This is a genomic window from Faunimonas pinastri, assembly GCF_900110915.1.
Taxonomy (GTDB): domain Bacteria; phylum Pseudomonadota; class Alphaproteobacteria; order Rhizobiales; family Afifellaceae; genus Faunimonas; species Faunimonas pinastri.
Map to the genome: position 1 here is coordinate 55,807 of NZ_FOFG01000011.1, position 85,153 is coordinate 140,959.

78 protein-coding genes and 2 tRNA genes (1 of these 80 cut by a window edge) are annotated in these 85,153 nt (G+C 65.4%); 31 read left to right on the forward strand and 49 right to left on the reverse strand.

The genetic code is table 11. From position 1 onward, the window contains the following. Positions 1–709, forward strand: the end of a protein-coding gene (locus BMY25_RS14375) for a tannase/feruloyl esterase family alpha/beta hydrolase (RefSeq protein ID WP_092497736.1). It extends 971 nt beyond the left edge of the window; only the last 709 of its 1,680 coding nucleotides appear in the window; its start codon lies off the left edge, out of view; its stop codon occupies positions 707–709. Positions 710–778: 69 nt separating this feature from the next. Next, positions 779–1,693: an alpha/beta hydrolase gene (locus BMY25_RS14380; RefSeq protein ID WP_092497738.1), complete on the forward strand. Its 915-nt coding sequence runs from the start codon at positions 779–781 to the stop codon at positions 1,691–1,693. A gap of 368 nt (positions 1,694–2,061) precedes the next feature. Here the strand turns inward: BMY25_RS14380 and BMY25_RS14385 are convergent, their stop codons facing one another. Together BMY25_RS14385 and BMY25_RS14390 are read right to left on the reverse strand one after the other, a co-directional pair. Continuing rightward, positions 2,062–2,454, reverse strand: a complete 393-nt coding sequence (locus tag BMY25_RS14385) for a lysozyme inhibitor LprI family protein (RefSeq protein ID WP_177176873.1) — start codon at positions 2,452–2,454, stop codon at positions 2,062–2,064. A 332-nt stretch (positions 2,455–2,786) separates the two neighbouring features. Further along, positions 2,787–3,533: a sulfite exporter TauE/SafE family protein gene (locus tag BMY25_RS14390; protein ID WP_092497742.1), complete on the reverse strand. Its 747-nt coding sequence runs from the start codon at positions 3,531–3,533 to the stop codon at positions 2,787–2,789. A gap of 96 nt (positions 3,534–3,629) precedes the next feature. Between BMY25_RS14390 and BMY25_RS14395 the strand changes: the two genes are divergently transcribed. After that, positions 3,630–4,547 (forward strand): LysR substrate-binding domain-containing protein, encoded by a 918-nt coding sequence (locus BMY25_RS14395; RefSeq protein WP_092497744.1) that lies wholly within the window; start codon positions 3,630–3,632, stop codon positions 4,545–4,547. 4 nt (positions 4,548–4,551) lie between these two features. On the opposite strand, the gene BMY25_RS14400 is transcribed toward BMY25_RS14395, so the two are convergent. From BMY25_RS14400 to BMY25_RS14415, 4 genes are all read right to left on the reverse strand, one after another. After that, on the reverse strand, positions 4,552–5,634 hold the full coding sequence (locus BMY25_RS14400) for a catalase family protein (RefSeq protein ID WP_092497746.1): 1,083 nt from the start codon (positions 5,632–5,634) through the stop codon (positions 4,552–4,554). Next, on the reverse strand, positions 5,631–6,593 hold the full coding sequence (locus BMY25_RS14405) for an alpha/beta fold hydrolase (protein WP_238858348.1): 963 nt from the start codon (positions 6,591–6,593) through the stop codon (positions 5,631–5,633). Before BMY25_RS14405 ends, BMY25_RS14400 begins: the two co-directional genes overlap by 4 nt. Before the next feature lie 225 nt (positions 6,594–6,818). Beyond that, a complete protein-coding gene (locus BMY25_RS14410) occupies positions 6,819–7,178 on the reverse strand; it encodes a DUF4406 domain-containing protein (protein ID WP_092497748.1) in 360 nt (119 codons plus the stop codon). Continuing rightward, positions 7,172–7,786 carry an NUDIX domain-containing protein gene (locus BMY25_RS14415; RefSeq protein WP_092497750.1) on the reverse strand — a complete coding sequence of 205 codons (615 nt, stop codon included), beginning with the start codon at positions 7,784–7,786 and terminating at the stop codon, positions 7,172–7,174. Before BMY25_RS14415 ends, BMY25_RS14410 begins: the two co-directional genes overlap by 7 nt. 109 nt (positions 7,787–7,895) lie before the next feature. Here BMY25_RS14415 and BMY25_RS14420 point away from each other — a divergent pair, with 109 nt between their 5' ends. Together BMY25_RS14420 and BMY25_RS14425 are read left to right on the forward strand one after the other, a co-directional pair. Further along, complete coding sequence (locus BMY25_RS14420; RefSeq protein ID WP_092497894.1) at positions 7,896–8,651, forward strand: DeoR/GlpR family DNA-binding transcription regulator; 756 nt, start codon at positions 7,896–7,898, stop codon at positions 8,649–8,651. A 132-nt stretch (positions 8,652–8,783) separates the two neighbouring features. After that, a complete protein-coding gene (locus tag BMY25_RS14425; RefSeq protein ID WP_092497752.1) occupies positions 8,784–9,845 on the forward strand; it encodes a DMT family transporter in 1,062 nt (353 codons plus the stop codon). A gap of 291 nt (positions 9,846–10,136) precedes the next feature. Here BMY25_RS14425 and BMY25_RS14430 read toward each other — a convergent pair whose 3' ends face one another. Then, positions 10,137–10,601, reverse strand: a complete 465-nt coding sequence (locus tag BMY25_RS14430) for a GNAT family N-acetyltransferase (RefSeq protein WP_143061981.1) — start codon at positions 10,599–10,601, stop codon at positions 10,137–10,139. A gap of 344 nt (positions 10,602–10,945) precedes the next feature. On the opposite strand from BMY25_RS14430, the gene BMY25_RS14435 reads away from it, so the two are divergent. Then, positions 10,946–11,692, forward strand: coding sequence for a hypothetical protein (locus BMY25_RS14435; RefSeq protein ID WP_092497756.1), 747 nt, complete (start codon positions 10,946–10,948; stop codon positions 11,690–11,692). 390 nt (positions 11,693–12,082) lie between these two features. Here the strand turns inward: BMY25_RS14435 and BMY25_RS14440 are convergent. Together BMY25_RS14440 and BMY25_RS14445 are read right to left on the reverse strand one after the other, a co-directional pair. Next, a tRNA-Gln gene (locus BMY25_RS14440) sits at positions 12,083–12,157 on the reverse strand. A 63-nt stretch (positions 12,158–12,220) separates the two neighbouring features. Beyond that, positions 12,221–12,294, reverse strand: a tRNA-Gln gene (locus BMY25_RS14445). Between the two features lie 830 nt (positions 12,295–13,124). Between BMY25_RS14445 and BMY25_RS14460 the strand changes: the two genes are divergently transcribed. From BMY25_RS14460 to yjfF, 6 genes are all read left to right on the forward strand, one after another. Then, positions 13,125–13,982 carry a manganese catalase family protein gene (locus BMY25_RS14460; protein ID WP_092497762.1) on the forward strand — a complete coding sequence of 286 codons (858 nt, stop codon included), beginning with the start codon at positions 13,125–13,127 and terminating at the stop codon, positions 13,980–13,982. A gap of 104 nt (positions 13,983–14,086) precedes the next feature. Beyond that, the gene (locus tag BMY25_RS14465) at positions 14,087–14,446 is read left to right on the forward strand and encodes a metal-sensitive transcriptional regulator (RefSeq protein WP_238858349.1); all 360 of its coding nucleotides are present in this window, start codon (positions 14,087–14,089) and stop codon (positions 14,444–14,446) included. 182 nt (positions 14,447–14,628) lie between these two features. Then, positions 14,629–15,591 (forward strand): galactofuranose ABC transporter, galactofuranose-binding protein YtfQ, encoded by a 963-nt coding sequence (gene ytfQ / locus BMY25_RS14470; RefSeq protein WP_092497766.1) that lies wholly within the window; start codon positions 14,629–14,631, stop codon positions 15,589–15,591. Between the two features lie 80 nt (positions 15,592–15,671). Next, positions 15,672–17,177 (forward strand): galactofuranose ABC transporter, ATP-binding protein YtfR, encoded by a 1,506-nt coding sequence (gene ytfR / locus BMY25_RS14475; RefSeq protein ID WP_092497768.1) that lies wholly within the window; start codon positions 15,672–15,674, stop codon positions 17,175–17,177. 13 nt (positions 17,178–17,190) lie between these two features. Beyond that, on the forward strand, positions 17,191–18,186 hold the full coding sequence (locus BMY25_RS14480) for an ABC transporter permease (RefSeq protein ID WP_428976971.1): 996 nt from the start codon (positions 17,191–17,193) through the stop codon (positions 18,184–18,186). Beyond that, a complete protein-coding gene (yjfF, locus tag BMY25_RS14485; RefSeq protein ID WP_092497772.1) occupies positions 18,183–19,154 on the forward strand; it encodes a galactofuranose ABC transporter, permease protein YjfF in 972 nt (323 codons plus the stop codon). Before BMY25_RS14480 ends, yjfF begins: the two co-directional genes overlap by 4 nt. A 3-nt stretch (positions 19,155–19,157) precedes the next feature. Here the strand turns inward: yjfF and BMY25_RS14490 are convergent, their stop codons facing one another. From BMY25_RS14490 to BMY25_RS14530, 9 genes are all read right to left on the reverse strand, one after another. Beyond that, entirely contained in the window at positions 19,158–19,937 is a 780-nt protein-coding gene (locus BMY25_RS14490; RefSeq protein ID WP_092497774.1) for an SDR family NAD(P)-dependent oxidoreductase, read from the reverse strand. A 68-nt stretch (positions 19,938–20,005) separates the two neighbouring features. Then, positions 20,006–21,781, reverse strand: coding sequence for a complex I subunit 5 family protein (locus BMY25_RS14495; protein ID WP_092497776.1), 1,776 nt, complete (start codon positions 21,779–21,781; stop codon positions 20,006–20,008). 1 nt (position 21,782) lies between these two features. Beyond that, complete coding sequence (locus BMY25_RS14500; protein ID WP_092497778.1) at positions 21,783–22,124, reverse strand: sodium:proton antiporter; 342 nt, start codon at positions 22,122–22,124, stop codon at positions 21,783–21,785. Further along, the gene (locus tag BMY25_RS14505; protein WP_092497780.1) at positions 22,121–22,879 is read right to left on the reverse strand and encodes an MnhB domain-containing protein; all 759 of its coding nucleotides are present in this window, start codon (positions 22,877–22,879) and stop codon (positions 22,121–22,123) included. Before BMY25_RS14505 ends, BMY25_RS14500 begins: the two co-directional genes overlap by 4 nt. Continuing rightward, entirely contained in the window at positions 22,876–23,121 is a 246-nt protein-coding gene (locus tag BMY25_RS14510) for a DUF4040 domain-containing protein (protein ID WP_092497782.1), read from the reverse strand. The genes BMY25_RS14505 and BMY25_RS14510 overlap by 4 nt, the downstream gene beginning before the upstream one ends. After that, positions 23,118–23,411, reverse strand: coding sequence for a monovalent cation/H(+) antiporter subunit G (locus BMY25_RS14515; RefSeq protein ID WP_092497784.1), 294 nt, complete (start codon positions 23,409–23,411; stop codon positions 23,118–23,120). The genes BMY25_RS14510 and BMY25_RS14515 overlap by 4 nt, the downstream gene beginning before the upstream one ends. Then, positions 23,408–23,668, reverse strand: coding sequence for an MrpF/PhaF family protein (locus tag BMY25_RS14520; RefSeq protein ID WP_092497786.1), 261 nt, complete (start codon positions 23,666–23,668; stop codon positions 23,408–23,410). Before BMY25_RS14520 ends, BMY25_RS14515 begins: the two co-directional genes overlap by 4 nt. Next, on the reverse strand, positions 23,656–24,159 hold the full coding sequence (locus tag BMY25_RS14525; protein ID WP_092497788.1) for a hypothetical protein: 504 nt from the start codon (positions 24,157–24,159) through the stop codon (positions 23,656–23,658). The genes BMY25_RS14520 and BMY25_RS14525 overlap by 13 nt, the downstream gene beginning before the upstream one ends. Positions 24,160–24,260: 101 nt before the next feature. Then, a complete protein-coding gene (locus BMY25_RS14530) occupies positions 24,261–24,935 on the reverse strand; it encodes a TetR/AcrR family transcriptional regulator (protein WP_092497790.1) in 675 nt (224 codons plus the stop codon). Between the two features lie 93 nt (positions 24,936–25,028). Between BMY25_RS14530 and BMY25_RS14535 the strand changes: the two genes are divergently transcribed. Continuing rightward, entirely contained in the window at positions 25,029–26,702 is a 1,674-nt protein-coding gene (locus tag BMY25_RS14535; RefSeq protein WP_092497792.1) for an FAD-dependent monooxygenase, read from the forward strand. A gap of 143 nt (positions 26,703–26,845) precedes the next feature. Here the strand turns inward: BMY25_RS14535 and BMY25_RS14540 are convergent, their stop codons facing one another. Further along, positions 26,846–28,198, reverse strand: coding sequence for a PQQ-dependent sugar dehydrogenase (locus BMY25_RS14540; protein ID WP_092497794.1), 1,353 nt, complete (start codon positions 28,196–28,198; stop codon positions 26,846–26,848). After that, the gene (locus tag BMY25_RS14545; protein ID WP_092497796.1) at positions 28,195–28,656 is read right to left on the reverse strand and encodes a DUF2231 domain-containing protein; all 462 of its coding nucleotides are present in this window, start codon (positions 28,654–28,656) and stop codon (positions 28,195–28,197) included. Before BMY25_RS14545 ends, BMY25_RS14540 begins: the two co-directional genes overlap by 4 nt. Before the next feature lie 386 nt (positions 28,657–29,042). Between BMY25_RS14545 and BMY25_RS14550 the strand changes: the two genes are divergently transcribed. The 5 genes from BMY25_RS14550 to BMY25_RS14570 all read left to right on the forward strand — a co-directional run bounded on the left by BMY25_RS14550 (position 29,043) and on the right by BMY25_RS14570 (position 33,747). Next, on the forward strand, positions 29,043–30,041 hold the full coding sequence (locus BMY25_RS14550) for a sugar ABC transporter substrate-binding protein (protein ID WP_092497798.1): 999 nt from the start codon (positions 29,043–29,045) through the stop codon (positions 30,039–30,041). 82 nt (positions 30,042–30,123) lie between these two features. Beyond that, entirely contained in the window at positions 30,124–30,906 is a 783-nt protein-coding gene (locus tag BMY25_RS14555) for an ATP-binding cassette domain-containing protein (protein ID WP_092497896.1), read from the forward strand. Positions 30,907–30,913: 7 nt separating this feature from the next. Next, entirely contained in the window at positions 30,914–31,924 is a 1,011-nt protein-coding gene (locus BMY25_RS14560) for an ABC transporter permease (RefSeq protein ID WP_092497800.1), read from the forward strand. A gap of 88 nt (positions 31,925–32,012) precedes the next feature. Beyond that, complete coding sequence (locus BMY25_RS14565) at positions 32,013–32,801, forward strand: OBAP family protein (RefSeq protein ID WP_092497802.1); 789 nt, start codon at positions 32,013–32,015, stop codon at positions 32,799–32,801. Between the two features lie 247 nt (positions 32,802–33,048). After that, positions 33,049–33,747 (forward strand): RibD family protein, encoded by a 699-nt coding sequence (locus BMY25_RS14570; RefSeq protein ID WP_092497804.1) that lies wholly within the window; start codon positions 33,049–33,051, stop codon positions 33,745–33,747. A gap of 844 nt (positions 33,748–34,591) precedes the next feature. Here BMY25_RS14570 and BMY25_RS14580 read toward each other — a convergent pair. The 7 genes from BMY25_RS14580 to BMY25_RS14610 form a co-directional block, all read right to left on the reverse strand. Beyond that, positions 34,592–37,621 carry a beta strand repeat-containing protein gene (locus BMY25_RS14580; protein WP_092497808.1) on the reverse strand — a complete coding sequence of 1,010 codons (3,030 nt, stop codon included), beginning with the start codon at positions 37,619–37,621 and terminating at the stop codon, positions 34,592–34,594. A gap of 519 nt (positions 37,622–38,140) precedes the next feature. Further along, entirely contained in the window at positions 38,141–39,280 is a 1,140-nt protein-coding gene (locus BMY25_RS14585; RefSeq protein ID WP_092497810.1) for an alpha/beta hydrolase, read from the reverse strand. Positions 39,281–39,350: 70 nt separating this feature from the next. Then, positions 39,351–39,839: a DUF4142 domain-containing protein gene (locus BMY25_RS14590; RefSeq protein ID WP_143061983.1), complete on the reverse strand. Its 489-nt coding sequence runs from the start codon at positions 39,837–39,839 to the stop codon at positions 39,351–39,353. 173 nt (positions 39,840–40,012) lie between these two features. Beyond that, entirely contained in the window at positions 40,013–41,503 is a 1,491-nt protein-coding gene (glpK, locus tag BMY25_RS14595; RefSeq protein ID WP_092497814.1) for a glycerol kinase GlpK, read from the reverse strand. Positions 41,504–41,637: 134 nt separating this feature from the next. Next, complete coding sequence (locus BMY25_RS14600; RefSeq protein ID WP_092497816.1) at positions 41,638–42,012, reverse strand: response regulator; 375 nt, start codon at positions 42,010–42,012, stop codon at positions 41,638–41,640. Further along, complete coding sequence (locus BMY25_RS14605) at positions 42,005–45,946, reverse strand: CheR family methyltransferase (RefSeq protein WP_092497818.1); 3,942 nt, start codon at positions 45,944–45,946, stop codon at positions 42,005–42,007. Before BMY25_RS14605 ends, BMY25_RS14600 begins: the two co-directional genes overlap by 8 nt. Positions 45,947–46,010: 64 nt before the next feature. After that, on the reverse strand, positions 46,011–47,030 hold the full coding sequence (locus tag BMY25_RS14610) for a chemotaxis protein CheB (protein ID WP_092497820.1): 1,020 nt from the start codon (positions 47,028–47,030) through the stop codon (positions 46,011–46,013). Between the two features lie 338 nt (positions 47,031–47,368). On the opposite strand from BMY25_RS14610, the gene BMY25_RS14615 reads away from it, so the two are divergent. After that, positions 47,369–48,175, forward strand: a complete 807-nt coding sequence (locus BMY25_RS14615; RefSeq protein WP_092497822.1) for a Crp/Fnr family transcriptional regulator — start codon at positions 47,369–47,371, stop codon at positions 48,173–48,175. Between the two features lie 34 nt (positions 48,176–48,209). Here BMY25_RS14615 and BMY25_RS14620 read toward each other — a convergent pair whose 3' ends face one another. From BMY25_RS14620 to BMY25_RS14645, 6 genes are all read right to left on the reverse strand, one after another. Continuing rightward, positions 48,210–49,028: a sensor histidine kinase gene (locus tag BMY25_RS14620; RefSeq protein WP_177176874.1), complete on the reverse strand. Its 819-nt coding sequence runs from the start codon at positions 49,026–49,028 to the stop codon at positions 48,210–48,212. Positions 49,029–49,169: 141 nt separating this feature from the next. Continuing rightward, complete coding sequence (locus BMY25_RS14625; protein WP_092497826.1) at positions 49,170–49,940, reverse strand: ATP-binding cassette domain-containing protein; 771 nt, start codon at positions 49,938–49,940, stop codon at positions 49,170–49,172. Positions 49,941–49,945: 5 nt separating this feature from the next. After that, positions 49,946–50,923 (reverse strand): FecCD family ABC transporter permease, encoded by a 978-nt coding sequence (locus BMY25_RS14630; RefSeq protein ID WP_092497828.1) that lies wholly within the window; start codon positions 50,921–50,923, stop codon positions 49,946–49,948. Beyond that, positions 50,920–51,906 carry a FecCD family ABC transporter permease gene (locus BMY25_RS14635; protein WP_177176875.1) on the reverse strand — a complete coding sequence of 329 codons (987 nt, stop codon included), beginning with the start codon at positions 51,904–51,906 and terminating at the stop codon, positions 50,920–50,922. The genes BMY25_RS14630 and BMY25_RS14635 overlap by 4 nt, the downstream gene beginning before the upstream one ends. Beyond that, on the reverse strand, positions 51,903–52,949 hold the full coding sequence (locus BMY25_RS14640) for an ABC transporter substrate-binding protein (RefSeq protein WP_092497900.1): 1,047 nt from the start codon (positions 52,947–52,949) through the stop codon (positions 51,903–51,905). Before BMY25_RS14640 ends, BMY25_RS14635 begins: the two co-directional genes overlap by 4 nt. Before the next feature lie 47 nt (positions 52,950–52,996). Then, the gene (locus tag BMY25_RS14645; protein ID WP_092497830.1) at positions 52,997–55,171 is read right to left on the reverse strand and encodes a TonB-dependent siderophore receptor; all 2,175 of its coding nucleotides are present in this window, start codon (positions 55,169–55,171) and stop codon (positions 52,997–52,999) included. A gap of 292 nt (positions 55,172–55,463) precedes the next feature. Here BMY25_RS14645 and BMY25_RS14650 point away from each other — a divergent pair, with 292 nt between their 5' ends. After that, a complete protein-coding gene (locus tag BMY25_RS14650; RefSeq protein WP_092497832.1) occupies positions 55,464–56,546 on the forward strand; it encodes a siderophore-interacting protein in 1,083 nt (360 codons plus the stop codon). Between the two features lie 58 nt (positions 56,547–56,604). Here BMY25_RS14650 and BMY25_RS14655 read toward each other — a convergent pair whose 3' ends face one another. Both BMY25_RS14655 and BMY25_RS14660 read right to left on the reverse strand, forming a co-directional pair. Next, positions 56,605–57,258 carry a FadR/GntR family transcriptional regulator gene (locus BMY25_RS14655; protein WP_255365508.1) on the reverse strand — a complete coding sequence of 218 codons (654 nt, stop codon included), beginning with the start codon at positions 57,256–57,258 and terminating at the stop codon, positions 56,605–56,607. 85 nt (positions 57,259–57,343) lie between these two features. Further along, positions 57,344–57,595 carry a DUF6894 family protein gene (locus tag BMY25_RS14660; protein WP_092497834.1) on the reverse strand — a complete coding sequence of 84 codons (252 nt, stop codon included), beginning with the start codon at positions 57,593–57,595 and terminating at the stop codon, positions 57,344–57,346. Positions 57,596–57,742: 147 nt separating this feature from the next. Here BMY25_RS14660 and BMY25_RS14665 point away from each other — a divergent pair, with 147 nt between their 5' ends. From BMY25_RS14665 to BMY25_RS14675, 3 genes are all read left to right on the forward strand, one after another. Beyond that, a complete protein-coding gene (locus tag BMY25_RS14665) occupies positions 57,743–58,645 on the forward strand; it encodes an EamA family transporter (RefSeq protein ID WP_092497836.1) in 903 nt (300 codons plus the stop codon). A gap of 121 nt (positions 58,646–58,766) precedes the next feature. Continuing rightward, a complete protein-coding gene (locus BMY25_RS14670; RefSeq protein WP_092497838.1) occupies positions 58,767–58,958 on the forward strand; it encodes a DUF3606 domain-containing protein in 192 nt (63 codons plus the stop codon). A 401-nt stretch (positions 58,959–59,359) separates the two neighbouring features. Beyond that, on the forward strand, positions 59,360–61,582 hold the full coding sequence (locus tag BMY25_RS14675) for a bifunctional diguanylate cyclase/phosphodiesterase (protein ID WP_092497840.1): 2,223 nt from the start codon (positions 59,360–59,362) through the stop codon (positions 61,580–61,582). 19 nt (positions 61,583–61,601) lie between these two features. Here the strand turns inward: BMY25_RS14675 and BMY25_RS14680 are convergent, their stop codons facing one another. From BMY25_RS14680 to BMY25_RS14690, 3 genes are all read right to left on the reverse strand, one after another. Beyond that, a complete protein-coding gene (locus tag BMY25_RS14680; RefSeq protein ID WP_143061984.1) occupies positions 61,602–62,333 on the reverse strand; it encodes a hypothetical protein in 732 nt (243 codons plus the stop codon). Positions 62,334–62,413: 80 nt separating this feature from the next. After that, on the reverse strand, positions 62,414–63,127 hold the full coding sequence (locus tag BMY25_RS14685; RefSeq protein ID WP_092497844.1) for a lysophospholipid acyltransferase family protein: 714 nt from the start codon (positions 63,125–63,127) through the stop codon (positions 62,414–62,416). A gap of 101 nt (positions 63,128–63,228) precedes the next feature. Further along, the gene (locus BMY25_RS14690) at positions 63,229–64,086 is read right to left on the reverse strand and encodes a helix-turn-helix transcriptional regulator (protein WP_092497846.1); all 858 of its coding nucleotides are present in this window, start codon (positions 64,084–64,086) and stop codon (positions 63,229–63,231) included. A gap of 96 nt (positions 64,087–64,182) precedes the next feature. Here BMY25_RS14690 and BMY25_RS14695 point away from each other — a divergent pair, with 96 nt between their 5' ends. Next, the gene (locus tag BMY25_RS14695) at positions 64,183–65,088 is read left to right on the forward strand and encodes an SDR family oxidoreductase (RefSeq protein ID WP_092497848.1); all 906 of its coding nucleotides are present in this window, start codon (positions 64,183–64,185) and stop codon (positions 65,086–65,088) included. Positions 65,089–65,143: 55 nt separating this feature from the next. Here the strand turns inward: BMY25_RS14695 and BMY25_RS14700 are convergent, their stop codons facing one another. Together BMY25_RS14700 and BMY25_RS14705 are read right to left on the reverse strand one after the other, a co-directional pair. Next, on the reverse strand, positions 65,144–66,223 hold the full coding sequence (locus BMY25_RS14700; protein ID WP_092497850.1) for a zinc ribbon domain-containing protein: 1,080 nt from the start codon (positions 66,221–66,223) through the stop codon (positions 65,144–65,146). Positions 66,224–66,364: 141 nt separating this feature from the next. Further along, positions 66,365–67,690, reverse strand: a complete 1,326-nt coding sequence (locus BMY25_RS14705) for an aminotransferase-like domain-containing protein (RefSeq protein WP_092497852.1) — start codon at positions 67,688–67,690, stop codon at positions 66,365–66,367. Between the two features lie 102 nt (positions 67,691–67,792). Between BMY25_RS14705 and BMY25_RS14710 the strand changes: the two genes are divergently transcribed. From BMY25_RS14710 to BMY25_RS14730, 5 genes are all read left to right on the forward strand, one after another. Then, on the forward strand, positions 67,793–68,755 hold the full coding sequence (locus BMY25_RS14710; protein ID WP_092497902.1) for an ABC transporter substrate-binding protein: 963 nt from the start codon (positions 67,793–67,795) through the stop codon (positions 68,753–68,755). Between the two features lies 1 nt (position 68,756). Continuing rightward, a complete protein-coding gene (locus tag BMY25_RS14715; protein ID WP_092497854.1) occupies positions 68,757–69,644 on the forward strand; it encodes an ABC transporter substrate-binding protein in 888 nt (295 codons plus the stop codon). Continuing rightward, complete coding sequence (locus BMY25_RS14720) at positions 69,641–70,627, forward strand: amino acid ABC transporter permease (RefSeq protein ID WP_092497856.1); 987 nt, start codon at positions 69,641–69,643, stop codon at positions 70,625–70,627. The genes BMY25_RS14715 and BMY25_RS14720 overlap by 4 nt, the downstream gene beginning before the upstream one ends. Then, complete coding sequence (locus BMY25_RS14725) at positions 70,624–71,403, forward strand: amino acid ABC transporter ATP-binding protein (RefSeq protein ID WP_092497858.1); 780 nt, start codon at positions 70,624–70,626, stop codon at positions 71,401–71,403. Before BMY25_RS14720 ends, BMY25_RS14725 begins: the two co-directional genes overlap by 4 nt. Positions 71,404–71,490: 87 nt before the next feature. Then, on the forward strand, positions 71,491–72,672 hold the full coding sequence (locus tag BMY25_RS14730) for a M20 aminoacylase family protein (RefSeq protein ID WP_092497860.1): 1,182 nt from the start codon (positions 71,491–71,493) through the stop codon (positions 72,670–72,672). A gap of 90 nt (positions 72,673–72,762) precedes the next feature. Here BMY25_RS14730 and BMY25_RS14735 read toward each other — a convergent pair whose 3' ends face one another. The 7 genes from BMY25_RS14735 to BMY25_RS14765 form a co-directional block, all read right to left on the reverse strand. Then, complete coding sequence (locus BMY25_RS14735; RefSeq protein WP_092497862.1) at positions 72,763–73,542, reverse strand: SDR family oxidoreductase; 780 nt, start codon at positions 73,540–73,542, stop codon at positions 72,763–72,765. 26 nt (positions 73,543–73,568) lie between these two features. Further along, positions 73,569–74,717: a galactonate dehydratase gene (gene dgoD / locus BMY25_RS14740; protein ID WP_092497864.1), complete on the reverse strand. Its 1,149-nt coding sequence runs from the start codon at positions 74,715–74,717 to the stop codon at positions 73,569–73,571. 94 nt (positions 74,718–74,811) lie between these two features. Beyond that, positions 74,812–76,446, reverse strand: coding sequence for a GMC family oxidoreductase (locus BMY25_RS14745; protein ID WP_092497866.1), 1,635 nt, complete (start codon positions 76,444–76,446; stop codon positions 74,812–74,814). A gap of 49 nt (positions 76,447–76,495) precedes the next feature. Then, complete coding sequence (locus tag BMY25_RS14750) at positions 76,496–77,386, reverse strand: aldose 1-epimerase (RefSeq protein ID WP_092497868.1); 891 nt, start codon at positions 77,384–77,386, stop codon at positions 76,496–76,498. 11 nt (positions 77,387–77,397) lie between these two features. Then, entirely contained in the window at positions 77,398–78,390 is a 993-nt protein-coding gene (locus BMY25_RS14755; protein WP_092497870.1) for an ABC transporter permease, read from the reverse strand. A gap of 10 nt (positions 78,391–78,400) precedes the next feature. After that, positions 78,401–79,930 (reverse strand): sugar ABC transporter ATP-binding protein, encoded by a 1,530-nt coding sequence (locus tag BMY25_RS14760; RefSeq protein ID WP_092497872.1) that lies wholly within the window; start codon positions 79,928–79,930, stop codon positions 78,401–78,403. A gap of 114 nt (positions 79,931–80,044) precedes the next feature. Beyond that, positions 80,045–81,034: a substrate-binding domain-containing protein gene (locus BMY25_RS14765; protein WP_238858352.1), complete on the reverse strand. Its 990-nt coding sequence runs from the start codon at positions 81,032–81,034 to the stop codon at positions 80,045–80,047. Between the two features lie 252 nt (positions 81,035–81,286). Between BMY25_RS14765 and BMY25_RS14770 the strand changes: the two genes are divergently transcribed. Together BMY25_RS14770 and bla are read left to right on the forward strand one after the other, a co-directional pair. Beyond that, positions 81,287–82,042 (forward strand): FadR/GntR family transcriptional regulator, encoded by a 756-nt coding sequence (locus tag BMY25_RS14770; RefSeq protein WP_092497906.1) that lies wholly within the window; start codon positions 81,287–81,289, stop codon positions 82,040–82,042. Positions 82,043–82,445: 403 nt separating this feature from the next. Further along, entirely contained in the window at positions 82,446–83,393 is a 948-nt protein-coding gene (gene bla / locus BMY25_RS14775; RefSeq protein ID WP_177176876.1) for a class A beta-lactamase, read from the forward strand. 347 nt (positions 83,394–83,740) lie between these two features. Here the strand turns inward: bla and BMY25_RS14780 are convergent, their stop codons facing one another. Both BMY25_RS14780 and BMY25_RS14785 read right to left on the reverse strand, forming a co-directional pair. Then, positions 83,741–84,121 (reverse strand): YkgJ family cysteine cluster protein, encoded by a 381-nt coding sequence (locus BMY25_RS14780; protein ID WP_092497875.1) that lies wholly within the window; start codon positions 84,119–84,121, stop codon positions 83,741–83,743. Between the two features lie 300 nt (positions 84,122–84,421). Further along, positions 84,422–85,105: a GIY-YIG nuclease family protein gene (locus BMY25_RS14785; RefSeq protein ID WP_177176877.1), complete on the reverse strand. Its 684-nt coding sequence runs from the start codon at positions 85,103–85,105 to the stop codon at positions 84,422–84,424. Between the last annotated feature and the right edge of the window lie 48 nt (positions 85,106–85,153).

Below are 85,153 nucleotides of genomic sequence, written 5' to 3' on the forward strand. Positions count from 1 at the left end.
GGGAAGGTCGATCTTCCCCGGCTGGGATCCGGGTAGCGAAGCTCCTGGCGGCGACGCCAAGAACGGCTGGACTTCCTACATCGTGGGGCAGCCGGAGCCCGTCAGGCTGGAGCTCTGGAAGCACTGGGTTTTCGCCGACCCGAACTTCGACTGGCACAGCTTCGACTTCGACCGGGACCTCGAATTCGCCAACAAGCTGCTGCCGACGATGAACGCGACCCAGGCCGATCTCACGCCGTTCGAAAAGCGGGGTGGCAAGCTGCTGATGTATTTCGGGCTGGCGGACAAGGTGTCCTCCGCCCGTACCGGGATCGATTATTACAACTCGGTCCTGGATGCGATGGACGGTCACCAGCGCGTCGATCCGTTCTATCGGCTGTTCCTGATGCCCGGCGTCGGGCATTGCGAGGGCGGCCCCGGCCCCGACAGCTTCGATGCGCTGGGAACGCTTGAGAGCTGGGTCGAGCACGGGAAGGCGCCCGACCGCATCGTCGCGTCGCATCGGACCGATGGAGCCGTGGACCGGACCAGACCGCTTTGTCCCTATCCCTCGGTCGCGAGATACTCGGGAACCGGCGACACGAACGACGCGGGGAACTTCCGCTGCGTCGCCGATCCTCAGCAACAGCACGGTGACCGATCGTGGCTGACCCAGGTGCAGGACTGGGATGCCCAGGCCCGGGCTACCGCTTCCGCCAGCCGCAACTGACCGACCTCTGGCGGAGCGTTCGATCTGGCCGCTCCGCCAGGGCATCGTGTTCCTACCGCAGAGATTCCCATGAGAAATTACGTTGCGGCCGCTCTGTCGGCCATCCTGCTCGCGGCATTGCCGGGGGCTGCCTTCGCGTCAGGCCACGGCCGCGTCGAGGAGCACCTCCAGATGCCGAGCAAGATCCTGTCGAAAGCAGAAGAGTTCAGCGTCTATCTGCCCCCGGACTACGATAGATCGAAGCGCTCGTACCCGATTGTCTACCTCATGCATGGCGGCGAGGAGGGCGAGGACGCGGACTGGTTCCGGTTCGGGAAGATCGAGGTCGTTCTCGACGACCTGATCGATCGTGGCGTCATCCCGCCGGTGATCGCTGTCAGTCCGGACGGGCGCCGGAATCTGGAGAACAAGAACAATACCTACTACATGAACGACGCCGACGGGCAGTTTCGCTGGGAGGACATGTTCGTCCAGGAGTTCGTCCCCTACGTGGAGAGCCAATACCGGGCGATCGGGACGAAACCGACCCGCTCGATCCTGGGTCTCTCGATGGGCGGCTACGCGGCACTGGCTTATTCGATGCGCCACCCGGAGCTCTTCAAGGCAGCCGTGGCCATGAGCGCCGCGTACCGGACCGATCCTCAGATCGTGACGATGGACCAGGCCGGTTACGACAGGCGCTATGGAAAGGCGTGGGGAATGGGCCTCAAGGGGCAGGACAGGATCAACGCCGACTATCGCAAGTACAGCGTCCTGGACATGGTCGACGACCTTCCCGCAGCGAACGTGAAGGCGACCGACTTCTACATCGACTGTGGGTCGGACGATAAGTTCTTCGACGGAAACGTGCTGCTCCACGAGAAGCTTCGGGACATGGGGGTGAAGCACCGCTTCATGGTTCGCGAGGGAAGCCACGAATGGAACTACTGGAGATCCGGCGTAAGGAACGGGTTGATCTTCATCGGGGCCGAAATCCAGAAGTGATATCCTGGAGCTCGCGAAGATGAACTCAATCGAGTGCATCGCGAATGACGATGTCGCGAGGATCGAAGCGATAACTCGCGCTCGCTGACCCCCGCCACGGGGGAAGGCAACAGATCACGCGACATCTTCATTCGAAAAACGAAAGCCGGACGGCGATAGCGCTCACGAGCCTTGAGCCCTGAGCCTTGATGAGGGAGCGGGCTTTCCAGGTTAGCTTCAATGGCGGCGCGACATTCCGGGCGCCGCCGGGCATAGGGTTACGTCACCCAGAGCGTCCGCCTGAACGCACGCGCCGTCCTCGGCGCGATGTGCGGTCGCCGTAGGGTTGCCGATGAACACGATTCCCACACGATGACACAACGTTGGGGTCAGGGCTGCAAGGTTCGTTCCAGCTCGAGTGTGCGATCCTTCGTCATGTCGAACATGCAGCCTGCGCTCTCGACTTCGCGGATCGTGCCTTCAAGAGCGGCATACCAGCCGCAATTGGCCTTACGGTAAGAAACCCAGTCCCGTTCCGCTTGGATGAGAGCATCCTTGCGTGCCGGGCTTTCCGACGCCTTGAGCGCAGCTTTGTACGCCGTGTTCAACCGCTTGTCCCAATGTTCCGTCAGCCCCTCGAAGCAGTCGACAATTGCCACGGTAGTATCTTTCTGGTGACAAGCCGTTTCGGCCGGATCGCCCGCTGAGTTTCCACTTCCGGGTAGGGCAAAGCAGACCAGGAGAGTGACAAGCCCAAAGACGAATATCGAATGGGGTTTCATGGATCGAACCTCCGTGTCGGCGGCGCTCAGGTAGAGTAGCACGCTTCTATTGTCGAAATCGGCGCGTGGTAGACGGTTATCTGTCGGGATACATATCCTACGGGCACTTATGTCCCCGGGCATCTAGTTGCTGAGGTTAGTCCTCATCAGAGGTGACGGACTGCCGGGTCGCCTACAAAGCCGGGCGTAGAACCGAAGGGGGAGCTGAGGCGGTTGAAGGCGGCCGGCGACGAGAACCGGACACCATCGAGCTGGACCACCTCATGAAGGACATGCTGGTGCTGAAGCGCTGGACGGTCCCGTCGCGTGGCTGGAGCCGCAGCGGAATGCGATCAGAACAGCGGTCGCAAGGCCAGTTCCAGGCCGAGGACAAGCAGGAAGAGGAGGAACAGCCTTCGGAAGACGAGCGGGCTGATCCGTGTGCGGATCATTTTTCCCACCGCCATGCCAGCAAGGGCAGGGACGACGAGGAGGATGGAAGCGAGCCAGCCGCTGCTATGGATGCCGCCGTTCAGGGCGAGACCGATCGCGAGAGCGACGGTCGAGATCGTGAACGACAGACCGAGCGCCTGGACCAGATCGTCCCGGTCGAGCCCGAGAGACTGAAGGTAGGGAACGGCGGGAATGACGAAGATACCGGTTCCTCCCGTCACCAATCCCGTGATCAGTCCGACCGGCAGCGAGACGACGCGCTCAAGCCGTCCGGGAACGGACAGCGGTCGAGCCAGCATCGTATAGGCCGCGTAGACCACGAGAGCGATGCCAAGTGCGGTCGTCGTCGTTTCCGTGTTGCCTCCCGTCAGGAGTTCTGAGCCCGCGACTGTTCCGACGACGATCGTCACCATCATGGGCCAGAGCCGAACGACCAGGAGGCCGAGCCGGGGTCCCGCCACAAGCTGCCAGACATTGGTGACGAAAGACGGCATCAGCAGGAGGCCCGCCGCCGTGACAGGCAACACGAGGGCGCCGAGGATACCCATCGCCACGGTTGGAAGACCCATCCCGGTAACGCCCTTGACGAGGCCGGCGAGGAAAAAGGTTGCGGTGACGGCGGCGAGGAGCGGCAGGTTCTGTCCCATCCGGGCAGTTCGTCCTTCCGGCAGGCGAGCGCAATTCGGAAGGGGCGGCATCACCCTTCGGCTGGTCCGAAGTCTCTTGTTATGCGAGGACACGGTATGCGCTTCGATCTGCCCGATCTGCGATTGTTCCTCGCCGCCGTCGATGCGGGCAGCGTCACGCATGGGGCGAAGGCTGCGAATCTGTCGCTGGCGGCCGCCAGCGAGCGGCTGCGGGACATGGAGATCGCGTCCGGCGTTCCGCTGCTTGTGCGCAACAGGCGTGGTGTGGTGCCGACGCGGGCGGGGGACATACTCGCCCACCATGCGCGCCTCGTCCTGCGCCAGGTCGGGGCCATGCACGCCGAACTGACGGACCATGCGAAAGGGTTCAGGGGCTCGGTCAGGATGCTGGCGAACTCGGCGGCGATCGCTGGCTTCCTGCCGGCGCGGCTTGGACCTTTTCTCGCCCGGCATCCAGGGGCCGACATCGATCTGGCCGAACGACCCAGCCCCGAGATCGTGAAAGCGGTGGCGGGCGGGCTGGCAGAGATCGGGATCGTGTCGGATGCGGCCGATACGAACGCCGTTGCGACCCGCCCCTTCGCCGTCGATCGGCTTGTCCTAGTCGTTGCGCGTGACCACCCGTTGGCGGGTGAGAAGCGTGTGGCCTTCGCGCAAATCGCCGCGGAGCCGATGATTGGGTTCGACGGTGCCCTTCAGGTGCAGATCCGAGACCAGGGGGAGCGCATCGGCATCCGCGTTCGCCCGCGTATCCTGCTGCGAACGTTCGAAGGCGTCTGTCGGATGGTCGCCGATGGGGCCGGGGTCGGTATCGTGCCCGAGCTGTCTGCTCGACGCGCCCGACGCTCGATGCCGCTGGATCTCCTGCGGCTGACGGATCCTTGGGCGACCCGACAGCTGATGCTCTGTTCCATGGACCACGAAAGGCTCGAGCCCTTGGCTCTGAGCCTTCTCCAGCACCTCGTGTCGGACGAGGATGGCGGATGGCCATCTTTCCGCGAGGGCGAGAAATGACCCGTCAGCCGGGCACTTCGCGGATATCGCGCTGAGGAGCCGCTTCAACGCCATTTTCGTGCTGTCGGAAGGCCGCCAGCGCACGATACACCTGAAGGCGCGCACGCATCACGGAACCGAGCGGCTGATGCGCGGCCAGACTGTGCGCTGGACGGAACGTCATCTGCTCGTCGAAATAGTGTTGGCGAGCGGCGCTGTAAGCCTCCTGCGCCGGAAGGCGGATCTTGGCAATCGTGCGGTAAGGGCTCTCGTCTACCGGCCAGTCGACAGACGCATCTTCGATGGGCTGGGTTTCCGCGTTCGTCCAGAGCTGCGCGCGCAATTCGAAGACGACGTCGTGGTCGTGAAAGAAGGCAACCGCCGCATGACGGAAGCCGTCCTCATCTTCATGCGGATCGAGCTTCCAGGTCTTGAGCGCCTCCTGCGCCACGCTAACCGGGAAAGCGCCGAGCTTGGCGACGTAATCTCCGAACCGGACCGGCGCCTGGCTGAAGTACGGGTCGGCCAGCGGATGGCTGAAGGGATGCCCGAAGAAGTCCGCCTTCGGGCTTTCGGCTCCCACCGCGTGCAGCAGTCGGTTGAAGTTGCGCGCGCTTGAGGAAACCGCGCTCTTGACCACCTCCGGCAACCCGGTTGACTTGCCGATGAGCGTGCCGTCGCGGAGAAAGCCTTTTGCCGTTCCCGACGGAAACGTGGTTCCGGTCGCCAGGACAAAGTCCTGCGTATCCGCGTGATGGTCCCCGAGTTTCTCTCCCGGAACGTCATAGACCTTGATCGACATGCCGCGATGCGTCGAGACGCGGTCGCCGAGCGTTTCTCCCGGCCCCTGCGCAAAGCGAACCGCGACAGGGTGATTGCCGGGCCGGGCGAACAGCCCTTGAGCGAGTTCGGGAGCAAGGCCCTCGGGGATCTCCAGGGTGCCGACGGCCAGGGCGCTGGATTTCGCGTGGCTGGCCCGTACCGCGTGGTGCTCGCGCGCCTCGACAGTCTCGCTCTGTTGCGTCATGCCGCGGATGATCCCGTCGATCGTCTCCTGCTCTTTCGGCTCGGGTTTCTCGATCTCGGGGCGGTATGGAAGATAGTTCATGGTTGCCTCACCTCGTCGGGAGCGTCGGCGAGAAATGCGATGATCAGGTCCGCAACGACGCCCGGCGCCTCGCGTTGCGGAAAATGTCCGACGCCCGGGAGTCCCACCATCTCGAAGGGGCCACCGAACTTGGCAGGTACCTTCGCGAAGCTCTCCTGAGTGGTCACGCCGTCCTCGTCGCCCTTGATGAACAGCGTCGGGAGGGACAGCTTGGTGGCCGCCTTGATCTTCGTCTCCAGCCAGTCGCTGCGCGGATCCGGCGCCGCTTCTTCCCAGCGCGAGCGATAGCTGTGCAGGGTGATGTCGACCCAGTCGGGATTGTCGAAGGATTTCGCGACCTTGCGGAACGTCGCCTCGTCGAACCAGCCCTTCGGCGACCAGTTTTCCCAGTGCAGGTGGGCAAAGCCATGAGGATCCGCGCGGACGGCCTGCGCGCCCCGCTCCGTCGCCATGAACCAGTGATACCAGTAGCGTTGCGCCTGTTCGAACGGCGGCGTTGGCATGCCGCCGAGCCGCGGCGGGGTGGCGAGCATGGTGATGCGCTCTATCCGATCGGGCCAGCCTACGGCCAGCGCCTCCGCGATGTTCGAACCCCAATCGTGCCCGACAACCGCGACCTTGTTGATGGCCAGCGCGTCGAGAACCGCGATCATGTCCATCGCGTGGATGCCCGGGTTCGCCGTGCGCGGCGCTGCTTTGTCGGTGAAAAGGGATCTGCCGAACCCACGCAGCGTCGGGATGATCACGCGGTAGCCGGCTGCCGCGATCGCCGGCGCCACATCATCCCAGGTGGAGGCGTCGTCGGGCCAGCCGTGGAGCAGCACGACCGACCGGGATGCGGAGGTGTTCAATTCCTCTACGTGGATGACGATATCCGTCACGCCGACCGACGGCATGGCGTCCTCCTCGATGTGATGGGCACCCAACCCGTCACTCCCGTCGGTGTTCCTGACCCCCATGCTTTTTCCGCGAGCGCATAACTGTACTCTCATCCGGCTGAGATCCCGCCTTGGGGGAAGTTTGTCAGCGCGGGTTCCGGCCCCCGATCCCAGGCAGCCTCGGAGATGATGACGACCATCTCGACCGATCCTAACCCCGGGCGCCGCCGCCTGCATCGCGCTCAACCGGGAACCTCCGCCCCACGACCCGCAACCCGTCGCCAGAGCGCATCAAAGAGACACTCGTTACGGCGACACGCCCGGCACATCGTTTACGTCGTCGTAGACTGGCAAACCCCGTTCTCGTGCCCGGCGAACATCGTTATCGGCACCTTTCGATGCGCCAGGCAGACGCAGCACGGCGTCACAGACATGCAGCAGGCGCTCCGCCGCGGGGTAGAAGATCTGGTCGTAGAGCTCGTCGCCCGATGCCGTTCCACCCGCCGAACGCCAGACGGGCATTGCCACCCATTCGCCAATCATGGGAACGTGCCCTGCTCGGAACAGCGGCCAGGACACCTCTTCGAGGCGCCGAAGGTTGGCTGCCATTTTCTCTGGATCGTCCCCGGTTCCGGAGCGGTAGGGTCCCGCGATGAGGATCAGCATTGCTCGGCTTGCGCGCTCGATGCCGCCGGTGGGAGAAGGTTCAGGGCAGCGTACTGCAACAGCATGATCGTCTTGCCGTCCCGGATCGTACCGGAGGCGATCATTGCCAACGCCTTATCGATACCGACTTCGAGGACCGCGATGTCCTCACCCTCAGCCTCGTTGCCGCCGCCTTGAGACGCGCGGTCGCCGGGCTCGTACTCGCCGACGAAGAAGTGGAGGCGTTCCGTCACTGAGCCGGGACTCATGAAGGCATCAAAGACCTGACGAACCTCGCGCACCCGGAAGCCCGTCTCCTCCTCCGTCTCCGCACGGATGCGCTTCTCGGGATCGGCATTGTCGAGAAGCCCGGCCGGTGTCTCGATCAGCAGGTCATCGTGTCCGTTGACGAAGGCCGGATAGCGGAACTGCCGGGTGAGGACCACCGTGCGTCGATGGGGATCGTAGAGGAGGATGGTCGCCCCGTTTCCCCGGTCATAGGTCTCTCGGGACTGGCGCTGCCATTTTCCGTCGCCCCGCTGGAACGAGAACGTGGTCTTCTTCAGGACGTACCAGTCGTCGGACAGGACGGTCACGTCCTCCAGGCGGATGCGGTGGGCGATGCTCACGAAAGACCCTCAACCATTCATAGGGGCGCTGATGACGCCTCTGGATATCGGCAAGGTTTCGTGCAATGTCGTGCAGAGTCAAGTAAGTTCGTGCAATCGGGGCTGTATGATGCTGACGACGGAGCGCAAGGCACTGATCCTTCAGAGGCTGCGGCAGGACGGCCGTTTGATCGCAAAGGCGTTCAGTCAACAGCTGGGCGTATCGGAGGATACGATCCGCCGCGACCTGCGCGAACTCGCTGGCGAAGGTCTGCTGCAAAGGGTCCATGGCGGTGCGTTGCCCGCCTCGCCAGCCGTCGCGGATTTCACCGAGCGCGCGCAGGCTCGAACGTCCGCCAAAGCTGCCCTCGGGAGCGCTGCCGCCGGATTGATCCGGCCAGGGCAGATCATCTTCCTCGATGGCGGCACAACGAACGTGCAACTGGCGCGTCAACTGCCCCGAGATCTGAAGGTCACGGTCATCACCCATAGCCCGAGCATCGCGGTGGAACTGGCCCGCCACCCACTGGCGGAGGTGGAGATGATCGGGGGGCGACTCTTCAAGCACTCGATCGTCGCAGTCGGTTCTGCGAGCGCGGAGGCGATCTCCCGCATTCGTGTGGATGCCTACTTCATGGGTGTAACGGGCCTCCATCCAGAGACGGGCGCGACCACGGGCGACGGGGAGGAGGCTGCGATCAAACGGCTGATCGCCAGGCAGTCAGCTGAGACGATCGTTCTGGCAACGAGCGAGAAGCTCGGGGCGGCATCGGCATACAGCATCGTGCCGCTAGCTGAAATCACGACGCTCGTGACCGCGGCTGGCCTGGATAGCGCCCTGCTGAGGCCGTTCCGGTCCCCAAACCTCGAGATCGTTCAATTGTGAGGGACTGCTCTGGGAAACCGTTCTCCACGGCCACAAGGGCCGCAATGGGGCGGGAGCGGAATGGCGGCCTTCATGGCAGCCTGGATTGAGTTTGGGTCGGCAGGCATGACTATCGCCTGATAGGCTCCGTGCATGAAGCACTCGCATTCTCACCTTTGGCCGGGCGTGCCGCTGGCACTTTCCTCCGCCCTGCTGTTCGGGGCCTCGGCTCCCTTCGCCAAGCTGCTGCTCGGCAGCGTGCCGCCGCAACTACTGGCTGGAGTGCTTTACCTCGGCGCGGGAGCCGGGCTCGCCATCGTGCATGGAGGCAGGGCAGCGCTCGGAATACCTGCGCCGGAAGCCCCGCTTCGCCGACACGATCTGCCTTGGCTGGCGGCAGTCGTTCTTTTCGGCGGCTTCGCGGGGCCGCTGCTCCTGATGCTCGGCTTGGCGCACACATCCGCCGCCTCCGGCTCGCTGCTGCTCAACCTGGAAGGGCTGGCCACCATGCTCATCGCGTGGATGGTGTTCCGTGAGAACGTCGATCGACGGCTGATAACCGGCGCCTTCGCCATCCTTGCTGGCGCGGCGGTCGTTTCGTGGAGGGGGGAGGGCGTGCGCCTCGATGCGGGCGCGGCGTTGATTGCCGCCGCCTGCGTTGCTTGGGGCATCGACAACAACCTGACGCGCAAGCTTTCCTCTGTCGATCCGGTGGTGACAGCCGCCGTCAAAGGGCTGGCAGCCGGAAGCGTCAATGTCGCCCTGGCCCTCTTGCTGGGCGCCCACGTGCCACCGCTGGCGACGCTCGGCATGGCGGCTTTCGTTGGCTTTCTCGGTGTGGGCGTTAGCCTTGTGCTCTTCATGCTGGCGCTACGTCACCTCGGGGCGGCGCGTACGGGCGCTTACTTCTCACTGGCGCCCTTCATCGGAGCGCTGATCGCCGTAACGTTGCTGGGCGAGCCGGTGACAGCGCAGTTGATCGCCGCCGGGCTGTTGATGGGCGTTGGGCTGTGGCTGCATCTGGCGGAGAGGCACGAGCACGAGCACCTCCATAAAGCGATGGAGCACGAGCACGTCCACGTCCATGACGCGCACCACCAGCATGAGCACGAAGGTCGGGTGACGGAGCCGCACTCGCATCGGCACTCACACGAGCCGCTGCGGCACAGCCATCCCCACTATCCCGACCTGCACCACCAGCACAATCACACCTAAAGATCGGTCGTTGGGTCGCGAAGGGAATCAGCGGGTCGGAACGGTCGCATCCGACCGAGCTCGGCCCCTTGGGCATCGGAAACAGCAAGCACGAGTCTACGCGAATAATCATGTTGGCACTTCCGAAGCCAGCCACGTACAGCGCGATCCGCGCGAAAGAGAAGCTACCTGGCGCGTCGATCCCTGCGGCTTTGCGGTTCGTGAGCTGAGCCGGATGCCGAAGCATTGCGGACCCGGATGGAAGGGCCGCAGACCTGCTGACGGAACCCGCAACCTTTGCTCGCTTTGGCATCATCGCAGTTTGACCAGTTCCTTGCCCATGAAGATGCTGAGCGGATCGGGTGCGTAGGGGGGGAACGCTTCTTGCTCCCGGTACCCCAGGCGGCGATAGAGGTGGCGCGCCTTGGCCGATTGGACCCCGGTTTCCAGAAGCAGCGTTGTGGCGCCTTCTTTTGAGGCGGAGCGCTCGATCGCTGCAATGAGAGCGCTTCCCACACCCTGACCTCTAGCCTGGGGATCGACGAACAGCCGTTTCATCTCGGCGGCGGAGTCGGAAATCCGGACGTATCCACCGCAGCCGAGAGCTACGTCTCCACTTCTGGCGACGAAGAAACGAACATCGGCCTGGAGAAGCTGCGACAGCGTCATTCCGGAGCGATCATCGGTCGGATAGAGCCGCCTTGACCGCTCGTCGGCCTGAGCCAGGAAGCGGGCGGCGTCTGCTTGGTCGGGAGTTTCACGCTCGATAGTCAACACGATCAAACCCCAATACAGCCTAGGTGAGCGGTTCAGTTCGTCATGCTTTTCGTCGCGAGGTGTTCTAAGCGGTCAAGCACCGTCGCCATGGCTTCCTTGCTTTCAAACGGCGGAGTGCACGCCTCATCGAAGAGGCGCCGGGCTACTCCGTGGGAGCCGCATTCCGCCTCTGCCGATTTCGGGAAGGCGCGCACGAGCACCATGTCGGCCAGCGAGGTGGGGCTCTGCGATCGTTTGGCGAAGAAGCGCGCGAAAGGCTGAATAGCCCCGAGTTTCGTAGGCTCCTAGCCCTCTCACTATGTCCCGCAAATGGCGAAAACCATCGCCTATTCCCGGGCGTTCGAATGCATATTACCAAAATGCCCGACGGGCTTGAGAGCGACGGAAATCCGCTCACCGAAGTGGATAAGCTTGAGCGCGAGCTGAAGCAGGCGGAGCGCCTTCCGGCATTGAACATGGTCATCGGTCAGCACGAGGAATTTGGATTAACCGCGATTACCCGGAACACGGGCGAGGCGGTATTGGTCACGGGATGCCCGTATTTTCGCTTCATTGCTGATGGCGATGCTAGGGAGGCGCGGAAAGACCTTCGGCGCTCAATCTGCGCAACGCTGGACAGGCTGGAAATCGCCCGCAAGTGTGATGATCCGGCAGCACCAAAGACAAGTTTTTCGGAAGACGGTGGGAAGCTGGAAGCTCACTTAAGTGAGCTTCAGGACCTCGCCCGCATCTTTCCCCGGAACTGTTGCGGGAGGATCGGGAGCTTCATGACCGGGCTGCCCGGTATAGGCTTCTGTATGTCAACCGACATCTCGCTTCTGACTCACAGAAGCCAGCCCAGGCCGATTAAGCTCCTTACGGCGGCCGCGCTGGCGGACACCCAAATACCCGCCAGTAAGTCTACGAGGCGCTTAGAGCGTGTGTGCCGTTCCCGCCCCGAAGGCTTGATCAAAGGTCAGATTGCCAAACACGAATTGGCCTCGCCGACCGTCGCTCAATTTGACGATCGCGGTTCCTGTCATCAGATCGGCCTGACGTGTGATCACCACATCGGCCTCCTTTCCATCCGAACAGACTCCGGCGACAACTAAGGTCGGGTTCGGATCGTGGGCATTGTAGGTGCCCGAGCATCGCGGTCCGCCAGGCACCTGCACCCAGAACGCACCGTGACCGTCGCTATAGGCTGTTGCCTGTCCCGCCGCTGGTGTTCGGTCGCTAAATTCGCCGGTTACCGGAAGCCTGAAGATCGCGCGTGACACGCTCGGCGCGGTTGTGGTGCATCCAGCCGCGAGCGCCGGGAGCAGGGTAGCACCCAAAACCAAAGCGACATCTCTAATGTTCATCTGCCCCACCTTTTTCAATAGGTGAGCAGCTACTTACCCGATCAGATCGGCCATGTCGCTACGCCCGTAGCACCCGAGAAACTGTTACGAATGCCGTCGCAGTCAATCGGATAAGTCATTGAAAATAAAAAGGTGTGATGGCTGGGGCGCCTGGATTCGAACCAGGGGATGGCGGTACCAAAAACCGCTGCCTTACCGCTTGGCTACGCCCCACCAAGTGCTTGCCGCGTCATCGAGGGGCCAAGCCGCGATGGATTTGACCGAGATCGAAGAAGCTGGCTGGGGGACCTGGATTCGAACCAAGACTAACGGAGTCAGAGTCCGTTGTTCTACCATTAAACTATCCCCCAAGCGTTCGATGGGATGAAACCATCCGCTCGGAAACGAAACGTGGAAGCGATCCGCGTCTCGTGGGCGTTCAGGTAGTCGGCTCTCTGGGTGTTGTCAACAGGGTGGAGGGCGCCGTTGCAATCTTCCGGTGGAGAAACCCCGATGAGGCACGGCGCGTGTCCCTCAGGGGTCTCGAATGCAAACTTCCCGGCAGCCTGCATCTATCGGCGGGATCGATCAATCCGATCTGCAAAACGCGTTGGAGTGCCCCGCGCCGACCGTGGTTCTCTCGACTGGATCGGGGATATCACTATGGCCATTCGCTCCAGCCTCAATTCTGTTCGCACGACTTGCGAGGTGAACCTCCTCAGCTGGACCAATGTAATTCCCTTTCCCTCCCGGGCAGAACGATCGACATTCCGCGTCAGCCCGTCCGCGGAGGGAAACTGGTCCGTGTTCCTCGGTCGCGAAGCGGTGGCGACGGGGCTGGCGGAGCGGTCTGCCGCGGAAGAGTGGATCTTCAGTCGGTTCGCGCTCGAGGCGCTCGAATAGCTCGCCGCTCGACTCTCAGCTGAGCCGCTAGCAGCCTGGCGCCATGCGCAGGCTCAGGTTCGCCCGCCTCCGTTGCTGCCTTGATTCACGAATGCGGCGATGCCGCGCTTCCGCCGTGAGCCGTCACTTCCCAGCCGAAACACCAAACCCAAACCCGTCATCCTCAATCGGGAGGGGGTGCGGAAGATTCGGGAACGGAAGGACGATGACCGCATTCACCGGGCGGGCCATATACCCCACTAGGGTATACTTAGAGGGCGAACCATCTTGGTGCGCCGGCCCGGCTCGGAGGCTGGCCATGTTCTATTTCGACAAGCGACTCCAATATCCCGTCAAGGTCGAGAACCCCGATCCGATCTTTGCCCGCATGCTTCAGCAGGCGATCGGTGGCGTCGAGGGCGAGATCCGCGTCTGCATGCAGTACTTCTTCCAGGCCTGGGGCGCGCGCGGCCCGACCACGAAGTACCGCGAGATGCTCCTGAATACCGCGACCGAGGAGATGGGCCACATCGAGATGCTGGCGACAGCCGTCGCTTTGAATCTGGAAAAAGCGCCCGCCAGCCTGCAGGAAGAAGGCGCCGCCGATGGCATCGTCGGGGCGGTGATGGGCGGCGAAAACCCCCGCCACACGATCGAGGGCATGCTGCACCGGCACATCCTGTCCACGGGCATGGCGGCATTTCCGGCCAATGCGGAGGGCGTGCCGTTCGACATGTCGCACATCTATGCGAGCGGCAATCTCGCGGCCGACATGTACTGCAACGTGGCGGCGGAAAGCACCGGCCGCGTGCTCGCGGTCCGTCTCTACAATGCCGCGCACGATGCCGGCATGAAGGACATGCTGCATTTCATGATCGCCCGCGACACCATGCACCAGCAGCAATGGCTGGCGGTAATCGAGGAACTCGGCGGCCATGAAGGCGCGCTGCCGATCCCGAACAGCTTCCCGCAGAGCCAGGAAGACCAGCGGCACAGCTACGACTTCTTCGCCACGGCGGCGGATGGATCGGCTCCGGCCGCCGGCCGCTGGACGCATGGCCCCTCAATGGACGGCAAGGGTGAGTTCACCGTGTTCCAGAACCAGCCGCTGGGCCAGGAGCCGGTGCTCGGGCCAGCTCGCCCGGACAGCGGCGCCCAATCCGAGCAGATCGGCTGATCGTCGACGGGGTCCGCTCGCCGGCGGACCCCTCCGGGTGGCGGATCCCGGGTTCGCCACCCCCTCGCTTCACCTCGCGCAAAGAACTCCGGGGCGTACAGGCGTTGCCTGATGTATTGATTAAAGGAATGCGGAGGTTTGAAGCGTTGGCAGACAGCGAGTTGAAGGACGGCAGGATCTATCTGCGCAGGACGGACGAGGAGAGAAAGCCGATCCTGCAGCGACTGAACCGTATCGAAGGCCAGGTGCGTGGTCTGCGCGCGATGATCGAGGAAGATCGATACTGCCAGGACGAGGTGCAGCAGATCAATGCGGTGACCGCGGCGCTTCGGGAAGTGGCCCTGATCATCATCTCCCAGCATGTCTCGGAGGGAATCGAGCTGGCGTCGCAGGGAGCGGACAATTCCGAAGCCATTCACGATGTGATGAGCGTGCTGCGATCCGCCATGCGATTCAAGGAATAAGCGGCGTCTGGAGTGAGGGGCCCGAGGTTTCCGGGCCTTTCCTCAGCGTTGGAAAATTCATCACGCGGATGGACACAACCCCTCTTTGCAAAAGTCGAGGGCTCTTCTAGTCTTCCCGTCTGGCCGGGAGCAAAGCGGACGACGATCCGCAATAAAAAACGGCCTCTGGGAAGGAAAAATCGATGAAAATCCATACACTCCTCGCCGGAGCAGCCTTTGCTGCGCTGGTCGGTCTGTCCACGGCCGCGGTCGCGGCGGACAAGCTGACCGTCGGCTTCTCGCAGGTCGGTTCGGAATCCGGCTGGCGCGCGGCTGAGACCAAGGTTGCCAAGAGCGAGGCCGAGAAGCGCGGCGTCACGCTCAAGATCTCCGACGCTCAGCAGAAGCAGGAAAACCAGATCAAGGCGATCCGCTCCTTCATCGCGCAGGGCGTGGACGCGATCTTCGTCGCCCCGGTCGTGGCGACCGGCTGGGACTCGGTGCTGGCCGAGGCCAAGGACGCGAAGATCCCCGTCTTCCTGCTCGACCGCGACATCGACAGCAAGGACAAGTCACTCTACATGGCCTCCGTCACCTCCGACCAGGTGGAGGAAGGACGCATCGACGGTCGCTGGCTGGTGAAGCAGACCAACGGCAAGTGCAATGTCGTGGAACTGCAGGGCACCGTCGGTTCCAGCCCCGCCATCTCCCGCAAGAAGGGCTTCGAGGAAGCCATTGCCGGCTCGCCCGGCGTGAAGATCATCCGCAGCCAGTCCGGCGATTTCACCCGGTCCGGCGGCAAGCAGGTGATGGAAAGCTTCATCAAGGCCGAGAACGGCGGCAAGAACATCTGCGCCGTCTATTCGCATAACGACGATATGGCGATCGGCGCCATCCAGGCGATCAAGGAAGCCGGCCTGAAGCCCGGCAAGGACATCCTGGTGCTGGCCATCGACGGGGTGCCGGACTTCTTCAAGGCCATGTCTGAAGGCGAGGCCAACGCCACGGTCGAACTGTCGCCCGACATGGCAGGCCCCGCGCTCGACGCGCTGATCGCCTACAAGAAGGACGGCACCATGCCGCCGAAGTGGATCAAGACCAAGTCGACGATCTTCTTCCCCGATACCGCGAAGGCCGAGTACGAGCGCCGCAAGAGCCTCTACTGAGAGAGGGTCGGCTGCACCTTTCCGGGTGCGGCCGACTTCGTTTCTGATTGCGTTCTGATTGACCGGGGCCGGAGCCGAACATGACGGAGACGGGCCGCAAGGCGGTTCTGAAAGCCAGCGGGCTTTCCAAATTCTTCCCCGGCGTCCGGGCTCTGGACAAGGTGGATTTCGAGCTTGCCGAGGGTGAGATCCATGCCCTCCTGGGTGAGAACGGGGCGGGCAAGTCGACGCTGATTAAGCTTGTCACCGGCGTCTATGGCCGGGATGAGGGAACGATCCAACTGGCCGGCGAGGAGGTCGATCCCAAGGACACGACCGACGCGCAGCGGCTCGGCATCGGCACGGTCTATCAGGAGGTGAACCTCCTGCCGAACCTGTCGGTCGCCGAGAACCTGTTTCTGGGGCGGCAGCCCATGCGGTTCGGCCTGGTCGATCGGAAGGCGATGAAGGCTCGCGCCAAGGCTCTCCTGGCCGAGTACAACCTGCATCTCGATCCGGCGGAACCGCTGAGCCGCTTTTCGGTGGCGGTGCAGCAGATTATCGCCATTGCCCGAGCGGTGGATCTGTCCGGCCGCGTGCTGATCCTCGACGAGCCCACCGCGAGCCTCGATGCGGGGGAGGTGCAGGTCCTCTTCCGCATCATGCGCCGGCTGCGCGACCGGGGAATGGGCGTGGTTTTCGTCACGCACTTCCTCGATCAGGTCTACGAGGTTTCCGACCGCATCACCGTGTTGCGCAATGGCCGGCTGGTCGGCACGCGCGAAACGGCAGAGCTCCCGCGCCTGGAGCTTGTAAGCATGATGCTCGGGCGCGAACTGTCGGCGGAAGCCCTGCATCGCGGAGGGCGTCGCGAGGTCGCCGGCGAGCCGCTGGTTTCCTTCAAGGGCTTCGGCAAGAACCGCTATGTCGAGCCGTTCGATCTGGAGATCCGGCGCGGCGAAGTCGTCGGCATGGCCGGGCTTCTGGGCTCCGGGCGCACGGAAACGGCGAAGCTCGCCTTCGGCATCGAACAGGCGGATTCCGGTGAGGCGCGGGTGGAGGGACACCCTGTGAAGCTGCAATCGCCGCGCGACGCGATCCGCCTTCGCTTCGGCTATTGCCCTGAAGACCGCAAGACGGAGGGCATCGTCGGCGAACTCAGCGTGCGCGAGAACATCATCCTGGCGCTGCAGGCCCGCCGGGGCTGGTTGAAGCCGCTTCCCCGCCGCGAGCAGGAAGAGATCGCCGGCCGCTACATCAAGCTTCTCGGCATCAAGACTCCCGACGCGGAGCGGTCGATCCAGTTTCTCTCCGGCGGCAATCAGCAGAAGGCGCTGCTCGCCCGCTGGCTGGCGACCGACCCGGAATTCCTGATCCTCGACGAACCCACGCGCGGCATCGATGTCGGCGCGCATGCCGAGATCATCCGGCTGATCGAACGGCTCTGCGACGACGGACTGGCGCTGCTCGTGATCTCGTCGGAGATCGAGGAGATCGTGTCCTACAGCGATCGCGTGGTCGTTCTGCGCGACCGCCGGCACGTCGGCTCGCTTTCAGGTGACGAGGTGGCGATGGAGCCGATCATGCAGACGATTGCCGGAGCCTGAGCGGATGACTGGAATGGCTCCCGCATTTCCCGCAATCCGCAAGGCCTTGCCGCAGATCGGCGCGCTCGCCGTCGTGCTCCTGGCGAACTGGCTGGTCTTTCCCGGCTTCTTCGACATCCGCCTGCAGGACGGGCGGCTCTTCGGCAGCGTCGTCGACGTCTTCGTGCGCGGCGCGCCGGTGGCGTTGCTGGCTCTGGGCATGACGCTGGTGATCGCGACGAAGGGCATCGACCTGTCCGTCGGCGCCGTCATGGCGATCGCCGGTGCGGTCGCGGCCAGCATGACGAATGCCGGCCACGGCCTGCCGCTGACCATCCTCGCCGCTATCGGCGTCGGGCTCGTCTGCGGGCTGTGGAACGGCATGCTGGTGGCGCTGCTCCGCATCCAGCCGATCGTGGCGACGCTGATCCTGATGGTGGCGGGCAGGGGTATCGCCCAGCTCATCACGGAAGGGCAGATCATCACCTTTGTCGATCCCGCGCTGATCTTCCTGGCGGGCGGCTCGTTCCTGTCGATCCCGATGCCCGTCGTGCTCGTCATCCTGATGTTCGTGCTGACGCTGCTGCTTGTGCGCGCGACGGCGCTCGGGCTGATGATAGAGGCCATCGGCGTTAACCTCCTGTCCTCGGCCTATTCAGGCGTGAACACCAAGGTCGTGCTGATCGCGGTCTATGGGTGGGCCGGCATCTGCGCGGCGGTCGCCGGGCTCGTCGTCGCGGCCGATATCCACGGGGCCGATGCCAACAATGCCGGGCTCTGGCTGGAACTCGACGCGATCCTGGCCAGCGTGATCGGCGGCACGTCGCTGCTCGGCGGCCGCTTCAACATCACGCTGGCGCTGCTGGGCGCGCTGATCATCCAGGCGATGAATACCGGCATCCTGCTCAGCGGTTTCAGGCCGGAGTTCAACCTGGTCGTCAAGGCGCTGGTGGTGCTCGCGGTGCTGCTCTTCCAGTCGCCGCAACTGATGGGAATGCTTCGCGTGACGTTCCGGAGGGCGCCGAAATGAATCAGAGAACCTTTCCGCTCTTCGTTACCGCTGCGGTCTTCGCGCTGGCCTATGCCTTCTGCCTGTCGCGGTTCCCGGCCTTCGCCTCGACGCGGGTGTTCGCCAACCTCCTCACCGACAATGCCTTTCTCGGCATCGTCGCGGTCGGCATGACCTTCGTGATCATTTCCGGCGGCATCGATCTCTCCGTCGGCTCGGTCATCGCCTTCACCGGCGTGTTCCTGGCGATCATGATCGAGCGCGTCCACGTCAATCCGTGGCTGGCCTTCGTGATGATCCTGATCATTGCAGCATTGTTCGGAGCGGGGATGGGGGCGATCATTCATTTCCTGCGGATGCCGCCGTTCATCGTGACGCTCGCCGGCATGTTCCTGGCGCGGGGCATGAGCTTCGTGCTGACGGCGGACTCGATCCCGATCAACCACCCGCTTTACGCGCAGCTGAACGAGCTGGTGATCCGGCTTCCCGGCGGCGGTCGGCTGACGCTTATCGCGGTCGTCATGCTGCTGGTCTTCGCCGGCGGCATCGTGCTGGCGCATTTCACGCGGTTCGGCTCCTACGTCTATGCGCTCGGCGGCAACCGGACCTCGGCGGAGCTGATGGGTGTGCCCGTCGCATCCGCGACGATCCGCATCTATGTGCTTTCCAGCGTGCTGGCGGCGGTTTCCGGCATCGTCTTTTCGCTCTACACGTCCGCGGGTTACTCGCTGGCGGCCACGGGGGTGGAGCTCGACACGATCGCGGCGGTGATCATCGGCGGCACGTTGCTCACCGGCGGCAGCGGCTATGTGATCGGCACCTTCGTGGGCATCCTGATCCAGGGTCTGATCCAGACCTACATCACCTTCGACGGTACGCTCAGCAGCTGGTGGACCAAGATCGCCATCGGCATCCTGCTCTTCGCCTTCATCGCGCTGCAGCGGGTGGTCACCATGGCGTGGCCGATGCGGCGGGTGCAGGCGGCGTGAGCCTCAGGCGTTGAGATCATACGGCCAGTTCGGCACGGTGAAGGCGCCGCCATCGACGAAAAGGGTCTGGCCCGTCACGAACCCGGCCGCGTCGGAGGCGAGGAACAGCACCACGCCCGCGACATCGCCCGGCTGCCCCACGCGGCCAAGCGGCGTCACCCGCGCCCAGGTCTCGCCGTAGTCGGGCGCCTCGCGCCGGGTGCGTTCCAGCTCGATCGCGCCGGGCGCCACGCAATTGACGCGGATGCGGTGTGGCCCGAGTTCCACGGCGGCGACCTTGGTGAACTGCTCGATCCCGCCCTTCGACGCGGTGTAGTCGACAAGGCGGGGAAAGGGCACGCGGTTGCAGGCCGAGCCGATATTGACGATCGTTCCGGGCTGGCCGTGCTCGATCATCAGCTGCGCCGCGCGCTGCGTGTTGAGGAAGCAGCCCTTGAGGTTGGTCCGGACCACCCGGTCCCAGTCCTCTTCGGCCAGATCCAGCAAGGGCGCCCAGGTCTGCACCCCGGCATTGTTGACGAGAAGGTCCGGCGCGCGGCCGAAGGTGGACACGGCCTCGTCGTAGAAGGAAAGCACCTCGCTTCGGATGCCGACATCGCACGCGACCGCCAGCGCCTTGCGGCCGAGCGCCGTGACGCGGCCGGCCACCTCGTCGGCCTCCACCTTCTCTCCGAGGTAAGCGATGGCGACGTTCCAACCCGCCTCGGCCAGCCGCAGCACGATCTCTCTCCCTATGCCGGTGCTGCCTCCAGTGACGACGGCGAGCTTTCCTTCCCCTGACATTCGGTTCTCCGAGAGATGCTTCTTGCCCGCAGTCCTACACCGAATGGGGTTGCCGTCCAGCGTCGCGGTCAAAACGCGAAGGCGACGCCCAGGCCGGCAAGTCCGATCATCATCCAGGCGGCGTAATCCCCGATATGGCCGCTATGGATGCGGTCGAGCGCGAGGAAAATCGGCCCGAAGATCGCCTGCACGGCAGCGGTCAGCGCTTTTGGGATGTCGTCACGGAACAGCTCGAACGCGGCGATCAGCAGCGCCAGCGCGACCGAGGCCCAGGGCAGGAGCTTGCCTGGGATCTCCGTCGCCCCGGTGGGCGGCGCGACGGCGTGGATCTCGATGCCGGCCGCGCTTGGCGGACCGCCAGCCGCAAGGTGCGATGCCAGATGCTCCGCGAGCGGGGTCAGGTCGTGCATTCCCACGAGCAAGGCGAACGTCAGGAAGACCGCAGCCGGAAGCAGCATCAGCCACATCGGCCGGTTGGCCTTTTCGTGCTCGGGCTTGCCCGGCGACTGCGATTCCTCGCCGGGATCGGGTCCCAGGCCCAGGAATATGCGGCCGGTGGCGCGGAGCACGGCCGCACCCGTCAGCGCGGAGCCAAGTGCCAGCGCGAACGGGATCCATGCATGACGCATGCCCGCCGCCGCGTCGATGTCGTGCTTCCCCAGCTCCATGGCGCCGAGCGGCAGCCCGGCCAGCAGCAACCCGCCGAGGGCGAACGCCACGCCGGTGAGCGGCAGGTGCCGCGCCTTGCCCCGCAGCTCGATCTCGTCGACGTTCTGGCACTTCGACATGAGGATGCCCGCACCCATGAAAAGCGCGGCCTTCACCAGGCTGTGCCCGAGAAGATAGAGCAGCATCCCGGAGAGCGCGGGCCGCGTCAGCATCGCGACGCCGACCAGCAGTATGCCCATATGCGAGATCGTGGAAAAGGCGAGTAGCCGCTTCACGTGCCGCTGCATCAGGCTCGTGGCCCCACCGACGACGGCGGTGACGGTGCCCGCGTAGAGCAGCACATCGGTCTGCAGCCCGCCGAGGACGCCCGCCGGCACGAACAGGGCCCAGCCGAGCCGCGCGATCCCGAAGAGCGCGATCGGCACCATCATACCGGAGAAGATCACGCAGACCGGCGTCGGCGCGACGGCATGGGCCTCGGTGAGCCAGAAGTGGAAGGGCAGGATCGCCCCCTTGATCAGCAGCGCCGCCAGCACGAGCAGGCATGCCATGGCGACCAGCGCATCGGGCGGCCCGGCGGACAGCGCCTCGCCGATCTGCGCGAGGTTCAGCGCCGAGGTGCGGGCGTAGATCAGGCCGATCCCGGACAGCATCAGGAAAGAGCCGATGCTGTTGATCACCGTGAAATTCAGCGCGCCTTCCAGCGACGAGGCTTCCAGCTTGTAGCCGGTGAGCGCGAAGGCCGCGACGCTCATCAGCTCGAAGAAGACGAAGAAGTTGAATAGGTCGCCGGTCAGGCAGAACCCTGTCATGGCAGCGAGGAAAACCAGCATGAGAACGTGGAAGCGGGTCCCCACATCGTCGAAGAAGGCCCAGCCGAAGACGAAGCTGCCGATGAAGAGAATGGCCGCCAGCAGCGCCACGCTGGCGCCCAGGGGATCGACCACGAAGGCGATGCCGAGCGCGAGGCGGCCTTGCGGTTGCCAGCCGCCGAACCAGTAGGTGAGCGGCGTATCCCAGGAACGCGCGGCAAGCATCGCGCAGACCACCGCGACCGCGACCGCGACGACGAGGGCGAGCAGGTCGGGCGCGCGCTTCGGCAGGATCTTGTCCGCGCCGAGCAGGAACGCTGCCGCCAGGAGCGGCAATACGACGGGCAGGGGAATGAGGTTCATGTCAGTCTCGCGCCGGCTGCAGGTCGTCCGGATTGATGCTGCCGCGCTTCTTCTGGAGCTGCAGCGCCAGCGAGAGAAGCAGCGCGGAGACGGCCGCGCCGACCACGATGTCGGTCAAGACAAGCGCCTGCAGCACGGGATCGGCCGCGGGGCCCGGCGGATGGTCGGAAAAGATCGGCGCGCCCAATCCACTGCGGTAGCCGACGGAGAGCAACAGCACATAGGTGGAGGACTGGATCACCGTGAGGCAGCCGATGGCGTGGACATAGTTGCGGCTGGTCACGATGCCATAAAGCCCGACAAGGAAGAGCCAGCCTGCGACGAGATAGGGAAGGATGCTCACTCGTCGTCTTCCTTGGGCTGGCGTGTTTCTTCCAGGAATTCCAGCGCGATGGTGCAGAAACCGCCGATCACCGCCATGCCGACAGCGACATTGAGGATCGGGATGATGCCGCCGGAGAGCATGGAGCCGACCTCGCCCAGGGGCAGCACGTTCTCCAGATAGCTCCCGCCGGTGAAGAGGGGCACCAGACCGACCACGAGATAGATCGCGACGCCACACGCTTCGAGCACGTCGAGCGCGGTGGAATGCACGATCAGCCGCCAAGCGGCGTAGCCCTCGCCGAAATACACCAGCAAGGCGGAAGCCGCGACGATGACGCCGCCCTGGAACCCCCCGCCGGGCGTCAGCTGCCCGTGCAGGATGACATACAAGCCGAACACGAGCGTCGTCGGCGCCACCCAGCGGCCGAGCCCGGTCACCGCTTCGCTGCGGCCCTCGCGGCGGCGATGCAGGATCTCGCTCGGATCGGCGCTGCGGGCCTCGCCGCGGGCGCCTCGAAGCAGCATGACGACGCCCGTGACGGCGGTGAACAGGATGAATTCCTCGCCGAGCGTATCAATGCCGCGAATATCGAAGTTCACGGCCGCAACCATATTGGTGACATGCCGGAGCGCCTCGCCCTGCGCGTTGACCGCGTCGCCATACGGATTGGTGTGCTGCCCGAAGGCTGGCAGGCCGCGAAGGCCGGCGAGGATGAGGGGCAGGCAGACCAGCGCGGCGGCGAAGAAGGCGATGAGCCGGACGGCGCGGCTCATTTCTTCTTCCCCGTCGTGCGGAGCGTGGAAAGCGCGACCATGAACAGGAGCGGCAGGATCAGGCCGCCGATGACGATCTCGGAATAGGCCGCGTCCGGTGCCTGGAACGCCAGGAATAGGAGGCCGAGCACCAGCCCGTTCGCGCCCATGGCGATCGCCTGCCGCCGTGGCTCGCGTGTCAACACCACGCCGAGGCTGGTGACGGCGAGGATCAGAAGAAGGATGGCGATCAGAACGGTCATGCCCGGTCCGTGCTTTCGTCGCGGATGCGCAGCATGCGTCCGATCGAATGGGTGAGGATGCCGCCGAGCACCACGGATGCGGCGAAGAGGAGGACCTGCTTCAGCGAGAGGGCGGAGAACGGCTGGTGCAAGAGCACCGCGACCGTGATCAGGAAGCCGGGCGCGACCGTGGTGAAGGTCGCGGCATGCAGGCGGTCCTCGCTGGTCCTGAGCAGGACGAGGCCGGCGGTCCCGAGCCATGCCGAGACGACCGCCAGGCCGAGCAGGATATCGATGAGGATCGCAGTCACAGCCAGCGCTCCAGGAAATGCGAGTAGATCAGCGTGCCCGGATAGTTGACCAGTACCAGCGTCAGGCCAAGATCCAGGAAAGAGGGCTGGTCCAGCGCCACGGTCAGCAGAACCAGCATGAAGAGGGTGTTGCTCGTGCAGAACTGCGTGGCGACAAGCCGCCGGGTCGGGTCGCCACGCAGCGCCACGAAAGCGGAGAGCGCCAGCGGCGGCAGCAGGCCGAGGGCGGCGAGGAGCCAGGCGTTCAAACCGGCCATTGCTCGTCCTCGCTTGCCGCTGCCGGCTGGAGTTGGTGGACGAGCAACTGCCCCGTCTCGAACCGCACGCCGGTAACGAACTGGTTCGGCGCGATGGAGACGTTGCCGACAACCAATGCCCGGCGCGTCCGCGATTCCGGGTTGCCGCCCCCGGTCCGGAACGGCATCTCGATCAGCCGGCCCGTACCGGAGGCGCCCGCGAGGCGGCGAAGCAGGAAAAGCCCGACCTTGCGGCTGTCGGAAAACAGGGATCCGACCACGCGCGGCGCGAGCCTGATGCCCTGCCACCAGCCGTTTGCGAAGGGGCGGCCGGCCTTCACGATCGCCAGCCGAAGGAGCACGGCGAGGAGACCGCAGGCACAGGCGGCAACGCATTCGGAGACCGAGACCTTGCCGGCAAAAAGAAGGTAGAGCAGGGCGAAGGCGACGAACGAAATTGCCACGGCTGGAACCTGCGAGCGCATATCGCCCTGATCCGTGCTGCCTGCCACCCCGACTTCCCTCCAGATCGCCGCGCCGGCAGACCGGCGTACTTCACCATTGGACTCACAACGCACGCATGTTGCTTCCGCTCCGGGCGGCCGGGAAATTATCAGGACGCCTTCGCCTCCGCCTGCTGGCCGAAGATCAGGTCGAGATAGGCTTCGAACACGTCGCCGACGTCTAGCGGCTCGGCCTGGAGGAAAAGGTTGTTCCAGAGCGCCGAGAGCACCGCCGGCGCGACCAGCAAAATCGGAATGCGGCTCAGCGCGCCGGAACGGATCTCCCCGCGCCGCTCCGCACGCCTGGCGAAGACGCGAACGAGCCGCAGGACCGGTTCGATGGCGACCTGCCGGTAGGTTTCCGCCAGTTCCGGAAAGCGGGTGCCCTCCGACATGATGAGGCGCAGGACGGCGAACCGTCCGCTTGCCTGCAGGTGCCTGAGGACGGGCGGCACGGTGCGCATCAGGAAATCGCGGGTAGGCTCGTCGCGTCCCGGCCGCCCCATCGCGCGGCCGGCAACGGTCTCCGCCATGAACCCGCGGAGCACCTCGGCGAACAGCGCCGTCTTGTCGGTGAAGTAGCGGTAGGTCGTGCCCTTGGCGAGCCCGGCTCGCGCCGCCACGTCGCTCATCCGCGTTTCCGAAAATCCCTGCTCCAGAAACGCCTCCAGCGCCGCGCGCGCCAGCAGGCGCCGCGTCGCTTCGGTCTTGGCGAGGTTGGGCCCGCGTTTGCGGGACTGGCCTCGTGCTGCCCCGGCGGGAATCTGCTGGTCGGCATCCTTCATCGCGCGAGGATAGCAGATGCCGCGGCACGGGAGGAACGCTCTCCTTGATAAAAATGACCGCGTGGTCATATTAAGGGAAGAGTGGAGGACGGCATGAGCGTTGACCGGAGCGAAGGCGATGCGTGCGAGGTGCTTGTGGTGGGTGCCGGCCCGACCGGCCTCATGGCGGCAAGCCTCCTGAAGCGGCGGGGCATCGACGTCCGCATCGTAGACAGCCGTGCCGAGCCCTCCCGGGAGTCGCGCGCCTTCGCATTATCGGCACGCTCGCTGGAGCTGTTCGCCAGCCTGGAGCTGGCCGAGAAGCTGTTCGACGAGGGCGTGATCAACAGTTCGGTCGAACTGTTCATTTCCGGCAAGCGCGTGGGCGGGCTGGATTTCGACCGAACGCATGCCGAAGACACGCCGTTCTCCTTTATCCTGATGATACCGCAGGCGCGGACGGAGGCGGTGCTGATCGAGGCCCTCGGCGAGGCTGGTCTTGAGGTGGAGCGCGGGCTGGAGGTCACCGGTTTCGAGCAGGATGCCGACATGGTCCGCGTCCATGCGAAGGGATCGGGCGGCGAGGCGAAGACGCTCCGCGCGGCCTTTGTGATCGGCGCCGATGGCGCCCACAGCATCGTCCGTCACACGCTGGGCCTGTCCTTCGAAGGCGCGAAATATCCGCAGAGCTTCCTGCTCGGCGATGTCGAGGTGGACTGGGCTCTCGATCACGACCGGTTCCGCGTCTTCATGCATGGCGAACGGATCGGACTTTTCTTCCCGCTCAAGGGCTCCCGGCTCTCGCGCGTGATGACGACGGACCTGAGCGCCCCTCCCGCCAGCGACGATCCGGCGGTGGCAAGTGCGCTGGATCTTGGCGAGCTGGCCGCAAGCTTCGCCCAGGCCACGTCGCTGCAGGTGAGGCTGAAGAACGCTGCGTGGCTGACGCGCTTCCGCACCCATCACCGGGGCGTCGACCGGTATCGGGAAGGACGCGTGTTCGTCGCCGGGGATGCCGGGCACATCCATTCCCCGGCGGGCGGGCAGGGCATGAACACGGGGCTGCAGGATGCCGCCAACCTTGCCTGGAAGCTCGCCGCCATGATCCGCGACGGGGCGGAGGACGCGCTGCTCGACACCTACGGGAGCGAACGCCTGCCGGTGGCGAAGGAAGTGCTGCGCTTCACCGACGAACTCTTCACGACGGTCGCCGGGCAGAGCGGCTGGCGCGCGCGGCTTCGCGACCTGCTGGCGCCTGCGATCCTCGGGCCTGCCACGAGCCTCGATTTCATCCAGGGCAAGGCGTTCCGGAAGTTCGCCCAGATCGATATCGCTTATCCCGCAGGCCGCTTCGTCGGACAGGGTGAGGCGGACGGGCAAACAACGGGCCCGGGTCCCGGGAAGAGGGCTCCGAACGCGCAACTCTCCCGCCATCAGGACGTGTTCGATCTCCTCGCCGGCTATAGCTTCCACGTACTGGCGCTGTCCCGCAAGCGCCTGGACGAGGCGGAGGCTTCCGCGATCAAGCGCGGCATGACGGCTCTCGGCGCGGCCGGTGTGGAGACGCACGTCGTCGCCAGACTGGCCTCCGGACGCTGCGAGGGCATCCATGTTCCGGAGCGGGCTGACGTTTTCGAGCGCTATGGACTGGAAACCGAGGAAGCGCAGGCGGTGCTGCTGATCCGTCCCGACGGCTACGTCGCGTGGCGAGGCGAGGGGCTCGACCTCGAGAGCTGCCGGGCCTTCCTCGGCCGCTTTCGGGTGGCAGCCATGATCGGGGCAGAGTGACGGCGATGGAGCCATCGCGGATGGCCTGAGCGCCCTCGGGGCCAGACGATCTTCCGCAGTGTAGAATCCCGGTCGATGCGTCTGGCGGGGCGAGTTATGCGGAAAAGTCGGTGGCCCGCATTCGGCCCACCGACCGTCCTGAACTATTGGGCGGGGGTAACCCGCCAGACGGTGTTGCCGACATCGTCCGCGATCAACAGCGCGCCGGTCTTGTCGATGGCCAACCCGACGGGCCGGCCGCGTGCCTGTTCCTGCTGGTCGAGAAAGCCGGTGACGACATCCTCGGCCTTGCCGCTTGGCTTGCCGTCCTTGAAAGGTACGTAGACGACCTTGTAGCCGTTGAAGCGATCGCGATCCCAGCTGCCGTGCTCGCCGACGAAGGCCCCGCCGCGATATTTCTCCGGCAGGCTGTTGCCGGTGTAGAAGGTCATGCCGAGCGGCGCGACGTGCGAACTCAGCGCGTAATCCGGGACGATCGCCTTGGCGACGAGATCCGGGCGCTGCGGATGCACTCGGGGATCGAGGTGCTGGCCGTAATAGCTGTAGGGCCAGCCATAGAAGCCGCCGTCCTTCACCGAGGTCACGTAATCCGGCACGAGGTTCGGGCCGAGCTCGTCCCGCTCGTTGATGACCGCCCAGAGCGCGCCTGTCTGGGGTTCCCAGCTCAGCCCGTTGGGATTGCGAAGCCCGCTTGCGAAGATGCGCCAGCGGCCCGTGGCGCGATCCACCTCCCAGACGGCCGCGCGGTCCTTCTCCGCCTGCATCCCGTTCTCGGTGATGTTGCTGTTGGAGCCGACGCCCACATAGAGCAGGGACCCGTCCGGGCTGGCGACCAGGCTCTTGGTCCAGTGATGGTCGATCGGGCCGCCCGGCAGCGGCGTCAGCGGAGTACCGGGGCCGGTGATCTTGGTGTCGCCGGTATTGTAGGGATACCGGACGATGGAATCGGTGTTGGCGACGTAGAGGTCTGAACCGACCAGAGCCACGCCGAAGGGCGAGGTCAGGTGATCGAGGAAGACGCTCTGCGTTTCCGGCTTGCCGTCGCCATCGGCATCGCGGACGAGGGTGATCCGGTTGCTCTCGCCGCCGCCACCGCCGCCCCCACCGGACGTGACCAGCGATTCAACCCAGCCCATCACAAGGTCCTTGGGACGCTTGATCGGTTCCACGCCGGGCGACTTCGATTCCACGACGAGGACGTCGCCGTTCGGCAGGGTGTAGACGGAGCGGGGATGCTGCAACCCCGTCGCCAGCGCCTGGATCTTCAGGCCCGGCGCGACGGTGGGGGTCTCACCCTGTTTCCAGCCGACCACCTTGGCCAGATGCATGGGCGGGAAGAGATATTGCTGAGGGTCGGGCAGCGTCGGATTGGGGCCGACCTGTGTCTGCGGATCGAACGTGTCCGCGGCCTGGGCGACGATGCTGGCGGTGGAGGAGAGCAGGAGCGCAAGACCGAGAGCGCTTCCCACCCGCTTGATATTCACGGGCGTCTTCATGCTTCGAACTCCCTCAGGCGATCGCGATAGACCAGCGGCCGGGGGCGCCAGGTCATGATGAGGGCGATGGCGGCGATCACGGCCGTGACCGCGGACAGCGCGAGGCCCCACGGCATGACCGATGTCCAGGCGTCGTGCGTATGCTCCAGCATGTTCAGCGTCGCCAACGCGATGACGACGAGGTTGGCGAGCACGTAAAGCCACGAGACGGGACCGGTTCGTCGGCGGCGCGTGACGAGAAAGTCGATCACGCCGATGATTCCTACGATCCATGCGAGGATCGCGCCGGCTGAGACGAGCCAGGCGGAAAAGTCGGCCCATGTCATCTCCGCCGATTTCCAGTAGGCGAGATCGGTCAGCAGAGCGCCGATCAGGCAGGTGGCTGGAATGGGCAGTAGCAAGGAGTGAAGCGGCGGCCGGGTGAAACGGACCGCGGAAAGGGAATCGTCAGCTAGCATGGAACCGTCCCCGGCGCCGGGTTGGCCCGGCACTCACGCAACAGTCTCTCGGCCAAGAGAGTTCCACGCGGTTTTCGTGAGGGTTTGCTGCAACGCCGAAGAGCGGGCGCAATCGTTTCGGCAAAGCAGGCGGCACTCGCCGGTCTTCCCGTAGAAAACATTCGATAGAGCCGTCGATCGGCAAAGCAGTCACGTCAGGACCGCATCTGCCACGCCCTCCGGTGCGCGCTTTTGTCGTGGCATCGGGGCCGTTCAAGTCGAGCAAACCACCGTTCGCAGTCTTGCGCAGAGAAAAAGCCGGGCTACACTGACCGACATCGCCCCCCGCGAGAGCGAGAGAAGGGCGCGACGGAGAGTAACGATCCGTCATCTCGGGAGGAAAGTGCATGCTGAAAGAAGTATGCGCCGGTGCCGCTGTCGCGGCCGGCGTTCTCATCGCGACTCTGCTTGGCGGAACTGCACAGGCGGCCGACATGAGCTGTCAGGGCAAGAACTTCGTGTTCTTTCCCGGCGGTTCGGAAGGCGATTCCTTCGCCTCCATCGTTTATAACGGTGCAGCCCTCGCGGCCCAGCAGACCGGTTGCCACGTCGAATATGTCTGGTCGGACTGGAACCCGGAACTGATCGTCCAGCAGTTCTCGCAGGCGATCGGCCGCAGCCCGACCGGCATCGCGGTCATGGGGCATCCCGGCGATGCGGCGCTCGATCCGCTGATCGACCGCGCCCGCAAGCAGGGCATCCTCGTGACCACCCAGAACGTCGACCTGCCGAAGGCGGAGGAAAAGTACAAAGGGCAGGGCTTCGGCTATGTCGGCGCAAAGAATTATTCCGCCGGCGAGAATCTCGGCGACGCGGCGGTCAAGACCTGCGGGCTGAAGCAGGGCGACACGGCTTTCGTCTGGGGCCTGCTTGGGCAGGAAGCGCGGGGCCTGCGCACCAAGGGCGTGATCGACGCCTTCAAGAAAAGCGGCGTCGACGTGAAATACCTTGAGATCGCCGACAACATCAACAAGGACGCCGCGCAGGGCATCCCGATCTTCGCCTCGTTCATGGCCGCCAATCCCAGCATCAAGGCGGTCGTCACCGACCACGGCGCCCTGACGGCGATGCTGCCGTCCTATCTGAAGGCCGCCGGCAAGAAGCCGGGCGAAGTCTGCGGCACGGGCTTCGACCTGTCCGCGGCGACCTCGCAGGGCATCAAGGACGGCTACATCACCGCCGTGCTGGACCAGCAGCCGTTCCTGCAGGGCTATCTCTCGATCATCCAGCTCTACCTGACGTCGAAGTTCGGCTTCGCCGGCATGGATATCGATACGGGCGCGGCCATCATCGACAAGTCCAACATCGATGCCGTGGCACCGCTCACCACGGATGCGATCCGCTGAACCGGCCTCCGTCCGGCTTCCGCCGGACCATCGCGGGCCCGCTTGTTCGGGCCCGCAGGATTTCGGCATTCCGGGAGACGTCATGACACTGGGAACTGAAGGCGAAGGCCCGCTGCTGGAACTGAAGAACGTCCACATGTCCTTCGGGCGGGTGGATGTTCTGAAAGGGATCGACCTGACGATCCGGCGCGGTGAGGTGGTGGCGCTGGTGGGCGACAATGGTGCCGGCAAATCCACCATGATCAAGGTCATCACCGGCGTGCACAGGCCGACCGCCGGCCACGTCGCCATTCGCGGCGAGCGGGTCAACATGACCTCTGTGCAGGATTCCCGCCAGCGCGGCATCGAGACCGTCTATCAGGAACGCGCGCTGGCCGGCCAGCAGGAGATCTGGCGCAACGTCTTCGCCGGGCGGGAGATCCGCAACGCGCTGGGCTTCATGAACGTGAAGAAGCAGCGCTCGGAAACGGAGAAGCTGCTGCGCACCCGGATGGGCTTCACCTCCCGGGCAATTACCGCGGACAGCGAGGTGCAGGGGCTTTCCGGCGGCGAGAAGCAGGGCGTCGCCATTGCCCGAGCGCTGTATTTCGAGGCGGACCTCATCATCCTGGACGAGCCGACCATGGGGCTCAGCCTCAAGGAAACGGACAAGGTGCTGGACTTCGTGCGTGCCATCAAGGCGCAGCGGAAGTCGGTGATCCTGATCGACCACAACATCCTGCACGTCTACTCCGTCGCCGACCGCTTCGTGATCCTGGATCGGGGGCAGGTCGTCGGCGAATTCACCAAGGACCAGATCTCGCGCGAGGATCTGATCGAAACCATGGTCCGGCTGCATCAGACCGGTCAGCTCGAACTGCATTGAGGCCGTCATGACCATAGCCGAGACGCAGAGGCCCGCCGTCGTCTCCCCGCGACGCCGGGGCCTCGGGCCGTTCTTCGCCCGCAACAGGATCGACGTCGCGATCACCGTGATCTTCGTCCTGCTCTACGCCATGTTCATGATCGTGGCGCCGAACGTCTATCTCCACCTCGGGATCTATCGCTCGTTCATGTCGACGCTGCCCTTCATGGGAGTGCTGGCGTTGTCGCTGACCTTCATCGTGACGCTGGGCGAGATCGACCTGTCCTTCCCCTCGGTGATGGGCTTCTCCGCCTGGGTCTTCGGCACCGTCTTCATGGCCACGCACTCGTTCCCGCTGGCGCTCGCCGCCTGCGTCGGGACGGGGATCGGATGCGGGATCATCAACGGCATCCTCGTCGCCGGTATCGGCGTGCCATCCATCGTGGCGACGATCGGCACGATGTTCTTCTGGCGCGGCCTCGCCAACGTGGTGGCGAAGGGCAAGGGCATCGCGCTGGTGGACCTCGTGGATTCGCCCTGGCATTCGATCGTGGTGGGCCGGCTGCCCGGCGACATCCCGATGCAGTTCATCTGGTTCCTCGTCATCGCCGTGCTTTTGACGCTGATCTATCGCCGCCATCTCTTCGGCAGCCACGTGCTCTTCGTCGGCGACGATCAGGAAGCCGCGCGCATGATGGGCATCCGCACCGGGCTGGTGAAGATGACCTGCTTCATCGTTGTCGGCATCGCCTCGGCGCTGTCCGGTGTCTTCCTGTTGAACGAGGTCACCTATTTCTGGCCGACAACTGGCGACGGCTTCCTGCTGCCGGCGCTTGCCGCCGTCTTCATCGGCGGCACCTCGGTCTTCGGCGGTCGCGGCTCGATGTACGGCACCTTCATCGGCGTGTTGATCATCGGTTCGCTGGAAGCGGGCATCGTCGCCATGGGCATCGCTGGCTTCTACACGCAGCTGATCTACGGACTGATGATCACGATCTCGGTGACGGTCTATGCCGTGATGATGAAGCGGGCCGGGTAGCGCGGGCGGCTTCCAGGCGATTGCCGCGACGACGCGAGGAACCCTGTGCCGGCCAACCGGTTTTCCGGCCAGCACAGGGGAAACGCTCATGCTTGGCGGACGCCGTCACGATTGTCCCGACTGCTCGGGAAAAAGCCGGCTTGGCGCGGTGGGCCTCGGGTTCGCGGCGGGCCTCGCCACGGCGGCGGGCCTGCTGATCGGCCGCAAGACCGTCGCGACCGCCAGCATCGGCAAGGGGCATCCGCTGAAGCACCGCGTGCTCGATGCCGCCGCCGGCGCATTGCAGCAGAAGTGGCCGCTGGAAGCCATGAGCACCTATCTCAACGGCTTTCACATGGTTGCCGACGACATGGGACGGCAGGTGGAGGCGACGCATTTCTGCATCCACCTGCAGCACGATCTGCATCAATGCGTGATCTTCGATTCCAACCGCGCCGACGCGCGCCTGATCGGCATCGAATACATCATCAGCGAAGATCGTTTTCGCTCGCTGCCGGAAGACGAGAAGCGCCTCTGGCACAGCCATCATTACGAGGTGAAGTCGGGCGTGCTGGTTGCTCCCGGCATTCCGGAACTCGCCGAACGCGCCTATTTCAACGATCTCGTCACGACGTACGGCAAGACCTTCCACACCTGGCAGATCGACCGGGACGATTTTCCCTATGGCATTCCGCAGCTGATGATGGGCTTCACGCAGGATGGCCAGGCCGACGAGGAGATGATCGCCGCGCGCGATCGGCGGCTCGGGATCTCGACCGCGAAGCGGCGGCGGCAGCGCGAAACCATACCGATGCCCGGGGTGGCGCCCGGCGCGAATGGCTGGGAGAGCGGTCGCGCCGTGCAGACCCGCCTGGAGGAGGTGGAGTTCAAGCGCTAGACCGGGTGCGGGCCGATGTGCCGGACGGGCGGGGATGCCGCAACGCGGGCAGCCGACGCGAGGGGCCGCCGCTCCGGCCTCTTTCCATCGTCCGACCCCGAGCGGATGGAGCGTTCGGTGGCTCATCCCGTTCGTCCCCGATATAACCCGTTCCGACCGGTGATCGCGCCGGAACGGATAGCCGAACGCGTCCGCATCGCCTGAGGACGAAGCGGGTTCTCGTTTTCATTGCCTGTCAGGAGTTCCGATGAAACCGCATGTCACCTGCCTCATGGTCACCTCGGTCGATGGCCGCCTGCATCCGAGCCGGTTCACCAGGAGCCCGGACGGGACCCGCTCCGACTGGTCCGGCCTCTACGAAACGACGCACAAGGCGCTGCAGGCGGATGCCTGGATGGTCGGGCGCGTGACCATGGCGGAGATCAGCAAGGCCGGCCCGCACGCGCCTGAGGGTGCGGTCGAGGTCGAGAGACCGCATCGTTTCGCCAACCGCGATGCCGGCAGCTTCGCTGTCGCGCTCGATCCTTCGGGGAAGGTCCATTTCAACCGGCCGGACGTGGATGGCGACCATATCGTGGTCCTGCTCGGGCGCGATGTGCCGGATAGTCATCTGGCCGAACTCGCGGCGGACGGCGTCTCCTATGTCGTCGCCGACGGCGAACGGATCGATCTCGCGGCTATGCTGGACGTGCTCGGGCGGGAGCTCGGCATTCGCAAGCTGCTGCTGGAAGGCGGAGCGGGGATCAACGGCTCGTTTCTGGCGGCCGGTCTGGTCGACGAGCTCAGCGTCATCGTGGCGCCCGCGGTGGACGGCCGGCCGCAAAGCGAGGCCATCGTGGACGCGGGCGAGGCGGGGCTTATCGACAAGGTGGAGCTTTCGCTCACCTCCTGCGAAAAGCTCGACCACGGCGCGGTGCATCTGCGCTACGCGGTGCGTCCGAGCTAGGGTTCGCTCCCGGGTCCTGCGCCCCGCGTCGAGGCGGCGTTAAATGAATCTGCCGGGCTCCAGCCTTCGCCGGAAGGGCTGTGCGGAACGGCAGGCTTTGCCTTGAGAATCTGTCGGGCCCTTGCGACGCTGGTGGACAGGAACGCGATCGATCGCTCCTGTCCTTCGAACTGACGATTTGAGAAGGACGACCCGTGAGCGACGGGTGAACTGATGCGGGTCGCGTCAGCCGCCGGTGGACGGGGTGGCGGGCGCGGGGGGCGAACCCGGTGCGGTCATGCCCGTGCCGGCGCCGCTCGTATCGGCCCCGCCAGTGCCATCGACCGTGCCTGTGGGCGTACCCGTGCCCGGCGGATTGGGAAGGCTGCCGTTCAGGTTGCCCGCGCCCATGCTCGCCGCGCCGTTCTGCTGAGCGTTCGTGCAGCCCGTGGCGCAGATCGCGGTCGGAGTCCCGCTATTCGCGGTTGGGGTCTGGGCCGGCGCGAGCGTCGGCACGAGGCCGACCGCCGCGGCAAGACCCGCATACCAAGCGTCTGGACATCGAGGCCGCCTCCCTGGTCTTCGCTGACCTGTCAGGATCAGCTCCGCAGGCAATGGCGAGCCGGCGCTCGTGTTCCGGCATGGAGGGTGCCGCGTGCGGGGATGGGGAGGATAGGCCGGACCGGCCCGCGCTGTCATGAACCAGATCGGCAGGGCGGCCCGAGCGGGGGACCCGGAATCACGCGTCCCACCCCAGATGGCCGATGGGGTGGGACGCGCTTTCAGGGTGGTGGCCTGGAGGCGCAACCAGCACCCGAGCCGGAAAGATCAGGGGAAGGCCGCCCAAGGGCGGCCTTCGGTTTGGTTAGGGGATGATACCACCGAGGTCGATTGGCCCGAGAGTTGCCCCGAGGATATTGACGTCGTTGACGTCGGTGACGTTGTCCAGTGTGACGATCGAGGGCGTACCGCTACCATCGTTGTTGGTGAGCACGTACCCGTTCACCCCGTCGGTGATGAAGGCAGCGTTGTCTCCCAGCCCAAGGATGCCGCCCAGCACCGAGTCGTCCAGGACGTTCAGAACGGCGTTGAGGCCAAGCACACCATTGGTGTTGCCGAGATTGTTCAGGACATCGACTCCGGTTCCCAGATTGAGAACGTCATTGCCGCCGAAATCCAGAATGGTCGCATTGAGATCGAGACCGACCAGATCGAAGGTATTGGTCCCGCCGCCGCCAACCAGGGTGTCGTTTCCGCTGCCGACCAGTGTGTCGTCGCCACCGCCGCCGTTCAGAAGGTCGTTGCCGGTACCGCCATAAATGAAGTCATCACCGCCGCCGCCGGTCAGGACATCGTTGCCGTCACCGCCATAGATGGTCACACCGGTGGTGGCACCCGAGGCATCCACGGTATCGTCGCCAGCGCCACCGTAGATGGTGTCACCGTTGCCGCCCATGATGCTGTCGTTCCCACCCTCACCGTAGATCAGGTCGGCTGCATCACCTCCGGTGATGACATCGTCGCCATCACCGCCATAGAGCGTTACGGAAGCGGCGTCTCCGGTCGCGTCGATGCTGTCGTTCCCGGCCCCGCCGTAGATGAGGTCGGTTCCGGCGGTGGCCAGGATGGTGTCCGCGCCATCGCCGCCATAGACGCTGGCGGTGGCGTTGACAGTGATCGAGTCATCGCCCTGGCCGCCATAGACACTGGAGTCAGCGCCGTTGGAGGTGATCACGTCGTTGCCGAGATCGCCGTAGATCAGATCGGCCGCGTTGCCGATGATGGTGTCCGCGCCATCGCCTCCCACAAGCGTGCTAGCGCCGGTGCCCCCGATGATGAGGTCATCGCCCTGGCCGCCATAGAGCGATACGGAAGCGGCGTCGCCCGACGCATCCAGGGTATCGTTGCCGGCCTCGCCGTAAATGAGGTTGGTCCCTCCGGTGGCCGTGATGAGGTCGTTGCCGTCGCCGCCATAGACGCTGGCAGTCGCGGCGACGGTGATCGTGTCATCGCCCTGACCGCCATAGACACTGGAGTCAGCGCCGTTGGAGGTGATGACGTCGTTGCCGAGATCGCCGTAGATCAGATCGGCCGCGTTGCCGATGATGGTGTCCGCGCCGTCGCCTCCGACAAGCGTGCTAGCCGCGGTGCCCCCGATGATGAGGTCATCGCCCTGGCCGCCATAGAGCGATACTGAAACGCCGTCGCCCGACGCGTCCAGGGTATCGTTGCCGCCTTCGCCGTAGATGAGGTTGGTCCCGCCGGTGGCCGTGATGAGGTCGTTGCCGTCGCCGCCATAGACGCTGGCAGTCGCGGCGACGGTGATCGTGTCATCGCCCTGGCCGCCATAGACGCTGGCGTCGAGGCCGTTGGAGGCGATGAGGTCGTTGCCCTCGTTGCCGTAGATCAGATCGGCCGCGTTGCCGATGATGGTGTCCGCGCCATCGCCTCCGACAAGCGTGCTAGCGCCGGTGCCCCCGATGATGAGGTCATCGCCCTGGCCGCCATAGAGCGACACGGAAGCGATGTTGCCCGTGGCGTCCAGGGTATCGTTGCCGGCCTCGCCGTAGATGAGGTCGGTTCCGGCGGTGGCCGTGATGAGGTCGTTGCCGTCACCGCCATAGACGCTGGCAGTCGCGGCGACGGTGATCGTGTCGTTGCCCTGGCCGCCATAGACGCTTGCGTCGAGGCCGCTGGAATTGATGAAGTCGTCGCCCTCGTTGCCGTAGACGAGCGCATCGGCACCGGTTGTCGCGATGACATCGTTGCCGAGACCGCCGAGGATGCTACCCGCGCCGTCGGTGTTGATCGTGTCGTCGCCCTGGCCACCGAAGATATTGGCCACGCCGCCGCCGGTCGCGTTGATGAGGTCGTCGCCCTGGTTGCCGTAGACGAGGGCCGAGGTGCCTGCCACCGTGGCCGTGCCAACGGTCGTGGCCGCGGTGATGACGTCGTCGCCCAAGCCGCCGACCAGCGTATTGTTGCCGACACTGCCGAGGATCGTATCGTCGCCCTGGCCACCATAGAGGCTGGAATCGCCGGTCATCCCGCTCAGATCGATGAGGTCGTCGCCAAGATTGCCATAGGCGAGCGTATCGCCGACGAGGGTTCCGTCCGCGCCGGCAACGCCGGTGATCGTGTCGTCGCCTTGTCCGCCATAGGCGCTGGCATTGCCCGACCCCAGGTTGATGAGGTCGTCGCCCTGGTTGCCGTAGACCAGATCGTCGCCGCCGCCGGAGTTGATCGTGTCGTCGCCGAGATTGCCGTAGAGCGTTTCGTCGTTGACCGAGGCGTTGATCACGTCGTCGCCCTGGCCGCCATAGACCGAAGAGCCGTCATCGACCGCATCGGCGATGTTGATCGTGTCGTTGCCCTTGTTGCCATAGACGAGGGCTGCGCCGCCATCGTTGACCGAGATCGAATCCAGGCCCTGGCCGCCGTAGAGCGTCGCGCTGCCGTCACCCTCGCCGATGATGGTGTCGTCGCCCTGGTTGCCATAGATGATCTGATCGCCGCTGGCATTGCCGGTGCGGATCAGGTCGTCGCCACGGTTGCCATAGAGAATGTTGGAGGTGCCGCCGCCGACGATGGTGTCGTCGCCCTGGCCGCCATACACCGTGGCGCTCGCATAGGAGCCCGCCAGGTTGATCGTGTCGTTGCCATGGTTGCCATAGACGAGCGCTTGGCCGGCCTGATCCGCACTGACGGAATCGTCGCCCTGGCCACCGTATACGGTGCTCGTGCCGCTGCCCTGCAGCACGACGGTATCGTCATCCTGGTTGCCGTAAACAGTGTAGTTGGCGTCTGTGTTGGTGAAGATCGTCTGCGCGCCGGTTCCACCGTAGATGGTGTCGTCGTCAGAATCCGATCCGTATATGACGTTATTATCTGCCATTTCGCACCTGCCTCCTTGGGCCACGAGGTGGGGAATGCGCCCGATCCCCTCCACCTGACGTAGAGCATCACAACATCCACAAGAATGTAATTCAACCTCCAATGTTGCGTGGTTGTACATAAAATTACTGTGAGAAGGAGAATTTGGTTAAGAGGACAGTACTAAAAGTTTATAAGAAGTTGAGGTAGTCACCGTACGCCGAGGCATCTCCAAATTTGTTAAAGAATCGTTCAATGTGATTCTTTTCGTCTGGATTAACTGGTTCGTACCAGTTGCAGAGCAGTAGACGGCGTTTGAGTGTGCCGGACGCCAGTGTGTGGGGGCATCTCTGCCGGAAGTTGAGGTCTGGCTGAGCGGGGCTGCCGTTACTTCGTCATCTTCGGCCGGGGAGGATCTTGCCGCGGGCGGCGGCCCCGGGGTCCCTTGCATCGGCCGTCGTCGATGGCCGGAACCCGCATGGCAAAAGGCCCGCCGGACGGATCCGGCGGGCCTCGTTGTGGGTGAAGACGGTGGGCTGGGCTACTTGGCCGCGAAGGCGTCCTTCATGTCCTTCACCGCGACGTCCTCGGCCTGCTTGGCCTTCGCGACGACCTTGCCCATGCCGAAGAACTCGTGTGTCACGCCGTCATAATTCTGCAGGTTAACCTGCACGCCGGCCTGCTTCAGCTTGTCGGCCAGCGCCAGGTCTTCCGACTGCAGCGGATCGATCTGGTCGGCGATCACCGTTGCCGGGGCGAGCCCGTGCAGGTCCGCCTTGCCGACGATGTCGAGCCGGGGATCCTGCATGTCCGCATCCGAATTGACGAGGTTCTTGTAGAACCAACCCATCATCGGCTTGTTCAGCGGCTTGACGTTGCTGCTGTCGGCCATCTTGTAGGAATCGGTGTCGAGGTTGGTGCCGGCCATCGGATAGACGATGAGCTCGTGCAGCGGCTTGGTCAGGTTCTGGTCGCGCGCGGCGATAGCCACGTTCACGGCGAGGTTCCCGCCGGCGCTTTCGCCTGCGACCGCGATCTTCTGCGGATCTCCGCCGATGCTGGCCGCGTTCTGCGTCACCCACTTGTAGGCGGCGACGGCGTCGTCATGCGCGGCCGGGAACTTGTGTTCCGGAGCCTTGCTGTATTCCACGGATACGACGACCGCGCCGACTTCCTTGGCAAGCAGCTCGGCGCTCGCGGCATAGGTGCTGTTGTTGGCGATCACGAAGCCGCCGCCGTGGTAATAGACGATCACCGGAAGCGGGCCGGAAGCGTTGGCCGGCTTGAAGACGGTCGCGACGATCTTTTCCTTGCCACCGTCGACGAGGATGTTCTTCCGCATCACGGCAGGGTCGGGCAGGGTGCTCTTGCCCTGCTCGCGCAACACCTGGTTGGCACCGTCCGCAGCGGTGGGCTGCTGGCGTGCCTCGGTCGCGCCGAGATCCGGCAGCGGCTTCGGCTTCATCGCGGCCATGGCGTCGAGGACATGCTTCATGTCCGTGTCGACCTCGGCGAGCGGATTGCCGGTGACGCTGCGGACGGCGTTCTGCACCTTGTCCTTCACGGTTTCCTGCGAGTTGGTCTTCTGCGCATCCGTCTGCGGGGCCGATTGGGCCAGCGCGGTGCCGGACAGGAGGACGAGGGCCAGTGCGGTCGTCCTCGTGAGCTTGATGGCGTTCATGGTTGATCCTGAATGTTTGTGCTGGGCCGGAGCGGGTCCGGAAAGGGCCCGGAAACGATGGCGGCGACGCTTACATCGCGTCGATCATGGCCTTGTGGCCCTTGACCACGGTGAGGCTGTCGTCGGCCCATGACTTCAGGTCGTTGTTCTGGCCGTTCTGCTTGTAGTCGGAGAGCAGGTTCACGGTCTCGTCGTGGGCCGCGATCTGGTCGGCGATATAGATCTTGTCGAAGTCCGTGCCGTTGAAGGTCTTCAGGTTGTCGAGCATCGCCTGGTGCGGCTGGTCGAGGGTCGTCTGGGGCTGGTCGCCCGCCTTGCCTGCGGCGGTCGCCAGCTTCTTTTCGGCGTCGGTGTGGTCGTCGATCATCTTCTGGGCGAACTGCTTCAGCTTGGCGTCGGATGCCTGCTGCAGGGCGATTTTCGCTTCCTCGACCTCGAACGTGTTGCCCACGGACGCCTTGGTGACGAACTCCGCATCGGTCACGGAGGGGGTCTGCGCGAACGCGACCGAGCCGAAGGTGGTGAGGCCGACGATCCCGGCCATGAGGAAATTCTTCATCCTGTTCTCCTTGTTCGCGGAGAACACGATCCGCCCATCGAAGTTCCTCGTCAGGGGAGGGTTCTTTGTGAGGTGTCGAAGCGATAGCGGCGCAAGGAAGGTCTACATTACTGCCGGAATGCGAGCGAAAACAACCTCTGCGGGACCGGTGCAGTAGAAGAGTTACGGGGGCTCTAGAACGTGGAGCGGGTGCGGCGCACGGCGTCTTCCCAGAGCCCGAGGCGGCGCGCGCGTTCCGCGCCCTCCATTCCGGGTTCGAAGCGGCGCTCCAGCCGCCACTGCTCGGCAAAGCCATCCATTCCCGGCCACACGCCCGCCTTCTGTCCGGCGATCCAGGCCGCGCCGAGGGCTGTGGTTTCGAGAACGACCGGGCGGTCGACCGGCGCGTCCAGAAGATCGGAGAGACGCTGCATCGTCCAGTCGGACGCGACCATGCCGCCATCCACCCGCAGCACTGTGTCGGACGCTTGCGGGCAGTCCCGGCGCATGGCGGCGAGAAGGTCGGACGTCTGGAAGCATGTCGCCTCCAGGGCGGCGCGCGCCAGTTCGCGCGGCCCGGAGCGTCGTGTCAGCCCGAAGATCGCGCCACGCGCCTCCGCGTCCCACCATGGCGCGCCAAGGCCGGTAAAGGCCGGGACCATGACGACGTCCTGCTCCGCGTCGGCATTCTCTGCAAGCGGCCCGCTTTCCGGGGCGGACGAGATCAGGCGGAGCTCGTCGCGGAGCCATTGGACCGCCGCGCCCGCGACGAAGATCGAGCCTTCCAGCGCGTATGTCGTGCGGCCGGCAAGCCGGTAGCCGACCGTGGTCAGCATGCGGCTGCCGGAGGCGACACGCTCGCTCCCCGTATTGAGCAGGGCGAAGCAGCCGGTGCCGTAAGTGGCCTTGACCATGCCGGGGCGGAAACAGGCCTGACCGATCGCGGCGGCGTGCTGGTCGCCGGCCACGCCGCGGATGGGGATCGCCACACCGAACAGGGACGGGTCGGTCGTGCCGAAATCCGCATCGCAGTCGCGGACCTCCGGCAGGACCGCCCCGGGAATATCGAGCAGCCGCAGCAGGTCGGCGTCCCAGGCGTTCGCCTCGATATCGAACAGCATGGTGCGCGAGGCGTTGGTGGTGTCGGTCGCGTGGACGCGGCCGCCGGTCAGCCGCCAGAGCAGGAAGGAGTCGATGGTCCCGAAGGCGAGATGCCCGTCTTCCGCCAGTCGGCGCGCACCTTCGACATTATCGAGGAGCCAGGCGATCTTGGTGCCAGCGAAATAGGGATCGACGATCAGCCCGGTCCTGGCGGTGATCTCCGGTTCCGTGCCTTCGGCCACCAGCCGGCGGCACATCTCCGATGTTCGGCGGTCCTGCCAGACGATGGCGTTATGGATCGGCAGGCCCGTTCGACGATCCCAGAGCACAGTGGTTTCGCGCTGGTTGGCGATGCCGATGGCGGCGAGGTCGGAGGCGGAGAGGGAAGAATAGGCGAGCGCCGAGCGCATGGTGGAGAGGGTGGTGCGCCAGATCTCTTCCGGGTCGTGCTCGACCCAGCCGGAGCGGGGGAGATGCTGGCGGAATTCCTCCTGGCCGAGCCCCACGACCCGGAACCGGTCATCGAAGACGATGGCGCGACTGGAAGTCGTTCCCTGGTCGATGGCGAGGACGTAGCCGGACATGGTTTCCTGCGGCAGTGGCGAGCGAGTCGCACCATGGCGCAGGAGCGGCGATCAGGCCATACGCCTCGCGCCGCCTTCGACCGGCCCGATTTTCCATTGCATTGCCGCCTGAAGGACCCGGCGGACGGCGGCGATCAGCTTGTCTGGAGCACCTGTCCGATCACACGGGTCAGCTTTTTCATGTTGACCGGCTTTTCGCAGCGCACGGCGGTCTGGAAGCGGCTGGGGATGAAGGAGGCGTCGTAGCCCGTCGTGAACACGAAGGGCACGCCGCGTTCCTTCAGCAGGTCGGCGGCGGCAAAGGCCATGTCGCCTCGGAGGTTCACGTCGAGAACGGCGCCATCGATGCGCGCCTCGGAATCGATCAGACCGAGCACGTCTTCAAGGCTGCCCGCCGGCCCTACGACCACCGCGCCGGCCTCGCTGAGCCCGGTGCGAAGCTCGTCGGCCAGCAGGTACTCATCTTCCGCGATCAGGATGCGGCATCCGCTGAGGGGCGATTCAGACATGCTCCCCGTCCTTTCTGGTAACTCTTGTCGAAAGCGGCATGGAGATCGTGCAGCGAACGCCGTCCGGGCCCAGCTCGTAGGTGGTGTGGGCGCCAAGCTGATAGGGCAGGGCGCGCTCGATCAGCTCGCGGCCCTGCCCGCCGACCGAGGCGTCTCCGTCGGCAGGATGCATGGCGACCCCGGTTTCGCGCCATTCGATATGGAGCCAGCGACGGCCGCCATCGCCATCCGGCTCCAGTGCCCAGTTGACGGCCAGTTTCGCCGTCGGTTGGCCGAGCGCGCCGTACTTGACCGCGTTGGTGGCGAGTTCATGCAGCGTCATGGCCAGCATCTGCACGGTGGCGGACGGCAGGCGGATGGCCGAAGGGCCTTCCAGCTCGATGCGGCTGCTGCTGGCGTCCAACGCCGACAGTTCGGTCCGGATCAGCTCGTCGAACGAGACCCGGTCATGCTCTTTCAGCCTCGACAGCAGCCCCTGCACGCGGGCAAGCGCGTCCAGCCGGTCACGGAAGCGATCGCGGAAGTCGATCAGGTCGGTGCTGCTGCGGCTGGTCTTCTCCGCCAGCGAGCGGACCACGCCGATAAGGTTGCGGGTGCGATGCTGGAGCTCTCCCACGAGAACGCCCTGACGCTCCTGCAACTCGCGGAGGTCGTCGATATCGGTGGAGGTGCCGATCCATTCCACGATGGCGCCGCGCTCGTCGCCCACCGGGGTCGCGCGCGTCTGGAACCAGCGATAGCTGCCGTCGCTCTTGCGGCAGATACGGCACTCGATGCCGATGACGCCGTCTTCGGCGGCCTTGGTCCAGGCCGCCCGGGCGGCCGCGCGGTCATCCGGGTGCAAGGCTTCCAGCCAGCCCCAGTCACGGCTCTCCGCCTCGCTCTGGCCGGTATATTCCGCCCATTGGCGGCTCGCCCAGGTCCACTTGCCATCATCGACCGCGCGCCAGACGAGCTGCGGCAATCCCTCGACCAGCGAGTGCAGCCGCTCCTCGCTTTCCCGCACCGCGTCCTCGGCTTCATGCGGGGCCGTCACATCGCTGGCGGCTCCCATCCATTCCACCAGCTCGCCCTTGTCGTTGAGGATCGGCACCGCGCGGGTGTAGGCCCAGCCCAGGCTGCCATCGACGCGGCGCATCCGATGTTCCAGCTCGAACATGCTTCGCGTGCCGATCGCCCTGTCGATGGCGGCTTGAACCGCCGCCTGATCGGCGGGGTCGATGAAGGATTCCATCCAGGTCCGGGTGGACATTTCGGTGTCGGAGATGAACTCCTGCCCGCTGAGCTGGAACATCTCGCTCCAGTCGGCACTCATCCGGTAGACCGCGTCGGAACTCGCGTTGACATAGGCGCGGAACCGCTCTTCGCTTTCCCGCAGGGCCGCCTCGGCGCGGTTCAGCGCGGTCAGCTCGGTGAAGGTGACGACGGCGCCGTTGATGTAATTGTCGACGCTGCGATAGGGCAGGACGCTGGCGGCGAACTGACGCTCCGACCGCGCGTCCCGCACCTCGCGCGCGATGGGCACCAGCGTCTTCAGGACCCGGCGCACATCATCCGCCAGCTCGGGATAGGAGACGCGCGACACCACATGGTCGAGCGGCCGGCCGACGTCGGTTTCCAGCAGGTGGAACACGTCCACCGCCGTCGGCGTGAAGTTCCGCACCCGCAGGTCGTTGTCGAGGAAGACGGTCGCGATCTGCGTGGATTCCAGGAGGTTCTTGAGGTCGGAATTGATGCGGGCGAGCTCTGAAACCCGGTGGGCAAGCTCGCCATTGACGGTCTGCAGTTCCTCGTTAACGGACTGGAGCTCCTCCTTGGAGGTTTCCATCTCCTCGTTCGCCGACTGCAATTCCTCGTTGATGGACTGGTATTCCTCGTTTGAGGATTTCAGCTCCTCATTGGTCGATTCCAGTTCCTCGATCGTGGTCTGCAGCCGCTCGCGCGTCACTCGGAGCTCGGCTTCCAGGCGCTGCACGTGCTCGTCGATGACGGAACGGTCACCGGGCTCCCGCGCGCCGTCGCTGACCGGCCCGGTGTCCTGGAAGAGCACGACAAAGGACGCGATGTCGGAGTTCCCGATGGGCTCGACGGCGATGTTGACGCCGCAGGGCCGCCCGTCCTGCTGGAGAACCAGCCCGGGCAGCTCGACCCGCCGTCCCTCCGCGCTCGCCCGCTGCAACGCGGAACGGAGGTCGAGGCGAAGCTCGCGATGGACGAGGTTCAGGATGTTGAGGGAGGCCGCGCCGGCCGACGGCTCCAGATAGCGGCCCGTGCGGCCGGAGAAATGCAGCACGTCGTACTGCGTGTCGACGACGACATAGGCCGGCGCGAAGCGCTCCGCTACGGCTTCCGCCTGGCGGCTGATCGCGGCGGTAAGCCGGTTGACGACCGGCGCGACGGGAGGCGCCGCCTCGTTCATCTCGGTGGCGCGCGTGCGCGGCGTCAGCGGGAAACTCGGCAGGATGCGGGTGGCTGTTTCCAGCCGGCGGAACACGCGGCTCTTGCGATCGATCGGCGCGAAAAGCTTGTTGTGGCGCGTGACGTTTTCCGACGAACCCAGGAACAGCACGCCGCCCGGCACGAGGGAGAAGTGAAAGATCGGGATGACCCGGTTCTGCAGCTCCGTGTTCAGGTAGATCAGCAGGTTGCGGCACGACAGGATGTCGACGCGGGAGAACGGCGCGTCCTTGACGATGTTGTGCGGCGAGAAGATGCAGATTTCCCGCAGCTCCTTGGTCACGCAATAGGTGTCGCCCTCGCGCACGAACCAGCGCTCCAGCCGGTCGGGCCGGATATGCGGGGCGATGGCGTGGGTATAGCGGCCGGCGCGAGCGAGATTGAGAGCACGCGCATCGAGGTCGGTCGCGAAGATCTGCACCTCCGGCGGATGGTTGAGCGTCGCCATGTGCTCGCGCAGCAGGATCGCGATGGAATAGGCTTCCTCGCCGGTCGCGCAGCCCAGCACCCAGACCCGCACCTGGTCGCCGGGCCCCTTGTTCTTGAAAAGCCGTGGGATCTCGCGCTCCAGCGCGTCGAACTCCTGCGGATCGCGGAAGAACTGGGTGACGCCGATCAGGAGATCCTGGAAAAGGTTCTGCACCTCGTCGCGGTCGCTTCGCAGCCGCGCGATATAGGTTTCCACGTCCGGTGTCTGCGTCACCTGCAGGCGGCGCTGGATGCGGCGGATGAAAGTGCCGCGCTTGTAGCCGTGAAAATCGTGGCTGGTCGTGTTCCGGAGGATGGTCGCGACCTGCGTGACCTGCGCCTCGATTTCCTCGGGCACCTCTTCCTTGCCGCCGCTTCCGCCAATCAGCGAAAGCGTGCTGGCATAGCGGCGGATCTCCGTCGGGATGCGGTTGATGGGCAGGTGAAGGTCGGCAACGGCGGCGGGATCGGCCGATCCCTGCGCCTTCGGCTCCTGGCCCTCTACGAGTTCGGCGATGGAAAGGCCACCGAGCGTCTTGGTCGCCACCACACCGGCCGTGCCATCGCTGCCGAGCCCCGAGAGGAGGACGGCGATCGCCCGGTCGTGCGCGTGCTCGGCCAGCGAAATCAGCATGGAGTCGATCGTGCCGCGATGACCCACCGGCTCGCGGGCCGGGTGGATCCTGAGATGGCCGTCCGTGATCGCGATCATGTCGTCGGGACCGCCGACATAGACGTGGTTCGGCTCAAGCTTCTCGCCGTCGCGGGCGATGTCGATTTCCAGGGACGATTGCCGCTTCAGAACATCGAGAACGGCTTCTACGGTCAGGCCTTCCTGCTGTCGAACCGCGATCAGGTAGGCCGCGCCTGTGGTGGAGTCGAGTTCCGCGAAAAGCGCTTCCAGCGACCGGAGCGAGGCCACGCAGACGCCCACGCCGACGACGGCCATCAGCTTGGCGGACCCTTCCTGGTTCTGCTCTTGCGAGGGTTCCCTCAAATGCTGGTCCATGCGAGGCCCTCGGAGCGGTCGTTGCCCAGGATAAATGTTCGATGGGCTTAAAAACGAAACTCTATCACATCTCCTGTTCGCTTGGGTCTTTTCCGAGGCGAAGCGATGCGATCGCCGCCTCGCGCAATGTGTTCGCGTAGCCGCGATATTCCTCGGCGCGCGATTCATAGAGCTCCGCCACGGCGGTCCGGCCGGTCTGGCGTGCATCGGCCGCCATGCGTTCCACCAGCGTCACGCGCTCCTCCATCACCCGCATGGCGATGCGGACCGCTTCGTTGACCTCCTCGGCACGCGAGGCCAGAACTTCCGCCGTGTAGGAATGCCCGATCTGGCAGCGGAATCGCAGGGGATGCGCGCCGTCCACCTCGGAGAGCACGCCATGGCAATCCGGGCAGGAGAGGGCGCTCGGCGTGGCGATCTCTCTCAGCGCCGCGCTGCCCAGCCTTGCCCCGGCGGCAATCCTGATTTCCAGTTCCAGTTCGGGCGGAGGCGTGAGGGCCGGCCCCGCCCGGCTTCCCACGAGTTCCGCGATCAGGTTTGGAAGCCGCGATGCCGGCGCGACGTGGTCGACTTCGGTCGCCTGCAGCGCGGCCAGCGGCATCTGGTCCGCCTGCGCATCGAGAGGGTGCTGCACCACGGCGGTTCCCCCGCACGACTTGATGGCGTGGAGCCCCGAAGCGCCGTCGTTCAGCATTCCAGTCAGCACCACGCCGATGGCGCGCGGTCCATAGGAGAGGGCGGCGGAGCGAAACAGCGGGTCGACGGCAGGGCGCGTCATGTTCTCGCGTGGGCCTTCTCCCAGCCGGATGGTGCCGTCGATCAGGAGCAGGTGCCGGTCCGGCACGGCAAGATAGATGTGGCCACGCTCGATCGCTTGCCCGTCGACGGCCCGCGTCAGCGGCAGCGCCGAACGGCTGGACAGGACGTCGGACAGGAAATCCGCCCCATGGGTCGGCACATGGGTCGCGATGAAGATGCTGGCCGGCAGGTCTTTCGGCAGATCCGCGACCAGTTGCTTCAGCACCGGCCCGCTGCCGAGCGATCCGCCTATCACGACGATGTCCTTGTGCGCTTCGGTTGCCATGCCCCACCTTGCTCGTTTTTATGTGAAGACCGGCGGTCCTGAGTGGTTCCGGCCGCCGCCCTCCGCCATCGAAGACCCGCCCCCAAAGGCCGGCCCTCGCGGCCCGCCCTCGACGTCTCCGCTGGCGTCTTCAGTGCCGTCCGGGCCGTCGCCTGATGGCTGTCCACCCGATGATCCCGGCTTCGCGCGATCTTTATGGCGAAACTGAACCGACCGCCTTGCTGATTGTTATAGAGGGAAAGGTAGGTTTCGATGCAGATGATGGGTCACGACGCGCTGAAGGCTGACCTGCCGACAGATACGCGCGCAGGAGGTGTCGCCCGTCCGAAACTCACATCATGAGGGCAGGCGACACCCAGCTTGCCGTGGCCGAAGCCGCGGAAAGCTCCGCGCCCCTTCGGAAGCTCCGGCAGCACAGCAGGATCAGCCCCCAATCGGCTTCGATTCTGGAAGGCCTGTTGCGCAACGTTCGCGCGGTCGGAGCGAAGACGCCGCTTTTCATGGAGGGCGACCCGCCCGACTCCTGCGCCGTGATCCTGAAAGGCTTCGCCGCCAGCGAGAAAACGCTGGACGACGGGCGGCGCCAGATCATCGCGATCCACCTGCCGGGCGCATTTCCCGATATGCAGAGCGTCGGCCTTTCGACCCTGGACCTGACCCTGGTGACGTTGTCTCCCTGTGTGGTCGCGCGCATTCCTCATGCGCGCATCCGCGGCCTGATGCACGAGGAGCCCGAACTGTTCGAGGCGCTCTGGCGCGACATGATGATCGATATCGCCGTGATGCGGCAATGGGTGGTGAATCTCGGCCGACGCACCGCCTACGAGCGGCTGGCGCATCTCTTCTGCGAATTGAGGGTCCGCTACAGGGACGCGGGTCTCATCGAGGGTCGTGCGCTGGAACTTCCGATGACGCAGGCGGAATTCGGCGACGCGATAGGGCTTTCGCCCGTTCACGTGAACCGCGTGCTCAAGGACCTGAGGGCGGAACGGTTGATCACGCTGACCGGGCGAAACCTCGTCATCGAGGACTGGGACGGCCTGACCAACGCCGCGGGCTTTACCGACGGCTATCTCTATCTGCACGAAAAAGGGCCGACCCGGAACGGATCCAACGAAGGCGCGGCCCAGCGGGGGGGGGGGTAGCAGAAGTGAGAGAGGCTCGCGCGGCTGAAGCGGCTCACGCGCCGGTGGGCACGATCTTGCTGGTCAACGGCATCTCGATCGTGCATTTCAGACCGTCAGGCTCCAGCCGGAGAGAGGTCTGAGCCCTGAGTTCGTAGGCGAGCATGCTTTGCAGCAGCTCGAAGCCGTAGCCTTGGCGGGCCGGCTCTTCACCGGCGATATCCACATCCGTCTCCTCCCAGTGGAAACGGAGGTGGGAAGGGGAGGCAGCCTCATCCAGTTCCCAATGGATGGAAATATGCCCGGATGAAGAGGTCAGCGCCCCGAACTTGACAGCGTTGGTCGCGAGTTCATGGATCGCCAGTCCGAAGAGTTCCGCCGCCCGGTCGGACAGCTTGATCGGCGGACCGGAGAGGAAGACCTGCTCGCCTTCCCGGGCGTTGTAGAAGACGATCTCCTCCGCCACGAGGTACTCCAGATCGACAGTCTGGTCGGACGAGAGCAGCGCGAAGTTCTGCACCCGGGCGAGGGCGTCGAGCCGCCCCTCCAGATGGCTGGCCATTTCCTCCGCCGTCTCGCTGTTGGCAGCTGTGCGGCGGACGAGCGAGCGCGTGACCGCAAGAATGTTGCGCACCGTATGCTGGAGTTGCGAGTGGGGGACCCGGCGATCTGGTTTCCCCGGCGTGCCTCGCGTTCCGGACGCGCATTCCGCCTGCCCCGAACGGTCTGTATGGCCGACGATCTCGCCCAGCGCCGAGCGCAGGTTCGATGACCAGGTTTCCGGAGAACCCAGAGGCGTTCCCGACCAGTCGAAGCCCCGCAAGCGGTGCGCCAGGTCGTTGTCGCCCGGAAATATCTCTTCAAGATCGGTCATCGTCCGAGCCGGATACCATGACATGCCTTCGCGCGGAATACGGATGCGACGCGCCTGGGAAGGTCGCGTCCTTCCGAAAGGGAGAACTGCTTGGCGGTTCCATCGTTCCCGCGACGAACCGCCGGAGCCGAAGGCGCGTCCTCAGAGCGGTATCACCATGGGCCGGTCGGTCACCGGATCGGGCTGGATGCGGGCGGCGAGGCGGAACGCGCGTTGCAGGTTCTCCGTCGTCACCACAACCTCCGGCGTGCCTTCCGCCACCAGTCCGCCCGGCCCGAGCAGGATGAGGTGATCGGAGAAGCGCGCGGCGAGGTTGATGTCATGGAGCACGCTGACAACCGTTGTGCCGGCATCGCGATTGCGCTGCCGGAGCAGGCTCAGCACCTCCAGCTGGTGCGTCAGGTCGAGCCATGTCGTCGGCTCGTCCAAAAGCAGCAAAGGCGTCCCTTGTGCCAGGACGAGGGCGAGCCAGGCGCGTTGACGCTGCCCGCCGGAAAGCTCGTCCAGCCGCCGCTCCTGGTGCTCGGTCATCCCTACGGCCTGCAGGGCGCCGGCGCAGGCTTCCGCATCGGCCCGGCTCCAGGGCGAGAGAAGGCCACGCCAGGGCGCGCGCCCGCGCTTCACGAGATCGCCGACGCTGATGCCTTCGGGCGCCAGCGGCGCCTGCGGCAGGATGGCGATGCGGCGGGCGAGCGCGCGCGTGTCCTGCCCGTGAATGTCCTCGCCGCACAGCGTCACCACGCCCGCCTGCGGCCGGATCAGGCGGGCGAAAGCACGCAGCAACGTGGATTTTCCGCAGCCGTTCGGGCCGAGGATCGTGGTCATGCGGGCGGCCGGCAGCGCGAGCGAGAGGTCGTCGATCACGCGCCGCTCGCCATAGCCGAGGGTCAGGGCCTCCGCGCGCAGGGTCATTTCGGTCAAAGCTCGCCCCTCTCTATCTCGCGCGACAGGCGCCAGAGCAGGTATGGCGCGCCGAGCGCGCCGGTCATCACGCCGATCGGCAATTGCAGGCCGGGAATGCCGGCCCGCGCCACAAGGTCGGCAAGCAGCATCACGCCGGCGCCAGCCGCCGCCGCGGACGTCAGCCGGGTGCCCGGCCTCTGCGCCCCCGTCATCCGCGTCCCGAGCGGGCCGGCCATCAACGCGACGAAGGGCACCGGCCCGGCCACGGCCACCCCGGCCGCCGACAGCGCCACGGCGGTCGCGGCCAGCATCCAGCGCGTTCGTTCCACCCTGAGGCCAAGGCCGGCGGCGAGGTCGTTGCCGAGTTCCAGCAGTCCCAGCCCGCGCACCTGCAGCGCCAGCAGAAGGGCAAGGACCGCGCCGATGCCCCAGATCTGGCAAGCATGGCCCCAGTCGCGGGCGGCAAGCGAGCCGGTCAGCCAGCGCTGCGCTTCGGTCGCCCCGGCGGAGGGCAGGCGCGTCATCAGGAAGGTGCCGATCGCCGTGGTGGTGAAGCCGATGCCGAGGCCGACCAGCACGACGGTCGCGGCGGGGGTCGCCCGGCCTGGCCGATGGGCGAGCGCCACCACGAGGATTGCCGCCACCAGTCCGCCGGCCGCCGAGACCAGCGGCAGGGGGAGGGTCAATCCAACGGTGATCGCCACGAGGATCGCCAGCCCGGCGCCGGAGGTGAAGCCCATGATGTCGGGCGCGGCGAGCGGATTGCGGAGCAGCGTCTGCAATGTCGCCCCGGAAAGGCCGAGGGCCGCGCCGGCGCCGAGCGCCACCGCCACTCGCGGCGCTCGGATCACGCGGATCGTCAGCGCCGCCGGGCCGTCGCCGCCCCAGACGCCTTGCCAGAGCGCGCCCAGTCCGAGATTGACGTCGCCGATCAGCAACGAAGCGGCGGTCGCCACGACCAGCAGCGCGACGAGGACGATGACTCTCTTCATCCCTGCGCTCCCGGCTTCAGGCGACGGGCGATCAGGATGAAGATCGGACCGCCGAGCAGGGCGGTCATGATTCCGGCGCGGACTTCCGCCGGCGGAAAGATCAGCCGTCCCGCGGTGTCGGCCAGAAGCAGGATCGCAGCTCCGAGCGCCACGGAGGCGGCGAGTTCCAGCCGGAGCGAATGACCGGCGACGCGGCGGGCGAGGGGCGGCACCATGAGGCCGAGAAAGCCGATGGGGCCGGCGATTGCGACGGCCGCTCCCGTCAGCGCGGTGACGGCGAGAAGCGCCTGCGCCTGCACGATGCCGGGCCGTGTGCCGAGCCCCCGCGCCAGAGACCCGCCGAGGGACAGGACCTCCAGCCGAGGTGCGATGGCGAGCGCCAGCACCGCGCCGCAAAGTGCCACGAGGCTCATCGCCGCGACCGGCCGTTCGGCGGCCGAAGCGAGGGAGCCGGCGATCCAGAAGCGAAGGATGTCGAGTGCCTCGCCCCGGAACTGGACGATGGCGGAGACGGCCGAGATCAGCAGCGCATTCAGCGCCGCGCCGGCGAGCGTCAGCCGGACGGGGCCGGCATCGCCGCTGAGCCCGCCGCCCGGCAGAAAGACGGCGACGGAGGCCAGAGCCGCACCGGGAAAGGCCAGGACCGTGACGATGCCGTTATCGGCGCGCCCCAGCAGCAAGGCGCCGAGCACGACGGCAAGCGCCGCGCCGGCATTGACGCCGAGAATGCCGGGATCGGCGAGGGGATTTCGCGTCAGCGACTGCATCACCGTACCCGCAAGGCCGAGCGCGGCGCCGGCGATGAGACCGCCGGCAAGCCGGGGCAGGCGGATGGTCAGGAGCGTGACATGCGCCGGGTTTCGCGGGTCCGGCGCGGTCACCGCCTGCCAGACGTCGGAGGGGGTGAGATGACGGACGCCCAGAAGCAGCGACAGCGCAACGGCAACCGCGAACAGCAGTGCGAGCAGGATCCACCGCTTCACGAGGTCAGCCCCGCTTCGACGGCCGATTTCACCGGCGTCTCGGGCGAGCCGTCGACGGCGGCGGTGAGGTCGGCTTCCAGTGCCTTCAGCGCGAAGGGCAGGGACAAGACACTGCCATAAGACATGGCTCCGGCCACGAGCGGAGAGGCCACGACCTCGCGTCCCTCGCGGTACGCCCGCAAGGTCTTGCGCATCGGCAGCGCGACGAGATCCTGCATGGCGAACGCCGCGATCCAGACGAGGATGTCCGCGTCCACCGGCGAAAGATCCTCCGGCGACAGCGCGCCGTAGAAACCGTCCGGCCCGGCGATGCGGGTGATCGCGGGCGTCGGCTGGAAGCCGAGGTCCGCCAGGAAGCGGGCGCGCGTATCCGCCCCGACGAAAGCGCCCGTCTCCCCGCTCATGTGGTAGGCGGCGACCGCCGTGCGGCCGGCCCAGAGCGGATTGCGGGCGCGGGCGTCCGCGAATGTCCTGTAGGTCGCCGCGACCAGCCGCTCCGCCTCGTCGCTTCGCCCGAGAGCGCGGCCCACCGTGCGGGTGAGCGCGTCCCACGGCGTGCCGTAGGGTGGATATCGCGCTTCCTGCATCAGCACCGGCGCGATCCGCGACAGCACGGAATATTCCGCCCTGGAGATGCCGGAACCGATGGCGACGATCAGGTCCGGCCGCAGCGCCGCCACCTTCTCGATCGACACCTCGCCCTTCAGCAGCTCAGGCTCGGTCCCGTCGAGATAAGGCTGTGCCCACGGCCACGCGCCGAACGGGTAATCGCCGAACCAGTAGCGGTTCGCGACCGGCGGCACCCCGAGCGCGAGCAGCGCGTCATGGGTCGTGTAGCCGAGCGATACGACCCGCCTGGCCGGCGCGGGCAGCACGGTTTCGCCATAGGCATGGGTGAACCGGAGCTCGTCGGCGGCCGAAGCGCTGGCTGGGGTCGAGCCGACAAGAACAGGCGCGAGCAGACCGGACGCGATCCCGGCCAGCACCTGCCGACGGCTCGAATGCGGAAGCCCGCTCGCGCGGGCCGCCTTTATCTCGTCCATGTGGAACGCCACCATCGTTGCCCGGGAGAACCGGCTGAAGCCCGGGTTCACCACGTATATTTGAAGGTCGCCTTCACCGTACGGCGATCGCCGTAATAGGCGTTGTTGCTGTACGTATCGACCGAGGAAATGTATTCCTTGTCGAAGAGGTTGGTTGCGTTCACGGCCAGCGACGCCTTCTTCGTGACCTGATAACACAGCGCCGCATCCACCACTGTGTGCCCGTCCACCTTCACCGTGTTCTCGTTGTCGGAGAAGGTGTTGCCGACATACCGCGCGCCGATGCCGAAAGTCAGGTCGCCGCGCCGACCGCCATCGCCGGGGATCGTGTAATCCGTCCAGAGCGACGCCATATGCTTCGGCACGAGCTGCGGGCGGTTTCCTTCAGTGGTCCCGACGCCGTCGTGCACGATCTCGGCGTCCAGGTAGGAATAGGCCGCGGTCAGGTTGATCCGATCGGTCAGCCCGAACTTGCCTTCCAGTTCCAGACCCTTGACGTTGATCTCGCCGACCTGGCTCTGCTCCGTGACGCTCACGTTGTAGGGCACGTTGGTCTGCGTGAGATCGAACAGTGCCACCGTGAACAGGGCGTTCAGGTCGCCCGGCCGGAACTTGGCGCCGATCTCGTATTGCTTGCCCTCCTGCGGCTCGGGCTTGCCGACAAGGGATGTGCGATCCGCATCGATGGGCTGGAAGGATTCCGAGTAGTTCCCGTAGAGCGACAGGTTGTCGAAGGCCTTGTAGGTAAGCCCGATCCGCTTGGTGAAGGCATCGTCGTTGGCGTCGTAGCCGATGCCGGTGTCGGAGAAGTCGGTTTCGGTGTGGATCCAGTCGAAGCGGCCGCCCAGCGTCAGGATCCAGCGCTTGTCGAGCGTCAGCTCCTCCTGGAGATAGACGCCGTTGGCGTCCTGCTTGTTATCCCAGTTGCTGCCGGTCGTCAGATCGACGCAGGACCGGCCGCAATAAACGGGATTGTAGATGTCGATCCCGGCTGCGGTGCCGTACTGGCGGAATTCGTGGGTCTTGAGGTGCGTGTAGTCGGTTCCGAGCAGCGTGCGGCTGTCGAACCGGCCGAAGCTGGCCGAATATTCAAGCTGGCTGTCGATGGAAAACTGCCTGGTGTGGCCGTCGACCGCATAGGCGTACCGGCCTGCGGCCTCATCGGCGGATGCGCCGTAGACCGATTCCAGGCTCACTTCGAGATCGGTGTAACGGGCGTTCTGGCGGAACTTCAGGCCGTTCTCGAAATCATGCTCGAAGAGGTAGCCGATGCTCTTCTCGGTGCTGTTGAACTTGTCGAAGTCCGGCTCGCCAAGGAAGGCGTCCGGATCGATGCCGGAGCCGAGCGGAATGGCGTGGCCTGAATCGCTCTTGCGCTTGTTGTAATCGCCCAGAACCGTCAGCGAGGTGGTGTCGTTCGGGCGCCAGGTGACGGCCGGGGCGACATAGAAATGATCGTCCTGCGTGTGATCCGCGTTCCGATCCGCGTCCTGCCACTTGGCCGTCATGCGGTAGCTCCACTTGGCGTCAGCGTCGAGCGGTCCGCCGAAATCGGTCCCCGTCTCGACATGGCCGTCGCCCAGCGTGGTGTAGACCTCGCCGAACTTCTCCGACCGCGGCCGCTTGGTGATCGCGTTGACGAGGCCGCCCGGCGCATTCAGGCCGAACAGGGTCGAGGTGGACCCCTTCAGGATCTCGTAGCGTTGCAGCCCGTAAGGCTCGATCTTGCCTTCCGTGTAGCCGTTGGAGCGACGCGGCAGGCCATCCCTGTAGATGCCGATCCCCGTCTCGTAGAAGCCTCGGATGCGAACCCAGTCATAGCGGTCGTCGGACCCGTATTCGTCGGTGGAAACGCCCGCTGTGTAGGACAGGGCCTCCTGCGTGTCGTTGACGGCGCGCGTCTGCATCTCTTTCTCGGTCACCACGGAGACGGCCGAAGACAGGTCCTGCAAGGGGGTGTCGGTCTTGCTGCCGGTCGAGGTGCTCCGGGCCACGATCGTCGCGTCCGGCCCGACGGCGCTCTCGCCACGACCCTGCACCTCGACCGTGTCGAGCTGGATCGTGTCCCCGGCAGCGGCGGCGTCCTGCGCGAAGGAATGGGCCGGCAGCACCAGCGCCGTGCCGCAAAGCAGGAACATCAGCGTACGCTTGCGTGTCCCGGACAAGGCGCGCTCGACCGATCCGTCCCGACCGCCTTCTGCCACCTGCTTCTGCCTAACCATCTCACCGTCCTGCGAAATTCCCCCGCGCCGGCAGTCAGCAGGCGAACCTGCCGAATCCCGACGCAACGCCGGACTAAAACCTGACAATTTTTGTCCAGTAAAGGGATTGCGGCAGAAATGTTGCCGTTTGTTGCTCAGGCACCGCACTTCGGCGATCGAGCTGGAAAAACATTGCGATAAAAGTCAGGTTTGACTACGGCTTGCCGCCGACACCGTCCGGCGAGGCTTCGGCCTCGGCTCAGCCCCTTGCGGAGGCTGATTCGCCGGCCGGAGAAAGACCGGAGGGAGCCTAATGAACCGCCTCGTCGCCAGAGCTGTCGTGGACATGGCCGATCCCGAGCCGATCGTGGCTGCCGTGTGCGAGCATTTCATCGAGCACAATGCGGGACTGGGTCGTGACGACGACGCCCATGTCGTCACCTTCGCCTTCGGCAGCGGAAGGCTGCGCACGAGCCCCGGCCGGGTGGAACTGCAGGCGGAAGCCGCCGACGTGATCGGGCTCTACTACATGCGCATGACGCTGGCGGGGCACCTCAAGTACTTCGCCCGAAAGCCCGAGCCGAGCGTGGTGTGGACGGGCGACGGCAGCGACCTCGTCACGCCGCCGAATTTCAGGCCGGTCCAAGTCGCCGCCGTACGCGATCTCACCCCGCATATGCGGCGGATCACCTTTGTCGGCGAGGATCTGGAGCGTTTCGCCGATGCCGAGAACTTTCATGTGAGCCTCGTCATTCCGCCGGAAGGCGCGGACCTCGTCTGGCCGACCGTGGGCCGTGACGGGCTTCTGCACTGGGACGAGAATGCCACGAAGCCGGCGCTGCGCCGCTACACGGTTCGCCGCTGCGATCCGGTTGCAGGCGAGATCGACGTGGATTTCGTCATGCACGAGGACGCCGGTCCGGGCTCGAACTTCGCCGCCCTCGCCAAAGCGGGCCAGACGATCGGCGTGGTGGGCCCGTATGGCGGGGCCATCGACACGGAGCCCGAGTGGTATCTGCTGGCTGGCGACGAGACGGCGCTGCCGGCGATCGCGCGCAAGCTGGAACTGCTTTCGCCGGAGAAGCGCGGCCTGGTGATGGTCGAGGTTTCCGGGCCTCCGGAGGAGCAGCGACTTCCCGATGGCAGCGGCCTGGAGATACGCTGGGTGCATCGTGGCGACGCGCGGCCGGGCATCATGCTGGCGGAGGCGATCCGCCAGGTCGAGATCCCCGAGGACCGGACCGTCTTTGCCTGGTCCGCGACCGAATTCGGAGCCTTCAAGACGATCCGCTCGCATTTCCGCAAGGAGCGCGGCCTGAAGAAGGACCAGCATTTCGCCGTCGCTTACTGGCGGCTTGGCCGCAGCGAAGACGAGACGGGCGAGGAAGAGCACTGAGGCTGCTCGCGGAAGCGGGCGCTCGAGTCCTCACGTCGCCTGACAAGCAGCGCGTTCGCTAGCGATCCCGCTGGCTGTCGGTCACCCGTTGCCTCAGGCGCTCCAGATGGTAGCGCATGGCGAGATCCGCGCCCTGCATGTCGCGCTGCGCGATGGCCCGGTAGATGGTGTGGTGCTCGTCATGGACGCGCCGCGCCCGCTCCGGGCTTCCTTCCCGCGTGATGCTGAGGGCGACGGTCATCCCGCGCTCGATCGTGTCGTGCAGGCCTTGCAGCACCTGCTCGAACAGCGCATTTCCGCTGGCCTTCGCCACGGCCTGGTGAAAGCCGAAGTCGGCGGCGACTGCGAGTTCGCCGGTGCCCATCTGCTTCTCGATATCCTCCAGCGCGTGCTGCAGGTCGTGGAGCTGTGCGGGTGTGCGGCGCAGCGCCGCCAGTGCGGCGGCCTGGCTTTCCACCGCCATCCGCAGTTCCAGGCAGCGCAGCATGTCCGCCACGGTGGAGGCCGCGGTGAAACGGGTCAGCCCCTCCGGCGGCCGCCGCTGGACGAATGTGCCCGAGCCTTGGCGGGAGACGACCAGACCGTCCGCCTGCAGCCGGAGCAACGCCTGCCGTACCACCGGCCGCGACGCCTGGAAGGAGCGGCACATCTGGTTCTCGGAAGGCAGGCGGTCGCCCTCGCGCAGCGTGCCCGACACGATCTGCTCCAGGATCTGGCCATAGAGGACGAGGCCGCGATACGGCGCGCATGGGACAGGCTCCCACCACGCCGCGAGACATTCGCGCCAGAGACCGCCTTCAGGCTTGCGAACTCAATAGTCCATCGAGATCGCGGATCGAACCGGCAATGGCCAGCCTCATGATCGTGCGGCCTTGCTCATCCCACGCGACCACCTCCAACTCGGGTGCGTTCCAGAACTTTCCGTCCAGCTCGGCGAGCATTCTCGCCGCGAACGCCACGACATCCGCCTTGGCGGCGTCGTTGCCGGAAAATTCCTGCACGGCAGTGTCGCTTGTGGCTCCCGTATGAATTTTGACGAAATACTGCATAGAACCACCCCCCCCCGGTCGCCCGAGAGTGCCCGAGGGCAAGTTAACCCGCCTTAACGAATGACAGATCGTCGGATTCTTGGTTTTCGCGAGACTTCCGCAAACGGTCTTGAGGCGCTGGGTCCCCCAAGCTATGCCTCGCGGATCATGTCGACACGAACGCTGGCCCGGGATGCGGGGCAATCGGAACTCGCGCCATTGGCCGCCATGCTTCTCGCCATGGCTTCCATTTGCCTCGGCGCGACCTTCGCCAAGGGCCTCTTCCCGCTGATCGGAGCGGCTGGCACGACGGCACTGCGCCTTCTGATCGCAGCGGTCATCCTGTCGATCCTTCAGCGAATCTGGCGCCTGCGCCTCAGCTGGGAGACGGCTCTCGCCGGCCTTGTCTACGGCTGCGCCCTCGGCGGCATGAACCTCCTGTTCTACATGTCGATTTCGCGGATTCCGCTCGGCATCGCGATTGCGGTGGAGTTTCTCGGTCCGTTGACGGTGGCTATCGCCTCGTCCCGGCGCCGGTCCGATCTCGCCTGGGTCGCGCTGGCGATCGCCGGGCTCCTGCTTCTGCTTCCGTTCGGCGGCAGCCGACAGGGGCTGGACCCATGGGGCATCGTCTGCGCGGCCAGCGCTGGCGTTTTCTGGGGCCTCTATATCCTCGCGGGCAAGCGTGCGGGCGGCGCGCTCGGTCCGCAGGCGGCGGCGGTCGGCATGTCGGTCGCGGCCATCATCGTCACGCCGTTCGGCATCGCGGGCGCTGGTGCCAGCCTTTTGCAGCCGTCGATTTTGGCTGCGGGCCTGGTCGTCGCCGTGCTTTCCAGCGCGATCCCGTATTCCCTGGAGATGTTCGCCCTGAAACGCCTGCCCGCCAAGAGCTTCGGCATTCTCACCAGCGGAGAACCCGCGGTCGGCGCCATGATGGGAACGTTCCTGCTGGGCGAGACGCTGCCGCTGGTGAAATGGATAGGGATCGCCGCGATCGTCGTCGCTTCCCTCGGAACGACGCTGATCGGGCGGGAACGGACGGCGGAGCCGCTGGCCACATCCGCTTCCTAGAGCACACGCCGCCAGCCGAGATTTCCTGAGCCCGCGGGGCGCTGGAATCCTGCGTGTGTGAAACCAGAGTGGACCACGACGATTTTCGTCGTGTCACTGTCGACAAGCAGGGAGAGCCACCATGGCGGAAGAGAAACCCAAGGCAGGTGCGCAGGACCGCGCCAGGATCAACGTGCACGAACGCTACGAGCTGGATTACTGCAGCAGGAAATTCAACGTGAGCCACGAAGAGCTCAAGCAGGCCGTGAAGATGGTCAGTGTCATGTCCAGGGATGTCGCCGAGCATTTCGCGAAGGATGTATCGGAGGCCTGAGCGTCATCACGCGACCCTTGACGTGAACACGTCGCACCCCGGCGGCGGATACCGGTTGCACCTCGTTCGTTAGCGAAGATTGCTGGTCATCTGGTCGGTGAGTGTCGAACCCGTGGATATATCCGGAAGTCGCTCGATTCCACAGGGCATGATAGGAGCCTTCGCCGGACAATCCGCGAGGGATGCGACGGTCGAGCGGATCCACGAGAGAACCCCCTTCGTCTTCATGCCCTGTCGAAACAACATCAGAAATCGCGTCCGGCTGCCCGAGGCACCTAGTTCCCGACGGAGGTCCGGGCGATCCATCGGTGACGATTGTCAGCCGTCGGCAGTGTCCGCGCGCCGCGATGGGGAACAGGAAAGCAGGAGCTCCGCAACCGTGCAAAAGCAGGTGAGATCGCATGTCGCTGTTTAGGATCGACCGCTGGCGACGGGGTCTCTGGTCGGACCTCGTACCGCTCATCGGCGTGGCCATGCTGCTGATCGCCGCCGTGATCTCAGGCCTGCTTTACTATGCGGCGCAACAGGTCGACGCGAACTCGGCCAGGCAGCAGCAGGGGCTGGTCTCGGTCGTCGTGCAGCAGGCGCTGGATCGCGTGCCGCATGACCAGGAAAGCGTGACCGTCTGGAACGAGGCTGTGGAACGGGTGCGCGGTACTCCTGACCCGGACTGGCTAGACGCCAATCTCGGCGTGTGGATGCACACCTATTTCGGGCACGATCGCGCCTATATCCTGAACCCCGCCGGAACCGCGATCTACGCCATGGTGGATGGGCATCGGGCAGCGCCGACGGACTACGAAGAGGTACGCCCCGTCACGGCGCCTCTGTTGCAGGAGCTTCGCGACAAGCTGGGCCATTCGGTTATGGACAAGGCTTCCAATCCCACCATCCGCAGCACGGGGGCCCTCGATCTCGCGTTGATCGGCGGCCATCCGGCCGTCGTCAGCCTGAAGCCGATCATCTCCGAGGACGGGTCGATCCAGCAGGCGCCCGGCGCCTATTACGTGCATGTAGCGATCCGGTACCTCGACGGACGCTTCGCCAGAAACCTGTCGAGCAGGTACCTGCACAGCGCGGTCAGCTTCTCGGTCGGCGACGCCCGCCCCGACAGGCACCACATCTCCTATCCCCTGATGAACCGCTCCGGCCAGACACTCGGCTCCTTCATCTGGAGACCGATGCTGCCGGGGCAGCGGATGCTGCGGGAGATCGTGCCCGTCCTGGCCGCATCGCTGCTCTTCGTCGCGGCCGTGATCGCGCTGCTTCTGTTCCGGCTGCGGCAGGAAAGGCTGCAACTGGAAGCAAGCGAAGCGCAGGCGCAGCATCTTGCCTTTCATGACAGCCTGACCGGGCTGCCGAACCGGGCGCTCTTCAACGATCGGCTGGATCACACGCTGGCGGGCCTGAAGCGCGGGCAAGAGCGGCTGGCGGTGCTTTACCTCGACCTCGACCGCTTCAAGGAGGTGAACGACACGCTCGGCCATCCCGGCGGCGACGAGCTTATCCGGCAGGTCGCGGCACGGCTTTGCGAGGAGGTGAGGGCAGGCGATACGGTGGCCCGTCTGGGCGGCGATGAATTCGGCATCATCCAGACCGGCGTGAGTTCGCCGGGCGACGTGGAAACGCTGTGCGCGCGCGTGATCGAGACTGTGGTGCGTCCCGTCGCGATCATGGGAAGCGAGGCTTTCGTCGGCATCAGCATCGGCAGCGCGCTCGCCCCAACGGATGGGCAGGACCGGACGGAGCTCCTGCGCAAGGCCGACATCGCCCTCTACAACGCGAAGGAAGAGGGCCGGGGCCGCTTCGCGCTGTTTCAGGAATCCATGGACGCCACGGTCCAGATACGCCGGCGGGTGGAGCGGGAGCTACGCGAGGCGCTGGCCAGCGGCGTGGGGCTCACCGTGTTCTTTCAGCCGCTCTTTTCCGTTCAGCAGGATGCGGTCAGCGGGGTCGAGGCGCTGGTAAGATGGCAGCACCCGCAACGCGGCCTGCTGTCGCCCGCGACCTTTATCCCGATCGCGGAAGAAACGGGGCTGATCGAACCGCTCGGGCTCTGGGTGCTGGAGCACGCCTGCGCGGCGGCGGTCGGCTGGCCGATCACGACACTCGCGGTCAACGTATCCGCCGTTCAACTGCGGAATTCGAAGTTCCCGCAACAGGTTCTGGCCATTCTGGCGCGCACCGGGTTCGACGCCAAGCGGCTGGAGCTGGAGGTCACGGAAACCGCGATCGTGAAAGGCGCAGAGCGCTCGCGCGCTGCCTTGGACGCCCTGCGGTCGGCCGGCATCCGCATCGCGCTGGACGATTTCGGAACGGGCTATTCCTCGCTCAGCCACCTTCGCGACTTCGCCGTGGATCGGGTGAAGATCGACCGCTCCTTCGTCACAGGCCTGGCGCAATCGCCGGACCGGACCGCCTTCGTCCAGGCCATCGTCGACCTCGCGCAGGCGACGGGACTGAAGGTGACGGCGGAAGGCGTGGAGACGGCGGAGCAGCGGGCGACGCTCTCCGATATCGGCTGCACGGACCTGCAGGGTTATCTCCTGTCCAGGCCGCTATCGAGGATGGATACCGACCGGCTTTTCGCGAGCAAAGCGCTGCCGGACCAGTCCGTCGCCTGAGGGGTGATCGGCTGCCCGGCTATTTCGCCCGCACGTAAAAGCCGGAGAAGGTGACGTTGGCCCCGCCGCAATTGTTGTTGTCACGGGCCAGCAGATACGGGCCGCGGCGGACCATGCGCACCCGGCAGTCGAACTCGTCGCCGGCCTCGTAGGGCAGGGTCTCGTCGTTTGCGCCCGTCGAAAAGGCAATCGCGCCATTCGCCGGACGCACCTTGCCGCTGAGGACGCCGACATGCACTCCGCCGTTCTTGCGCCGCCAGGGATCTCCCATTCCCCACGTGGCTTCGCCATCGACGGCCAGAAGTCCTGCCGCGTCGGAGGTGACGGTGATGTCCTGCTCTGGCGCGATCCAATGACCGGCCCAGTCTTGCGGCGCCTGTTGCGCTTGGGGGAGAGCGGTGAGCGCCGCGCTCGGCAACCAGCCGATGGTCGCGAAGCCTTTCGCCCCGGCATAGCCGGCGCAGGTATAGGCGCCCTGGGTCGGGCCCGCGAGAACCACGTCGCCGGGAAGCACGAAGGCCCGCTCGCGGCACGCTGCGCTGTCGTTCGGGCAGCCATGCACGAGCACGTCGTCCTCCACGAAATGAACGCGCCCGGATGATGAGGTCACCGCCGCGACACGCGCCTCTTCGTCCACAAGGTCCGACCAGACGCAGCCGGCATGCGCGGCCGATGGCAAGACGAGGCCCGCGACCAGCGCTGTGCGAACGAGCGGGCCGCGATGCATGCGTGGGATCAGCGTCGACAACATGGAATATCCTTCGCGGCCGTCCCGGAGCGTTCCGGCACGAATAACGGGTGTGAGGATTGCCTTCGGGAAGGGCGAGCCCTTCAGCAGCTCTCGGCGAGAGCGGCCTTTTCGCGGTTGATGGTGCTCTCGATGCGCTGCAGGAACTCCGCTTGTCCGAGCCCCGGCGGGATTTCCTCGATCACCCGCAGGGTGATCTCGCCCGCCGCCAGGCCAGAACCGCCGCCCTTCCAGAAACAGCCGGAATTGTGCGCCAGCGTCAGCGCCGGCACGCCGAGCTTGCGATAGAGCGCGGCCACGCCGACTTCGAACGGCCGGGTCTCATGGACGTCGATCCGGGTGCCTTCGGGGAAGATCAGGATGGAGAGGCCCTGGTCGATCGCCGACTGGGCCTGCCTGAGCATCTGGACCAACGTCGCGCGGCCACCCTGCCGGTCGATCATGATCATCGGGTAGTTGGTCAGGAACCAGCCGAAGATCGGCACGCGGGACAGCTCCTTTTTCGCCACGAAGGAGAGGTTCCGGAAGACGGTGATGAAGATCAGGGTTTCCCAGGCAGACTGGTGATTGCAGATGATCAGGCGCGGCTTCCCGTCGTCGGGAAGGGTGCCTTCCACGCGGTAGCGCAGCCCGACGATGTTGCCGAGCCCCCACTGGACGCCGCTGGCCCAGAACCGCGAATAGGCCCTGACCCTCCGGCTGCTCCTGCCGATCATCAGAAAGGGAATGCCCAGTCCCAGGACCAGCGTCCACAAGGCGAGGAAGAGCGAAAACAGCTTCGATCTGAAGGAGGACATGCCGGCGTGCTTTTCGGATCAATTCGGTGAGGAGGAAGCAGAGTCCGGCCGAAAAGGCCAGACCTGTCCGACACTCCCGGCCAGCGCTCTTGACCGGGGCTTCAACCGGGCGGTTCGGAACTCGCCGAAGTCTCCGCCCGGGATGCCATGAGCGACCGGATGCTCTCGGCGGCCTCCGCCGTGACCGGATTGTAGACGATCATGCCGAGATCCGGGCGGCCGTCCACGGAAAAGACGGAGAACTCCATCTCGACCAGCCCCAACTCGGGGTGCCGGATGCGTTTCGTGCCTTCCGTGTTGCCGACCACGTCGTTGTCCCGCCACATCGCGTCGAACTCGGGGCTGGCACGCGACAGTTCCTCCACCAGTTGCGCGCTTTCGGCCGTCGCGCCGGCGCGGGCGACATCCGCCCGGAACGCGCCCACCACGAAGCGGGCGACGCTGTTCCAATCCTCCTGCACGGAGCGGATGCGGGTGTCGGAAAACATCAGGCGGAGGATGTTGCGCTGCTCGCGGCTGAGCTTGGAATAATCGGTGAGAAGCGCCGCCGCCGCGGCGTTCCAGGCCACGACGTCCCAGGTCGCGGTCTTGACGATGGCCGGGCTTGGCGAGAGGGCGTCCAGCACACGCTGCAACCGGGGCGTGACTTCATCCGCGCCCTTGTAGCGAGCCTCCGGAGGCCGGCCCAGGCCGAGCATGAAGAGGTGCTCTCGCTCCGGCTCGGTCAGCATGAGGCCGGCGGCGATCCGGTTGAGGACATCCGCCGAGGGCGCGCCGCCGCGACCTTGCTCCAGCCAGGTGTACCAGGTCGGGCTGATATTGGCGCGCTGGGCGACCTCTTCGCGGCGCAGGCCCGGCGTGCGCCGCCGTCCGCCGTCGAAGCCGAACGCCGCGGGGTCGAGACGGGTGCGCCGGTCTTTCAGGAATGTGCCGAGCGGATTGCCGGTCTCTGCGGGCATGGAAAGCCTGTTGATGATTATACTACGATAAGATCACTACTTTAACAGGACAAACGGTAGGCCGACATTGCGATCCGAACAACATCGGAGATTTCAATGCGCGTCTTTCTCACGGGAGCAACGGGCTTCATCGGCTCCCGCATTCTGCCTGAACTGCTGGCCGCCGGGCACCAGGTCGTCGGCCTGACCCGCTCCGACGCCGGCGCGCGCGCCCTCCAGGCCGCTGGCGCGGACGTCCATCGTGGCGAGCTGGAACATCCGGAAACCATGCGCACCGGAGCGGAACAGGCGGAGGCGGTCATCCACACCGCCTTCGACCACAACTTCGCGAACTTCGTGGCCAATTGCGAAAAGGACCGGCGCGTCATCAAGGCACTGGGCGCGGCGCTGAAAGGGTCCGACCGGCCGCTCCTCATCACGTCCGGAACCGGTATCGGCGATGCCGGCCACGGCCAGCCCGCGACCGAGGACGTGTTCAACAGGGACCACCCAAACCCGCGCATCGCGTCGGAACTCGCCGGGCGCGACTTGCTGGAGGCGGGCGTCAACGTCTCGGTGATGCGGCTTCCCCAGGTCCACGACACGGTGAAGCAGGGCCTCGTCAGCCCGTACATCGCCCATGCCAGGGAGAAGGGCCTCGTGGCCTATGTCGGCGAGGGGCGGAACCGCTGGCCGGCGGCGCCGGTGGACGATGTCGCAAGGCTCTACGCGCTGGCGATCGAGCAGGCACAGCCGGGCGCGCGGTATCATGCCGTGGCGGAAGAGGGCGTGACGGCTCGCGAAATCGCGGAAGTGGTGGCGAGCGGCCTCGGCCTTCCCCTGGCGTCCCTGTCTCCGGAAGAAGCCCCGGCGCACTTCGGCTGGCTCGCCATGTTCGTCGGCATGGATATGCCGGCATCCAGCGCCTGGACGCGCCAGCAGCTTGGCTGGAAGCCGACCGGGCCGGGGCTGATCGAGGATCTCCGGCGTATGGACTACGCGGCGAATGCAGCCGCCGCGTAGCGAGAGGGCGAATCCGTTTGCATCGAGCGGCGGCCCGAGGGCTGCCGCTCTCGCCTCAGATCGCGGGGACGAGCGTGTCCGGCGATGGCGCGGCGGATGGCGCGGCGGATGGGGTGCCGCAGGCTTGGCAGAAGGGCGAGAAGGCGCTCTTGCGCGTGTCGCAATTCCGGCAGCTCTCAAAGAGGCCGATGCCGCAATGCGGGCAGAAGGTAACCTCGCCGCCGCTCAGGTTCACCGGTCGCTCGCAGCCGGGACAGACGCTCTTGGAAAGCCGGAGCAGGGCCATGTCGTAGTTCATCTCGTTGCGGCGCAGGACGTCGGGCTGCTGTTCCGCCGCCGCCTGCCGGGCGAGGTAGCGGTTCAGCGCGACGATGACGCTGCGGCCGACGACGACGGTCAGGATCAGACCGACACCGTAGCGGACATAGCCGCCATAGCTCGGCAGATACGGCACCAGCTCGACGAAGAAGGTGAACAGCGCGAAGAAGATGAAGCCCCAGGTGAACGGCCACCATGAGCTTTTCCGCTGTGTCCGGAAGAGCCAGAAGGCGATCAGCAGCAGGGGCAGGGTGAGCGCCAGGCGGTAGCCGAAGACCCGAACCTCGGCCTTGCTGTATTCCGCCTCCAGCTTCTGGTCCGCCACAGACTCCAGTTCGTCCAACTGCGCCTGCGCCGCACTCTCGCCCTGCTGGGCATCCAGCGAGTTCTGGTTCTGGGCGTCGACGGCGTGCTGCGCGTCTTCCTGTTCCTTTTTCAGAGCGTCGAGGGCGGCGGTACGGGCGATCAGCTCATTGTCCTGCGAAGGCAGGTTCGTGGCCTTGCGGGTATCCAGCCAGTTGGCGAAGGTGTCGCGCGCGTTGGAATAGGCGGTTTGCGTCGCCTGCAGCTTCAGATTGGCCTGATCGAGGCTCTCGGAAGCGGCGGCCTGAGCGTTCCGCGCCTCGGCGATCGCCGATTGCAGCGGTTCGGCCGCGGACTGGTCGACGAAATCCTCGCGGCTCAGGTGCCGCTCGACCTGCGGCAGATCCTGAATGACGAGGCTGCCGAAGCCGACCAGGCAGAGGGCGAAGGCGACGGCAACCAGCCAGAGACCGCGCTGAAACCATTGTTCGGAAAGCCGTCTCGATCTGCCCATTCGCCCCACCCGGAATCGCGACAACGTCGCTGGCTGTGGCGGTTCGCCGCAGCATCGCGCCATGCCTGCCACAGCTATCGGCGGAGGTCGACCCGCTTTGTCCATTTCGGCCTGCATCGGCCTCCGGCATCGGAGCGGACCTCAGGATTGACAGCCCAGCACGATGGCTTCCGCCACTTCGTCGTAGCGGTCCCGCAGGCTCGCGGTCGCGACGCGGATGTGGCTCACCGGGTGCATGGAGAATTTCGATCCCGGATTGACGGCGATTCCACGCGCCGCCAGCGTCACCATCGCGAAGGGCTCGGACGGGACCGGAACCCAGATGCAGAGGCTCTGTCCGTCGGCCACGGGAACCGCATTGGCCCGCAGCGCGGACGCGATGCGTTGGCGCCGTTCCCGATACCGGCCTCTCGCCGTTTGAAGCAGGTCCTGCGTTTCCCGGTCGCGCAGCAGCCACGCGGTCGCGGATTGCAGGACGCGGCTGGTCCAGCCCGCGCTGAAGCTGCGATAGTGCTGAACCTGGTCCACGACGGTTTTCGAACCGGAGAGCACCGCAATCCGCAGGTCCGGTCCCAGCGTCTTCGAATAGGACAGGATGTGGACCACCCGCTCAGGGAAGCGGCCGCCGAGGCTGATCCTCGGCCCGTCGGAAATGTCGCCGACACCGTCGTCCTCGATCACCAGCGCCGTCGTTCCCTCCAGCACGTCACCCAGCGCGGCGAGCCGCTCCGCCGTCATCGTCCGGCCCGTGACGGAATGGAGGCGCGGCTGGAACAGGAAGGCGACGGGCTTGCGCGTCATCGCCTCCGCCAGCGACGCCGGCAGCGGTCCCTGTTCGTCGCAGCGCACAGGCAGGGCGCGCGCCCCCAGATCCTCGACGATGTCGAGCAGCCGCATGGCGGTCGGATCTTCGATCGCGACGAGCGCCCCCGGCGTGACCACGGCGTGGAGCAGGGCATAGACGGCGTCATAGCCGCCATTGGTGCTGAGAAACGCCTCCGCCTCGTAGGGCCAGTCCTGCCGCACGACCTCTTCGAGCTCGGGCAGAACGCGGCTGCGCACATAGCTGTTCAGGTTTTGGGCCGAAGCGCCGTGCGCCATGGCCGCGGCCAGGGGTGGCAGCAGATCGACATCCGGAACGGCGTTGCGAAGATCCAGCACGTCCGTCCCGTAGTTCCCGGAGCTGGCGAGCCGCTTGGGTTTCGGCACGTAGCGGTCGTCGTTCACCCAGCTGCCGTTCCGGCCACGGCCGATGATGATCTTCTGCCGCCGCAATTCGCTCCAGGCCGCTGAAACGGTGGCGGGGCTGACGCCCAGCACGAAGGCGAGATCCCGGATCGCCGGGAGCTTGGCGCCGACCGCCAGCTCGCCGCTTCGGATCAGCGCGCTCGTCTCCAGCGCGATTCCGTTCGCCGAGCGATCGCCCAGCTTTTCCGCAAACCACTCGGTACTTCCCGGCCTGGTCATCGCCGCCCTGATTTAATGTTCAATAACGTAATAACCTTTGAGATCATCATTTTGAACATTTAGCCATAAGCGCCAGACGAAATTCTAGGCTTGTTCAAAAAGATGCCACTGACACTTCGCCTCGCGGTTCGCGACTGGGATTATCTCACACCGCTCGCCCTCGGAGATGTTTCCTCTCCGCGGCTGAACCTGGTGATCGATCGCGTGGGCACGCTGGTGTCGAACGTGGCGAAGGACGAGGCGCACGATGCTGCCGAGATGTCTTTCAGCCGCTATACGCAGCTGCGCCACGACGGCGACGAGAGCATCGTCGGCATTCCGAATTTCATCATGCGGGGCTTCCGCCATCGCTGCGTGATCACGACGAAGAACAGCCCGATCACCGAGCTTGGCCAGCTGAAGGGCAAGCGCATCGGCGTCACCGGCTGGCGTGATTCCGGCAATACGTGGACCCGCGCTGCGCTGCGGCGCGAAGGCGTCGGTGTGGAAGACGCCACCTGGTTCGCCGGCCGCCTCACGGAAGCCCATCCGATCACCGACCGGCTGGACGGCTTCGGTCGCCCCGGCCGCATCGAGGCGGCGCCCGGAGAGCGGCCGATGGTCGACCTCCTGCGGGCCGGTGAGCTCGACGCGGTCTTCACGCCGTTCATGCCCGACGGCTTCTACGCCGAGGATTCCGGGCTCCGGCATGTCCTGGAGAATTACCGGGGCGCCGAAATCGACTACTTCAACGAGGTCGGCTACGTGCCCGGCATGCACCTGATCGCCTTCAAGGCGGACTTCGTCTCCGAGCATCCCTGGGTGATGGACGAGATCAGCGAACTCGTGGACGAGTCGCAGCGGGTGTGGCTGTCCAAGCGGCGGAAGTACGCCGACACCACGCCGTGGATCATCGAGGAACTGGGCCGCGTGTCGCAGGATCTCCCGGCGTCCTGGAACGCCAGCGGCTTCGCCGTGAACGAGAAGATGATCGCCGACTTCGCCGAAGAGCTGCACGCGCAGGGCATCCTGCCGAAGCTCCTGACGCCGGCCGATCTGTTTCCACTGCATAAGAGAGGGGAATAACATGGTTTTCAGGCTTCTCGCTTCCGCGGCCCTTTTGGCTGCGATGCTGACCGGGTCCGTCGCTGTTGCGCAGGACGCGCCGAAACTCTCCGTCGATCAGGAGCTCCGCGCTCGTCTGCCGGAAGATATCCAGAAGGCCGGCGTGATGACCTCGGTCAACAACGGCTCGTTCCCTCCCTACGAGATCGTCACCGGGACGGAGCTCACGGGCGCCAGCGCCGAAATAGGCGACGCGCTGGGCCAGCTTCTGGGCTTGAAGATGAAGCATGCGTCCGTCAGCGGACTTCCGGCTATCCTGTCGGGCATCAATTCCGGGCGGTACCAGATGGCGTTCGGCCCTATCGGCGATTTCAAAAGCCGCGAAGAGGCCAACGACTTCGTCGACTGGGTGCAGGAATTCGTCGTCTTCGCCGTGCAGAAGGGCAACCCGAAGGGCATCACCTCGCTCGACACGGCCTGCGGGCACAGCATCGCGGTGATGGCCGGCGGCTCCGCGGAGAAGGTGATCCAGACGCAGGCGGAGAAGTGCAAGGCTGACGGCAAGGGCGCGATCCAGGTCCAGTCCTTCACCGACCAGCCAAGCTCTATCCTCGCCGTGCGCTCCAAGCGATCCGACGCCTTCTTCTCCTCGCAGGCGCCGCTGACCTATTTCGTCCAGCAGGCCGGCGGGCAGCTGGAGCTGACGGGTGTCGGCCAGAAGAACGGCTTCGAGGATCTCTACCAGGGCGCCGTCGTCTCCAAGGGCTCGCCGCTCGCGGCCGTGCTGCGCGACGGCGTGAAGAAGCTGATCGACAACGGTACCTATGCCGCGGTGATGAAGAAGTGGGGCCTTGAGGGCAACATGATCAAGGAGCCCGGCATCAACCTCGGCGGGACCCTGCCGAAATGAGCGCCTTGCGTGACGGAACGGCTTCCCCCTCGGGGGCGGCCGACCGGACCGATCTGAGAGATGTCGCTAAGGCGCACCGGCCGTTCCCCCTCGGTCGGCTGATCCTCTGGGCCGTGGCGATCCTGATCGCGGCCGATTTCGTGTGGATCGTCGCGGGCAACGAGAACTTCGGCTGGCCGGTCGTCGCCAAATACTTCTTCGATCCGACCGTGCTGCAGGGTCTTACCGTCACGCTCGGCCTGACGGTGGTCGCCATGACCATCGGCATCGTGCTGGGCCTGCTTTTGGCGATCGCACGCCTGTCGCAGGACGGGCTGGCCAACACGGTGGCCGGTCTCTTCATCTGGTTCTTCCGCGGCACGCCGCTGCTGGTCCAGCTGATCTTCTGGTACAATCTTTCCACGCTGTTCCCGGAGCTGTCGATCACCATCCCGTTCGGGCCGAAGCTGGTGGGCTGGGATACGAATTCGGTGATTTCGCCGATGACGGCGGCCATCGTCGGCCTTGCCCTGAACGAGGCGGCCTACATGGCCGAGATCATCCGAGGCGGCCTGCTTTCGGTCGACAAGGGGCAGGCGGAAACGGCCGAGGCGTTCGGCATGACCCGCGTCCGAGCGCTCTGGCGCGTGATCATCCCGCAGGCGATGCGCTCCATCGTTCCGCCGACCGGCAACCAGCTGATCAGCATGATCAAGGCGACCTCGCTGGTCAGCGTCATCGCGATGGCGGACCTGCTCTATTCGGTGCAGTCCATCTACAACCGCACCTTCGAAGTGGTCCCGATGCTGCTCGTGGCCGTGATCTGGTACCTCTTGATCACGTCTGTCCTCAACGTCGGACAGAGCTACATCGAGCGCTATTACAGCCGTGGGGATCGCCGTTCCGCCCCCAGGGCCGCGCGCGACGCGGCCACGGAAGCGCCGGCCACGGAAGCGCCGATGGGACCGTCCCCCACCAATGTGCCGCAGGAGGCTGCCCGATGACGGTGACCGCGACAGTCGAGCCCCTGGTCAAGGCTCGCAACGTCCACAAGGCCTTCGGTGATGTCGAGGTCCTGAAGGGCATCGACATGGACGTCGCTCCCGGCGAGGTCGTGGTGATCCTCGGCCCCTCCGGTTCGGGCAAGTCGACCTTCCTGCGCTGCATCAACCATCTGGAGAGCATCGATCAGGGCTCCATCATGGTCGATGGGGAGCAGATCGGTTACGAGCTGCGCAAGGAGCGGCTCGTGAAACTGGGCGGTTACGCCATTGCCCGGCAACGGCGCAAGATCGGCATGGTGTTCCAGCAGTTCAACCTCTACCCGCACATGACGGCGCTGCAGAACGTCATCGAAGCGCCGATCGGGGTGCACGGCGAAAGCCGGCAGGCCGCCACCGACAACGCGATGAAGCTTCTCGACCGGGTGGGCCTCGCCAGCAAGGTCCACAACTATCCGCGCCAGCTTTCCGGCGGCCAGCAGCAGCGCGTCGCCATCGCGCGGGCGCTCGCCATCCGACCGAAGCTGATGCTCTTCGACGAGCCGACCTCTGCGCTCGATCCGGAGCTTGTCGGCGAGGTGCTTTCCACCATGCGCGACCTGGCAGATCAGGGCCTCACCATGATCGTGGTGACGCACGAGATCGGTTTCGCCCGCGAGGCGGCCGACCGCGTAGTCTTCATGGATGGCGGCAACATCGTGGAACAGGGGCCGCCGGAGCAGGTCATCGGCAATCCGCAGCACGCCCGCACACGCGCCTTCCTGAGCCGCTTCATCTGATCCAGCCAAGCTTATCAACCCTTGCCGGGCCGGGCTGATCCGCTTCCCGCGTCGATCCGCCGACAGCCCCCAACCTTCGAGTGTCCCATGCTTCGCGACAACAGCTATGCCCGCCTTTCCGACTTCGAGCCGAAGGCCCAGGAACTCGCCGCCATCCGGCAGCACCTGCATGCCCATCCCGAACTCTCCTTCGAGGAGGCGGAGACGGCCCGCTTCGTCGCGGAAAAGCTGCAGAGTTGGGGCTACGAGGTAACCCGCAATGTCGGTGGCCACGGCGTGGTGGCTCGCATGAAGGTCGGCGACGGCACGCGCAGCGTCGCGATCCGCGCCGACATGGATGCGCTGCCGATCGAGGAGGAGACCGGTCTTGCCTATGCCAGCCAGTTTCCGGGCAAGATGCACGCCTGCGGTCATGACGGCCACACGACCATGCTGCTGGGCGCGGCGGAATATCTCGCCCGGACGCGCCGCTTCGACGGCACGCTGAACCTCATCTTCCAGCCGGCCGAGGAAGCGGGCGCGGTCAGCGGCGCCCAGGCGATGATCGACGACGGGCTGTTCGAGCGGTTTCCGTTCGACGCGATCTTCGGCCTGCATAATCATCCGGGCGCGCCGGCCGGCACATTCCTCATGCGCTCGGGGCCACTCATGGCGGCCAGCGACACCGTGGACATCACTATCCGGGGCAAGGGCGGCCACGCCTCGCGTCCGCATCTGACCGTCGATCCCATCGTGGCGGCCTGCAGTCTCGTCATGGCGCTGCAGACGGTCGTGGCCCGCAACGTCGATCCGACACAGGCCGCCGTGGTGACGGTCGGCACGATCCATTCCGGCAAGGCCACCAACGTCATCCCGGAGACGGCGACGCTGTCGCTGAGCGTCCGTTCCTTCGAGCCCAAGGTCCGCGACGTGCTGGAACGGCGTATCCGGGCGCTTGTCGCATCACAGGTCGAAGGCTACGGCGCGACGGCCGAGATCGACTACGTGCGCGGCCATCCGGTGGTGGTCAACGCGCCGGAAGAAACGGAATTCGCGACCGAGGTGGTGACGGAGCTGGTCGGTGCGGAGAAGGTGCTGCCCTGTCCGCTGATCCCGGGCAGCGAAGACTTCTCCCACTTCCTGGAGCACAAGCCCGGCTGCTTCCTGCGGCTCGGCAACGGCGAGAACTCCGCCATCCTGCACAGCCCCAAGTTCGATTTCGCCGACGAGAGCCTCACGACCGGCGCCGCCATGTGGGCCCGGCTGGCCGAGCGCTATCTCCACGACTGAAACATGGGTCCGCTATTTGGCGGATCTCTCCCGAAGCTCGGGTAAGCAGCGAGCCGGTCCGGATGCGGACCGCCTCGCGCGCATCCGCGGCTACGCGGGATGTTGCTGGACGCTGAGGCCGCCATCCACCGTCAGGCATGTCGCGTTCATGAACGGGCATTCGTCGGAAATCATGAAGACGGCCGCCAGCGCGATTTCTTCCGGCGAGGCGATGCGGCCGCCCGGATGCAGCTTCATCGTCTCTGCCTTGGCTGCTTCCGGATCGGGGAAGCTGTTCCAGTAGTCGATGACCTTCTGCGTCGAGACATAGCCCGGAGCCAGCGCGTTCACCCGCACCCCCTTCGCCGCATATTCCAGCCCCAGCGCCTTGGTCATGCCGAGCAGCGCATGCTTGGCGAGCGGGTAGGGGAAGGTGTGCGGGATGATGGTGAAGGCGTGGGTGGAGGCGATGTTGAGAATCGCGCCGCCACCGGCCTCCATCATGCCGGGCAGCACCGCCTTGCAGCAGTTCCACGCGCCCTTCAGGTTGACGTCGAAGCAGCGGTTCCACTCTTCGTCGCTGGTCTCCAGCGGTTCGTGAAAGACGTTGACGCCGGCATTGTTGACGAGAGCGTTGAGCGTGCCGATCTGCCCGTTCGCCTCGACGACGGCTGCGGCGATGGCCGCCGCGTCAGAGATGTCGGCGGCACGGCAGCCAACCGTCATGCCCGTCTGCCGCAACGCTTCGGTGGCTTCCGACAGAAGGGCTTCGTCCCGGTCGATCAGGAACAGGCTCGCGCCTTCCCGGCCAAACGCGCGCGCGATGGCCAGCCCGATCCCCTGCGCCGCGCCCGTGACCAGGATGCGCTTGCCTTCAAGACGACCGCTCATCGATGTCTCCCCATTTCCGGTCGCGCCTACCACTCGGCGAAGCTGCCGTCGGCGTGCCGCCAGATCGGGTTGCGCCAGCGATGGCCTTCCTTGGCGCGCTCGATAACGTAGGCCTCGTTCACTTCCACGCCGAGGCCCGGCCCCTGCGGGATCGAGACGAAGCCGTCCTCGTAGCGGAAGACTTCCGGGTTGGAGAGATAGTCCAGGATGTCGTTGTTCTTGTTGTAGTGGATGCCGAGGCTCTGTTCCTGGATGAAGGCGTTGTAGCTGACGGCGTCGATCTGCAGGCAGGCGGCCAGCGCGATGGGGCCCAGCGGGCAGTGCGGCGCCAGCGCCACATCGTAGGCCTCCGCCATGGTCGCGATCTTGCGGCATTCGGTGATGCCGCCGGCATGCGACAGATCCGGCTGGATGATATCGACATAGCCGTCGGAGAGCACGCCCTTGAAGTCCCATCGCGAATAGAGCCGTTCGCCGAGCGCGATCGGCACGCTGCAATGCTGCGAGATTTCCTTCAGCGCCTCGCGGTTTTCCGAGAGCACGGGCTCCTCGATGAAGAGAAGTTTGTAGGGCTCCAGTTCGCGCACCAGCACCTTGGCCATCGGCTTGTGCACGCGGCCGTGGAAATCGGCGCCGATGCCGATATAGGGGCCGACCGCCTCGCGCACGGCGGCGATCGTTTCCACCGCCTTTTCCACGCGCTCATGCGCATCGACGATCTGCATTTCCTCGCAGCCGTTCATCTTGACCGCCTTGAAGCCGCGGGCCACGGCTTCCTTGGCCGCCGCCGCGACATCGGCCGGCCGGTCGCCGCCGATCCAGGAATAGACCTTGATCCGGTCGCGGCACTGTCCGCCGAGAAGCTGATGCACCGGCACGCCCAGCGCCTTGCCCTTGATATCCCAGAGCGCCTGGTCGATGCCGGAAATGGCGCTCATGTGGATCGCGCCGCCGCGATAGAAACCACCGCGATACATCACGTTCCAGTGGTCCTCGATGAGGAAGGGGTCCTTGCCCACGAGATAGTCGGAGAGTTCGTGGACGGCGGCCTCGACGGTCAGCGCGCGGCCTTCCACGACCGGCTCGCCCCAGCCGACGATGCCTTCGTCGGTCTCCACCTTCAGGAACAGCCAGCGGGGCGGAACGATGTAGGTCGTGAGCTTGGTGATCTTCATAATGGGATAACCTTGTTCTGGTGCTGCCCATTTGTGGCAGCAGACCAGCGAACGGGAAACGGCTTTCGCCGCGCGGCAGGGGTTGCGCCCTGCGCTAGTGGGCGAGGATGAGGTCCGCGGCTTTCGCGGCGGCGGCCATGACGGCGGCATTGGTGTTGCCACTGACGATGGTCGGCATCAGCGAGGCGTCGATGACCCGCAAACCCTGAACGCCGCGCACGCGGAGATCCGGCGTGAGCACGGCCTCCTCGTCGGCATCGTGTCCCATGGGGCAGGTGCCGACGGGATGGTAGCCGGTCTTGACCGTCCGCCTGAAATGCTCGGCAAGATCGGCATCGCTGGTGACGTTCGGCCCGGGGAAGATCTCGCGATCGATCAGCTCCTTCATCGGCGATGCGGAGAGCACGCCGCGCGCGAAGCGGAAGCCGGCCATCGTCGTCCGGAGATCGTCGGGATGATTGTAGATGCCGGTGTCGATCACGGGATCGGCCAGCGGGTCGCTGGAGCGCAGCGTCACGCGACCGCGCGCCTTGGGCCTGAGCAGCAGCGAGTTGATGGTGACGCCATGGCCGGGATCGGTGCCCATCACGTCGCGATCGAGATAGACCGTCGGGACGCAGAACATCTGGATGGTCGGCTGGTCGTTGTTGCCGTTTTCCGGATCGAGGAAGGCGCATGTCTCCACGCCGGTGGTGGAGACCGGGCCTGAGCGGAAGAGCAGATATTGCAGCCCCGCCTTCAGCATCTTCATGCCGCGATCCTGCCCGTAATAGCCGAAAGCTCCCTTGGTCGTCGCCACGACCGGCACTTCGTAATGGTCCTGAAGATTACCGCCGACGCCGGGAAGCGCGACGCGGATATCGATGCCGTGGCGGGCGAGTTCGTCCTGCGGGCCGACGCCGGCGAGCATCAGGATCTTGGGCGTCTGGTAGGCGCCGGCGGCGAGCAACACCTCGCGCCCGGCATCGGCTGAGCGACGCGAGCCGTTGACGACGTAGTCCACGCCGACCACGCGGTTGCCCTGCCAGCGCAGGCCGGTCACGGTCGCGCCGGTTTCCACCGTCAGCAGCGGATTGTCGAGTACCGGCTTCAGGAATGCGTCTACCGCAGACGAGCGGCGGCGCGTCGCCCAGTCGATCGTGTGCTGCATGAAGCCGACGCCATACTGATGGGCGCCATTGAAATCCGGATTATAGGGAAGACCGAGCTGCTGCATGGTCTTCACATAGGTCCGCGTCATCGGGCTGGTGTGACCGAGATGCGAGATCTTCAAGGGACCGCCGACGCCGTGGAATTCACCGGCCAGGTGGTCGTTATCCTCCTGCGCCTTGAAGTAGCCCAGCATCTCCCGGTACGACCATGAGCCGTCGCTTGCCGCGCCGGGCGGCGTCACCGCTTCGGCCCAGCGGTCGTAGTCCGCCGCCTGTCCGCGCATGTAGACCATGGCGTTGACCGTGCTGCCGCCGCCGAGCACCTTGGCCTGCGGCACGATCGGGCCGCGACCGCCGAGCTGCTGCTGCGGCTCGGTCTTGTGCATGGAAAGATATGTGTCCTTGGCCAGGAACTTCATGTAGCCGGCCGGGTAGTTCATGATCGGATTGGACTTGCGCGGTCCGCGCTCGACGATGAGCACGCGTGCGCGGCCCTCCGTGACGAGCTTCTGCGCAACGACGCAGGCGGCGCTGCCGCCTCCGACGAGGATATAGTCGAACGCTTGACTCTGAGGCATGGCGCCCTCCGCGGACGAAGCCGGATTGCTGAAATGGATCGGCTTGGTGTCAGCCGAGAAGCTCGGGCTTGAGCCGTACGCTGCCGGACAGGGTCTCGGCGGGCGCGAGTGGCTTGAGCCCGCCGAGACCTTCGAGATTGTGCCCGTTGGCCAGATGCGTCATCGGCTCGAAGCAGAAATAGTCACGCTTGTAGCCCGGATCGAAGCCCGTATCTGAAACGAAGACGAACGCGTGCCGGAAGATCGGGTCGGCACGCATTGCCAGCCGCGCCGAATGTTCCGGCCAGGTGATCTCGGCCACGCCGGACCAGTCCTCGAAGCCGTTGTTCACCCAGTGATGCGGCAGGCCGCGCGGACGGCTGAAGTCGAGTTCCTCGGGAATGTCGGTCGCCTCGCCGGGCAACCAGCCCTCCACCTCGGTCCAGAACTTCGCCGCCGGTGCCTTCAGCGTCGTCTGCGGCGTCATCGCGAAGTAGGGATGCCAGCCGAGACCGAAGGGCAGGGTGCTCTCGCCGCGATTGGTGACGGACAGGGAAAGGACCAATGCCCCGTCCTCGATGGCGAAACGCTGGGTCGCCTCGTAGGCATAGGGCGTGCCGCCGCCGCAATGGGCGAAGCCGAGCGTCAGGCTCCGTTCGTCCTGCGCGACGACCTGCCACTCGTCGAGCCAGCCTTCACCATGGAGGTAATGCCGGTCCCAGTCCGTATTGGGCTGGAACGCGTAGCTGCGGCCTTCGAAGCTGAAGCGATTGCCGGCCACGCGGTTGGCGAACGGGACGAGCGGATAGCACGCGGATTGCAGTGCGGTGGCGTCGTCCGGCGCATCGCGGAGCAGCGGGATGCTGGTGCCCGCAGCGCTCCAGCGCAGGCGGGTGATGATACCGCCCGCGGTGGAAATCGCGGCGTCGAAGCCGTCGCCGGCCAGCGTGATCGAGGTCATTGCCCGTCTCCTCAGGCGACGCGGCTGCGCTTGATCGCCTGGATATTGGCGAGAACGGCCGCCACGATGATCACGCCGCGCACAACCTGCTGGAAGAAGGGGTTGATGCCGAGCAGCACGAGCCCGTTGCCGATCAGCGTGATCACCAGCACGCCCAGAAGCGTGCCGAGCATGGAACCGCGCCCGCCGGAAAGCGAGGTGCCGCCGACCACGACCGCCGCGATCACGTCGAACTCCAGTCCGTTGGCCGCCGTCGCATTGCCGGAGCCCAGCCGCGACACGAGCAGGATGCCGGTGATCGCGGCCATCGCGCCGGCGATGGCGAAGATCGCCACGCGGATGCGGCGCACATTGATGCCGCTGAGGAACGCCGCATGCGGGTTGCCGCCGATGGCGAAGATGGAACGGCCGAATGCGGTCTTGCGGCTGATGAAGGCGAAGATCACGAACAGCACCAGCATGATGATCGCCGCGGGGGGCACGCCAGCGACGGAGCGGTCCAGCGCATCCACCATGTCGTTGCGGCCGATGGAGACCGGCAGCGCGTCGGTGACGAAGAGGGCGATGCCGCGCAGCGCGCTCCAGAGGCCCAGGGTCGCCACGAAGGACGGGATGTCGAAATAGGCCCGCAGGACGCCCGCGATCGAGCCCAGAACGGCGCCGATGGCGATCGCCAGCACGAAGGCCAGCGGCGTCGGCACGTGCCATTGCAGAAGATAGGCGAGGGCCACGGAGATGAACGCCACCATCGGCCCGACGCTGACGTCGATCTCGCCGGCGATGATGATCAGCGTCGCGGCCCAGGCGGCGATGCCGATGGTCGCCGCGTCGCGCAGGATGTTGATCTGGTTGTTGAACGAGAGGAAGCCGCCCGCCATCGTCCCGAACACCGCGTAAAGCACGACGATCGCGGCGAAGAGGCTCAACTCGTTCATGTGCTGGGTGAAGCGCGGCCGGCGCTTCACCGCTGCCGATGCTGGCGCGGATGCCTGTTCCAGAGTCATGGGATGATCCTCAGTGGGAGGTGATGCAGGCTGCCATCACGGCATCCTGGTCGATGTTCGGGGACGTGAATTCCTCCTGCAACTCGCCGTCGCGCAGCACGAGCACGCGGTCGCAGACGAGCGGCAGTTCCTCGATCTCGCTGGAGACGAAGATGATGCTTCGCCCCTCGGCCGCGAGATCCCGGATGATGGCGTAGATCTGCGCCTTGGCTTCCACGTCGACGCCGCGCGTGGGTTCGTCGAGAAGCAGGACGCGGCTGCCGGCATGGACCCAGCGGCCGATCACGACCTTCTGCTGGTTGCCGCCGGACAGGGTGCCGATCGGCGTATCGGTGCGGGCCGCCTTGACGTGGAGGCGCTCGATCACCGCGCGAGCCGCCGCCGAGATCTTGGAAGATGACAGGATGCCGCCGCTGCTGACCGCCGGAAAATCCGTCATGAGGGCGTTCTCGTCGACGCCGAGCAGTGGGACGATGCCCTCGTCCTTGCGGTTTTCAGGCGTGTAGCCGAAGCCGCGCTTCATCATGGCGTGGTAGCCAGGCTTGCGAACCGGGGCGCCATCCACGTTGATCGTGCCGGCCTTGAAGTCGCGCACGCCCATGATGGCCTGCAGCAGCTCGGTGCGGCCGGTGCCGAGCAGGCCGGCGATGCCGAGGACCTCGCCCTCGTGCAGCTTGAACGACACGGAGGAGAGCTTCGGCGGCAGGCTGAGATCCTTCACCTCCAGCACCACCTTCTCGCGGGCCCGGGAGGTGAGCGCCGTTGCCGCATCCGCCTCCGCGCCCAGCATCAGCCGCACGATCTCGCGCGTATCCGCGCCGGCAACGTCCACCGTGTCGATGATGCGGCCGTCGCGCATGATGGTGGCGGAGCGCGCGATGCGGCGGATCTCGTTCATGCGGTGGCTGACATAGATGACGCCGATGCCTTCCGCCGCGATGCGGGCCACGGCCTCGATGACCTTCTCCGCTTCCGCCGCCGCAAGCGAACTGGTCGGCTCGTCGAGGATCACCAGCTTGGGTTTGCCGAGGAGCACGCGCGCGATTTCGACGAGCTGGCGCTCCGCCGGGCTGAGCCCGGCCACGAGACGATTCGCCGGAAGATCGAGGCCGAGCCGCTTCAGCGCGGCCTCCGCCTCCGCTTCCATCTGCCGGCCCTTGATCACGCCGGCTCCGGTCGGCCAGCGGCCGAGAAAGAGGTTCTCCGCCAGCGTCATGCCGGGAACGAGGCTGAGTTCCTGATAGACGACGCGGACGCCACGCCCATAGGCCTCTGCGGCGCGCACCGAGCCGGAATGGGCCAGGGGGCGCCCGTCGATCTCGACCTCGCCGGTATCGGGCGTTTCAGCCCCGGTCAGCATGCGGATCAGGGTGGACTTGCCGGCGCCGTTCTTGCCGAGCAGCGCGCGGACTTCGCCGGCCGCCACCTGGAAGCTGGCACCGTCGAGCGCAAGCACACCCGGATAGCGCTTCGTGCAATTCTGCAGGGAGGCGACGATCGTGCCGGCGCTCACGCCTTGCGTTGCTGCTGCGGTCGACATGGACCCGTCCTGTGAACGAAGGAGGAAGGCCGCTCCGCCCAAGCGGTCGCGGCGGGGAGGGGCGGCGCGCGGAACGCGACGCCCTGCCTGTTCAGGCTCGCGAGACGGTCGCGACTACGGCAGGCCGTCCGCGTGGGCCTTCAGCCAGTTCTTGCCGTCCTCTGCCGAGGCATAGAGGTCGATGTCGTAGGGCACCTTGATGTCCTTCGGCGCTTGGCCGTCGACCGACTTGATCGCCTCCGCGAGAGCCAGCTTTCCGAGTCCCTGGCCGGAAATGTCGACCACCGCCTTGACCACCGTGAAGTCGGCGAGTTCCTGGGCGATTTCGGTCGTCATGTCGCCGCCGAAAACCACGGTCTTGCCCGTGCGGCCCTGGCTCTTCACGGCGCGTGCGGCACCCAGCGTCGCGCCGCCGGCCTCGCCAAAGAAGGCGTCCAGATCGGGAGTGGAGCCGAGGACGGTGCTGGCGACGGACACGGCCTTGTCGAGGATCGCGCCTTCCTGGTTGGCGACGATCTTGGCGCCCGGCACCTTGGCCTTCAGCGCGTCCTCGAAGCCCTTGCGGCGGGTGACGCAGACTTCCACGAACTCGCAGTTGATCACCGCGATCTTGGGATCCGTCTTGCCTTCGGCGGTGAAATAGGCGGCCGCCGCATCGCCCAGCTTGTGGCCGAATTCGTAGGGGTCGCCGACGGCATAGGCCGACACGTAGTCCTTCATGTCGGACTCGTTGAGGCACGTATTGTAGCAGATCACCGGGATGCCGGCGTCATGGGCGCGGCGGATAGCGCGGTAGGAGCCATCGGCGGAAACCGGCGAGACTATGATCGCCTTGGCGCCCGAGGAAATCAGCGAGTCGATGAAGGACGATTCCTTGCTGACATCGCCCTGGGCGTTGGTCTCGATGACGTCGAGCTTGTAGCCGGCATCGGCCGCGCCGGTCTGGATGCCCTTGCGGACGCCGGCATAGAAGCCCTGCGCGTCCATGTAGATCGCGCCGATCTTGAGTTCCTTGTCGGCGGCGCCGGCAGGACCCGCCAGCATCATGCCGATGCCGAGGCCGGCGCCCGCCAGGGTGAGCACAGTCGTCTTCCACAGATCCATCAGATCCTCCCTTGAGGCATTGTCTGATGCAATGGCCTCGCTTTGACGGGATAGCCACTAAAGCCGGGAAAAATCGATGTCAATTCATACTACAAATTGTGAACGAACATCGATCGTCGTCGTCTGAAATGACCACACGGAGCCGCGTGGAGTGGATCGGCGGATTTTACCTTCCGGGAATCCGCTGATAAGTATGATGAAAGCGGCGCCACGGGCGTGAACCGGAACGAGAGCCGCCAGAGGGGAGCGCAGATGACAGGGCTGAATGGAACACGCCGGCCGGCAGCGCCCGGCTCGTCCGACGCGGCGGGAAAAAGGCGCGTTCGCGAGACGCTGCTGCAGCGGGTGATCGAGGAGATCGTTTCTGGCCGCTTCCCGGAGGGCGCGATTCTCCCGAACGAAGCGGAATTGGCCGAGCGCTTCGGCGTCAGCCGCACCAGCCTGCGGGAAGCGATGCAGCACGTCGTGGCGCAGGGGATGATTCGCTCACGCACCCGGGCGGGCACCATGGTGCTGCCCCGGAGCAACTGGAACTACCTGGACCCGCTGGTGCTCGACATCGTGCTCCGGCACACCACCGATCCGCAGTTCTACCTCTCGCTGATCGATGCGCGGCAATTGCTGGAACCGGCGGCAGCGGCGCAGGCGGCGGCCAGCGCGACCGAAGCCGACCTGCAAGCGATCGCAGAAGCTTACGACGAGATGGTGGAGGCCAACAGCCGCGATACGGAGGAGTGGAGCGCCGCCGACCTCAAATTCCACACGGCGATCATCGATGCGAGTGGCAACTGGGTCTATCGGCAGTTCGTCACCGCGATTCGTGCCGCGCTGCTTGCCAGTTTCCGGCTGACCAACCGGGCGAGCCAGTCGCACGAGGATGCTCTGCGCATGCATCGGGACGTGGTGGAAGCGATCCGCACCCGTCGCCCCGACGCATCCCGCCATGCCATGCAGCGGCTGATCGGCCTGGCTCGCAGCGAGATCGCCGACGCCCTGCCACGGGACTGACCCAGGTTCCCGCACCCCCCGGCACGTAACCCTCGCGATCCGCGTCGGGACGGCGGTGCCTCGTGTGAAGCCGACGTGGGCGAGGATAACTTCTTCCGGAAGCGCGGAGGCTGTTCCCGTCCTCCTGCTGCTGCCGTTCGAAGGAACCGGCACCTCGCTGGAGGGCGCCCCCTGGAGACAAACGGCATCCGCCCCGGCCGCCATGACGAACCTGGAGTTGGGGTAGCCGCTGGAGCCGAAGCGCAGAGCGATATCCTTAGGCGGCTTCGTACAAAAGCCATGTTGATCGTCCCATTGCCGTCCTGTCCGCAACGGACCGGGAGACTGACACATGCGTTCCATCAAAGAGGCTGGCCTCGGGCGAAATCTTCGCGGGGGTCTTGCGGGAGCGTGTCTCTTCGCCATGACCGCGACCACCGCCGTTGCAGCCGGTTCGCCCCATTTTCGCGGTGATCTTCAGGCTCAGCTCGATGCTCTCGCGCATAAGGCGGAGCCCGGAAAGTTCGGGATTTCCGTCCTCGATCTGGAGAGCGGCAAGAGATGGGGAGTGGACGCGGGATCGGCTTACCCGATGATGAGCGTATTCAAGGCGCCGTTGGGCGCGACGGTGCTTGCGCAGGCGGACGCTGGCAAGATTTCGCTCTCCCAGCACGTCACGATCCGACGAGCAGACCTGCGGACGGGGGCAAGCCGGATCGCCGAGGAGTTCCGTGGCGAGCAGATGACGTTCACTGTGCAGGAGCTGCTCGTCGATGCGGTAAGCTACAGCGACAACACCGCTGCGGACGCGTTGGTGCGGCTCATCGGCGGCCCGCAAGTCATCACCAGTTTCCTGGAGGGGCATGGAATCCGGGGGCTGCATGTCGACATCGACGAAGGCGGCGTGTCCCACGTCTTCTCCGGCCTCGGCGTTGCGGCCCAGCCGCCTGAAGGGGAGACAAAGGCGGAGCGGGAACACCGTTTGGAACGGGGTTACGACGCCTACCTGTCCGATCCGCGCAACAGAAGCACCCCGGATGCTGCGGTAGCCTTCCTTCAAACCTTGTGGAACGGCCGGTTATTGCCGACGAAGTCGACAAAGCATCTGCTCGACCTGCTCTATGGGCAGACGAAGCCCAGCCGACTGCGCGCAGGCATACCCGCCGGGGTCCGGCTCGCCGACAAATGCGGAACGTCAGAGTCACTGCACGGCCGGACCGCGGCGTTCAACGATATCGGGATCATGACATGGCCGGACGGCAGGACCGTCATCGTCGCCGCATTCCTGACCGGGTCGAAAGCCTCACAAGCAGAGCGCAACCAGCTCTTCGCCGATCTCGCGCATGACGTCGGGGTGACGCTTCACCCCTGACCCGAGCCGCGAAAAGTTGCGCCGGAGGGGACTGTTCACCTGATCGCCTTCTCCGGGCAGCTATCTCGTCGCGATCCCGTTGGTGCACGCGACCGGGCCCAGCACCGCCACCGTGGCGGCGGTGCTGGTGAATGTTTCCGTCACCGCCGGTGCGCGTCGTTCGACCGGGAGAACGCGGTGGCAGCCGTCGTTCAGGTTCGACACCGCGTCCGTAGTCGCTGCTTGGCATCCGGCCGATCCGTGCCATCGATCAGGATGCCCGGCAGGATCTGCGCGATCTGAGTGACGTCCGTCCGCTGGCGATGGACCTCTCGTCCAGGCTTTCCCTGCGCTTTCTCTTCAGCGGGTTACCCCGCCGCGTTGCCGGTTTTGGCCCAGGCCCGCTCCCGAGCTTCCAGGCACTCTTCGGACCCGGCTTCGAATTCGCGGCAGACCTCGGGCCGTTGCCCGTAGATCGCGCAACTGCAATTCCTTCGGAGCTCGCCTTGCAATGCGCCGCAGCGCCCGGCACCGTCCTTCCACATCTGTCGGATTCCGAGGTCGTCCCAGGAGGTGAAGCCGGGAGATGCCTGAATGGACGTCGTCAGATATCGCGGCGTCCGTTCTTCGGGATAGACAAGGACAGGTCCAGCCTCGACGCAGCACGCCCCGCACGCTTGGCAGTCAAAATCTTGCACCAGTCGCTCCAATCGCGGTCGAGTCCTGACAATGCTGCGGGGGGTACCCATGGCTGGCCGCGCTTCGCCAAGCTATCGAGTGCTACTCGATCAATCGAGCGATTTGCACGTCGCTACGGCTCCGAGTGAAAAGGACCGCTACAACGCCTGAGAAACCGCCAACGGCCTTTGCTGAGTGACGGCCGCGTGAACAGCGATGCAACCCGGCCGCTATGACGGTTACAGGTGCCTTGCGGCGCGCGATCACCTAACGGATGTCGTCCTGGTGAATGCCCTCTTCGTCAGTGGGATCTCAGGCGAGACCTCGCGCTAGCCGCGGAATTTCTGAATTGGCCATGTCCCTGTGCGGAGTTAATTCCTGTTTAGCCCCATCTCGCGGCTCTGCAATTTGCTCTTCCATAATCCTTCGGAAGCCAAGATCTCGTCGGTTGTGGCGGCTGATCCCGCAACTTCAAGAATGGAGACCTGGTAATCGGAAGGATCGCGGCTCTTCAGTCCGACGTTCCCGCCATGACCGTCTCTCACATATGACAACCAGCGCCCATGAAAACCATCAGCACCCGTCGCGGAGCCGACGTACTGCTCACGTGTCTTGGGGCAGGTCAGAAGGTAAACACCGCGGGCACTCTCAAGGGCAGCTATCCATGTTGCGGGGAGCTCTTCGATCTTTGATAATGGCACGATCAAGCGCGTGAACCCCGGGAAATCGGGCTCTCGAAAGGCTCGGCGGATCTCAAGCACAACTTTATTTTGATTATCGCATCGCTGGATCCATGACCGCTCGCTATTTCCCCAATTGATCACCAAGGTGCCTATCAGGTCATTTAAGGATTCAATCAGCGTCAGTTCATAGACGTCGCAAGTACCAACGGGGTCCACACCAACAGTGTGTGGCCAAGGCCGCTCGGTAGCATTCACACCGGAGTACCGCGCCTTGTAAATACCCGCGAGCAGTGTCTCGCCAATTGGGCTCACAACAAAGGAGGCCTGACGTGCCTCCAGGAATTCGGACCGTTTTGAGCTGGAATTTTCCACTTATGATCCCGGGATCGGGACGAGGAGAATTCCATGAAGACGTCGAAG

Bases quoted from the DNA above. Each gene is read 5' to 3' on its own strand.
- BMY25_RS14410 (WP_092497748.1), bottom strand. From the start codon at position 7,178: ATGCTGATCCTCATCGCGGGACCCTACCGCTCCGGAACCGGGGACGAT.
- BMY25_RS14620 (WP_177176874.1), bottom strand. From the start codon at position 49,028: ATGACCGATCTTGAAGAGATATTTCCGGGCGACAACGACCTGGCGCAC.
- BMY25_RS14695 (WP_092497848.1), top strand. From the start codon at position 64,183: ATGCGCGTCTTTCTCACGGGAGCAACGGGCTTCATCGGCTCCCGCATT.
- BMY25_RS14530 (WP_092497790.1), bottom strand. From the start codon at position 24,935: ATGAAGGATGCCGACCAGCAGATTCCCGCCGGGGCAGCACGAGGCCAG.
- BMY25_RS14565 (WP_092497802.1), top strand. From the start codon at position 32,013: ATGCTTGGCGGACGCCGTCACGATTGTCCCGACTGCTCGGGAAAAAGC.
- BMY25_RS14405 (WP_238858348.1), bottom strand. From the start codon at position 6,593: ATGGGGGTCAGGAACACCGACGGGAGTGACGGGTTGGGTGCCCATCAC.
- BMY25_RS14395 (WP_092497744.1), top strand. From the start codon at position 3,630: ATGCGCTTCGATCTGCCCGATCTGCGATTGTTCCTCGCCGCCGTCGAT.
- BMY25_RS14750 (WP_092497868.1), bottom strand. From the start codon at position 77,386: ATGACCTCGATCACGCTGGCCGGCGACGGCTTCGACGCCGCGATTTCC.
- BMY25_RS14560 (WP_092497800.1), top strand. From the start codon at position 30,914: ATGACCATAGCCGAGACGCAGAGGCCCGCCGTCGTCTCCCCGCGACGC.
- BMY25_RS14760 (WP_092497872.1), bottom strand. From the start codon at position 79,930: ATGTCGACCGCAGCAGCAACGCAAGGCGTGAGCGCCGGCACGATCGTC.
- BMY25_RS14605 (WP_092497818.1), bottom strand. From the start codon at position 45,946: ATGGACCAGCATTTGAGGGAACCCTCGCAAGAGCAGAACCAGGAAGGG.
- BMY25_RS14765 (WP_238858352.1), bottom strand. From the start codon at position 81,034: ATGGATCTGTGGAAGACGACTGTGCTCACCCTGGCGGGCGCCGGCCTC.
- BMY25_RS14710 (WP_092497902.1), top strand. From the start codon at position 67,793: ATGCCACTGACACTTCGCCTCGCGGTTCGCGACTGGGATTATCTCACA.
- BMY25_RS14460 (WP_092497762.1), top strand. From the start codon at position 13,125: ATGTTCTATTTCGACAAGCGACTCCAATATCCCGTCAAGGTCGAGAAC.
- yjfF (WP_092497772.1), top strand. From the start codon at position 18,183: ATGAATCAGAGAACCTTTCCGCTCTTCGTTACCGCTGCGGTCTTCGCG.
- BMY25_RS14640 (WP_092497900.1), bottom strand. From the start codon at position 52,949: ATGGACGAGATAAAGGCGGCCCGCGCGAGCGGGCTTCCGCATTCGAGC.
- BMY25_RS14510 (WP_092497782.1), bottom strand. From the start codon at position 23,121: ATGACCGTTCTGATCGCCATCCTTCTTCTGATCCTCGCCGTCACCAGC.
- BMY25_RS14505 (WP_092497780.1), bottom strand. From the start codon at position 22,879: ATGAGCCGCGCCGTCCGGCTCATCGCCTTCTTCGCCGCCGCGCTGGTC.
- BMY25_RS14385 (WP_177176873.1), bottom strand. From the start codon at position 2,454: ATGAAACCCCATTCGATATTCGTCTTTGGGCTTGTCACTCTCCTGGTC.
- BMY25_RS14600 (WP_092497816.1), bottom strand. From the start codon at position 42,012: ATGTCTGAATCGCCCCTCAGCGGATGCCGCATCCTGATCGCGGAAGAT.
- BMY25_RS14705 (WP_092497852.1), bottom strand. From the start codon at position 67,690: ATGACCAGGCCGGGAAGTACCGAGTGGTTTGCGGAAAAGCTGGGCGAT.
- BMY25_RS14585 (WP_092497810.1), bottom strand. From the start codon at position 39,280: ATGAACGCCATCAAGCTCACGAGGACGACCGCACTGGCCCTCGTCCTC.
- BMY25_RS14435 (WP_092497756.1), top strand. From the start codon at position 10,946: ATGCATATTACCAAAATGCCCGACGGGCTTGAGAGCGACGGAAATCCG.
- BMY25_RS14390 (WP_092497742.1), bottom strand. From the start codon at position 3,533: ATGGGACAGAACCTGCCGCTCCTCGCCGCCGTCACCGCAACCTTTTTC.
- BMY25_RS14755 (WP_092497870.1), bottom strand. From the start codon at position 78,390: ATGACTCTGGAACAGGCATCCGCGCCAGCATCGGCAGCGGTGAAGCGC.
- BMY25_RS14540 (WP_092497794.1), bottom strand. From the start codon at position 28,198: ATGAAGACGCCCGTGAATATCAAGCGGGTGGGAAGCGCTCTCGGTCTT.
- BMY25_RS14625 (WP_092497826.1), bottom strand. From the start codon at position 49,940: ATGACCCTGCGCGCGGAGGCCCTGACCCTCGGCTATGGCGAGCGGCGC.
- BMY25_RS14490 (WP_092497774.1), bottom strand. From the start codon at position 19,937: ATGTCAGGGGAAGGAAAGCTCGCCGTCGTCACTGGAGGCAGCACCGGC.
- BMY25_RS14675 (WP_092497840.1), top strand. From the start codon at position 59,360: ATGTCGCTGTTTAGGATCGACCGCTGGCGACGGGGTCTCTGGTCGGAC.
- BMY25_RS14480 (WP_428976971.1), top strand. From the start codon at position 17,191: ATGGCTCCCGCATTTCCCGCAATCCGCAAGGCCTTGCCGCAGATCGGC.
- BMY25_RS14730 (WP_092497860.1), top strand. From the start codon at position 71,491: ATGCTTCGCGACAACAGCTATGCCCGCCTTTCCGACTTCGAGCCGAAG.
- BMY25_RS14550 (WP_092497798.1), top strand. From the start codon at position 29,043: ATGCTGAAAGAAGTATGCGCCGGTGCCGCTGTCGCGGCCGGCGTTCTC.
- BMY25_RS14495 (WP_092497776.1), bottom strand. From the start codon at position 21,781: ATGAACCTCATTCCCCTGCCCGTCGTATTGCCGCTCCTGGCGGCAGCG.
- BMY25_RS14555 (WP_092497896.1), top strand. From the start codon at position 30,124: ATGACACTGGGAACTGAAGGCGAAGGCCCGCTGCTGGAACTGAAGAAC.
- BMY25_RS14570 (WP_092497804.1), top strand. From the start codon at position 33,049: ATGAAACCGCATGTCACCTGCCTCATGGTCACCTCGGTCGATGGCCGC.
- BMY25_RS14735 (WP_092497862.1), bottom strand. From the start codon at position 73,542: ATGAGCGGTCGTCTTGAAGGCAAGCGCATCCTGGTCACGGGCGCGGCG.
- BMY25_RS14690 (WP_092497846.1), bottom strand. From the start codon at position 64,086: ATGCCCGCAGAGACCGGCAATCCGCTCGGCACATTCCTGAAAGACCGG.
- glpK (WP_092497814.1), bottom strand. From the start codon at position 41,503: ATGTCCGGCTACGTCCTCGCCATCGACCAGGGAACGACTTCCAGTCGC.
- BMY25_RS14680 (WP_143061984.1), bottom strand. From the start codon at position 62,333: ATGTTGTCGACGCTGATCCCACGCATGCATCGCGGCCCGCTCGTTCGC.
- BMY25_RS14770 (WP_092497906.1), top strand. From the start codon at position 81,287: ATGACAGGGCTGAATGGAACACGCCGGCCGGCAGCGCCCGGCTCGTCC.
- BMY25_RS14380 (WP_092497738.1), top strand. From the start codon at position 779: ATGAGAAATTACGTTGCGGCCGCTCTGTCGGCCATCCTGCTCGCGGCA.
- BMY25_RS14425 (WP_092497752.1), top strand. From the start codon at position 8,784: ATGAAGCACTCGCATTCTCACCTTTGGCCGGGCGTGCCGCTGGCACTT.
- BMY25_RS14590 (WP_143061983.1), bottom strand. From the start codon at position 39,839: ATGAAGAATTTCCTCATGGCCGGGATCGTCGGCCTCACCACCTTCGGC.
- BMY25_RS14715 (WP_092497854.1), top strand. From the start codon at position 68,757: ATGGTTTTCAGGCTTCTCGCTTCCGCGGCCCTTTTGGCTGCGATGCTG.
- BMY25_RS14520 (WP_092497786.1), bottom strand. From the start codon at position 23,668: ATGGCCGGTTTGAACGCCTGGCTCCTCGCCGCCCTCGGCCTGCTGCCG.
- BMY25_RS14650 (WP_092497832.1), top strand. From the start codon at position 55,464: ATGAACCGCCTCGTCGCCAGAGCTGTCGTGGACATGGCCGATCCCGAG.
- BMY25_RS14720 (WP_092497856.1), top strand. From the start codon at position 69,641: ATGAGCGCCTTGCGTGACGGAACGGCTTCCCCCTCGGGGGCGGCCGAC.
- ytfR (WP_092497768.1), top strand. From the start codon at position 15,672: ATGACGGAGACGGGCCGCAAGGCGGTTCTGAAAGCCAGCGGGCTTTCC.
- BMY25_RS14545 (WP_092497796.1), bottom strand. From the start codon at position 28,656: ATGCTAGCTGACGATTCCCTTTCCGCGGTCCGTTTCACCCGGCCGCCG.
- BMY25_RS14700 (WP_092497850.1), bottom strand. From the start codon at position 66,223: ATGGGCAGATCGAGACGGCTTTCCGAACAATGGTTTCAGCGCGGTCTC.
- BMY25_RS14630 (WP_092497828.1), bottom strand. From the start codon at position 50,923: ATGAAGAGAGTCATCGTCCTCGTCGCGCTGCTGGTCGTGGCGACCGCC.
- BMY25_RS14725 (WP_092497858.1), top strand. From the start codon at position 70,624: ATGACGGTGACCGCGACAGTCGAGCCCCTGGTCAAGGCTCGCAACGTC.
- BMY25_RS14670 (WP_092497838.1), top strand. From the start codon at position 58,767: ATGGCGGAAGAGAAACCCAAGGCAGGTGCGCAGGACCGCGCCAGGATC.
- BMY25_RS14610 (WP_092497820.1), bottom strand. From the start codon at position 47,030: ATGGCAACCGAAGCGCACAAGGACATCGTCGTGATAGGCGGATCGCTC.
- BMY25_RS14535 (WP_092497792.1), top strand. From the start codon at position 25,029: ATGAGCGTTGACCGGAGCGAAGGCGATGCGTGCGAGGTGCTTGTGGTG.
- BMY25_RS14615 (WP_092497822.1), top strand. From the start codon at position 47,369: ATGAGGGCAGGCGACACCCAGCTTGCCGTGGCCGAAGCCGCGGAAAGC.
- BMY25_RS14580 (WP_092497808.1), bottom strand. From the start codon at position 37,621: ATGGCAGATAATAACGTCATATACGGATCGGATTCTGACGACGACACC.
- ytfQ (WP_092497766.1), top strand. From the start codon at position 14,629: ATGAAAATCCATACACTCCTCGCCGGAGCAGCCTTTGCTGCGCTGGTC.
- bla (WP_177176876.1), top strand. From the start codon at position 82,446: ATGACCGCGACCACCGCCGTTGCAGCCGGTTCGCCCCATTTTCGCGGT.
- dgoD (WP_092497864.1), bottom strand. From the start codon at position 74,717: ATGAAGATCACCAAGCTCACGACCTACATCGTTCCGCCCCGCTGGCTG.
- BMY25_RS14745 (WP_092497866.1), bottom strand. From the start codon at position 76,446: ATGCCTCAGAGTCAAGCGTTCGACTATATCCTCGTCGGAGGCGGCAGC.
- BMY25_RS14400 (WP_092497746.1), bottom strand. From the start codon at position 5,634: ATGAACTATCTTCCATACCGCCCCGAGATCGAGAAACCCGAGCCGAAA.
- BMY25_RS14645 (WP_092497830.1), bottom strand. From the start codon at position 55,171: ATGGTTAGGCAGAAGCAGGTGGCAGAAGGCGGTCGGGACGGATCGGTC.
- BMY25_RS14780 (WP_092497875.1), bottom strand. From the start codon at position 84,121: ATGGGTACCCCCCGCAGCATTGTCAGGACTCGACCGCGATTGGAGCGA.
- BMY25_RS14665 (WP_092497836.1), top strand. From the start codon at position 57,743: ATGTCGACACGAACGCTGGCCCGGGATGCGGGGCAATCGGAACTCGCG.
- BMY25_RS14660 (WP_092497834.1), bottom strand. From the start codon at position 57,595: ATGCAGTATTTCGTCAAAATTCATACGGGAGCCACAAGCGACACTGCC.
- BMY25_RS14420 (WP_092497894.1), top strand. From the start codon at position 7,896: ATGCTGACGACGGAGCGCAAGGCACTGATCCTTCAGAGGCTGCGGCAG.
- BMY25_RS14685 (WP_092497844.1), bottom strand. From the start codon at position 63,127: ATGTCCTCCTTCAGATCGAAGCTGTTTTCGCTCTTCCTCGCCTTGTGG.